This is a genomic window from Sphingobacteriales bacterium (assembly GCA_016706405.1).
Classification (GTDB): domain Bacteria; phylum Bacteroidota; class Bacteroidia; order Chitinophagales; family UBA2359; genus BJ6.
In genome coordinates this window covers 346030-461372 of the sequence record JADJJT010000002.1, presented here as the reverse complement: position 1 = coordinate 461372, position 115343 = coordinate 346030, and the positions used below count along the sequence as shown (strand labels likewise).

The 115343-nt window shown below is 39.8% G+C and carries 86 protein-coding genes and 2 pseudogenes (2 of these 88 only partly in view); 36 read left to right on the top strand and 52 right to left on the bottom strand.

The features are described from left to right. On the top strand, positions 1-1288 hold the 3' portion of the coding sequence (locus tag IPI59_08155; GenBank protein MBK7527507.1) for a DUF1343 domain-containing protein. It extends 29 nt beyond the left edge of the window; only the last 1288 of its 1317 coding nucleotides appear in the window; the start codon falls outside the window, past its left edge; its stop codon occupies positions 1286-1288. Between the two features lie 216 nt (positions 1289-1504). Here the strand turns inward: IPI59_08155 and IPI59_08150 are convergent, their stop codons facing one another. Further along, a complete protein-coding gene (locus tag IPI59_08150; protein ID MBK7527506.1) occupies positions 1505-2005 on the bottom strand; it encodes a DUF1761 domain-containing protein in 501 nt (166 codons plus the stop codon). A 259-nt stretch (positions 2006-2264) separates the two neighbouring features. Here IPI59_08150 and IPI59_08145 point away from each other — a divergent pair, with 259 nt between their 5' ends. Both IPI59_08145 and IPI59_08140 read left to right on the top strand, forming a co-directional pair. Next, positions 2265-3908, top strand: coding sequence for a MotA/TolQ/ExbB proton channel family protein (locus IPI59_08145; GenBank protein ID MBK7527505.1), 1644 nt, complete (start codon positions 2265-2267; stop codon positions 3906-3908). A gap of 217 nt (positions 3909-4125) precedes the next feature. Further along, positions 4126-6210, top strand: coding sequence for an Omp28-related outer membrane protein (locus tag IPI59_08140; protein ID MBK7527504.1), 2085 nt, complete (start codon positions 4126-4128; stop codon positions 6208-6210). Between the two features lie 440 nt (positions 6211-6650). Here IPI59_08140 and IPI59_08135 read toward each other — a convergent pair whose 3' ends face one another. The 4 genes from IPI59_08135 to IPI59_08120 form a co-directional block, all read right to left on the bottom strand. Next, positions 6651-7973 (bottom strand): adenosylhomocysteinase, encoded by a 1323-nt coding sequence (locus tag IPI59_08135; GenBank protein ID MBK7527503.1) that lies wholly within the window; start codon positions 7971-7973, stop codon positions 6651-6653. Positions 7974-8118: 145 nt separating this feature from the next. Further along, positions 8119-8862: a DUF1295 domain-containing protein gene (locus IPI59_08130; GenBank protein ID MBK7527502.1), complete on the bottom strand. Its 744-nt coding sequence runs from the start codon at positions 8860-8862 to the stop codon at positions 8119-8121. Between the two features lie 181 nt (positions 8863-9043). Then, positions 9044-9679, bottom strand: a complete 636-nt coding sequence (locus IPI59_08125) for a CAP domain-containing protein (GenBank protein ID MBK7527501.1) — start codon at positions 9677-9679, stop codon at positions 9044-9046. A gap of 327 nt (positions 9680-10006) precedes the next feature. Further along, positions 10007-10480 carry a type I restriction enzyme HsdR N-terminal domain-containing protein gene (locus tag IPI59_08120; GenBank protein ID MBK7527500.1) on the bottom strand — a complete coding sequence of 158 codons (474 nt, stop codon included), beginning with the start codon at positions 10478-10480 and terminating at the stop codon, positions 10007-10009. Between the two features lie 51 nt (positions 10481-10531). Here IPI59_08120 and IPI59_08115 point away from each other — a divergent pair. Both IPI59_08115 and idi read left to right on the top strand, forming a co-directional pair. Beyond that, positions 10532-11301: pseudogene (locus tag IPI59_08115) on the top strand (AMP nucleosidase). 217 nt (positions 11302-11518) lie between these two features. After that, positions 11519-12130 carry an isopentenyl-diphosphate Delta-isomerase gene (idi, locus tag IPI59_08110; protein MBK7527499.1) on the top strand — a complete coding sequence of 204 codons (612 nt, stop codon included), beginning with the start codon at positions 11519-11521 and terminating at the stop codon, positions 12128-12130. Positions 12131-12160: 30 nt separating this feature from the next. On the opposite strand, the gene IPI59_08105 is transcribed toward idi, so the two are convergent. Both IPI59_08105 and IPI59_08100 read right to left on the bottom strand, forming a co-directional pair. Next, on the bottom strand, positions 12161-12478 hold the full coding sequence (locus tag IPI59_08105) for a multidrug efflux SMR transporter (GenBank protein MBK7527498.1): 318 nt from the start codon (positions 12476-12478) through the stop codon (positions 12161-12163). A gap of 57 nt (positions 12479-12535) precedes the next feature. Continuing rightward, complete coding sequence (locus IPI59_08100; protein MBK7527497.1) at positions 12536-12958, bottom strand: RNA-binding S4 domain-containing protein; 423 nt, start codon at positions 12956-12958, stop codon at positions 12536-12538. Positions 12959-13142: 184 nt separating this feature from the next. On the opposite strand from IPI59_08100, the gene IPI59_08095 reads away from it, so the two are divergent. Beyond that, on the top strand, positions 13143-13586 hold the full coding sequence (locus IPI59_08095; protein ID MBK7527496.1) for a VOC family protein: 444 nt from the start codon (positions 13143-13145) through the stop codon (positions 13584-13586). 143 nt (positions 13587-13729) lie between these two features. Here IPI59_08095 and IPI59_08090 read toward each other — a convergent pair whose 3' ends face one another. The 6 genes from IPI59_08090 to IPI59_08065 form a co-directional block, all read right to left on the bottom strand. Beyond that, positions 13730-14914 (bottom strand): OmpA family protein, encoded by a 1185-nt coding sequence (locus tag IPI59_08090; protein MBK7527495.1) that lies wholly within the window; start codon positions 14912-14914, stop codon positions 13730-13732. A gap of 285 nt (positions 14915-15199) precedes the next feature. After that, positions 15200-16204: a threonylcarbamoyl-AMP synthase gene (locus IPI59_08085; protein ID MBK7527494.1), complete on the bottom strand. Its 1005-nt coding sequence runs from the start codon at positions 16202-16204 to the stop codon at positions 15200-15202. Positions 16205-16227: 23 nt separating this feature from the next. Next, on the bottom strand, positions 16228-17697 hold the full coding sequence (locus IPI59_08080) for a sodium:solute symporter (GenBank protein ID MBK7527493.1): 1470 nt from the start codon (positions 17695-17697) through the stop codon (positions 16228-16230). 17 nt (positions 17698-17714) lie between these two features. Beyond that, positions 17715-20036, bottom strand: coding sequence for a CotH kinase family protein (locus tag IPI59_08075; protein ID MBK7527492.1), 2322 nt, complete (start codon positions 20034-20036; stop codon positions 17715-17717). A 454-nt stretch (positions 20037-20490) separates the two neighbouring features. Further along, a complete protein-coding gene (locus tag IPI59_08070) occupies positions 20491-22302 on the bottom strand; it encodes a gliding motility-associated C-terminal domain-containing protein (GenBank protein MBK7527491.1) in 1812 nt (603 codons plus the stop codon). A gap of 71 nt (positions 22303-22373) precedes the next feature. Further along, positions 22374-24608, bottom strand: a complete 2235-nt coding sequence (locus tag IPI59_08065; GenBank protein ID MBK7527490.1) for a T9SS type A sorting domain-containing protein — start codon at positions 24606-24608, stop codon at positions 22374-22376. 629 nt (positions 24609-25237) lie between these two features. On the opposite strand from IPI59_08065, the gene IPI59_08060 reads away from it, so the two are divergent. Beyond that, on the top strand, positions 25238-25501 hold the full coding sequence (locus IPI59_08060; protein ID MBK7527489.1) for a hypothetical protein: 264 nt from the start codon (positions 25238-25240) through the stop codon (positions 25499-25501). A 189-nt stretch (positions 25502-25690) separates the two neighbouring features. Here IPI59_08060 and IPI59_08055 read toward each other — a convergent pair whose 3' ends face one another. Continuing rightward, the gene (locus tag IPI59_08055; protein MBK7527488.1) at positions 25691-26554 is read right to left on the bottom strand and encodes a hypothetical protein; all 864 of its coding nucleotides are present in this window, start codon (positions 26552-26554) and stop codon (positions 25691-25693) included. 275 nt (positions 26555-26829) lie between these two features. On the opposite strand from IPI59_08055, the gene IPI59_08050 reads away from it, so the two are divergent. Further along, positions 26830-28314 carry a tetratricopeptide repeat protein gene (locus IPI59_08050; GenBank protein ID MBK7527487.1) on the top strand — a complete coding sequence of 495 codons (1485 nt, stop codon included), beginning with the start codon at positions 26830-26832 and terminating at the stop codon, positions 28312-28314. 19 nt (positions 28315-28333) lie between these two features. Here IPI59_08050 and IPI59_08045 read toward each other — a convergent pair whose 3' ends face one another. From IPI59_08045 to IPI59_08030, 4 genes are all read right to left on the bottom strand, one after another. Then, positions 28334-29050, bottom strand: a complete 717-nt coding sequence (locus IPI59_08045) for a sulfatase-like hydrolase/transferase (GenBank protein ID MBK7527486.1) — start codon at positions 29048-29050, stop codon at positions 28334-28336. A 38-nt stretch (positions 29051-29088) separates the two neighbouring features. After that, positions 29089-30354 (bottom strand): sulfatase-like hydrolase/transferase, encoded by a 1266-nt coding sequence (locus IPI59_08040; GenBank protein ID MBK7527485.1) that lies wholly within the window; start codon positions 30352-30354, stop codon positions 29089-29091. 110 nt (positions 30355-30464) lie between these two features. Then, the gene (gene nadC / locus IPI59_08035; GenBank protein MBK7527484.1) at positions 30465-31319 is read right to left on the bottom strand and encodes a carboxylating nicotinate-nucleotide diphosphorylase; all 855 of its coding nucleotides are present in this window, start codon (positions 31317-31319) and stop codon (positions 30465-30467) included. Positions 31320-31510: 191 nt separating this feature from the next. Continuing rightward, complete coding sequence (locus IPI59_08030) at positions 31511-32455, bottom strand: type IX secretion system membrane protein PorP/SprF (GenBank protein MBK7527483.1); 945 nt, start codon at positions 32453-32455, stop codon at positions 31511-31513. A 317-nt stretch (positions 32456-32772) separates the two neighbouring features. On the opposite strand from IPI59_08030, the gene IPI59_08025 reads away from it, so the two are divergent. Further along, a complete protein-coding gene (locus IPI59_08025) occupies positions 32773-34359 on the top strand; it encodes a GH3 auxin-responsive promoter family protein (protein ID MBK7527482.1) in 1587 nt (528 codons plus the stop codon). A 195-nt stretch (positions 34360-34554) separates the two neighbouring features. Beyond that, complete coding sequence (locus IPI59_08020; protein ID MBK7527481.1) at positions 34555-35559, top strand: superoxide dismutase; 1005 nt, start codon at positions 34555-34557, stop codon at positions 35557-35559. A gap of 143 nt (positions 35560-35702) precedes the next feature. On the opposite strand, the gene IPI59_08015 is transcribed toward IPI59_08020, so the two are convergent. Beyond that, a complete protein-coding gene (locus tag IPI59_08015) occupies positions 35703-37973 on the bottom strand; it encodes an OmpA family protein (protein MBK7527480.1) in 2271 nt (756 codons plus the stop codon). A gap of 239 nt (positions 37974-38212) precedes the next feature. Then, entirely contained in the window at positions 38213-39427 is a 1215-nt protein-coding gene (locus IPI59_08010) for a hypothetical protein (protein MBK7527479.1), read from the bottom strand. Positions 39428-39906: 479 nt separating this feature from the next. On the opposite strand from IPI59_08010, the gene IPI59_08005 reads away from it, so the two are divergent. The 5 genes from IPI59_08005 (at position 39907) to IPI59_07985 (ending at position 46115) form a co-directional block, all read left to right on the top strand. Continuing rightward, positions 39907-41295, top strand: coding sequence for a hypothetical protein (locus tag IPI59_08005; GenBank protein ID MBK7527478.1), 1389 nt, complete (start codon positions 39907-39909; stop codon positions 41293-41295). A 305-nt stretch (positions 41296-41600) separates the two neighbouring features. After that, positions 41601-42056, top strand: coding sequence for a hypothetical protein (locus IPI59_08000; protein ID MBK7527477.1), 456 nt, complete (start codon positions 41601-41603; stop codon positions 42054-42056). Positions 42057-42098: 42 nt separating this feature from the next. Continuing rightward, entirely contained in the window at positions 42099-43670 is a 1572-nt protein-coding gene (locus IPI59_07995; protein MBK7527476.1) for a T9SS type A sorting domain-containing protein, read from the top strand. Positions 43671-43919: 249 nt separating this feature from the next. After that, a complete protein-coding gene (locus IPI59_07990) occupies positions 43920-44930 on the top strand; it encodes a glycosyltransferase family 2 protein (GenBank protein MBK7527475.1) in 1011 nt (336 codons plus the stop codon). After that, a complete protein-coding gene (locus IPI59_07985) occupies positions 44931-46115 on the top strand; it encodes a glycosyltransferase family 4 protein (protein MBK7527474.1) in 1185 nt (394 codons plus the stop codon). Between the two features lie 152 nt (positions 46116-46267). Here IPI59_07985 and gldN read toward each other — a convergent pair whose 3' ends face one another. The 12 genes from gldN to IPI59_07925 form a co-directional block, all read right to left on the bottom strand. Continuing rightward, complete coding sequence (gene gldN / locus IPI59_07980) at positions 46268-47185, bottom strand: gliding motility protein GldN (protein ID MBK7527473.1); 918 nt, start codon at positions 47183-47185, stop codon at positions 46268-46270. Between the two features lie 370 nt (positions 47186-47555). After that, complete coding sequence (gldM, locus tag IPI59_07975; GenBank protein ID MBK7527472.1) at positions 47556-49127, bottom strand: gliding motility protein GldM; 1572 nt, start codon at positions 49125-49127, stop codon at positions 47556-47558. A gap of 143 nt (positions 49128-49270) precedes the next feature. Next, positions 49271-50089, bottom strand: a complete 819-nt coding sequence (gene gldL, locus IPI59_07970; GenBank protein MBK7527471.1) for a gliding motility protein GldL — start codon at positions 50087-50089, stop codon at positions 49271-49273. 175 nt (positions 50090-50264) lie between these two features. Next, positions 50265-51398, bottom strand: coding sequence for an SUMF1/EgtB/PvdO family nonheme iron enzyme (locus tag IPI59_07965; protein MBK7527470.1), 1134 nt, complete (start codon positions 51396-51398; stop codon positions 50265-50267). A gap of 332 nt (positions 51399-51730) precedes the next feature. After that, complete coding sequence (locus IPI59_07960) at positions 51731-52675, bottom strand: type IX secretion system membrane protein PorP/SprF (GenBank protein ID MBK7527469.1); 945 nt, start codon at positions 52673-52675, stop codon at positions 51731-51733. A 217-nt stretch (positions 52676-52892) separates the two neighbouring features. Beyond that, positions 52893-55058, bottom strand: a complete 2166-nt coding sequence (locus IPI59_07955; protein MBK7527468.1) for a thioredoxin domain-containing protein — start codon at positions 55056-55058, stop codon at positions 52893-52895. Between the two features lie 168 nt (positions 55059-55226). Next, positions 55227-56717 (bottom strand): SUMF1/EgtB/PvdO family nonheme iron enzyme, encoded by a 1491-nt coding sequence (locus IPI59_07950; GenBank protein MBK7527467.1) that lies wholly within the window; start codon positions 56715-56717, stop codon positions 55227-55229. 468 nt (positions 56718-57185) lie between these two features. Beyond that, positions 57186-57371 carry a hypothetical protein gene (locus IPI59_07945; GenBank protein MBK7527466.1) on the bottom strand — a complete coding sequence of 62 codons (186 nt, stop codon included), beginning with the start codon at positions 57369-57371 and terminating at the stop codon, positions 57186-57188. Beyond that, a complete protein-coding gene (locus IPI59_07940) occupies positions 57371-57826 on the bottom strand; it encodes a polysaccharide deacetylase family protein (GenBank protein MBK7527465.1) in 456 nt (151 codons plus the stop codon). The genes IPI59_07945 and IPI59_07940 overlap by 1 nt, the downstream gene beginning before the upstream one ends. Positions 57827-58002: 176 nt before the next feature. Continuing rightward, positions 58003-61602: a T9SS type A sorting domain-containing protein gene (locus tag IPI59_07935; protein MBK7527464.1), complete on the bottom strand. Its 3600-nt coding sequence runs from the start codon at positions 61600-61602 to the stop codon at positions 58003-58005. Positions 61603-61872: 270 nt separating this feature from the next. After that, the gene (gene fabF / locus IPI59_07930) at positions 61873-63135 is read right to left on the bottom strand and encodes a beta-ketoacyl-ACP synthase II (GenBank protein ID MBK7527463.1); all 1263 of its coding nucleotides are present in this window, start codon (positions 63133-63135) and stop codon (positions 61873-61875) included. Between the two features lie 187 nt (positions 63136-63322). Then, positions 63323-63565 (bottom strand): acyl carrier protein, encoded by a 243-nt coding sequence (locus IPI59_07925; GenBank protein ID MBK7527462.1) that lies wholly within the window; start codon positions 63563-63565, stop codon positions 63323-63325. Between the two features lie 290 nt (positions 63566-63855). Between IPI59_07925 and IPI59_07920 the strand changes: the two genes are divergently transcribed. Then, entirely contained in the window at positions 63856-65202 is a 1347-nt protein-coding gene (locus tag IPI59_07920; protein ID MBK7527461.1) for a hypothetical protein, read from the top strand. Here the strand turns inward: IPI59_07920 and IPI59_07915 are convergent. Then, a complete protein-coding gene (locus IPI59_07915) occupies positions 65199-66437 on the bottom strand; it encodes an amidohydrolase family protein (protein MBK7527460.1) in 1239 nt (412 codons plus the stop codon). The genes IPI59_07920 and IPI59_07915 overlap by 4 nt on opposite strands. 222 nt (positions 66438-66659) lie before the next feature. Between IPI59_07915 and IPI59_07910 the strand changes: the two genes are divergently transcribed. Then, positions 66660-67172 (top strand): gamma carbonic anhydrase family protein, encoded by a 513-nt coding sequence (locus tag IPI59_07910; GenBank protein ID MBK7527459.1) that lies wholly within the window; start codon positions 66660-66662, stop codon positions 67170-67172. 708 nt (positions 67173-67880) lie between these two features. Here IPI59_07910 and IPI59_07905 read toward each other — a convergent pair. Further along, the gene (locus IPI59_07905; GenBank protein ID MBK7527458.1) at positions 67881-68591 is read right to left on the bottom strand and encodes a transglycosylase SLT domain-containing protein; all 711 of its coding nucleotides are present in this window, start codon (positions 68589-68591) and stop codon (positions 67881-67883) included. A gap of 731 nt (positions 68592-69322) precedes the next feature. Between IPI59_07905 and IPI59_07900 the strand changes: the two are divergent. Then, positions 69323-70112, top strand: a pseudogene (locus tag IPI59_07900) (hypothetical protein). A 463-nt stretch (positions 70113-70575) separates the two neighbouring features. Here IPI59_07900 and IPI59_07895 read toward each other — a convergent pair. From IPI59_07895 to IPI59_07870, 6 genes are all read right to left on the bottom strand, one after another. Further along, on the bottom strand, positions 70576-70767 hold the full coding sequence (locus IPI59_07895; protein ID MBK7527457.1) for a hypothetical protein: 192 nt from the start codon (positions 70765-70767) through the stop codon (positions 70576-70578). 67 nt (positions 70768-70834) lie between these two features. Beyond that, complete coding sequence (locus IPI59_07890; GenBank protein MBK7527456.1) at positions 70835-72007, bottom strand: acetyl-CoA C-acyltransferase; 1173 nt, start codon at positions 72005-72007, stop codon at positions 70835-70837. Positions 72008-72081: 74 nt separating this feature from the next. Beyond that, positions 72082-72495: an OmpA family protein gene (locus IPI59_07885; GenBank protein ID MBK7527455.1), complete on the bottom strand. Its 414-nt coding sequence runs from the start codon at positions 72493-72495 to the stop codon at positions 72082-72084. Continuing rightward, positions 72411-73484 carry a carboxypeptidase regulatory-like domain-containing protein gene (locus IPI59_07880; GenBank protein MBK7527454.1) on the bottom strand — a complete coding sequence of 358 codons (1074 nt, stop codon included), beginning with the start codon at positions 73482-73484 and terminating at the stop codon, positions 72411-72413. The genes IPI59_07885 and IPI59_07880 overlap by 85 nt, the downstream gene beginning before the upstream one ends. Positions 73485-73639: 155 nt before the next feature. Continuing rightward, complete coding sequence (locus IPI59_07875) at positions 73640-74059, bottom strand: hypothetical protein (protein ID MBK7527453.1); 420 nt, start codon at positions 74057-74059, stop codon at positions 73640-73642. Between the two features lie 181 nt (positions 74060-74240). Then, the gene (locus IPI59_07870) at positions 74241-74816 is read right to left on the bottom strand and encodes a hypothetical protein (GenBank protein ID MBK7527452.1); all 576 of its coding nucleotides are present in this window, start codon (positions 74814-74816) and stop codon (positions 74241-74243) included. Between the two features lie 152 nt (positions 74817-74968). Between IPI59_07870 and IPI59_07865 the strand changes: the two genes are divergently transcribed. Beyond that, entirely contained in the window at positions 74969-75376 is a 408-nt protein-coding gene (locus tag IPI59_07865) for a hypothetical protein (GenBank protein MBK7527451.1), read from the top strand. 169 nt (positions 75377-75545) lie between these two features. Continuing rightward, positions 75546-75860, top strand: a complete 315-nt coding sequence (locus tag IPI59_07860; GenBank protein MBK7527450.1) for a DUF3467 domain-containing protein — start codon at positions 75546-75548, stop codon at positions 75858-75860. A 96-nt stretch (positions 75861-75956) separates the two neighbouring features. Here the strand turns inward: IPI59_07860 and IPI59_07855 are convergent, their stop codons facing one another. Beyond that, a complete protein-coding gene (locus IPI59_07855) occupies positions 75957-76193 on the bottom strand; it encodes a hypothetical protein (protein ID MBK7527449.1) in 237 nt (78 codons plus the stop codon). 70 nt (positions 76194-76263) lie between these two features. Beyond that, positions 76264-77250 (bottom strand): hypothetical protein, encoded by a 987-nt coding sequence (locus IPI59_07850; GenBank protein ID MBK7527448.1) that lies wholly within the window; start codon positions 77248-77250, stop codon positions 76264-76266. A gap of 241 nt (positions 77251-77491) precedes the next feature. Here IPI59_07850 and IPI59_07845 point away from each other — a divergent pair, with 241 nt between their 5' ends. From IPI59_07845 to IPI59_07830, 4 genes are all read left to right on the top strand, one after another. Continuing rightward, on the top strand, positions 77492-78706 hold the full coding sequence (locus IPI59_07845) for an AI-2E family transporter (GenBank protein ID MBK7527447.1): 1215 nt from the start codon (positions 77492-77494) through the stop codon (positions 78704-78706). 171 nt (positions 78707-78877) lie between these two features. After that, entirely contained in the window at positions 78878-79936 is a 1059-nt protein-coding gene (locus IPI59_07840) for an AhpC/TSA family protein (GenBank protein MBK7527446.1), read from the top strand. A gap of 571 nt (positions 79937-80507) precedes the next feature. Further along, positions 80508-81509: a hypothetical protein gene (locus tag IPI59_07835; protein ID MBK7527445.1), complete on the top strand. Its 1002-nt coding sequence runs from the start codon at positions 80508-80510 to the stop codon at positions 81507-81509. A gap of 199 nt (positions 81510-81708) precedes the next feature. Then, entirely contained in the window at positions 81709-82818 is a 1110-nt protein-coding gene (locus tag IPI59_07830) for a DNA replication/repair protein RecF (protein ID MBK7527444.1), read from the top strand. A gap of 190 nt (positions 82819-83008) precedes the next feature. Here the strand turns inward: IPI59_07830 and IPI59_07825 are convergent, their stop codons facing one another. Then, positions 83009-83224, bottom strand: coding sequence for a hypothetical protein (locus tag IPI59_07825; GenBank protein ID MBK7527443.1), 216 nt, complete (start codon positions 83222-83224; stop codon positions 83009-83011). A 309-nt stretch (positions 83225-83533) separates the two neighbouring features. Between IPI59_07825 and IPI59_07820 the strand changes: the two genes are divergently transcribed. After that, positions 83534-85798, top strand: a complete 2265-nt coding sequence (locus tag IPI59_07820; protein MBK7527442.1) for a T9SS type A sorting domain-containing protein — start codon at positions 83534-83536, stop codon at positions 85796-85798. A gap of 216 nt (positions 85799-86014) precedes the next feature. Here the strand turns inward: IPI59_07820 and IPI59_07815 are convergent, their stop codons facing one another. Both IPI59_07815 and IPI59_07810 read right to left on the bottom strand, forming a co-directional pair. After that, positions 86015-86572 carry a hypothetical protein gene (locus tag IPI59_07815; protein ID MBK7527441.1) on the bottom strand — a complete coding sequence of 186 codons (558 nt, stop codon included), beginning with the start codon at positions 86570-86572 and terminating at the stop codon, positions 86015-86017. A 57-nt stretch (positions 86573-86629) separates the two neighbouring features. Beyond that, positions 86630-87946, bottom strand: coding sequence for a hypothetical protein (locus IPI59_07810; protein ID MBK7527440.1), 1317 nt, complete (start codon positions 87944-87946; stop codon positions 86630-86632). A gap of 604 nt (positions 87947-88550) precedes the next feature. Between IPI59_07810 and IPI59_07805 the strand changes: the two genes are divergently transcribed. After that, positions 88551-89147 (top strand): rhodanese-like domain-containing protein, encoded by a 597-nt coding sequence (locus IPI59_07805; GenBank protein ID MBK7527439.1) that lies wholly within the window; start codon positions 88551-88553, stop codon positions 89145-89147. 216 nt (positions 89148-89363) lie between these two features. Here the strand turns inward: IPI59_07805 and IPI59_07800 are convergent, their stop codons facing one another. The 3 genes from IPI59_07800 to IPI59_07790 all read right to left on the bottom strand — a co-directional run bounded on the left by IPI59_07800 (position 89364) and on the right by IPI59_07790 (position 96095). Next, positions 89364-90662 (bottom strand): T9SS C-terminal target domain-containing protein, encoded by a 1299-nt coding sequence (locus IPI59_07800; GenBank protein MBK7527438.1) that lies wholly within the window; start codon positions 90660-90662, stop codon positions 89364-89366. 45 nt (positions 90663-90707) lie between these two features. Further along, positions 90708-93476 (bottom strand): carboxypeptidase-like regulatory domain-containing protein, encoded by a 2769-nt coding sequence (locus IPI59_07795; GenBank protein ID MBK7527437.1) that lies wholly within the window; start codon positions 93474-93476, stop codon positions 90708-90710. 432 nt (positions 93477-93908) lie between these two features. Then, positions 93909-96095 carry a hypothetical protein gene (locus IPI59_07790; GenBank protein MBK7527436.1) on the bottom strand — a complete coding sequence of 729 codons (2187 nt, stop codon included), beginning with the start codon at positions 96093-96095 and terminating at the stop codon, positions 93909-93911. Positions 96096-96487: 392 nt separating this feature from the next. Between IPI59_07790 and IPI59_07785 the strand changes: the two genes are divergently transcribed. Further along, positions 96488-97201, top strand: a complete 714-nt coding sequence (locus tag IPI59_07785; protein MBK7527435.1) for an IS982 family transposase — start codon at positions 96488-96490, stop codon at positions 97199-97201. Between the two features lie 207 nt (positions 97202-97408). Here the strand turns inward: IPI59_07785 and IPI59_07780 are convergent, their stop codons facing one another. Further along, the gene (locus tag IPI59_07780) at positions 97409-99100 is read right to left on the bottom strand and encodes a S8 family serine peptidase (protein MBK7527434.1); all 1692 of its coding nucleotides are present in this window, start codon (positions 99098-99100) and stop codon (positions 97409-97411) included. 454 nt (positions 99101-99554) lie between these two features. Here IPI59_07780 and IPI59_07775 point away from each other — a divergent pair, with 454 nt between their 5' ends. The 9 genes from IPI59_07775 to IPI59_07735 all read left to right on the top strand — a co-directional run bounded on the left by IPI59_07775 (position 99555) and on the right by IPI59_07735 (position 112925). Beyond that, on the top strand, positions 99555-99932 hold the full coding sequence (locus tag IPI59_07775) for a carboxypeptidase regulatory-like domain-containing protein (protein MBK7527433.1): 378 nt from the start codon (positions 99555-99557) through the stop codon (positions 99930-99932). A gap of 203 nt (positions 99933-100135) precedes the next feature. After that, positions 100136-101809 (top strand): amidohydrolase, encoded by a 1674-nt coding sequence (locus IPI59_07770; protein ID MBK7527432.1) that lies wholly within the window; start codon positions 100136-100138, stop codon positions 101807-101809. A gap of 202 nt (positions 101810-102011) precedes the next feature. After that, a complete protein-coding gene (locus IPI59_07765) occupies positions 102012-104351 on the top strand; it encodes a VCBS repeat-containing protein (protein ID MBK7527431.1) in 2340 nt (779 codons plus the stop codon). Between the two features lie 1261 nt (positions 104352-105612). Continuing rightward, on the top strand, positions 105613-106416 hold the full coding sequence (locus tag IPI59_07760) for a peptidylprolyl isomerase (protein MBK7527430.1): 804 nt from the start codon (positions 105613-105615) through the stop codon (positions 106414-106416). A gap of 134 nt (positions 106417-106550) precedes the next feature. Next, the gene (locus tag IPI59_07755; protein MBK7527429.1) at positions 106551-106787 is read left to right on the top strand and encodes a hypothetical protein; all 237 of its coding nucleotides are present in this window, start codon (positions 106551-106553) and stop codon (positions 106785-106787) included. Positions 106788-106879: 92 nt separating this feature from the next. Then, positions 106880-107809 (top strand): substrate-binding domain-containing protein, encoded by a 930-nt coding sequence (locus tag IPI59_07750; GenBank protein MBK7527428.1) that lies wholly within the window; start codon positions 106880-106882, stop codon positions 107807-107809. A 15-nt stretch (positions 107810-107824) separates the two neighbouring features. After that, entirely contained in the window at positions 107825-108559 is a 735-nt protein-coding gene (locus IPI59_07745) for a ribonuclease H-like domain-containing protein (protein ID MBK7527427.1), read from the top strand. A 207-nt stretch (positions 108560-108766) separates the two neighbouring features. Next, a complete protein-coding gene (locus IPI59_07740) occupies positions 108767-109333 on the top strand; it encodes a hypothetical protein (GenBank protein ID MBK7527426.1) in 567 nt (188 codons plus the stop codon). 205 nt (positions 109334-109538) lie between these two features. Further along, on the top strand, positions 109539-112925 hold the full coding sequence (locus tag IPI59_07735) for a M4 family metallopeptidase (GenBank protein ID MBK7527425.1): 3387 nt from the start codon (positions 109539-109541) through the stop codon (positions 112923-112925). 195 nt (positions 112926-113120) lie between these two features. Here the strand turns inward: IPI59_07735 and IPI59_07730 are convergent, their stop codons facing one another. The 3 genes from IPI59_07730 to IPI59_07720 form a co-directional block, all read right to left on the bottom strand. Then, positions 113121-113588, bottom strand: coding sequence for a hypothetical protein (locus IPI59_07730; protein MBK7527424.1), 468 nt, complete (start codon positions 113586-113588; stop codon positions 113121-113123). 55 nt (positions 113589-113643) lie between these two features. After that, positions 113644-114318 carry a hypothetical protein gene (locus IPI59_07725; protein MBK7527423.1) on the bottom strand — a complete coding sequence of 225 codons (675 nt, stop codon included), beginning with the start codon at positions 114316-114318 and terminating at the stop codon, positions 113644-113646. Between the two features lie 198 nt (positions 114319-114516). Beyond that, positions 114517-115343, bottom strand: partial view of a DUF58 domain-containing protein gene (locus IPI59_07720; protein ID MBK7527422.1) — the 3' portion only. It continues 172 nt past the right edge of the window; only the last 827 of its 999 coding nucleotides appear in the window; its start codon lies off the right edge, out of view; it ends in the stop codon at positions 114517-114519.

Here is a 115343-nt window from a genome sequence, read left to right as displayed (position 1 = left end):
TGTACTAATGTTTGTGCTTGGCCTAAATATATGCGGGCAAAAAAATGCCCCTGATAAGCCAAGAGAAAGTAAAACAGCGGTACGACAAGACATGGCAAAACCCGTGCCGTCAATTATTGAAAACCCTTTACCGCTTGAACAACGCTTAAAAGCCAACAAAGATGGTGCTTCACTTAAAGTTGGTGCCGAACGCACTGCCCATTATATTCCGTTGCTGCAAGATATGCGCATAGCAGTAGTTGTAAACCAAACCTCAATGGCCGGCAAAGAGCACCTTGTAGATTTATTGCTGCGGCATAAAATAAAAGTGGTAAAAATTTTTGCACCCGAACACGGTTTCAGGGGCGAAGCAGATGCCGGCGCGCATATAAGTTCGGGCGTAGATATTAAAACACTGTTGCCCATAGTATCGTTGTACGGCGACAATAAAAAGCCAAGCCCCGAACAGTTAGCCGATATTGATTTAGTGCTGTTTGATATTCAGGACGTTGGAGCGCGGTTTTACACCTATATTTCAACGATGCATTATGTTATGCAAGCATGTGCCGAAAACGATAAAATTTGTTGTATCTTAGACAGACCCAATCCTAACGGTTTTTACGTTGATGGCCCAGTGTTACAACCCGAATTGCGTTCGTTTGTTGGTATGCACCCTATACCCATTGTGCATGGTATGACAATTGGCGAGTTTGCCTTGATGATTAACGAAGAGGGTTGGTTGGGCAATAACTTAAAATGCAAATTAGCCATTGTACCTTGCGAGGGATACGACCACAGTTTTTTTTACGAACCTCCTATAAAGCCTTCGCCAAACTTACCCAATATCAGGTCTATATATTTATACCCCTCGTTATGCTTGTTTGAAGGTACAATTATAAGTGTTGGACGTGGAACAGATAAACAATTTCAGGTAATTGGCGCACCAAATTTGTCTGATTTTAGCTACCAATTTACCCCCACCAGCAAGCCCGGCGCGCAAAACCCGCTTTACCAGAATAGTACCTGTAATGGTCTTGACCTGTCGAATATAGATTTAGAAATCTTACAAAGTGCCAAGCGTATTAATTTACAATGGCTAATACAGTTTTATCACGCCCATCCACAAAAAGAAAAGTTTTTTTTGACCAATAATTTTATTGACAAGCTATGGGGCAACACCCGCTTGCGGCAGCAAATTATTAAAGGGATAAGCGAAACAGAAATAAGGGCAAGTTGGCAACCCGACTTAGACCTTTTTAAAATGAAACGGCAACAATATTTAATCTATAGCGATGTAGATGAAGATTAAAATCAGATAAGATAATTACTAATTGCTTTCTGTTTGTATTGTGTGTATTTTTAATGCAACTTTGAGAGAGCTTAAAAAAATATTATCCGGAAACAAAGCCCATGAAAAAACTAAACAACGGGCTTTATCATCCGGATAATTAATTATACACTAACAGGCATCAACTTTAAATTGCCTAATAAGTTAATATTGGGTTGCAAATTTTAGGGGAGAAGCCTATTGCCAGCCACAAATAATAGCGCCCATTATGGTAATACAAATTGTCCAGTACAGCCAATTCACCAAAATATACCGCCACGATTTTCGCTCGAACATACCGTTGGTAGCCATTATGGGTAAAACAAAAAATACCCCGGCAAGAAAGCCATGAAGTGCGCCGTGTTTAAATGTTCTAAACTCGTTTAAATAAGGTTTAAACTGTTCGGTCAAATTGTAAACAGCTGTTCCGGTGGTTTTCATCTCGTTTTCGTGGTTCATTAGTGCGCTGTAAAAGTGCATTTGATGTACAGTTAGTGGATACATTTGTACTGCCAATAAAAAACTCATTAGCAACGATATACCAAAAATGGCCAACATATTGCCTTTTTTTAAGTCTTCGTCGCTTAGTCCGGTGGCTTTTTGCCAAACCGTGCCCATCATTTTAGGATGGTAATAAATAAAACCAAGCACCATAGGCACTAAACTGGCTGTAATAAGAGCGTAAATGTTGAAATTCATAAATAAATATTGTGTTTATTGAATAAATTTAAAATATAGATAGATAGAATATAAATTCAGTTACTGCCGCACAAACTTACTGTAATTTTTTGAGAACAAATCCATTATTTTTAGTTTTTTGACACTATGGCCAAAAATAAAAAATTATAAACCAATTTATGATTTTGTCGTAACCGGATAAATTTAAACTACTACAGCCTTGTTGAGGTAAGTTCTATTGATTGGTATTGCAAAAAAACAATTACCTTTACCCTTGTATTTGATGCAGTACAACGCCAAGTTTGCCCATTTTACTAATAATAATATGCTGCTTAACACTATTTATTTTGTAAGCTCGCCCGCCGGACAGTTTATTATTTACAGCATAACCTTTGTATTTTTATTAGCATTAATTTTATTGATACGCGGGTTTATACGTTATGGCATGGGCTTAATAGACCTTGACCAAGCGCAAGCAAACGTACGGCAATTACCGGCATTGCCTCCGGCAATAACTGCTGCCAATATTCATACCGCCATTTTAAACAACTGCCAGCACCCCTTATTGCTTAAAACACTGAATGCCCTGTTAAATATTGCCAACAGCCAACGCGACACCGACCCCAACGCCCTTTTAGATTCCATACACGCCCACGACCAAACCCTGTTTACCAATCAGTACTTGCGCTTTGCCCGCAGCACCATGATAATGTTGGGGCTTTTTGGCACATTTTACGGCCTCACCACTTTAGCAGGCAATATGAGCGTTGTGCTTAATACAGTAAATACTAATAGCTTGCCCGACTTGCTAAACTCGTACACTGCCGCCACCGAACAACTGCGAACAGTAGTAAACCCTATGCAAACGGCATTTATTACCAGTTTTTGGGGACTATTTGGCGCCTTGCTGCTTAGTGTTTTATTGCTAATTTACAATTACCGAAGGCAACAATTTTTAACCCAATTCGATACCGCTTTTTTAACCCTTTTTTACCCACTTTTTCAACCCCTGCGCGATACCGAGCGGCTTGACCGACTTACGCAAGCCACTTTGCAAAATACACAACTGTTAAATGGCGTAGCGATACGTTTAGAAAACACTTCCTTGCAATTAGGACATGATTTTGAAGGCTTAACGCAATTTATGCAAGATTTTAAAACCAGTATGTCCGGATATTTAACTGCACACGAAGCACTTTTGCAAAACGTACAAGCCGTGCAACAGCTATTATCCGGATACAAAACCCAAGCCGATGCTACCGCAACCAATCAAACCCAGTTATTACAGGCCTTAGCGCAACAAAACACCTCCTTAGAAACCGTTCAACAACGCTTGCAAGAGTCAAACCTACACGTAGGCGACTGGTTACAGCAAATAATAACATCGGCCAACAACCAACAACAAGCTTTTACCCAAGGCGTTAAAGACCAACTCGAAGTATCGAGAAACTATTTAAATTCGGGCGGAACCGCCATAACCCGATTTGGCAGCTACGTTGACCGCCTCGAAACAATACTTGAACACCTAAACGATACCCTATCAAGCAGCAGCAGCCAACAACTACAAAAACTAAACGATATATTAACCGTAGTAAACCAATTTGCCGCTCAAAAAAGCAGCTTGTCGTCAACGCAGCGCAATAACCAAAATACTGCCGACCAAGCCGGCTACAATCCAAGCCAACAAGGCAATAGCCATACAATAATAAATTCCGAGGTGGAAGCGATTATAGCCCAAGAGGTTGAACGCCAAGTAAAAGAAATAAAAGAAAAAGAACGTCAGAAATATACATCGCTATACGGCAATACACTTTTTGCCGAGGAAGACCGCAAAAAACACCTCGAAGAACCGGGTATATTTAAAACAATTTTCGGTGATGCGATTAAAAAATTTAAAAAACGTTTTTTAAATCCAAACAAATAACCATAGCAATTTTTATCCGGATTTTTTACCTCCTTAATCCTTTGTCTCTTAGGTAAAACCAAGTAAGCAATACACCAACTTGTTATTATTCTAATTTAATTGTATAAAATCTGTCAAACAGTATTTTTTTAGCATCCAAACAAACCGCAAGTATTGTAATTTTGCATAACAATGTACGTAAATTCAATTTTTTAATATAAATCAACCAAATTACAACATGAAAAAAATACTACTATTAGCTTTGAGTGTATTATGGATGGTAGGCCTAAATGCCCAAGTTAGCCTTACCCGAGCCAAAAAATATGCCATCTTTGAGCATTTTACTCAGGCAAGTTGTGGCCCATGTGCCGCTCAAAACCCCGCTTTTCAAGACAATATTTTAACGCAAAACAAAGGCGCGCTACACCATATAGCCCATCACACCTCGTGGCCTGGCTATGACCCTATGCACGATTACAACCCCGAAGACGTACAAGCCCGCGTTGATTATTACGGTGTAAATGGTGTTCCGGATATGGTTATGTTGGGCAATCAATATCAAGGCAGCCCAGCTGGTGTTAGCCAAGATATGTTAGACAATGCCGTTGCCGGAGGTAGCCCTTTGCGCGTTTTGGTTGGAGAAACCACCGCGGGCACTACCCGCACCGTAACTATTACCGTTGATGAGTTAGATGCTATACCCGATGGCGATTATCGCTTGCGTGTGGCCGTTGTTGAAGGCAATATTGAATTTTCAAGCCCGCCCGGCAGTAATGGCGAAGTTTTTTTCCCCAATGTTTTGCGCAAAATTATTACCGGCCCCGATGGTGTTGAGTTTACCCCAAAAGGTGCAGGCAATACCCAAACCTTTTCGTACGACTATGAACTTGACGAAAGCACTTGGGTTACAGACCAAATATACGCCATTGCCTTTTTGCAAAATGACGATGATAAAACCATTGTAAACTCAGGCTCAAGCCGCGACCCACACTGGGAATTTTTATTGGCCGGAAATAACTATGCTGAAGGCAAGTACAACGAAAAAATATCCTTTAGTGCTGTTGCTCTTAATAACGCCGACATTATGGAGAAGTATAAATTCTCTCTTAGCACCGTTAGTGCCCCCTCCGGATGGGCCGATGCCAGCTTTGATATTAAAGGTACAACCGTAACCAATAGTACCGAAATTGATTTGCCCGGCGGCACCCCTACCTCACTAACCTTAAATGTAGTACCCGGTATATTACCCGGCGTAGCCACCTACAAATTAACGATGGAAGCTACAAATGGCACCGATTTTGCCCCCGTATCGCTTGTATTTACTGTAATCTCGGGTTGTTACGAGCTATTAGTGAACAACAGCAAAGGAGTTGGCGACGGCTCGGGCAAAACTGCTTTCGACTGGGCTGGCTCGTATATTAGCGGCCTTGATGCAGCTGGCGCTTATGCCTATGGCTCAATAAGCGAACAAACTTTTATTGGCCTTTCGCGAAACAATGCCTTGGGCAAAGTAAAACGTGTTTATTATAATATTGGCTGGACCTTCCCCGGATTACCCGTTGATTTAGTAGCCGAGTTTACCAAATTTTTAGATAATGGCGGTCGTTTACTAATTGCCGGACAAGATGTTTGCTGGGAAGCCTTCGACGAAGCAAATAGCCCTTACCAAACACAAGAAGCCCGCGACTTTTTTAATAACTATCTTGGGGTTGATTTTGTGAGTGATGGCAGCCAAACCAGCAAATCTATTACCGCAAAATCAGCAGACGCGGTGTTTGGCACAACACCAAAAACCGATCTCTTTAGCTATTATGGCTCGGGCAGCAATGGCCCATATTACTACCCCGAAGAAGTAGCAACTGCCGGCACCGGTACCGCCATATTTAACTATAATACAGGTAGCGTTGTTGCGGGTATTCGCAACGAAAATGCTAGTAGCAATTTCAAAACAGTTTATTTAGGCGTAGGCCTCGAAATGTTAAAAGACTCAAAAGTAGCCGATGCCATTATGGCAACCGCACGCACTTGGTTTACCGACGAAGTAGATGGTGTAGCTTTTGACGCGGCCATGCAACAAGCAATTTTAGGCCAAAACTACCCTAACCCATGTCAAAGCACTACCCAAATTGCCGTAAACAATGCCCCGGCAGGCAGCTATATTGAGGTTTTAAGTGTTGATGGGAAATTGTTAATGGCACAACCCATTAATTCAACTGTTGTAACTATTAATACCGAAAACCTAAACGCCGGACAATATTTGTACCGCATTATTACCCCCGGTCAAATTGCCGGCCAAGTGCGCAGCATGGAGGTAGTTAAATAGCTTAAACAATAAATTGACCGCACTTTGTAGGGTGTAAGTTGATAACGCCCCGCAAACAAAGGTAAAACAAACCATCCGGAAAAGTGTTTTCCGGATGGTTTTTTCATTAAGTACCTAGGTGAAGTACCGTATTTTTTTTAGACAGCACCGAAAATACAGGCTATTAAAGCAGTTGCTTTGGTGTATTTCGTACCCATCGCAAACCCACATATGACATCCGGAAATGGTGTACCATAACCAAGGGATTTTTTTCTCGTGTTCGGTATCTTGTTTACTTTTAACTTCTTATTGGTATTAACGTATCACCAAAGCCCTGTATGAGTGCCAAAAAATGAAAAAGCCTTAAAACCCTTTTTGTAAAAAAGTTTTAAGGCTATAAGTCGAGTTGAAAAAGAAAATCAGTTTAACTCGTCAAATTTTTATTAGTATTAAATATACAATTAATAACGGTAATATTCGGGTTTAAAGGGGCCTTGTGGAGTTACGCCAATATAGTTAGCTTGGTCGGCGGTAAGTTCGTCAAGTTCAACGCCAATTTTAGCCAAGTGCAACCTTGCCACTTTTTCGTCTAAGTGTTTGGGCAGGGTATATACCTGATTTTCGTAGTTTTGGGCATTTTGCCAAAGTTCTAATTGCGCCAAAACTTGGTTGGTAAACGAATTACTCATTACAAACGAGGGGTGTCCGGTTGCGCAGCCAAGGTTTACTAAGCGGCCTTCGGCCAAAACAATAATATCTTTGCCGTCAAGGGTGTATTTATCAACTTGTGGTTTAATTTCAACTTTGGTTTGGCCGTAGTTGGTGTTTAGCCAAGACATATCAATTTCGTTATCGAAGTGGCCAATATTGCACAAAATAGCTTTGTCTTTCATTAGCCTAAAATGTTCTTCGGCAATAATATCGCAGCAGCCGGTGGCAGTAACAATAATATCGGCTTCGGGAATTGCATGAATCATTTTTTTAACGGCAAACCCGTCCATTGCTGCCTGAAGTGCACAAATAGGGTCAATTTCGGTAACGATTACGCGCGCGCCTGCACCGCGTAACGAGGCAGCCGAGCCTTTACCTACATCGCCGTAGCCGGCAACAACGGCAACTTTTCCGGCCATCATAATATCGGTAGCCCTGCGGATGGCATCTACGCAACTTTCGCGGCAACCATATTTATTGTCGAATTTTGATTTTGTAACCGAGTCGTTAATATTAAAAGCGGGCATAGGTAATTTGCCTTGTTTAACCCGCTCGTACAAACGATGCACCCCTGTTGTAGTTTCTTCGGAGATGCCCCGTACATGTGGTATCAATTCCGGATATTTATCGAGTACCATATTAGTCAGGTCGCCGCCATCATCTAAAATCATATTTAAAGGGCGGTCTTGGCTGCCAAAAAACAGGGTTTGCTCAATACACCAGTCAAATTCTTCGTTATTCATACCTTTCCAAGCAAAAACGCCCCCGTGTTTGGCGGCTATGGCAGCGGCAGCGTGGTCTTGGGTTGAAAAAATATTACAAGACGACCATTTTACTTCTGCGCCTAAGTCAAGCAGGGTTTCAATAAGTACGGCAGTTTGAATGGTCATGTGAAGGCATCCGGCAATGCGGGCGCCGGCAAGAGGTTTTTGGCCTTTATACTCTGCACGTAAAGCCATTAATCCGGGCATTTCAGCCTCAGCCAATTCAATTTCTTTACGGCCCCAATCGGCCAGTGTTATGTCTTTAACTTTGTACGACAAGTTAAGGTCAATTGATAATAATGATTGCATTAATATAATTTTTTACTAAAAAGATTTGTATTGAACTGCAAAATTACAAAATTCCGGATAATATTACGACAAATTAAGGTCGGTTTTAGGTTGAATTAACCGGAATTAACAATCTGTAATTTCTTTTAATTTCTATAAAAGTAATTTATCTTCCGGAAGTATGCAGCAAATTGGTAGTTTTTTGCAACAGTTTTATAACCGCGAAAGCTAAGGTTGTCGAAGCAAAAATTATTAACCAGTTGGGGTCTAAGTAAAATTTGTTTTCGACTAAATAAATATGTAATATTCTAAAAAAAACGAACAACAATATTAAAATCCACAGTCCGGTAATTTCGCGTTTAAGTACATTTTTTAACGAGAAGTTTAATTTTGCAGGCTCCCATTTTGTAAAATTGGGAATAAATGCAGGTGTTTGCGCTGACCAATCGGTGTAGGCTTGGCCGTATTTTTGGCGCAAAAAAGCTTCTTCGGCAAACATAATGCGCTCGTAATACAACCAATAAGCCAGTATAAAACACAGCACAAACCAGTAGTTGCCCGGCAACATGGCTACCGACAGCCACATAAAAAAATTGCCTACATATAACGGATGTCTAACAACCGAGTAAATACCCTTTGTATTGAGCGAGTTAGCAACCTGTTGGGCTGTATTACGCCCCGATGTGCCGGCAGGTGTAAACCCTACTACTATTATTCGTATAAATAAACCCAGCAAACCAATGGTTAAATAGGGCAGCCAGTGGGTAAAGGGCAAAATAGCTGCTGGGGGGTTACTGTTATGTTCAACAACAAACAGTAATAGACCGCAAGCAACCAAAATTAATGGCAATTGCCCGCGGTATTTAAATAAAAAATTGCCCTGCTGGGTCATTTCTTCAATTAGTGCCATAGCTGCAAAGTTACGCTACTTAACTGAGTAATTAACAAAATAACTAACTCAAATTGAACAGCAATATTGGTTATGGCAATTCTTATGGCTCTATTTCTTAAAATTTAACTGTACTTCTACTTATGAAATCCGGTCGTAAGTAGTTGTTTATTCTATTCTATTATCTTTTTTTGACGAGGATTTACTGTTTGGTGGAAAATACCTGAGTGGCATAAATGCCATGACGTTTGTTGTCTAATAAAACATGAACACCCGAGCGGTCAAATTTTTTGAAAATAACATTTTCGTAATGTGGGGGCGATTTTACCCAAAGTTTTACCATTTGTTTTGCCATTTCGGCATAGGTATTGTATTCAACGAATTTGCGGCGACCTTCGGTAATGGTCGTAAATCCTTGGTAAGCAATGTTCTCGCCAATCACTTCGTAGTCGCCACCTTGCTGGTTTACCCTTTTGCGCACCGTTTGATGCGATTTATTGGGTTGTTCGTGGGTAAGTGCCCCTTTTTGAGCTACAAAGGTGTTTTGGTCGGCAGCGGCATGGTACAAAATCGAGTCGGCGTATAAAACCGAAAGGCGTTTTTTTTGTCGCACCTCGTTAATGCCGTTTAAAATTAAGGCTTCGAGCAAACTTGGATTAAAATTACGCGGGTCAATGGTTTGGTCAGCTTTGGGCTGGTTGGTTGTTGCCTCAGTAAGGCTATCGATACTTTTTAGCGTATCGGCCATTTGATTTTGAGGTAATTGGTTGCCATTTGTAGGGTTACTAGTAAACGAAGTGCATGACACAAATAAAAACAGACATATAAAAAAACGCATATTAAAACTATTTTTACAATGGAAGAGAGTGATTCTTAATTTGAGGTTAGAATATTTTAACGCAAGCATCCGGATATTTATTGCACCTACTTTTTACAACTATTTTATTATTAAGGTTGGAATTGAGTTAACGTGTTTTTACTCTTGTAGTTTTTCACCAAGTCCAAACTAAAACCTTTTCCGGATTTTTTAAAATTTTTAATCTCAAGCCGGATATTAGAAAAAGAAACAAAAAAAAGTAGGTGCAGTTTTAAAACACGCTTCAAAATTTAATAATTGTTTGCTACATTTACAAAAATACAGAAAATATAACATTTCAAAGGCGTGTTAAGCTAAAAAAGAATCAAAATTAGGTAGGGCGGCTTGGCTTTCAATTTGTTTTGTTTCAAAGTTTATATGGTAAATTAAAATTGCCAAACCATTTGTTACCACTAAATAAGGCAGTTTAAAATGTAAATTGTATTGCGCTACCTGGTTAACAGCTTGCTGGGTGAGGGCAATATTGGGTGCCTTACACTCGGCCAACACTACCGGCTGCCCATTTGGCCCATGCAGCAATACATCGCAGCGTTTTTGTAAACCGGTGGGCAATTTTAGTCCAAGTTCAACGGCAATATGGGTAAGCGGCCACTTGGTTTGGATTTGTAAAAAATGTACTAAATGCTGCCGCACCCATTCTTCGGGCAATAAGCGCACGAATTTTTTTCGCACCACATCAAAAACCTGCAATTTGCCATTTAATAGGCGTACTTTTAAACCGCAATCCGGAAAAATTAATTTAGGAAATTGTTCGTTTTCCATAAAGCGACACAATATATATTATTTAACAAAATTTATCATCTCGTTTCATTGATGAACTATAAAAGCGAAATTACGGCTAATTGGCTTCCGCGCTATACCGGAACGCCTTTAGAAGACTTTGGAAAGTACATTATTTTAGTTAATTTTAATAACTATGTTAAAATGTTTGCCGAGTGGTTTAATGTGCCAATTAGGGGCGCCGACCGGCCAATGCCTAACGCAACTGCTAATAATATCACCATCATAGATTTTAGCATGGGCAGTGCCAATGCCGCCACAATATTAGACTTATTAAGTTGTATTTCGCCCAAAGCTTGCCTTTTTTTGGCAAATGTGGTGGTTTAAAGGATAAAATACCATTGGGCGGGTTTATTTTGCCTATTGCCGCTATTCGTGGCGAGGGCACCTCAAACGATTATTTTCCGCCCGAAGTACCTGCCCTGCCTTCGTTTGCTTTGCAAAAAGCTATTTCAACTACCATCCGCGACCATAACCACGACTATTGGACAGGTAGTATTTATACCACCAACCGCAGAGTTTGGGAACACGATAACGAATTTAAAGACTACCTGAAACGCACCCGTTGTATGGGCGTAGATATGGAAACCGCCACTATTTTTATTGTGGGTTTTGCCAATCATATTCCAACGGGGGCACTGCTTTTAGTTTCAGACCAGCCCATGAACCCCGAAGGCGTCAAAACCGAAAAAAGCGACCAAGAAATTACTAAAAATTACGTTGCCGACCATTTACGAATTGGCATCGAATCGTTAAAACAATTAATCGAAAATAAATTAACGGTTAAACATTTGCGATTTTAAACTGATTGCTTGACTTCTATTAACTTTGGACGGATGTTAAGCCATCTTTTCCGGAAAATAGCAACAAAAAATTCCGGATAAAAAATACCTGTAAAGATTTACGAGAACAAAATAAACCACACAAGAAGTAATCTCTTTTAGAAAACTTTCCCGGATAAATAGCCCTAAATATTGAAATCTATTCACTAACTTTGGGCAACAAACCATTTTATTAATTATGCTCCCCCTTTCGAACTTACCCACCACCACCGACACAAACAGTATCTTAAATTACGATTACGTAGTTTTAACTAATTTGGACGGAGAAGTATTAGGCACAGAAGAAAAAATTGCCGCTCACCAGAAAGCACTATTGCACATGGCATTTAGTGTACTGGTTTTCAACAAACAAGGGCAAATGCTATTACAACAACGCGCCTTTAATAAATACCATTTTGGCGGTCTTTGGAGCAATACATGTTGCAGTCATCAGCGTTTAAACGAAAGCGACGAAGCCGCCGCCCACCGCCGTCTGTACGAAGAACTTGGCTTTGACCTGCCGCTTAAACACGTCTTAACCTTTGTTTACAAAGCCCACGACCCCAAAACCAACCTTACCGAACACGAGCGCGATTTAGTATTTATAGGTATTTATAACGGCGAACCAATTTTACCAAACCCTAACGAGGTGGCAGCTATAAAATGGATAAGCCTTGCCGATTTATTTTTAGACATGAACTTGCATCCGGATAATTATACCTACTGGTTTAAAGTACTTTTAGAGCATCTGCGCGAGCGCGAATTGTTGGCTGTTACCGCTATCGCTAAACTCTTCGATGAGTCAAACTAATTGAAAATTATTTATTGGCTAAAAAATTTGTTATTTACTTATCAGTTTAAGCCCAATAACGGCAGCAATAAGCAAACTAATAAAAAACAAACGCCAAAAATTGGCAGGCTCATTAAAATACAATAATCCAATTATAACCGTGCCGGCAGCACCAATACCCGTCCAAACGGCGTAAGCAGTACCTAAGGCTATATGTTGTACGGCTTTGTTCAAAAACCAAAGACTTAAAGCAGCACTTACCACAAAAGCAACCGTGTATTTATGGTGGGTAAAATTGTTAGAAAGTTTAAAAAATGAGGTAAAGCCAATTTCGAAAAGGCCGGCTAATAATAAATAAATCCAAGGCATAGTTTTTTATCCGGATTTGGCTGTTAATGGGTTTAGTTGAATATAGGCCGCAATCTTTCAATCGAGTGGTAAATCGGTTTTGGTTTGGTCGTTAAAATTGTCAATATCGCGGCGTTCTTTTTTGGTAGGGCGGCCAGTACCGCGCTGACGTACCGGAGTAGTAACAAATGCTCCGGGCAATTTTAGCAAAATATGTGGGTTCATTTCGGGCGGAGTAATATCAATATAACATAAAACAGCTTGCGGCGCACCTACCCTGTTTTCAATAATGGCAGCTACTTTTAAAAGTTTGCGTTCGGGACCTTTGTGAATAAAAATTTCGTCGTTGAGGGTAATATCGGCTGCTGGCTTGGCAGGTTGGCCATTAATTTTAATTTTTCCGGATTTACAGGCATCGGCGGCCAAAGTGCGGGTTTTAAAAATGCGCACGGCAAACAACCATTTATCTATGCGAATTTTTGAAGGTGCAATAATAGACATTTCAAAATTATTCAATCGTTATTGGGGTACAAAAGTATAAAACAGGCAGGAAAAGTGCAAAAAAAATAAAAATAAAGGTTTTATTTTAATTTTATTAGAATAGTACTAAAATTTTTGCTAAATTTGCACTTCAATTCATTATTAAATAACAATTTTTTTAAATTAAAACTCAAACATCAACAAAATGTCAAACGTATCTATTTACCTAAATTTTATGGGCAACACCATCGAAGCATTTAATTTTTACGAAAAAGTGTTTCAAACGCAAATTCAGATGCCAATTTATTACAACCGCGATATGCCTACAGAACCCGGAATGCCCGAACTCTCTGAAGAAGATAAAAACAAAGTAATGCATATTTGTTTACCCATTTTAGGCGGCACCAATCTCATGGGTAGCGATATGCTCGAAAGTATGGGGCATAAATTAGTAGTTGGCAACAATATTACTATTAACCTTGAACCCGACACAAAAGAAGAAGCCGACAGGCTTTACAACCTTTTATCGGACGGGGCAACCGAATGTGCCCCCATGAGTCAGCAGTTTTGGGGCTACTGGGGCTGTTGCTTAGATAAGTTTGGTATTAGATGGATGTTGAACTATTGGCAGGAAGAAAATAAGAGTTAACTGCCGTTAATCCGGAAAAAACCAATCCCTATCCCTATTCTTAAAAAGGTTTTATTGGTTCTTAATTAATTTACTTCATAAATCATCTTAGCCTTTCTTATTTTAAACTGTTTGAGGGTGTATGGGAGGGCATATTGTGCCATTTATTGCCAAAATACGTGCAATATTACACGGCGATTTTCTGCCCTTCCATGCTCAAACATATTGCTGGCGATAGGTTGAGTTTCGCCTTTAGCCGTTATTTGCAGTTTATCAATCGGTAAACCGCGCTGTTGCAAATACTGCGCAACTGCCCGCGCACGCGCCTGCGAGAGCTGAAGATTATATTCAGGGGTGCCGCGGCTGTCGGCATGCCCTTCTACGGTTATACTAACCACATTTCGAGCTAATAACTGCGGCACAAACGAATCTAAAAGGGTAGCCATTTTAGGTGCGATAAAACTTTCGTCAAAGCCAAAATATACCCCCGGAATAAGCAAAGTATCGGGGTTGGCAGCCGTAGGCGGATATTCGAGCAGCGGAACAAACAAATTATTGTCGGTAAATAAAGGCAAAGGACTTATTGAAGTTAGATTTTTGTTTTCTGTGCTGGTTGTGTAGCTGCCACCCTCGTTATTAATAGTATCAATTCTTAATGGTGAGAATATTGGCAACGCTGGCGTTGATTTAATTTTGGGTTTAAATCCTTTTTTAATAGGGTTGCCTTGCTCGTCAAAAATGGTATGCCGGCTTTTGTCATTTTTTATACGTTTAGTTGCGGCAAGGGCTTCTTGTCCACCACATGGTTGAGCAGTTGAATTTCCGTCATTGGCCGCATATAAGCTCACTGCATCTATATAATATCTAAGTTCGTCCCAGCTAATTTGTTGCCTTATACTATCGGGTATTTGTGTAAAATTACCTATCACTAAAAATTTTTCGTTGCCGTTAGCTACAAAGGGCATACTTATTTTTTGCCATTTGTTTGGCTTTAATTCGTTTGTATCAGATGAAACCTTAGGTACTGTTTGCATTAAGCTATCGCGTTTACCCAAGGGGTCGGTACTAGTAAATGCAACACCAATCGGAAAAAAATGTGCCTGGGGCACACGCAAATGCAAGGTTAAAATATATGGGTTGCCAGCTATAAGTGGGCAAATAAGTTCGGTTTGTAAATAATCGCGGATTTGTTTTTCCTTGCGATGTAAAATTACCAAACTGCAAAAACAATTGCCATCTTTAGCTATCCGGTTTTTAACAACGTAGTGTTTATCACTTAACGAAACCTCCTTCCAGGCTTGAGGTGCACAGTTTTGGCCATATTCAAAGCAAATGTTTTGTACTTCCATACTGCCGTTTACTATATAATTAAAAGCTTGTGAATTTTGAGACTGCGCAAATAAAAACGGTAAACACAAACAAAAGCAAAAACAAAATACCAAGTAAAATTTTACCCAAGAAAACAATATTAAATAACGACAATAACACCGAAAAAACATAAACCAAATAATTTTTAGGAGAAGACAAAATTTGCGTTGTTTTATCCGGAAAATAAATTAAAATCCAATACTAATAACGACTAAACTGGGCGGTAAATTGTACTTTCTTATTCTATGTTTCAATTTAACAACTACCTATTGCCTACTTGCGCGGGTAAGCCTGTCGTTAATGGCAATGCCTATACCGTAATTGGGGGCGTATTGTGCAATAATCAGGTTCAAACCCATGCTGTCTAACAGGTGGAGGGCATTGTAAAGGTTATAAGCGGCCTCGTCTAAATTGCCATTGTTCGACAATATACTGATATATTTAATTTGGGGGTAAGTTGCTTTTAATTGCGCCTCGTTTGCGGTATTGACTGTAAAGGCAATAATTCCTATTTGCTCGTTTGGGTTTAAGGTTAGGTTTGCCAAAGTTTGGTCTAAATTATGGGTAAGCAGCAAAGGAGTTCGTGGCGAATAATGCAAGCGCAGTTGTCCCGGCGTTAGGGGGGTATTTGATGGCAAGGCAGGGGCAAGCGCAGTCTTTCCGGCAATTTTTTCAATTTCAAACAGTGGCAGCGCGCCTTGTCGGTACAATATAGGCTGGTTAGTTTGGGCATCAAAGCCAATAATAGTGCTTTCAATACCCTTGGCACAGGGGCCGCCCTCTAAAATATAAGGTATTTTGCCTTGTAATTGCTGGTAAACATGTGCCGTTGTTGTGGGACTAATGTACTGAAAAGGGTTGGCACTGGGTGCCGCTAACGGAAAATTTAATTGCTGCAATAAGGACAAACTTACCGGATGGTTGGGCATTCGCAAACCTACCAAAGGCAAATTGGCGGTAACAATATCAGGTATCAGTGCTTTTTTAGGTAATAATAAAGTTAGCGGACCAGGCATAAAGACCTGCGCTAAATCATATGCTAAATCCGGAATATAAGCAGCGTATTTAGTCAAATCGTCAAGTTGAGCAATATGCACAATAAGCGGGTTATAGGCAGGCCGGTTTTTAGCTTCAAAAATTTTCTGCACAATATCGGCCTCCAATGCATTGCCCGCCAAGCCATAAACCGTTTCGGTAGGGATGGCCACAATTTGCCCATCTGCAAGTAATTGGGCTGCTTTTTCAATACTATTGCCAATAGTAGTTTGCATGGTGTTGAAATAGTATAATTATGCTATTTTTTGCTAATTAGCAACAAAGCCAAAAATGTTAAGGCGGCATTAATTAACAACAGCTCGAAACCCATTTTATAGCCCCAAAATAATTGCGCCGAATAGGTAAACAAAAAATAACAAATAACTGGAGGCAAAATACAAATAACCGGAGTGTATTTATCGGCAATTTGGCGTTTGGTGTAAAGGCCAAAGGCAAACAAGCCCAATAATGGCCCGTAGGTAAACGAGGCCACCCTAAAAACTGCCGTTATTACCTCTTGTTTAAGCGCATAGTTAAAAAATAAGATGACAACTAAAACGACCAAAGTAAAACTAATATGCACTTTTAGGCGGGTTTGTGTCAGTTTTTTCTCCGGATATTCTCCGGATGCTGTTTTTTGCTCAAAATCTAAAAAATCAACACAAAACGAGGTAGTCAAGGCTGTTAAGGCCGAGTCAACACTTGAATAAGCGGCAGCGGTTAAGCCTACCAAAAATAAAATACCCACCCAAGGGGCAAAATTTTCAAAGGCTAACTGCGGAAACAAATAATCGCTGTTTTTGGGCAATACTAAACCTTTTGCCTGCGCATATACATACAACAAAGCACCTAAACCCACAAAGCACATATTTACAAACAGCAAAATAGTGCTGGAGGTGAGCATGTTTTTTTGAGCTTCGGGCAAGCTGCGGCACGAGTTGTTTTTTTGCATCAGGTCTTGGTCAAGGCCGGTCATGGCAATAGCTATAAATGCGCCGCTTAAAAACTGTTTGAAAAAGTAATTATCGGGTCGCCAATCCCAAAAAAAGCATTGCGAGTAAGGGCTGTCGGCAACGGCCTGCCAAAGTCCGGATGTACCCAAGCCTAAATCGTAGCCAATATAGCCAATAGTAACAAAAACAGTTAGCAGCATTACTGTTGTTTGCAGGGTATCTGTCCAAATAATTGTTTTAAGGCCGCCGCGCAAGGTATAAGCACCAATTAAAATTAAGGTAATAATTACATTGGCATAAAAAGGCACCCCCCATTTGTCGAACAAAAATACTTGCAACACTACGGCTACCAAATACAACCTAAATGCTGCGCCAATTGTGCGCGAGAGTAAAAAAAATCCGGCGCCGGTTTTATAGCTATACCATCCGAAACGTTTGTGCAAGTAGCCATATATCGAGGTTAGCTGCATCTTATAATACAAAGGCAATAATACTAAGGCAATAACGGCGTAGCCTACCATATTGCCCAATACCACCTGCATATACGAAAACGACCCGTTTACCGACCCCAATTTACCAACCGCCCCCGGCACCGAAATAAACGTTACTCCCGATATAGATGCACCAATAACCCCATAAGCCACTACCCACCAAGGACTTTGATGTTTGGCTATAAAAAAATTATCGTTACTGGCATCTTTACCCGTAATATGGGCAATTACAAATAATAAAACTATGTATCCGAGTACTACGGTAAGTATCAACCAAGGCTGCATATTGTTTTAAAAGAGCTTTATTTTACTACCACTACTTTTTGAGGGGCAAAATTACCCGTTACCTGCATGATGTACAAACCCGCCTGAAGCTGCGAAATATCTATATTAAACCTAGTTTGTTGAACTGGTAGGGTTAAAATATTTTGCCCTATCATATTATATAAATAACAATAAGTATTTGGTTTGGGCGTAATGGGCAACTCAATATTAATTTGAGGTTGCAAATGGGGCTGAGTTGGGTTAGGCCAAATGGTTAGTGGCAACAGTTGCGAGGTGTTATTGTAATTGTTACTTGGTGGTGGCGTAATACCCGTAAAAGGTTGGTTTTGTGCAGCAAACGTAGGTGGCAAATATACAAACTCGCCCGAGCCATTTGGCAAGCGCCCCCAAGCAATATCGTTGGGCAGACTTGGAATTATTACTTTGTTAATGGCTTGTTTGTCCGATCCGTATAAAATTACCTCTTCGCCGGTTGCCGACAATTTAAAATTGGCATGAAGCCCCTGTTGCGATAAATTATTATCAGCCCATACAATCAAATAACCTTTTGCCGGAATGGTGGTATTGTCCGGAAAAGCCCATTTATAAGGCTCAGTTGAATTATCGCTTAGGGTGTATCCTTTTAAGCTAATGTCTTGGGCTGTATTATTGTGCAGTTCAATCCAGTCATCAAATTCGCCATTGGCATCGGTTTGGCCTGCTACGTTATTAGTTACGATTTCGTTAATTACTACATCTCCGGCAGTTGCAATATTATAAAATTCCCACTCGGCGCGGGCTGGCGAAAAAATTCCCGCCTCGTTGTTTTCGGCATATACGTAATACTGAACATCGGCAGCTTGTAAATTAAGGGCTACGCCCCAGTTGCCGTCATTGGCAGCGCCGTCTTCATGGGCGCCGTCGTCAAACATGGGCAGTTTAGTAAATATGCCCCAAGGGTTGTCGCGGTAGCCAACAAATACGGTGCTTGCGCCGGGTGCATTGGCAGTTATATAAACAGTACCAAATGGTTTAGGCGAGCCTTTAACAAGGGGAGTTTCTAAGTTGGGGGCGGCAGCTTTCATTTCCGGAGTGTTTAGCAAATGTGTTATTCGGGCTTCCATTAGCTCGCTTATGCCTATAATATTGCCAACCGACTGGGTTACGTTGTCGGTAAACTGTTGGTACGAGAAAAGTTTGTTGGGGTCGTCTTTTAGTGCTTGTTCAATAGTTTGTTGCAATTGGGTAATGCGGTTAAGGTAGGCCTTGTCAGAAAAATTTTCGGTTAATATGGTTTTAAAATGGGCTAAATACATGCGTTTATACAAGGGGTTGGCCATAGGCTGGGCAATTAGCGGAAACTGTTGTGGTTTGTCGGCATTGTATAGGGGCGGTAATTCTTGCAGTTCTTGTGGAGTAAAAGTATTATTAGGCGGTGGTACACCTGCTTTATTTTTAAAAACGCCAAAGGTTTCGTTAAAATCCCATGGCAGTATATTAAACCGGTGATTTTGGTCTTGGTAGATGTAAAAATTATGCGGAATATTAATAGGTGCATCTAAATTAACGGTAACATTTAAAATTGCCAGAAACCATAATAATCTATCGACATCAATAACCTTTTCCATTTTGTTTTGGTTATTATTAAAGGTGTCGCACAAATTAACGAGGTCTTTCCAGCCATCTTTCGACTCCTTATCGTAAATATTTTTGTAGCAAGCACTGTCTTGCCCTAAGTAGGCTAAAACGGCAGATGGTCCGGGCGGGCATCCGGAAGGGGGCGGCCCTGGGTTGTCAGAATCGCCTTTGAAAAATGGCGAATCGTTGTCGTATGAAAAATATTGTTTAAGCATGTCTTTATTAACAGCTTCAACATTGGTATAAATGCCTATGTATTCGCCGTTGATATATACTTTTGCGTAGTTAGCTTTTGAAGCGGGCATATAATTTCGGGCAATTTCGTAACCAAATACCTCGCGCACAAGGGTTGGGTCGTTTTTACCGTTCGACAGTTTAATGGTATTGTAGCTTTGGTAGTCTTGGCCAGGCACCAAATAATTGAGGTCTATATGTAAGGGGTTCTTTTTTTGATTGGGTTTGTACGAGCTATTGCCTTTGTAACGAACGCCAATGTTGTTGAACACTTCGGTTTTGTTTATAGTTAATTTACCCTTCAGCAAATCGTTTCCATCGCCAATGGTAAGGTTATTGTCCATAATTTCGTCCCAGTTGCTTTCTTTAAATTCAATTTCTATGGTTTGAATAACTGCGGGGTCGTAAAATGTTGTTTGGCCAGTAGCAGGCAATAACCATAAAACAGATATGAAAAATACAGCGAGCGTATGGAGGTTTTTTTTCATGGTTAAAAGACAAGTTAGTTTAGTAAATTTATCCGGATAAAACATAAAATTGGTAAACGTGTGGCTTAATAATTGTTAATCATATTATAAAGGTAAGGTCTGTTTAGTTTGGTTGCAGCAATAAAGTTAATTAAAGCGTATTTATTTGGGCAACAAAGCTAAGTATAAGTTGCCATAGTTTAAAATGGTAAGCCCTATATTATTGTTAGTGTGGTTTATAAATGGCTAATACCCGCAATTAAAATTGTGGTGGGAAACCGTGTATATAGTCTTGAAGCATGAAAATTTCGGCAGGCTCAATTCATCGATTTCGGCAGGCTCAATTCATCGTTTTTAGGATTAGCTTGATTTTTACCCCCTACTACCGCATCATTTTTTCCGGATGAAAGAGAAAAAAACACCCCTGCAAAAATAATATTCTTTTTTACAGGGGTATCTGTTACTATGGGGTGAGTTACCGCAACAAGGTAATATTGCCTTTTGTTGTTTCAGTTAATCCGGATAAAGGGTTGATGTAGGTAAGTATATACACATACACGCCTGCGGGTGCGGGACTGTTGTTGGGCAAGGCTCCGCTCCAGCCCTCAAAAGCATTGCCACTAAAAACCCTTTGCCCCCAACGGTTATAAATGGTTAGTTGCGCTGCTTGGGTAATTGCTTGGTTTTGTTGTAGAGCAAAGCGGTCGTTGATGCCATCGTTGTTGGGGCTAAACGCCGTGGGTAGTGCAAACTGCTTGCAATACGGTTTAATTTCTATTGACGTAATTTTAGATATACTAAGCGTATCGCCCCATTTTATATAGTTAACTTGGTAAGCGCCCGGTTTGTTTATAATTATTGTTTGCGTAGTGTCGCCGGTATTCCACCGGTAGCCAAAGGTTGCGGGTGCTTGGCTGGCGGTTATAGTAATGGGTTGCAGGCAAATAATACTATCTAAAGCGGTAATGGTAGGCTTAGGTATAGGCAAACTGCTTAATTTAACCACCCACCCATCAGATTTGCCATAGTTTTGCGTTAAATGCCCATCGTTTGAATAAGCATACCCGCATACATAATAATTGCCCAAACCATCCGGATAAATGCCTTTACCGTTTTCAGAATTTGAGCCGCCCAATGTTTTTTGCCAAACGATATTGCCTTCGGTATCTAATTTTAAGACCCAAATATCGGCACTATTGTCAAATTTGTTTCTCACATCGCCATCAGTTGAAGAGGTGTTTCCAACCACCAAAATACCGCCATCGGTATCAGCACAAACATAGCTTGCTGCTTCGCCGCTACTGCCACCATACGTTTTTTGCCAAAGCATTTGCCCTTCATGGTTTACCGCAACTATATAAACTTGAGACTCGTTCAACTCATTTGAACTATGACCCACCCCCACTACTCCTTTTGAAAACGCAGATATGCCCCAAAGTATTTCGTAACCTGATGTTCCAAACAAGCCATGCCATTGGTATTGCCCATTGACATCGTATTTTAACAAAAAGGCATCGCTTTTTCCATGTGCATCTTTATACAAACTATCGCCTGAAGATTCAGTAAATCCTGCCCCTATAATTGCGCCGTTTGGCATTACAAAAGCAGTTGTCAAATAATCGTAAGGCATTGGAAACCCAGTTTCATTAAATTTGCGCTCCCATAGTATTGCTCCTTGTTTATTTATTTTAGCAATATAGGCAAACTCATGAGGGAGGTTAAAACCAGAGTTATTATATCCACCATATAAGTAATAATGATTATTATTTGCTTTAAAACTTGTGCGGTAACCATCAGGCTCGAAGACATTTGGATGAATTGGTTTAGTTACCATTGCTTTTGTTGGGTTTATACTTAGGTCTAATGAGGTTTCAACCAACCATTCTAATATTCTAAGGGTATCCGGAATTGCGTAAAAATCGCCATCGGTTGTAGAATTAGCATACACGCCTAACAAAATGCTATTTTTCTCAACTATTAACCCCGAAATATTTTCTGATTTGTTGCCGCCAATGGCTGTTGTAGCTAAGGTGTTTCCGGCGGTATCTATTTTTAAAACCCAAGCATCGTCGTATTTGTGGTAGTTAGGTACATTTGCATCATTAGAGCGTATGTTGCCCGTTATAAGTAGGCTGTTATTGTTTATAGGGTTTATTTGTCTAAAATAATCTGCCTCTGAGCCGCCAAAACTTTTTTGCCACACTATATACGGTGTTTGCGCCCTAATTTGTGTATTTAAAAACAGGCAAACCAATAAATATAATATAAGTAGTTTAATCTTTTTCATGCGTAATATATAAATAAGGTATAGGGCAAACTACAAATTGGCGTTCTCCCTACAAACAAAGTTAAACAATATTAGTATATAATTATTTTTTGGGTACAAATAGAGTGCTGCTCATTTGTTAGGCGCAATATGTACATACCCGGCTGCAATTGCGCCAATGCTTTGTGAACTGTTGTAGGTGTAACCGACTGTGATACCATTAAAGTACCATGTACAGAATATACCTCAATAGTTGCTATAGTATAAGTATTGTCGTTTATGCAAATATGCCCCAACTGCCAATTTGATGTGTTTTTTGTTAATTTTTTTAAACTTAAATTACTATTCGTAATGTCAAAATTAAATACGCCTCCTCCCTTTGGCACGGCAGTACTGTCGTTAGCCAATTTATGGGTTATAAAATAGCTAAAAGTTGTTGGTGTGGGTATGGCAATATTGTTGCGCTCGAAACTTAAACCAACTGTATGCCCTTGGTTTGCCGCTATTAAAATATTAGGTATAACAGCACGAGTGTGGTCGGTGATTACCGCTTTTTGTAAACTAAGCGGCGCAATTCCCTGTGCCACAAAATTATTAGTTGCCCATTTTTGCCATAACATACTATCCATTAACAATATAATATCGCCAAATTGAGTCAAATTATTTTGACTTGAGAAAGGACTATAGTTGTACACTTCTATATTATGCAAACTTGCCAAATTTGAATTATTATTGATGTATAGGGTATTGATATTTGCCCCTGTTGAATTGCTCGGTTCGCCGCCGGGTTCGGCTAATAGCACTGCATTTTTTGTAGCTATACAATTTTGATGATACACTAACTCAAAGGTTGGTCGTGTTTCGGTGTCGTTTTCTTGCGGAAATAATTTGTTTATATTAAACTCTCCAGATTTTATTATCACCAAAAAACATACCATTGGTCCTTCTTCGTCGTCTAAATCTAATTGCGGATACCACGTAAGGTCGGGGGGTTGCCAGTTAAAGGTTAGTATTTTTTCTGAGTTTGCAGGAAAATTTATAATATCCTCTGAACCTATTTTACCACCTGCCGGATGCCCATTTATTTGGTTGTCAATAGACGCCACCCAATGCAGAGGCCATAATTCATCTGTTCTTGCCCTTGTCCAATAAACATCCACCGTAGTCAAATTTGCATTAGCACAGCTATGGTTTAAAACCCGAACTCGTAAATAATTATCACTATTATCGAGTTTTTTTGTAGGGTTTTGGTGCCCTCCGCACTCGGGGTCATATAAACAATTCCAAATATCGGGGCTATCCCAAACATCGTTCCAATCGCCCATATCTGACGTAGAATTGGGTTCTTTGCCTACATCGGTATAGCCGTCTCGTATCCACACATCTTTTTGCCCTTTTACTTTTTCTCTATAAGGAATACCCACATCTACTATCCGTTGATATTGCCCATCTGTAAATTGATTACAGCAATCTTTAAAATGCCATTGAAACATAATATTGTCTTGTAGTGGTGTGTAATAGTCACCATTAATATCACAAATATCGCAGGGGCTTGGGGCCACACAATCATAATAGTCCGCGAGTAAACATTTGCCGATTGGGTCAGGGTATAAACAAGCACTAATATTGAAAAGATTGTCTTCACCGATATCAGCAGGCGTATCGCATACTCTATCGCCCGCCGTTTCACAGTTAGTACCATTTACAAGTTCATCTGTAACCTCCTCATCTCCATAGCCATGGGTATGGATTAACGAAAAAAAATGCCCTACCTCATGCCCTAACGCTAAACCAAAATCAACATCCGGATCTGAGTCGTAAGCAAGGTTAATAAAAACTCTATCGGCTAATGATTCGTTTGGTTTGGTATATCCCACGTCCCATCCTGAAAATACAAAATATACATTTATCGTTCTTAGCACATCATTCATTTGTGCCAGTTGTTGTTCGTGTTCTGGTTTTGTTAAAAACCAATAAGGTGAGTTTGTAATATAATTTCGAGGACTGCACTCATAAAAATGAATATTCGGTATAGGGGTTTTATTGTAATAGTCATTTAGCAATACAATATATCCATCTATGTCGGTGTCTGATATAAGGCAGGTATTTTCATCGCCTTCACATACTACATGAAAGGTAATTGGCACTTCAATAGGTAGTTGGTTTTCTTCTTCTTCTTGGTTTGGAATTGATTGTGGCTGTGCCGCAAGGATAGAATCTAAAATGCTAATAATAGCATTATCAAATTTAGTTCCACAACCCAAGGTGCCAAAATTTTGCCCCTTTGCCGTTGGGCTACTGCCTATAAAACCAATAAATAACAACATATATAAAAGGTATTTATACCCCCCCCCCCATATATGTAAAAGTGAACAATGTGTTGGTTAAGTTACCAACAAGGCGTGTGCTGTATTGAAACAGCGCGTTGTTTTTGTTTTTGTAACACATAATTTTTAAAATTTAAAATGAAAATTATATTAGGTAGCGGCAAATTTAACGCATTTTTTATTTAATTGCAAAAAAGTTGAGATAAAACAAACGTCTTAAATATGATTTTTTGCTTAATGGGTTTGTGAGAGAACTCTCCCTAATTGCCTGAATGAAGAGGAAACCCACGCCTGCCGCCGCAATTTCCTCCGGATAATTTTTTTGAAGCCTTTTGCTTAGTGCTTGAAAACTCCGGATACTTGCCACGCAAAGGCATTTTTCTGCTCCCAAAACTGTTTATAAACTTTGGAATAAATAAGTTGAAAATTTATTTCAAGAAATGACAAAAAAATGACATTTTTTTTATAAAAAAATATAGGCATCCATTTTTTAGTCGTAAATTGAGGCTCAAATTCTGCGATTAATGTTAGCTAACCTTCATGCGTCTGTACCACCACAGACGTAGCGGCTTGTTATCCCTTTTTTTCTTTTTATATATATTTTTTACTACAAAAATTGCCTTACCCCCATGAAAATTACTCCTGCCGAATTGCTGCTAATTGAGGCTCAACTGCCACACGATGGTATTAAGCGTATTGCCAACGACCTTAACATACCCGAAGAGGTAGTTGCCAATTATTTTAGGGTTGCCAAACAGCACACCATTGCAACCGACCAAATGTTTGCTAATTTTACTGCTGGCCCTTACAGCGCCGCCCCTGCCACCTACGACGAAAATATGGTGGTTGAACTGGCTAAGGAACTATTAATATCGCATATCGAAATTATGTGAAACGAAATAATTTTGGTCGGTCAATTAAAAGCAAACGACAAAAGCCATAAATGCTACTAAACATAGCAATTTATGGCTTTTTATTTAATTTGCCTTTATTCTTAATTAGCAATTACTGGTGTTAAAATACAGAATTACTTGAACCTTTTTTAAAGTTTTGGCCAAACAAAACAGCGACGCCTTTAATTGTTACCACGTGTAACAAAGTCCGGCACCAATAGAGGGTGCTGCTGGCACTTTGCGACCTGCTAAAGCGCCATAACCCCAAAGATTTAATCCAAATCCGGCGGCAATGTCAATATTAAGTTTGCCTCCAAAGGCCATAAATTCTTGGTCATCGGTATAAAGTTCGGTTGTTTGGTTAAAATCAACAACGCTGCCATTTTTAAAACTTTTGCGCATATCTAAGACTGCCATTAACAAAACAGGTTTTAAAATTCGGTAGCCGCCTTCAATAATGGCACTAATATCGGTGCTATAACCATTCGTCCGGATATTAAAATTAGCATCGCCACCAACATGCCATTTGTTACCGCCCAAGCCAATTGCTACGCCGGGTGCAATTACTGAGGCATCGTAACCGGTGCGCAGGCCGGTTAGTTCATCGGCTTTTGCCGTTTGGGCATCGTACCTAAGGGTAGCAGCTAAATTGATTTTGCCTTTTAAAATTCCGTATTTGCCGCCAACGCTAATATTGCCCACGCCATTTAAACTGCCTTCGGGTCTGGGGCTTGCTCCTATTTTTTTGGCTTCGGTAAGTTTGTAGGGCGCGTTAAGCAATAAGGTTATATTGTTGGTAAGCCCATACTCAGCATACAATTGCAGGGTTTGGTCGGTAATTTCGCGCGTTAGGTTATCGGTAGTGCCTAAACTGCCATCGTCTAAATAGGTGGTGGTATAAGTAATATTGTTAAACCCAATTTGGGCAAACCCTTTGCCTTTATCTCTCGTCCAGCCGCCGCCGGCAAATGACGTATTGCTTAATGAAATCAATGCTACCGCAAATATTAGCAGCACCAAAGAATGAAAACGAAGGTAAACAATTTTATTCATAAAAATATAATTTAATTTGTTGTTCTAGATTCGGTTTAAAGTGAAATAAAAAATATAAATTATTTAGGCAAAGGTAGTAAAGGTATTGGTATTTTAACTCTTTTAATGTTTGAACTATATTATTTACGCTGTTTTTGAACGGATTAGTTATTTTTTATTATCAGTTACTATTCATTCGTAGATTTAATTATTTTGTTTGTTGTAAATTTACCTTTTATTTAGATTGCTCAGAAAATTTAAGTAGGCAAACAGGAATTGTACGATATAATAAACAAATGGAAAATACAAAATTAATTGCACTTTTAAAAACCTTAGACGACAAAACAATAAAACGATTTGCCGATTTTGTGCAATCGCCATTTTTCAATAAAAATAAGACCATTATTCGTTTTTGCGAGGTGGTATTGTCATTTTACCCCAAGTTTGAGCCGGCCAAAATTAATCGCGAAAAACTATTCAAAAAAATTTATCCGGATAAGGCTTTTCATTCCGGAACCTGGCATAATTTAATTTCAGATGTAATGGCTTTGTTTGAATCGTTTTTACAACAAATAAATCTTGAGTTACTGCCTGTTGATGCCGAGCTGTATTTAGTAAACCAATTAATTTACCGGAAAGACTACAAAACCGCCGAAAAAAAGCTTTTACAGCTACACCAAAATTTAACCACTGAACACCAGCCCGATGCACATACATACTATAACCAATTAAAAATAAATATAGGATTATGTCAAATTTATTTGGCAACATCGGCATTCGAAAAATACAGTAAAATTGTACAAAACAACCTTCAGACCGTTGCGCTGCTCAATTGGAATTTATCTATGGAAACCAAAATGCAAGCGCTTAATTTGTTGCAAGTGGCACGCCATACACCCATTGACTTAACAGTTTTAAACCAAATTATTACCACCTTTAACCCCAACGAAGCAACAACAAATAACAACCCTAATTTGTTGGCTTATTATTACGGTATTGCTATGATGGAACAACCAAATTGGCAAAATTACGGGCTGTTAAAACAAACTTACGAATTATATAAATCGGTGTTTACATGGAATATAAAACTTAATATTAACACCTTATTGAGCAATTACTTAAAACAAATGCAATTTAAACAACCGCTTACCCCGGTTTTGCACGAAGAACTTTTTAAACTGTATTTAGAGGCATATCCGGATATGGTAGCGATGCAAGGACATATTCCTGCCAATTTATTTGATAATATTGTGTTAGAAGGGCAAAAATTGCGCAGTAAAAATTGGGTTCTGCAGTTTATTGCCGAAAATATAAAATACTGGCCTAACCCCGCCACGCAACAAGCCTACCAACTGTTTGCCCAAGGGCGACTTTTATTGGCCCAAGGCGAGTTGCACGAGGCCATTGCTTTGTTGGCCAACGCCGAGCCGTTTATTGAAAATGGCTATTTCGATACCAAATTGCTGTTAATGTATGCTTATTTTGAAACCAATAACGACGACGCCTTTGAATTAACCCTCGATGCCTATAAAAACACCGCTAAAAACCACCCCGAGTTAGCCGAGCACCATGCAAAATACATTCCAAACATGTTATGGTTATTGCCCAAATTACTAAAATTAAAAAACCAGTACAGCAACAAACGCTATCAGCAGCTACAAACATTTATTGAAACCGACACTACTTATTTACACAGCAAAACCTGGGCGCTTAAACAACTAACCCAAATTGAACACGCTATTAATGCCGCACAAGGCGCAAAAAAACGCCGCTGGGCTTAATACATTAATTGAACAGGCACTACTTTTTTTTGACTGCCCCCGCCGATGTAGTAGTTTTACTTTTTTTACTTTTGCGTTTAGGCATAGTTTCGGGCGGAAGCAATTGGTTGCGAATCATGGCCGAATTATGACGTTGAATAACAGCTTTGAGCGGTACCAATAAGCTATCGGCAATTTTCCGGAATTCCGGATTCGCCAAACTATCGCCAACTAACAATAAATTATTAGCCTCTAAACTATCTGTTTTGTAAGCGTATAAGCCAGCAATTTCTTCGCCGTCAAATTGCAGCGCGTAGTCGTTGGTAATATATTGGTAGGTATTGTCTTGAAAATTAAATGCACACCTTACAATACTCGAATCGGGGCTCAAAAAACTATGCCCAAATGCCGAATAAGGCAGGTCATAATTAAGATAATCCATTACCGAAGGTAAAATGTCTGATTGTTGGGTTACAAAATCGATACGTTTGCCTGCCAAACTTTTATCTTCCGGATGATAAAATACAATCGGAATCATAAATCGGCCAACATGGGTTTTATTGCCAACCGAAATCGTTGGGCCACAATGGTCGGCCACCAACACAAATAAAGTATTTTTGTACCAAGGTTGTTTTTTTACGGTTTCAAAAAATTGTTCTAAGGCATAATCGGCATAACCTACACTTTGCAACAATTCATCGCCCTTAAACCGCCCTTCAAAGCCGGGCGGCAAAGCATAAGGCTGGTGAGACGACAAAGTAAATATTGACGCTACAAATGGTGGTTTTAACTGATTTATTTTTTCGGCACTAAACTGTAAAAATGGGCCGTCAAAAATGCCCCAGGTGCCATCGAAATCGGCATCGTTATTATACTCGCGGCGACCGTAATAGTGGTCAAAACCCTCCGATTTTGCAAAACTGTCGAAATTGAAAGAGCCGTTTTGTGCGCCATGAAAAAATGCCGACTCGTAGCCCTTCTTTTCAATAAACCCGGAATACCTAAAATCCAACTTTGTTGGTAGTTCGAGGCAATATAGGGGTCGTGCATCAAAACGGGCAAACTTGCCAATATGGCCGGTACGCCTTGGTTGCTTTGTTTTCCGTTCGAAAACGCATTAGTACATAGTAGGCCTTTTTGTGCCAAACTGTCTAAAAACGGGGTATATGATTTTCCGGAAGGATTTAATCCGGTGTAAATTGACGAAAAGCTTTCAACAATAAGTATTACAACGTTTTGTGGCTTAAACTTGCTTTTTTCTTCCGGATAAAAATAGATATTACACAAACTGTCTAACTGTTGAGGGCTAAAATAAGTCGGTTCAACGATATTTTTTCGGGCAATCGAATGAATAATATTAAACGGGGTGTTGTTTACAATTGGCACTAAATTTTGCTCTACGTAATAAGCGGCAGTTAGTGGTTTAATGGGTTTTAACGATACGCCACCTCGCATACCTAAAATAGTAAGTCCAATACCCAATATAAAAATAGCAATTTGTGCTAACCATTTATGGGGCATTTGGTAGGTTTTAGGGGCTGTACTTTTATAAATGCGGGCAATAGCCCAAAATAATAAAAAACCAAGAATAAATAAAAACCAAAAATCGCGGAAAACCTGCCCAAGGCGCAAGGCAAAATCTTTGGCGGTGCCTAAAATACCTATATCGGCGCGTTTAAGCTGGTACTTGTAAAACTCAAGGTCGGTAACGGCAAAAAATAAGGCGGGCAAATTAAATACAAAAAACAGTATTTTTAACCCTATTTGATAGGCTTTGTATTTGCGAAAAGGGAAAGGCAATAAATGGCCGACAACAAACAAAGCATTAACGTACAAAATGGCCGAAATATCGAACCGCAAGCCATGAAAACAAATGTATAATAATTTAGCCAACCCAACATTAGGGAACAAGCCTATATTGTAGCCAAAAAAGGCAAGGCGCAAAATTGTGTAAATAGCCATTACAATAAGCAGTCGCTTGCATAATAGCCCAAAATGTAGCCATTGCGATGCAGTAGCGGTAACATGTGGCGGGTTATTGGCCGATTTTCGACTTATCATGGCAGTAGTAATAGTAATTCGTTGATGTGTAGCTAATTGGTTTTGGTTGTCGCTTAAAAATTAAACAGTATCGGGCAATTTCACCTTATTGCATTCATTTATTGGGTTTGTTAGGTGAATGCCTTTAAACTTAAGTCTAAACTTTGGCTTGAGTGGGTAAGTGCGCCCACCGATATAAAATCGACACCCGTTTGGGCGTAGGCAGCAATGGTTTGCAGGGTAATACCCCCCGAAGACTCGGTTTCGTAGCGACCATTTACCATTTGTACGGCCTGGCGGGTTAGTTCGGGGGTAAAATTGTCGAACATAATGCGGTTAATTTGGCCTACGGCAAGTGCTTCTTCTAACTCGGTTAAATTGCGCACTTCCAATTCAATTTTTAAATGCGATAATCCTTTTTCGGTTAAATATTTTTGGGCTGCTGATACAGCTTTGGTAATACCGCCACAAAAATCGTGGTGGTTGTCTTTAATCATTAGCATATCGTACAAGCCAAAGCGGTGATTATAGCCGCCGCCTATGCGCACTGCCCATTTTTCGAGAAAACGGATGCCGGGTGTCGTTTTGCGGGTGTCGAGAATTTTGGCTTTGGTGCCAGCAATTGCCTTAACATATTGGTTGGTTAGGGTGGCTACGCCGCTCATGCGCTGCATACAATTTAGTACCATTCGTTCGGCTAATAAAATACTGCGTATAGGCCCGCTCACTTCAAATGCTATGTTGCCGGGTTCAATAGGGGTGCCATCGAGCAAGTAAATTTGCAAGGCCAAATGGGGGCTTACTTTATGAAAAATGCGTTCGGCAACGGCAACTCCGGCCAATATTCCGGATTGTTTTACCAATAGGCGCGCTTTACCCTCGGCAAATTCCGGAATACAAGCGTTTGAAGTATGGTCGCCTTCGCGCACATCTTCGGCTAATATTTGTTCTATAAACTTATCTAAAACATCGGGCGATACCAACATAAACAGGTTTTTTAGTGGAGTGCAAATTTACGATTTAATGCTAATTTTTACTATTTTTTAGATTTATAAATAGAAGTCTTTCGTCCTAATTCAAGCCGGGTTTGATTAGGCAAAAAAAATCCGGATGAAGTGCTGTTGGCAAATGCACCACATCCGGAAGTGAAAAAATAATTTATTTGGCCAGTTTCTTTCTAAAAAAATCTCGGGCTTAATACTTTCCCATCGCTGCCAAAATCATCATTACCTTTATTGCCAAGGTCAATACCCAGCATAATCTCGTGCGAGCCGCTGCCAAAAGTTTTAAGTTGGCTTAGGGTTAGGTCGTAGGCATAGCCTATGCGCAGTTGTTTGTGGTTAAATTGCAACATAACGTCTATGGCGTCTGAGTTGCGGTAGCCTACACCTATGCCAAATTTGTTGTCAAAAATAAGGTTAGCATTAACATCAAAAGTAACAGGCGAACTGTTAGGTGTCATTTTTACTAAGGCGGTTGGCATTAACTGTAATTTTTCGCTAAGCGGGAACAAATAGCCGCCTGTTAAATAGAGGTGTAAAAATTGTTTGGCTTCAAGGGCTATTTCGTCTAATTTTTGGGCTAAAATATGTGGGGCCGACAATCCGGCATAATAGTTTTCGCCATAAAAAAATGCGCCCAAGCCAAAATTGGGTAAAATTTTACTCGATTCGTTTATGGCGTTTGGGTCATCGGGGTTTAATATATTGCCCGCATTGCCCCAGTTTGAGGCGTAGTGCCAAAAGCCGGCGGTTAAACCCAAGGAAAGGGTATTTTGCTCGCTAACCGGTAAATGATAGGCATAATTGCCAAATAAACTGGTGCGGTTATGCACCCCAATTCTATCGGTTTCGACCCAGCCGCCTACGCCCATGTTTTGGTTTGTAATTGGGCTATGTCCGCTTAATACAAAGGTTTTAGGTGCCCCCTCAACGCCTACCCACTGAAATCGCCCCAAGGCGGTAAAGTTAAGTGCGCCGCGTGTGCCGGCATAGCCAGGGTTAAAGGCCAAACTATTAAACATATAGTGAGTGTATTGGGCATCTTGCTGGGCAAAAGCCGTATTACTGCTAACTAAACCAAGTAAAAAAATAACAACGCCAAAGCACAATACTAAACGCATACTAACAATTAAGCTGTGAATCTTATAAAAAACAATAACAAGAAGCAAAATTACACATTTTTACCCAGAGTTAAACGTTTGCAGGCATTTAAACGCAAAATTCAAGTTTGGGTGAAATAATTCATCCGGATTAAGAAACATTCTGTTTAGTTAATATGCTGTTTAAATTTACTATATTTTTTAAATTTTTTACTAAACAAACCATCAGAGAACGTCTAAATAATACTAATTAGCAGTATATTTGTGAAGCACTCATTAAAATACCTTTCACACAGTTAAACTATAGTTCAGTTAACCCAACTTAGATGCCCTACCTCATGGCTTTATCCGGATTATTTATTAAAAAGGGTCTCGAATTAGGAGATGCCGCCGTTAATACTCGCACACTGCCAAATTTATTAGCAGCCCCCTCGCCTTGGGATTTGCAAAAAAAAGTATTAAAAAAACTAATTTCAAAAGCCCAGTGGACAGGGTTTGGTCAGTATTATCATTTTAGCAAGTTATTGCAGGCGCAAAACTTAGCCCAAGCATATAAACAGACCATACCTGTTTTTGACTACGACAAACTGTTTAACGAATGGTGGCATGGCTACCACAACTGGAAACCAAACCAACCCCCACCCGAAAACATAACATGGCCCGGAAGCGTAAATTATTTTGCCCTCAGCTCGGGCACAGCAGGCGCACCCAGCAAACGCATACCTATTACCAAAGCCATGATGCGCGCCATGCAACAAGCCAATATCAGGCAGTTTATGAATTTAACCCATTTTAATTTGCCCAATAATTTTTTCGAAAAACAAATTTTAGTTTTAGGCGGCTGCACAAAACTACCTACCCATTTATATTATAAAGAGGGCGATTTAAGCGGAATTTTAGCTAGCCAAGTGCCATTTTGGATTGGCAATTTTTATAAGCCGGGGCAACGCATTGCTAGTATGCCCAACTGGAACGAACGAATTGACGAAATAGCCCGCTTAGCCCCAAACTGGGATATTGGTACTATTTGCGGTGTGCCCTCGTGGGTGCAACTATTAATGCAGGCAATAATTAAACGCCATAATATAGGGCACATACACCAAATTTGGCCTAATTTACACGTTTTAGTACATGGTGGTGTTTCTTTCGAGCCGTACCGTAGTGTATTTAAACAACTGACACACCACCAATTAGTAACTATTGATACCTATTTGTCGTCTGAGGGATTTATTGCTTTTCAAAACCAGCCCAATACCACAGCCATGAAAATGGTGCTTAATAATGGTATTTTTTTTGAATTTATACCCTTTAACGATACCAATTTTGATGCCAACGGCACGCTCAAACCAAATCCTCAAACCCAGTTTATTAATGAAGTAACAGAAGGCATTGATTATGCCATAGTAATGAGTACCTGCGCCGGAGCCTGGCGCTATACTATTGGCGACACCATACGTTTTACCAATGTAAAAAATGCCGAAATTATTGTTACCGGCCGGACCAAACATTTTTTAAGCCTGTGCGGCGAACATTTATCTGTTGACAACCTTAGCCAGGCCATAGTGCATACCGAACGGCAACTTAATGCAGTTATTCCCGAATTTACTGTAGCCGGCGTGCCCTGCGGCAATTCGTATGCCCACCAGTGGTATTTGGGCTGCCAACAACCTATTGACCCAAACATTGCCGCCACTTATATTGACCAATATTTGAAAACCATTAACGACGATTATGCCGTTGAACGCACCTCGGCCATTAAAGAAGTGCGCGTGCAACTACTACCTATAAACACCTTTTACGAGTGGATGCAAATGCGCGGCAAATTAGGGGGGCAGCACAAGTTTCCAAGGGTGTTAAAAGGCGAATTATTGGAAGGCTGGCAAACTTTTTTACTCAATAAAGGTTATACTAACAGCAAACAATAAACATTTAACAACAAACAGCACAGCAGATTTACCGTAAAATCACATCAACAGCTATTCAGATACTTATTATCCGGATGGTTAATGAACGAGTATCAGGTCAAATTTAAAGATTGTTTGTGGTACGTTTTTTTATCAATCACCACCCATCTTTTTTATTTAGTAACTATTATTAATCATTTAAAATATTAACTAAACATGAAAGTAATTTCTCGTTTATCTGCGTGGGTCACGGCTATCGCTATTTGCTTTGTACAACAACTAACAATAACGGCACAATCGTTGCCATATACTTTGCCAGCCCTGCCCTATGAATACGCTGCCCTTGAACCGTTTATAGATGCCCAAACAATGGAAATACACCACAGCAAACACCACCAGGCTTATGTAAACAATTTAAATAAAGCCATAGCGGGAACGACAGCAGCAAATTTACCCTTAGAAGCTTTGTTGCAACAAATTTCTTATTATCCGGATGCTGTAAGAAACAACGCCGGTGGGCATTACAACCACAGTTTGTTTTGGCAAATTCTTACCCCCGAAAAAAACACAACACCAACAAAATCGCTTGAAGATGCCATCAACAAACAATTTGGCAGTATTGACAGTTTAAAAATCTTGCTAAATAAAGCAGCTGTTTCACAGTTTGGCTCGGGGTGGGCATGGCTTTGCGTTGATACAAAAAATAATTTATTTGTATCGGCTACCGCCAACCAAGACAACCCACTAATGGACATAGTTGAAAAAAAAGGAACCCCTTTGCTGGGCATTGACGTTTGGGAACATGCCTACTATTTAAAATACCAAAATAAACGCGGCGATTATTTGTCGGCAATTTGGAACGTTATTAATTGGCCCGAAGTTAGCAAACGTTACGACGAATATGTTATGTCAAATCAGTTTGTTGAGTGGCAGGCACTCCACGAATTTAGTTCCGTATTTACCCCCCTTTTTCAACAAAGTGAGCAGAACAATTTAGCCCCGATAAAAGCAAAAAGCCATAACTTAGTGGAGAAGAGCTCTGACTTGGCTAAATCGGTAATACCAAACCCCTATAAAACTCAAAAAATAAAACTTGCCGTAAAAAAACTTGTTGCCGAAAGCAAAAAACTACACCAACTAATTGAAAAGAAAGAAGATGACCAAACAATAAAAAAAGCACTTAATAGTTTGCAAGCTACATTTAAAACTATTATCAACTAAGGCAAACTTTTTAAGCTGGTTTGGTTTAAGAATAAATATCCGGATAATGCAAGTTATATGCTTGTCTTATCCGGATTTTAACTACCTAAATTTACTTGCCCCTTGGGTTTTCAAAGAAACCAATTTTCAGACAATTGTTTACCTTATTTAACCCAGTTTAGGTCAACGCGGCGGTCGGTGGCATTAGCAGCCCCGCCCGATATGGCAGCACCTAAGCCATTATAAATGATACGATTTTGAGCAATGCCGTAACCTTGTATAAAACGGTCGCGCACGGCTACCGCTCTTTTTTCCGACAATTTAAGGTTATATTCGCTGTTGCCTTGTGCATCGGCAAAGCCGTTTACGGTAAGCGAAGCTTCGGGGTATTGGCGCAAAACATTCACTATTTGTTCAAGTTTTACTATCTCACTTGGTTTAATAACTGACGAGTTCGTGTCGAAAAATATACTCACTGAACCCATCCGGGTAGCGGCCTCAATATAAGTTATGCTTGGGGCGGGCGCAGGTATAGTTACTGTTTTTTCGACAATTACAGGTTTTTCAATTACAACTGGTTCGTTATTTTTTTTCCCCATCTCTTCCATTTGTTTGTTCATTGTATTTAACTGTTCGCGCATTTCGTTCATTTTGCGCAAATATTCGGCCTCAAGTGCTGTATTATTAGCAGGGGCAGGCGTATTTACAGTTATATTTTGTGGTGGTTTGTTATTCTCAACCGAGCGGCTTTCAAGTGCTGCTAATCGGGCATTAATTTGGCCTAACTCGGCTTGTAAGCGGTTTAAACTTGTCCATAATGCTGGGTCGGCGGTGGAAGTAGTTGCTGGTGCAACTGGTTGCTGAATAATAACCTGTTGTGGGTTAGGCGCGGGCATGTTTTGACGTATAACCAAGCCATTAACAGCGGCGGTAAGGTTGGCAATATCGGCACGCAACTGGCCTATTTCGCTATGGTAGCGTTGGTAGTTTGCCTCGTGCATTTCTTGTTGGTTGCGGGCATTTGCTTGCATTTTTTTGCGGTCAATTTCATTTTTTTCGACCTTAATTTGCTCGGTTGATTGCCTATTTGCCTCTTTTTGGCGCAAACGCTCCATTTCTTGCCGCATGGCTTGCAATTCGGTTAAGGTTTTATCTTTTATTGCAGTTTCAGTGTCGGCGCTATTAACGGTAATAGTTAATTTGTTAAGTGCTGTTTGCAGCGAGTCCATTTGGCGCAGCATGGTGGCTTGGTTAGAACTTTGTTGCAACATTAGCTGGCGTTGCATTTGTTCGTACTCGGCGCGTGCAGTAGCCATTTGGTTTTGCATTTCGGCATTGCTTAGTTTTACTTTTTCTAACGAGTCAATCATGGCTTTGGCACTGCCTTTGTTTGTTTCATCAATTCGTTCGGTGTAGCCATCGCGAATAACTTTTATTGTGTCGTAGATAACTATTGTTTGGTTACCCACTTTTACTTCGTTGGGTATTAATTTCAACTCTTCGGCAGGTTTAGTATCAAGTGCCGAGGCGTAAAAAATGGGGGGGGTAAAGCCTTCTTTCTTCCGGCCAAAAGACAAGCGTAAACTTGCCGAGGTAAAGGCATACATGTCGCCCCAATTATCAGTTTTGGCACGTGGGCCAGTGTAGGTGCTATTAGGAGAGGTGGCAAAAGCCTGCTCGGGGCTTATATATTTTGCCGGATAAGCGGTGCTTCCGGCATCATCTAAAAAGTCGCTAAAAGCATATTTAAGGTCGGTTTGCACGTGTAGGCTTAAAATATTTAAAAAACGCAGGCGCAAACCAACTCCACCTGTAACATGTGGCACAATGGTAGCATATTTACCTCCGGGGTTTGTGCCTATATTGGTTAAATCTGTTTCGTAGTTGCCATCTAAAACCGGGGCAACAACATCGGCATAATTATAAAAATTACCCGATGCGTCTTTTAAATCGCCATGGACTTTAAATTGCGTAGCGCCGCCGCCTAAATAAATATAGGGAGCTATCGGAAAACGTTCGCCCAACAAACTACCGTCAGAACGCCACAAAAAAGTGGCATCGAGGTCGGTTAGTTTAGTTTCGAAGTTGAGTGCACGGGCATAGTACAGACTTTGGGTGTTGGCGCGGTCGCTGGCAGCAAATATGCCTTTTGTACCCGCAAAAGCAAGGGTAAGTCCGGGCGACAAGCGGCGTTCAACGGTTACCATATACGAGAGGCCGCGGTTGGCATCAAAATCTATTGCGTTTTTATAATGGTTTTTCAGGCTTTTTTTGTACGACTCGCTGGTAATATCGCCGTAATAATCCATAAAGCCGGTGCCAAAACCAACGCGCCAGCCATATTCGCCATTTTGGGCAGTTGTATTTTGCACCAAAAAAGTTAAAAACCCTAATATAAGGAGAACCGTTTTAATATTTACATAAATAGCTTGCATAATATGATGATGAAGTAAATTCGCATTAATAATTTAAAAAAAAGGCTTAAAATTTGTGTTTCACTAATTTAGATTAGGTGTAGGTATGCTTAGCATTTATGATGTTGATTTGTGGACTTATTAATTTATTCCGGATTTTATTTTAACCAGAACCAATTCAAGGCTAAGAATACGCTAATTTGCCATCTTATCCGGATAAGTTTTTGGGTATTATCTATATCATCCGGAAGAAAAACATATTATTTATTTACGTTGCGGCTGCCTAAGTTCATCCATAGGTTAATTTCGGCACTTGCTCCAACAAATGGCCGTATTTTTACTTCTTTAAGGTCGGGCAAATCAATACCCCCACTCGATGATGGTTTTTTAACTTCTAAAAAAGTAGCCCCTGCATTTAGGCGTATAAAATGAAAAACCTTATAACCCAAGCCCACATAATAAGGGCGTTGAAAAACTGGGCCGGTAATAGTCTGCCCGGCTTTGTTTTCGAAATTATTTAAAAATGCCCCAACCGAAAGCGAGGTTTTACTCCAAAAAGGGCTGGCTAACGAGGCTTTGCCCAACGGAAAAGAGATGCCAACATAAGGTGCGTGGTCGTAGTCGAGGTCGTTAAGGCCACCACCAAAAATAGCACCACCATAACCGCCATTTACAGAAATAATGTTCATGGTTTTTTTAGTGGGGTACTCGTTTACTTCCTTTGTATCGTCGAGCACCAACAAGTCGCTGTTAATAAATTGTTGCACTTCGGTATGAAGTGCCGTTTTTAGCTCGCTCAGCAGTTTGTCGGCAAAAAGGCGGCGCGCATCTGTACGACTGCCATCTTTATTTTCGACGTTAAATCGGGCGCGGCGCAATTTGGCGTTGTCAATTTGGTCAATTTTGTTTTTTATTATGTCTGAAAATCCGGGGAAAACAAAGTTTATTTTATTTTTATAAAAATTAGTACCTTGCCATACCACATCGTTTAAATCTCGAACCATATTACGAGACGAGCGGCCAATTTTAAGCCCCCGGCGTTGTACATTAATAATACCATCAACGTAGGCATCGAGCGAGCTGCATAAAATTTTGTTGAGGTTGTCTTTTTCGGTTTCGGTGGCTTTACGGTAGGTTTTAATTACAAAATCGTATTCGCTACCACCCCTAAGTTTATAGTTTACAGGTACTTCAACTTGGTTGCTGGTGTTTGAAAAAGAGCGCTTCCATGTTGTTTCGTAAAGCGGTGATTTGTGTTTGCGCGATGGGCGATAAATTTCGACCTTAACTAATTCGGTGCCAGTTTTGGTGTCGGTAGTTAAAATTAAATTGTCTTCGGCAGGCAGGGGTTGCCCTTGATTAAAATAGTTTCGTTCGTAATCAAACACAATAGTTTGGTACTGTGCATTAACACTAAATTGCGCTAAGGCAACAAAAGCAACAAAAGTAAAGGCAAAACGCAATAAGGTAGTCATTTTAATTTTTTTAAGTTTATTTGTTTCAAAAAACAGAGCCTATTTAAAAAATATTGTTAATTACATGGTTATTTCGCTTTTCATAGAGGTGGTTGTTTGACGTTTTAAAAATTGATAGTCACGCTGCCCCATCGTTTGTTGCGAGCCAAGATATAAGTGTTTATTTCAAAGTATTTTGTTAAATAGTAAAAAAATCCGGATATTGTTTGGTAAACATTTAGATAGTTTACAACATTCAATTAAGTGTAATTCCAAGTTTTGTTCTAATTATACTGTTTGGTCTGTATTTATTGTGTTTAACTAACAAATATACAGTATCTTTGTGTAAGCATGTTTTGTTTTCAGCTAAAAAAATAATTTGGCAAAGCAGCATACATTACATCTTGCAATTTTTGAACTGCCACAAAATTAAGTAATATATTTATATTTATATCCATATCCCATTAACTTTTTTTCTTTGATAGATTTTTTGAGTTTTAATGAAAAATTTCGAGAACAGACCTACCATTTCGCCCCAGTTAGTTGCACAATTTGAGAAAATAATGCGCGATAAGGACATGATATTTTTAGATGAGCTGCATTTAAAAGAGCTTATTTTTTATTATACAGAATTAGGAAAAATTGACATAGCCTTACAAGCCATAAATTATGCTTTGTATTTTCATTCAAGTTCGTCAGATTTTTGGGTGTATAAAGCAATTTTTTTAATCAAAGAGTATGAATATAAACCTGCTTTGGCTTTATTAAACAAAGCCCAATTATTGGCGCCATTCGATACCGATATTTGCATCAAAAAAGCATTTATTTACCAGCAGTTAGGCCTACCAAACAAAGCTGCAAATTTATTAAAGCAATGCATAAAAACAGCTTCTACAAGCAGCAAACCCAATTTATACATTGCCTTATCTGATGTTTACAAGAGTGGTGATCAATGGAAAAAATCGTTTAAAGCTCTAGCGCTGGCAGTATCTATTGACCCTGATGACGAAGAGACACTTCGAATGCTCAATTATGTTGGCTACCGTGCCAATATGTTTACCCAATGTGCTAATGTTTTTAAAGTTATTACAATAGAAAACCCTTTATCTCGTGTGGCTTGGTTTTACTACGGCAGTGCCTTAGGGCAGTTAGGGCAGTTGACACAGGCCCTCGACGCTCTTGAAAATGCCATCGCCATTGACGAAAACTTTGAAGCGGCAATTTATAACGCCGGAATAGCTAGCTTTAAATTAAAGCAACACTCAAACGCCCTGCAATATTTTACAGAAATCATAGAAAGAACGAATGATTTTGATGAAGAACTATATTATTACGCCGGACTTTGCGCTATACAACTTAATCTAACAGAGACTGCGCATGATTTTCTGACTAAAATAGTTAGAATAAACGAAGAATACTACGAGGCATGGTATCAGTTAGGCGAGTTGTATTATACCCAACTTCATCAAGTTCAAAAAGCAATTTTTTATTATAAACAAGCTGCTAAATATAGCCATAATAATAGCCAAATCTGGTCGAAACTTGCCGAGGTTTATATGGCCGAAAAGCAGTTTAGCGATGCCCTTGCGGCTTTTCGGGAAGCTATATTAATAAACGACCAACATGTAACAAATTATATAGGCTTGGCCAAAATTTGTTTAGAAGTTGAGGCTTACACCGAAGCAGAAAATGTAATGACTTTAGCCTTTGCCAACCTCAAAGACCCTCCGGCAGAAATATGGTATATGGCAAGCGCAGTACAATACTTATCCGGAAACAAACAACACGCACAACAAATATACCAAATGGCAAAGCACCATTTTCCAACCCAAAAACATCTCATTCAAAATTATTTACCAAAAGCATACAGTTCTGATTATTTTTTGTAATTTTGTATAAAATTTTGCGCTTAAAGATTCTACCCCCTTTTTCCTGTCTTTTTTTTGACAAAATAGTTGAAACAAGTCGAAAATTATTTACTTTTGCGCAGTTATACAAAAATTTCTTACCTTTACCCTTCAAAACGAATTTATTGACGTTGTAAACCAACTATAAAAGCAAGAAGCACAAAAAATCTGAAATCGTTTTTATAAAATATAGTCTATCAATTCAACCAAAAATAATGCTTTCTTTTACGGAAATAAAAAAATATTCATTCTTTGTAATAGCAATCTTAGCAGTTTTAACATGCCAAATGGCTGTCGCACAAATACAAACGCCCGGCCAAAACCCAGCACCTCAAAACGGAGAGCCTATAACTATTGGTAGCACCAACCCCAAAAGTGTTAATCAATTTTATGGTGCCTCAGATGTTGTGTTAAACACCGATGAGGTTTCGTTTACAGTTAATGCCTACAAAATTAATTTTTTAGGAGCAAGTGCAAAAAACACCGATATAGCAACCATAGACTTATATACATCCGGAAAAGAAAAAAAAATAGCTACCTTACATTTCTTTAATAATAACCCAGCAAGTACAAACGAGAAACCTGTCATAAGTTCTGATGCTCTCAATTTTTGGTATCCTTTTAGCGTTTTTGAATCGTTAACACAACAATTAAAACAGGCTCGTAAATTGGTATTGGTACACAACAAAAAAGACAATACCACCTATATTACAACAGATATTGTAACAACATTAATGCGATAAAAATATTTTTACTTTAACACTAAAATCATAAAATTTAAAATTATGACCGTAAAACTTACCCTAAGCCGCATACTGACTTTAGTAGTGGCTTTTTGTATTTACTTTACCGCGCAAGCTCAAATTGTACCTGGTGCAATTCCTTGCGACCGCTTGGCTGTACAACAAGCCGAAAATCCAGCTCAAAGCTTCCCCAACGGGTTATTATCAATTTCTACTGACCCGGTTTACAACATTACTTTCGATTCGGCTGATAATTTCACCGTTCCAGCCGGCGAATGTTGGACTATTACCCGGATGTCGTTTGTGTACTTTTTACAAACCTACACCCTTAACAACCCAACTGAGTTTACAATGAGTGCATTGCTTTACAACGACAATGGCACTGGCAACCTTCCAACTGACCCTTACAGCAGCTATGCCAATTCGTTTGCTGGTAGCCACGTTGCAATAGTTAGCGATAACCTTGCAAACCTTGAAATGGAAGATGCAGGCCCTATGACTTTTGGCTACAACACGCGCCGCATCATCATTGACTTGTCTGACAACCCACTTTACCTTTGTGGTGGCAACTATTGGGTATCTCCTGACTTGGCCTCGTTCCCTGGTTACTTCGCTTATTGGGGTATTGACAATTCTGGTGATATGGGTACTGACGGTAAAGGTGCTTTTGCCAATACTTGGTTTGGCACTGGTGTATGGGAATCTGACGACTCACAATTAGGTCCTAACACCGACTTTGTATTTGATATTACCCGCTATTGCGACTGCCGTTTTGATGGTGGTGTTTATGCCGATATTATTGATGTAAGCAACAACAGCAACTCTGGTACTTTTAGCAACACTACTTCTTTAGTTCAAATCAGCGGTTTATTCCCTCCCTTCACCATGAATTGGGATACTTATGGCGATGTTACCCATAACGACAACGCTGGCTCTAACAACGGCACTCAATTTATGACCGTTACCTACGGTACTGATGCCATGTGGTCAGTTACCATTAGCGATATGTTAGGCTGCGATACAGTTGTTACCAACGTGCCAACAGGTAATGCTTCAGATTCTACACACGCTGTAGTTTTAAATTGGATTTCAGATGATGATTGCAAAGACCTTGCAGGCACCGGCGAAATATCAATTATGGGCTGGGGTGGCTCTGGTGCATTTGATTATGCATGGTGGGGTCCTAGCGGATATACTAGTACTGGAAGTGGCACAATCAGTGGCTTAAATAGTGGATGGTATTGTGTTGACGTTACCGACTCAGGTACTGGGCACGTATTTAGCGACTGTTATTGGGTTGACTGCACCAATAATGGTGGAGATAATGGTGGAGACCGCTTCAAAACTGAAAATCAGACTTTGATTAACTTGTCGCCCAACCCCGTTACCGACATAGCCAATATTACCTTCGGCGCTTCGGCTGACGGTAAAGCTAACGTATCTATCTATACCGTTGATGGCAAAAAAGTTGCTACCGTGTTCGATGGCAATGTATATGCTGGCCAAGCAACAAATATTACTTACAATACTAACCATTTGAGCAACGGCATGTACTTCGTTTCTATTCAACACGAAGATGGCACCGTATCGCAACAAAAAATGATGGTAAAATAAGAAATATCGAGTTTAACCGACTATGTGATTTGCATTTTTCCGGATTTAGTCTATTATCCAAATAAATTGCAAAATCAATAACTAAGAAGTCTTCGGCCGGGGTAATACCCTGTCGAAGGCTTTTTTATGGATTATACCTTACATAAACAGGTTAACATTGTGCGAAAAGATTACTACATCCGTATAAATAGCCCAATACAGCTTAAATTTACCGTAGTTTTATAGCCTAAAAACACTATCTTTGCAACCATGCAATCTGCCAATGATAGTACCTCAATTACTGCCTACTCGTTTGTTGTACCTGCCTTTAACGAACAAGACAATATCCCCGTCCTTTATGACCGGATAAAAACTTTAATGACTATTCATCCAAATTTAAACACCGAAAATCAAACTTGGGAGCTAATTTTTGTAAATGATGGCAGCACTGATAATACCCTTACTGTATTAAATAAAATTTGCCAAACCGACCGTCGCATTAAATATATAGACTTAACACGGAATTTTGGCCACCAGGCAGCCTTAGCCGCCGGATTAGCATCAGCTAACGCGCAAGCAATTATTTCATTGGATTGCGATTTGCAAGACCCCCCAGAAATAATTGCCGAAATGATTGGTAAGTGGAAAAGCGGTGCCTATGTAGTCTATGCGCGTCGCTTAAATTTCCGGAATGACAGTTTTCTAAAAAAACAGCTCTCCCGTTTATATTATTATTTACTCGAACGCTTCTCAGATGTGCGCATACCACGCAATGTTGGCGATTTTAGGCTAATTGACCGCAAAGTGCTTAATGTAATAAACAGTATTGAAGGAATGACCCCCTATTTTAGAGGTACCGTAGCATGGACAGGTTACAAACACGATTTTGTTGAATACGTACGCCCCGACCGCCAAGCTGGAGAGCCAGGATATAGCTATCGGAAATTAGCTCAATTAGCAATGGCAGGCCTACTTAACTTTTCATTTTTGCCTTTGCAAATTGGGTTGTTTATTGGCATTATTAATGTATTTGTAGGATTAAGTTTTTTTGTCTATATTATTTTAGATGTACTGATTAATCAAGTATATTACGAATTAATTAAATACATATCAGTCGCTTTGCTCATTTTTACCGGATTTTTATTCATTTTCCTTTGGCTTATCGCCGAATATATTGGTCGCATTTACAACGAAGTACGCAACAGGCCAGTGTATTTAATATACAAAAAAGTAAACTTCGACAACCCCAATAGCGATACTGCCGGAAAAAGTACTCTTTAAATGCAAACTCAACCTCAGCAGCTCCGAATTTTAGTAATCAACAACGAATATCCACCGTTAGGGGGAGGTGCTGGTGTTTGCACACGCTACCAAAGCGAAGGGTGGGCCAACCAAATGGGACATCAGGTAAGCATTATTACAAGTTGGTACAAGGGGCAACCTGCCATTGAAGAAAATGGCAACCTAACTATATATCGTATCGTTTGCCGCCGTAAGCACGATTTTCAATCAAACCCGATTGAAATGTTATCGTTTGCTTTTGCAGCGAAAAAATTTTTAAATCAACATCTTATAAGTCATAGCTACCACATTTGCATCGCTCACTACGCCTTACCTTCGGGTTGGGTAGCAAAATATGCATACCAGCACTTTAAATTGCCATATATCATAATATCGCATGGCCACGACATACCATTTGCACACCCCAAACAAATGCTTAAATACCATTTGCCAACTTATTTTTGGCTAAAAAGTATTTTTTCGAAGGCAAAACGTACCGTTTTGCTAACAACGGAAATGAAACAAATGGCCGACAATTTTTTGGGAGAAAATTATAGCAAAAAAAATATTGTCATCCCAAATGGTTGCCATAGTGCGAGTTTTTATCCGGATGAAAGCAAAAAAAACAAACAATTTACCATCCTTTTTGCGGGTCGCCTCGTAACGCAAAAAGACCCGCTAACATTTTTAAAGGCTATCCGGATTCTAAAAGAAACAAAGCCCGATATCTCATTTAAGGTAAATATACTTGGCGACGGGCCAATGCGCCGTCAAATGGAAAATTTTGTCGTCAAAAATCATTTATCCGGATGCGTTACTTTTCATGGGTGGGTAAATAAGGCAACCATGTTAGCACATTACCAAGCGAGTAGTTTACAAATTATATCTTCTATTTATGAGGCCATGTCGATAGCTGCGCTTGAGGCACTTTCATGTGGTTTATATTTAATTAGTACACCTGTTAGTGGTAACAACGAACTTATAATTCCATCTATGAACGGCCAATTAGTGCCTTTTAAAAATCCGGATGCAATTGCCAGTAACCTTGCACATTTTTATGAGAACAAATTCACTTCGAAATACAAGATACCCGAAGGCGAAACGCAAAACTTACGCTGTAAATTTGACTGGGCTAACATAAACCAGCAGTACGAATCAATAATTAGGCAAGTCGTTAGTCAATAAACGAAATCTTGTTGCCATAATGGCGGAAATTATTTTTTTTAATCAAGAGGCAATAAAAAACTGCCTACCTCAATAAATGAAATAGGCAGCGAGTAATAATTAAATTTTTAGTTGTTCCAAGTAGAACTTTGTAAAAAATCCTTTCTAGTGGATTAATACGACCATAGGCCGTGCTCTTTCAAAAAGATTTCTTCTTTTACTCGTTCAGACTCTAACAAAGCATCTTTGCCACGTGCATATTCTTCAATCCGGCGGTCGTGTACATTCGATTCTTTCATGATATAGCTGCTAAATAAACGCATTTCCATAATATCATCCCATGTCATTTTTTGGGAATCGTTTTGTACATTAAATGCTTCTTTTTTAATTAAAAATGGGCGCATATCAGGGTAATAAGCCCAAAACATGGCTTGCGTTCCACGGTAATTACCATTTTGGTCAATAACATCACGGATAGGCGCAATAGCTAAAATACGAACAACCATTTCTGATGCTTCCTTGTCAAAAATCCAGTCTTCTTTTAGGCGGAATTTGGTTACTGAAGTCCAGTTAAAATCATTTTTTACAATTTTTTTAATTTCATTTCCGGTTTCAAGATCGTAGGTAGTAATTGTATCTACCGAGCCAAGTTGTTTATCCACTTCAGCCAGAGATAGTTGAGCAGTAAAATTGTCATCCATAAACAGTTTTACTTTATCTGGATTCTGTTTGATAATTTCAAGCAAGACCGAGATAAAAGGCTGAGTAGGAGTTGTAAAGGTTTGGTTTAGTTTTTGGCGAGTATCAATAACGCGCCAAATGCGTTTTTGCCAAAAAACATCGGCCTCACGAATATGGTCGTAAGATAGAAATTGTTTTTGGTCAATCGAAATTTTGTCGTATGCGCCATCGCGCACTAATGGTTTGTTGTTGGCTTCACCTGAATTTTTACCTGTTTCATCAATAATAACTTCTGAAGGGTTACCTTGTTGGCCGCCTCCATCATTACCGTAGCCCTCTTTATTTTGGGCAAATGTTTGTAAACTAAGGCACAACATGCAAACAAAGCCTGCTATGAAAATTCGCATCATGGCGTAAGTGGTTTAATTATTATATTATTAATAAATAAGTTATTCTTTGTAAAATCTGGGGCTAAACTTTATAATTGTTTGGCATTATCCTAAAAAACGGTCTTTGTCAATAATTTATTGTATAAAAGAACCATTTTCTTTGAAAAATATTTTTTTTTGCTAAATCTACTAATTACAAATGTGGTTAGGTTGATAGTAAGTTTGCTTGAAGTTTATCTTATTAGATAAAAAACAGCACGGCATTGGAAACATATTTTTTGTTTGAACAATACCGTGCTGAGCGTTCTTAGTTAGTTGTTGCATCTGAAGAAATTATACGCATAAAAAACATCAAATTAAATCAGTACAACAATTAAAATAAGATTAAAAATTAAATGATTTTAAAAGCAATAGTTGGCAGAGTACGGGTTACCCCATCAGGGCCTTTAGCCTTAATATTATCTATGTAATAAATACTACCTACTTTGGCACGACCAACTAAAGTAGCACAGTTACCCGAAAATGCCGCACCTCCGTTTGAACAAGTTTGTAGGTCTTGTCCACGTTCTGAAAGTGTCATTTCAAAACCTAATACACTAAATTTGGCATCAAATACAAAGTCGGCAAGGTCTGCACGCACACCAGGCTGAGCTTTCCATTCGCCGGTACCCATAGCACCACCCGCTTTGGCACCTACTTTAGGTGTGGGGTCGGGGATACGTTTTACCCTGAATTTTTTAGTGCCTGTAACCGGAGAGCCATCTTTAGCTTTTGCGCTTACGCTTACGCTTGCATCACCTGGGTTTGTTACACGTACGGTATAGGCACCTTTTCCAGATGCTTTATTAATTGTGCCACCTGTCATAGAAACATTAGTGTCATCTTCACGAATACCGGTCATAGAAGCCGAAACGGGGTTATCTACACCAATATAAAATACATTCATGGCATCGGCAGATACAACGGCAACGTGGTCGGGGCGGCTAAACACTTGATAATCAAGGTTATATGGTATATTTTTAACATTACCATAACCATCTTTTACCGAAATACTACCCTGTAAGCTTTTTTTACCAATATCTGTGGCTGGTGCTTTATAGGTTGCAATACCATCTACAACGGGCAAGGCACGACCATTAGCAACAATACTTGGGTTGGCCTTCGAACTGGTAGCAGCTACGTATATATCGGCCTCAAAAGTTTCACCCTGCAATAGTGAGGTGCCTGTTTTAGGCACAACGGCAGCCTTTAACACATCAAAAATTTCAATTTTTTCGCCAACGTGGCTAAACAAGCGGTCAATAACCATTGCTTCAGACGATATGGCGTTATTTTTAAATTGATTAATAAGTGTTAAAGCGGGTAGAACTGGTACTTGGTTAAAATTATAAGTAGCCCAGTCTTTTTTCTCCGAGCCTGCTGGAGGGTCGGGGGTTACAAGCGGTATATTGTCTTCTAAGAATTTAACATCGGCTTCTACAGCTTTAGCATCAGCAGCAGGGTTACTAAGTAGTTCTTTTACTAAGTCAATATATTTTTGGCGTGCGCCATCAATTTTTTGTTCTAATTCATAGGCTTTGCCCGGTTGACCGCCTTCACCTTCTACCAAAATACGGGTTGGGCCGTCCTGGTCATCTAATTTAGCCAACCCACCGTAGTCTTTATCTCCGGTTTCGGCATCAACACCACTTGCTTGTATAAGGTCGTTTCGTAAGTTGTCAATATATGTTACAAACTCATCTGTAATCGGAGCAACTTTTTGGGCTACATCATAGTAGGGTATGCCATTTTTATTTTTTTCAATTTGCTTTTTAAACGATTCCATGGTAATGGCAGTTTTACCATCTATCGCTGTATTTGAGTTATTAATGCCTCTATCTACAATTTTAAAGGCATTTAAAATTTCAGCAGAAACGTTCATGGCCAACATGGCAATTAACACCAAATACATAATGTTAATCATCTGCTGCCTAGGTTCCTTTGGGATTGACATGGATAATTCCTCCTTTTTAAAGTTTAAGGTTAAGAATAAATGTTGATTAAGGAATCCGCACACACACTATTAGTCCGGATAAAATAATAACCTTTCATTTATTATCAGGTTAATTATTTTGCGGGTGTGTTAGCAGCATTTGCGCCCATCGCCATAGCGGTAAGCATGTTTCCGTACACATTGTTTAAAGCACCTAAATTGCGGTTCAATACGGTTAAGTTTTCACGGTATTTTTTGGTATCGTCAACTGACTCGTTTAAGTTTTCAATAGCCGAAGTAAGGTTATTGTAAAACTTGTTCATTGCTTTTAGGTGGTTATTAGTGTCTTGCAACTCTAATTCGTAAACAGCATTTAAGGCAGCTAAGTTTTTCGATACTAATTGTACTTGTGTTTGGTATTTTTTAGTGTCTTCAGCGGCCACGGCCAAGTCGTTGGCAACGTTAGCAGCACTTGTGTACGAGGCTGAAACTTTTGACAACGCATCAGAAGCAGCTTTAGCATTTTTAGTAAAATCGGCAGTTACACCAGCAGTGCCAGTAACCTCGCCTAATTGGCCTAAATTATCGGTAAGCGATGTTAAATGAGTGCCAAGACGTTTGATTAAATTGTCGTTTACGCCAGCCTGGTCAAGGGCTTTGTCTAATTTCATGGTGTTATTGCCGGTAGTGCCGCTATCAATTAAGGGGCTAACTTTGGCATTTACATTGTCTAGACCTGGGTATAATTTTTCCCAGTAGTAATCTTTGTGAGGAGGAATGATGGCTTGAAGAAAGAAAATCGAAGCCTCGAATAACATCGCGTAAATCAATATTTCATTTGCATTCTTCCAGTGCATAATTTTAAATAGTGCACCAATGATAATGAAACCCGCGCCTACACCAATAAAAAGGTTTTTAAAATACTTAAACCAATTGGAATGTAAAATGGACATAGCTGTTGGATGGTTTGAAAGTGATTAACTATTAATTAATTTTGTTTGTTTTTTAAATTAGCGGCTAAAGTTACGCATAATAAATGGTTGGACAAGTAACTATTTGTGTTTAGCGCGCTATTTATGTAAATTTTGTAAAAAAATATTTTCTAAAGACTACGTTTGGAGCTAAATTTTAAAAAAAGACCTCATAAGGAGTTGATTTGTGCAACCTTATAAGGTCTTTTTTTTTTACCTCTTTTTGCTTATAGCATCCGGATGAAATGATTTTAACATCGTAGCGAATATCTGAGTTCATGTCATGTGAAAATGAGTTGGCATTTTCGTAAAAAGCGGTCGAAGTCCACTCAGCTACGTTACCTGCCATATTGTACAAGCCAAAGCCGTTGGGGTGGTAAGAGTCGGCGCGCACGGTGTAAAAACCACCATCCTCGGGGTAATTACCGCGTCCAGGTTTAAAGTTGGCTAACAAGCAACCTTGGCTATTGCGCAGATATGGACCTCCCCATGGATATGGTGCATTTTCTAAGCCACCACGAGCGGCATATTCCCATTCATCTTCAAAGGGCAAACGAAATTCTTCACCCATTGTTTCTTTGTTTTCCATTTTGTAGTCATTCCATAGTTTTGAACGCCATGCACAAAATGCGTTTGCCTGGTTCCAATTCACGCCTACTACGGGATAATCATCGAAGGCTGGATGCCAAAAATAGTTCCGTGTCATTGGTTCGTTGTATGAGTACGAGAAATCATGCACCCATACTAAGGTATCCGGATAAATACTTACTTTTTCACTTTTGATGTACGAGCCACGTGCGTTATTGTCGCGGTTTACTTTTTGAGCAGCCGATTTCCAGTCGTACCATTCACGTTCGTAAATAAGCTGGCGCACATCTAACTCTTTTTTGCCCCAAAACTCATCGTCGCCTTGGTAAAACATATCGGCAAGGCTACCACCACTGGCAGTTGCGCCTTCACCACCGCCATCACCACCTTCAGCAGGGGCAGCACCTTCAGCACCACCGCCGCCGCCACCACCGCTTATAGCAGTAGGCGACCAATCAAGCTCGTAGCTCCAGTCAATAATTTCGCCGCTACCATCTTCAGTAGGTTTAACGTGGCCAAGTTTTTTGTGTGCAATTGAGTCGCGAACGTAATAAACAAACTGTCTGTACTCGTTATTGGTAATTTCAGTTTCGTCCATATAAAATCCTTGTATAGACTTGGACTGGCTGCGCTGAATAAGCGCGTTGTTAATGTCTTGGTCACTGGGGCCTGAATGGAATGTACCCGAATGAATATATACCATACCAAAAGGATTGATATGATCCCACTTAGGGCGTTCAGAAACACCGGTAAGTTGGCCGTTGCCTTTACCAGTTGAAGAACTTTTGCCGCATCCCGCTGTACCTATTAAAGCCAGCATAAAGACTACACAAAAAATGAGTTCTTTTTTCATGTGAAATTATGTTTTAAAATTGTATTTGTTTATATTTTGATTTTTTTCTAAAAAAACGTGTAAAGATACGGTTTTTAATATCTTGAATTATACTTTTTCAAAAAAACTATCCGGATTTTATTAATTTTTATTCCCTACACGTCTTTTTCTATCTTAATAAATTATTTTTTATGCTATTTCGTTTATAAAAACCGTGGATTATATAAAGTTTTGCCCTTGGCCGATTTAAATAATAAAGGTTTTTGGTATTTAATACCCAACTCGTGCGAGCCTGAAGAAGTATTGCGCAACCCCGACAAGGTAATGTCGTATGTATAACCAACAGATAATTTTTTATTTAACAAAATACCTCCGTATAATAAAAAAGCATCAATACTGTTGGGGTTATAGCCTCGAAATCCTATTCCTATCTGATAGATTTCTGAAAATGCAGCTATCAACAAAGCCTCGGTTTGTAATACTTTAAAATTGGTTTTCACTACTGCGTTAGGATGTAAGGTTATTATATTGGTAAGCCAAAACTCTGTGCCTACATTAAAGGTAGTGTGAAGTTGATTTTTAAGCAATAAGTTACCGTTTTCAAAATTGAATCTTGTTTTAGTAGCTATTGCCCTTTCTGTAGTCAAACCTGCATACCATTTTTGGTTATTCCAATATACACCAGCACCTACTTCAAAAGCAACTGCGTTAGTAGTAATGGCGGGTAAAATGGGGTCAATATGGTCTATACTTCCAGAATAGTTTCCATCGGGTGTAATAAGTTCGTCTCCATTTAAGCCAACCTGCATAATACCACCAGCAATACCAAAAGCCAACCGTTGCTTATTCTGAAGTTTTTTTGCATAAGCGTAGCGCAGCTGAAAATTAGTGCTGCGCAAAGCCCCTGCGTTATCATTGCTAAGCAGTAAACCACCGTAGCTGCTAATTCCGGGCAAGGGCATATTGGCCATAACAGTTTGCGAGAACGGCCAACCCGAAATACCTGTCCATTGTCCTCTCAACAAACCCTCTAAACTTATTGCATGGGCATTACTTACGGCTGCTGGGTTAAACAATGCCGGGCGTAAAGCCATTTGCGAGTATTGTGGCACTTGTTGCGCCTTTATTATCAAATTTGCAAAGAACAAATAAAGTACCAGTAGGCACTTGAAAAACAAGAAACGAATGTGTAGTTGCATGTTTAACACTGTTTAAACGATGATAGTATTTGTTTATTGTGCTTTTTTACAAAAATTTTAAAAATTTTAAAAAAGTAATGGTTTGCAACTTTTTCGTTTGTTCAAAATGGGAATTCTTTGGTTTCAAAAATAACGTCAAATATAAGTGCTGCAAACTGTACATGGGCTATAAAGAATAATTAATTTGTTTTTTAAACGCATAAATGTCGGCTACTGGCATTTGACAAGCATAATTATGGCAAACATAAATATGTGTTTCTTCCGGATGATACCTGCCATCTAATAAAGGCCAATTTTGGGTTTCTGTTATTTTTCCGGATTTTTTTAGCTTGCTTTCAGGTGAGTTGTTAATTCTTGTTTCTTCATCTTTGTATTGACTATTGTTTACCATCATTATTTTATTAGGTAAATATAAAGTATTTATTTCGGCTGCAAGCGTTAATGCGTTGGGGCCCGAGACTACAATTTCAAAGATTGTGGTTGTGTGTTGCAATAAAACTGTTGCCCATTGCCCAAAACTGGCAGGATGTTCTATAATCGCCGCCTCTACTGCTTGCACCATTTGCAACGATTGTTGGCGCCAACTGATGTTTCCGGTAAAAAAACTCATCCGGAGTAAATTGAGTGCCATGGTGCTGTTTCCCGAGGGTGTTGCGCCATCATATATTTCTTTTTTGCGCAATACAGCATCGGTTTGGTATATTGGAGTATAAAAAAGCAGGGGACTACCTGTATTTTGGTCGGCAAAATTTTGCAAAACATGTTCGGTTAGTGCTTTAGCATTTTCAAGTAATTCAATATCAAATAATACCTGGTAGGCATCTATTAAGGCGGCAATTAGCAAGGCGTAGTCGTCTAAAAAAGCGCAATATGCTGCTTGTCCTTTGGTATAAACATGATATAACTGCCATTGGTTAATCGGCTGTTTTTTAAAAACCTGCAATACAAAGGCGATTTGCCGCTGCAACTGTTTATGGTAGTAGTTGTTATTGGTGGCAGCCGCCAAGGCAGCAGTTGCCGATATGGCTAAAGCATTCCATGCTAATATTATTTTATCGTCTAATGCCGGATGCGCTCTTTGCGCTCGGTGTAACCATAATTGTTGGTTACATTGTTTAATTAACGTTTGCAAATGCGTTTGCGTTGTTTGTGTTTGTTTTGCTAATTGTTCCCATGATTGGGTAAGGTGTAAAATATTTGTACCCTCCCAGTTGCCTTGTTTAGTAATATTATAACATTGGCAATAAATTTGAGCCTTGTCTTGACCTAAAATAGCTTCAATTTCATTTTTTTGCCAAACATAAAATTTGCCCTCCTGCCCTTCTGAGTCGGCATCAATCGATGCAAAAAATGCTGCATTTTCAGTGCCGCCCAAATCGCGCTGCATAAAAGAAAAGGTTTGTTCGGCAACTTGTAGCATTAATTCATTTTTTGTAATTAAATAGTCTTGAATTAGTACATTTATTAATAGTGCATTGTCGTACAGCATTTTTTCGAAGTGCGGTACAATCCAATATTTATCAACGGCATAGCGGGCAAAACCACCTCCTAAATGGTCGCAAATGCCGCCACTGCTCATAGCTTGCAACGAAAAGCTTGCATGTTGCAAAAGTGACTCTCTTAGTGTAGTCATATAATAAAGTTGCAACCAATTAATAGCCATGGTGCTTGGGAACTTAGGCGCCGAACCAAAACCGCCTGCTTGGGTATCGAATTGACGCGCAATATTTGCAGCTATTTTTTGGTTGGTTTGGGCATTTTTTACTTCGTTATTGTATTCATAATGGGCTGATGATGGTAAATTATTGGCCTCATTGCTATTAATTTTTAAAGCGGTATCGGTAGTAATATGTGCGGCAATTTGGTTGGCTTGTTGCAAAACTACTTCGTTTTGGTTTTGCCAGGCGTTGTGCATGTGAAGCAGCACACTTGGCCAGTCGGGCTTGCCCCAGCGGGGAGTAGGAGGGAAATAAGTTCCGCCATAAAAGGGCAGGCCTTGCGGCGTAGCAAAGCAGTTAAGTGGCCAGCCTCCGGAGCCAGTTATTGCTTGCACAGCATCCATATATATTTGGTCGAGGTCGGGGCGTTCTTCGCGGTCAATTTTTATACAAACAAAATATTCGTTCATAATGGCTGCAATTTGTTCATTTTCAAAGCACTCGCGCTCCATTACGTGGCACCAATGGCAGGCAGCGTAGCCAATACTTATCAGCAATGGTTTGTTAGTTTGTTGCGCCACTTCTAATGCTTCGTCGCCCCACGCATACCAATTGACAGGGTTATGGGCATGTTGCAATAAGTAGGGACTCGTTTGGTTGGCAAGGCGGTTCATATATGTTTGCTGAAATTGTTTTAGAAATTTGGTATTAGTTTATTTGTAGATAGTTGGATTAGTTTCTAATTAGAATATTTTCAAATAAAAAGCCCTGCAAACATTAAGAACGCTTACAGGGCTATAATTAATTAAACAAAAAAACAAGTTTTCAATTACAAGCTATGCTTATAATTTAGCTTTTTTAACTTTTGGTGCTTTAATTTTTTTACCATCAGGGCTACCCACTCTAATCATAGCGCAGCGGAAACCAAGGTGAGCACCGCTTTTATCTTCATCCATATAACGGCGGGTTCCGGGTGTCATAAAGTAAGCGGGGTCTTTCCACGAGCCGCCTTTGTACACGCGCGATTTATCGGTAATTAAAGTACTTGCAGTATCATATAAGGCAGTTGATTCATTGTCGCCATCGCGGTAATTAATAGCATTAGCCTTGCGAATATTGTCGCGTTTGCCCAATTCGTCATCGGTAAGTTCGCGGTATTTAATACGACCTAAACTATCTTTAGGAGCAACTTTACCTTCTTCGTCTTTTTCTTTAACTGTGAAGATATTACCACGGAAGGGGTTAAAGTCTCCGGCATCTTGGCTTGTCATTGGACGATAAACGTCTAAACACCATTCGCTAACATTACCTGCCATATTATAAAGGCCAAAATCGTTTGGTACATAGCTAATAACAGGTGCAGTAATTTCGGCATTATCGTTTAACGCGCCGGCAATACCCATGTAGTCACCTTCGCCGCGTTTAAAGTTAGCCATCATGTCGCCGTGCCATTTGCCATGTTTGCCATAGCGCACACCGCTACCTACCCATGGATACATTTTGCGGTCGGTATAACGCTCTTCGTCTTTGCCTTCGGCAATTTGGGCTAAGGCTGCATATTCCCATTCAGCTTCGGTTGGCAGGCGGTAGTCGGGCAATAAAATACCATCGTCAAAACGCACCCGGCGGGTTTCGCTTTCGGCGTTAGGGCTTAGGTTTTTCATTCCTTTCTTTTCAATGGGTTCGTATTGGCCTAACAAGTAGGCTTCGGTATTAAAGTGGTCGGCACCTGATTGTTCGGGGCTAAAATCAATAATGCCCTCTTTAATCAACTCCGATTCGTTTACCCTGTCTGAGCGCCATTTACAGTACTCGCGGGCTTGAAGCCAGGTAACACCCACCACGGGGTAGTCATTATACGCGGGGTGCTGAAAATAATATTCAACGTAGGGTTCGTTGTAGGTAAGTTCGTCTAACCAGCAAAGGGTGTCGGGTTTGGCTTTTTCAACCATTTCAGGAAACGATGCTCCAAAGGTTTTGTTTAGCCAAAAAATGTACTCGCGGTAGTGAACATTGGCAACTTCAGTTTCGTCCATATAAAAAGAAGATACGGTAACCCTGCGTGGAATACTGTGGTACTCAAACATAAGGTCTTGCTCGGTATTACCCATCACAAAAGTACCGCCCGGTACGAGTATTAAACCCGGACCGTTTTTTTGTTCTTTTTTCTCGGCTACTTCAAAGCCGCCCCATTTGGGGTCGTTGTAATTCCACCCGGTAGCAGATGAGGTTTGCTTGCTTCCGCCGCCACCTTTTTTGCTGCACGATGTGTATGAAACTGCCAAACTTAACATAAGCATTAGCAGAAAAGTACTTTTCAAAACGTGTTTCATCCCTAATTAGGTATTTAATTTTGGTGTTTAATTTATTTATGAAAAAATGCCAATAATTTTAATGGCAATACAATTCTTTTTTTTCTTTGTAATTAGAACTTAAAGTTAAAAACGGTCAAAATCTCCGGATAAAAGCCTAAAACAAGTAATTTTAACAGGTAATTTTGTATAATTTAGTTTAAGCCGGCAAATATAAGCCTTTCTCTAACAAGTTTTACTATCTTGATAAAATTTCGTTTAGTTGCCTACCCGACATTTTTGCGTTTAACACCATCATAAGCATTAATTGAACCTTACTTTATGTGTTTTCACCTTATTTAACGCGATTGTTTTTTATTTATTGTGTGAGATTAAAAATTTTTTGATTTTTCCGGATAGTATTTATTTTTCCGGATAAATGAATAATAGGCAAAATTTACTTCTTTTATTCAAGCATACAATAAAGGTATAGAGTCAAACAGATAGAACTCAATATAAGGCCTCGAACAAATAATCATCAGCGTAATTATTTAATATTAGTTTTAGCAGTGGCAATACTTGTTGTTGGCTTTGGGCATTATCGTGAAGGGTAATAATAGCGCCCGGTTTTATATATGGTATTAATCTGTTAAAAAGTGTTTGAGGGTGCTGGTTGGGTAAAAAATCGCCGGGCATTACATGCCATAAAACTGTTTTTTGTGCGGATTACCTTTTTTTGCGAGCCAACTTATTATTTGTGGGGTAATGCGCCCAAAAGGTGGGCGATGCAAATTGGTAGTAAAAATATTGTTACATCGTGCAATATCGGCTAAATACGCCTTAGGGTTTAACCACAGCCACTGCTGGTGCTGGTAGCTATGATTGCCTACCGCGTGGTCATTTTTAACTACCTCATTAAAAACATCTTGAAATTGCTCGACTTGCCGGCCTATACAAAAAAAAGTGGCTTTAGCTTGGTATTGCGCTAAAATACTTAATATCTGTGGCGTTACGTTTGGATTAGGGCCATCGTCAAAAGTTAAATACAGTGGTGGCTTTACACTGTTTGACGGTACCTTGCCCGTAAAAATGGCTTTAGGCAAAACATAGTTTCGAAGCCATTGCGGTGGACTCAGCCAAAACTGCCGCATAAATGTATTAAATATTATTTATGAATTTTCTTTTACAATATCCGGATATTAAAAGAAGATAATACATCAAAAAAGAGATCAAATATATTAGAGTTCATAGCTGATAAAACAATTACATCCTCTAATATATTTGTATCTTTAGGTGTCAATTTTTCAATGCTGGTCAAAAGAAGGTCTTACCTATTTACTATAATCGTTTGGCGCAGGGTTTGGGTTTGTGTGGTAATTTGTACATAGTACATGCCGGCAACATTAGGCAACTGCAAAGGTTGAACAAATATTGTTTGTGCGGGCAGGTTATTTTGGTGTAAAACACGGCCTTGTACATCAAAAACTTGTATTGTGCCTTCTTGTGGGGTGGTTTGGGTAATGGTAGCTACGCTAAGGCCTTGTGTGGGGTTAGGATTTAAGTTAAGCATCAATCCACCTTGCTGACTAATTGCGTTGTTAATTCCGGTAGTATTTTTACATTCGATATTATTAAACTCTTCGCCCATTGTATAACCAATGGTAAACCAATGCCTTATTTCGGCACCAAAATCGGGGTCAAAGCCGGCCTGCGGTGCCGAGCCGGGTGTGGGTTTAAAATAAACATAATCTTGCGCTTGAGGGTCTTTAAGTTTAAACCATCCATTGCCCTCGCTTGAGGCAGCCCACCACGAAAGCCCATTTTCGCCGCTATCGGCTACATATAATTCGTAGCAACCGTTATCGAGGGTAAGTTTTTCGGTATAGGTTTTATTATTGGTTAGGCTGGCTTTTTCGTACACCACTTCAGCTTTATCATTGGTTACAGTAATAAAGTTTTGTGAGGCGGCACTATTGGTTTTAAAATTTAACGACATGCCAGTTTCGTAACGCGGTGGCAAACTAAAGGGCGAATAAATTTTATTGTTAAGTGTATCTTCGTCAATACCATAATTTGGTTCGAATACTTTAGCCCAAAATACCGGTTTATCCGGATTTAAATTTGTCCAGTTCAACAAAGGCAGTTCAACGTCAGTTTCTTCGTAGGGTTTAAGGGTGCCTTCCCAACGATGCCAACACGGAAAAGTAACAGCAAAGCCGTTGTCATCTTTTTCAACGCCATATTCGATGAGTGCCGAAGTAAGTGTTTCGGAGCCGTTGTTGCGTATGCGAATTAGTGGGTTGCCGCAGGTTGGATTTTTACGCTTATAATAATCTTTATTGCTGGGTTTAATTATATCTACCATTGCCACATCGAGGGCATGGTTGGCTTGTTCGTAGCTTATTAGCTGCACCGTTTGATGATAATTTCCAAAAGGGGCTAAGCTTGCTTTTTGTATGCGGTAGTCAATTTTTACGGTTTCTCCTGGAGTTACAAAGGGGGTAAGCTCCCAGTTATAATCGGGCACAATATCGCCGGGGCACCAGCCGCCGCGGTCGTAAACCCAAGTTCCGCCCTGCGGATAAATGGGGTTGGTGGCACAAAGCCGCCATACATCCCATTTAAATTTTTGCGAGTCGTTAATATCTATATAATGAGATTTTTTACAAAATTCGGCGCAGTTTTCGTTGTTATTGCCAAAACCATGCCCCGATGTACGGGTTTTTATCCGGAATTGTTTAGCTTGAGCTGACAAAGGGATATTAACAGGCTGCATTTGTTTGTCTTCTATCATAGCGCCATAATCGTAGCTTCCCTGATATAGATTTTTAATACCTACTACTTTGCGAGCTGGTTTACCTTTAATGAAAATGAATTTTAGGTCAAGTAGTTCCTGTCCATTTCCGGCGGTTAAATAGACTTGGTCTCTAAGCAATGGTGCGTAATCTGTCACATCGGTTTCCCATAAAAAGCCATCGCCCAAATCGAGTTGAATGCCATAGGGGGTAATTTGTCGGCCTATTTCAAAGGTTACAACGGGGCTATAGTAAACGCCATCTTTGCGTACAAGGGTAGCTTCGGCGGGAATGGCAACCGAGTCGAGTTTGTTTCCAAAATTATCGTAATTATACGTGTAGCCCGATGGCCATGCGTAAAAGGTTTGGGTGGGTTTATTGGGGTGCTTGGGGTCATTGTCTAAAATAATGGCGTTAGTAGTTTCATTTTCGTACAATGTTACCATAACCGGGTCCACTTCTGAGCCCTCAGCATAAGCTAAATCTTGCCCTACATCTGATAAAAACTGGCCCATACCCAATTGAATTTGAGGCCGCCAATTGGTTAAATTCACGTTGGCATATAGTTGCGTAGGGTGCAAACTGCGCCATTGTGGGTATCCAATTAAAGTAGCATCATTTTTATTACCCGAAGCATCTGTAGCTGTAAGCCCTGTGGTTTCGTTAAAAGGATAATAAACTTGTAAATTTGCTGCAAATGGATGGTTTGCATCTAAGCTGTGGTACATATAGTTGGCAATAGTTGTTTGGTCAAGGGCTTTGTTCCAAATTGCAAACTCGTTAATTCGGCCATTATAAGGGCCTTTATAGGTAATTGCTGCCCCCATTTGAAACTTAGTAATGCCCTCCATGGTTAATTTTTTATTAGTGCCGCTATGCCACAAGGTGCCATTAAGGTAAATTTCCATTTTGCCGGTAGCTGTATTTTTTACAAAAGCCCAATGGTTCCATTGTCCTTCGTAGTTTTGAGTACTGGCATTTTTTTCTATCCGGTCGTAGCCGCCGTTGTTGTCGCTGCCGGCATCCCAATAAATATTGCCATTGCTCCACGGAGCGTGTATATTTAAAACACGCTGTCCTTTATTATTAATGCCCTCAAATATCGAGGCATCTTGGGGTTGAGATTTAGGGTCGCCGTAGGCCCAAAAAGCTATGGTAATTTCGTCTTTAATATCGTTTAAGGCATTATCCGGAAGTAGCAATTTGTCGCTGCCACCGCCAAACTCTATACAACCATCTTTGCCTAAAACTACGGCGGCACTATTAAAATCGGTCATTAGGTCGCCATAAAATTGGGTATAGGGGTCGGTATCGTTGTTGCGATAGGCAAACTCAATAATTAAGTTCGAGGTGCCATCCCAGTCAAATGGGGTTGTAAATTGTAGTTTGTTCCATCCGGATATTAACATGGTATTTCGTCTATAAACTTCTGTAAAGCCTGCGGCATCTTCTAATTGATTACTGTTTAAGTCGCTGGCTGTTGTTTGTTTAATGCGTATAACCAAGGGGGTAACTGGCAGTGTTTTATTGCCTGTTTCAAGCAATAATTCTAAAATTTGCCCGGCGGTAAGTCCGGCGTTTGTAAGTTCGTAAGCCTGCCATAAGGTTTGAAAGCGCACATCGCCAATTGCCATAGTATCTGTTTGGCTGTTTGTGCCAATTTTGGCCGATGCGGTTACGGTATTATTATCAGTTGCAATATAGTTTTGCCACTCGTAAATATTAGTATATTGCGTTTTTGTGGTGTACGCAAACGAGTCGGGGGTTGCGTTATTGACGGTAAAATTTACTTGTGTGCGGCGTGTGCTGTCAAACTTGCCAGTCGAGTCAATAAGGTTTGTCCAAGTAAGGTAGTCCCATTCTCCACAATCATTGTCATCGGCTTCGGTTTTGGGGTCGCATTTAATATGGTGCTGCATAATTACCCGCTCGTAGTCTTGGGCAGGCGGAAAGGCAAACGAGCCTTTGTAGGCGCTTGTGTTATAGCCTTTTCCGGGGGGGCTTGGCATATCCCATGTAAAGGTTTGCACTTCAATGGTATCGCCTTTTTCAATAATTTGAGCCTGAATAGTTGCTTGGTTCAAGCCTAAAAAACATAAAACAAAACAAAAAACAAGTAATAAAGTACGCATATAATTGACGCTTTTATTTAAAAATAGGAAAACAGTAACTTAAAGTAAATAATACTTAGCGGACAAATTTACAACAATTTTGATTTAAAGCAGAAATTCATCAGCAGTATTTGATGTTTTAAGCGTGAAATAAAATAAAAAATCCGGAAATAGCTATCCGGATTAGTTGTTAAATTGCGATATGGGTAATCTGATGCAATGCCCGCAACTCTTCGTGTTTTTAAATCAAACACAGAGGGAAATAAAAAGCATTAATATTTCACTATTAGTTTAACGCAATTTACTAAAAATTACCGAGGCATTATGGCCTCCAAAACCAAACGTATTGCTAAGTGCTATATCTACTTTGCGTTGTTGTGCTTTGTTAAAAGTAAGGTTTAAGCGTGTATCGAAGGCGGGGTCGTCATCAAAATGATTAATAGTGGGCGGTACAAGGTCGTATTTTGTGGCTAACACACAGGCTACGGCCTCAATGGCACCGGCGGCGCCCAATAAATGGCCGGTCATGGATTTGGTTGAACTTATATTAAGTTTAAAGGCATGTTCGCCAAACAATTCCATTATTGCTTTGGCTTCGGCTATATCTCCTAAGGGTGTTGAGGTGCCGTGGACGTTGATATAATCAATATCGGTTAAAGCAAGTTGGGCATCGTCAAGGGCGGCTTGCATTACCAATTTTGCACCTAAACCTTCGGGGTGTGGGGCGGTCATGTGGTAAGCGTCTGCACTCATACCTCCGCCTCTTATTTCGGCATAAATTGTTGCCCCACGCGATAATGCGTGTTCGTACTCTTCTAAAATTAATGCGCCGGCGCCTTCGCCCAATACAAAGCCATCGCGGTTTACATCGAATGGGCGCGAAGCGGTGCTTGGGTCGTCGTTGCGTTCTGAGAGGGCGTTCATGCCGCTAAATCCGCCTAATCCGGCTTCGGTAACGGCGGCCTCTGATCCACCAACAACAAAGGCAGTTGCTTTGCCCAATCTAATATAGTTAAAAGCATCAATAAGGCCATTTGTACTAGAGGCACATGCCGAAACGACCGAAAAATTTGGGCCTCGAAATCCATGTTTTATTGAGATATGCCCTGCGGCAATATCTAAAATCATTTTTGGTACAAAAAACGGGTTGTATTTGTAGTGAGGGTTTCCTTTGCCGCGCAGGGCATAGTCGGCTACCTGTTCTTGAAAAGTATAGATACCACCAATACCCGAGCACCAAATAACGCCCACACGATTTTTATCAATACTGCCATCTGTATTAAGGTTGGCATCGGCAATAGCCTGGTCGGCGCAAGCTAAGGCGTAGTGGGCAAAGGGGTCTAAGCGCCGTATTTCTTTGCGGTCAATAAAATTTTCGGCATTAAATCCTTTTAGTTCGCAGGCAAATTTGGTTCTAAAATTCGAGGCATCGAATTTAGTAATAGTAGCCGCACCGCTTACGCCATTTTTCAAACCTTGCCAATACTCCTCAAAAGTATTACCAATGGGGGTAATAGCGCCCAAGCCTGTAACAACAACTCGTTTAAGGTGCATCATAGTAGGGAATTACAATAATATAGTAAATTATTTTTATATATCTGAATAGAATACAAACAAGCCAAACGCGCTACAAAACTATTATTTATAGGTCAAAAAAATTGGCAAGGCGTTTGGCTTTGTATAATTGATAAGATTCGTTTTTTATTCTTTCTATTGTTTGAGTTAAAAAACGACAAGAAAATTAAGCAGCTTCTGCATTGGCATTTATATAGGCAATGGCATCGCCTACGGTAGTTATTTTTTCAGCATCGGCATCGGGAATTGTAATTTGAAATTCTTTTTCAAATTCCATAATTAGTTCAACGGTATCGAGCGAGTCGGCACCTAAATCGGTAGCAAAGCTTGCGGCATCAACTACTGCATCAATATCGACCCCTAATTGTTGAACGATGATGCTTTTTACTTTATCAGTATGATTTGACATGGTAATACTTATGTTTTTTTTTAAAATTGGTTTGTAATTATTGAATGAATATTTGAGGGCAAAGGTAGGAAATTTAATTTAGATGCAAAAAACCAATTTTGGTCTATATGCAACCTACTAAGCAATTTGTGGCGTAAATTTGGGGTAATTCTTTATTTTTTACCTAACGCAACGATAAATTGTTGGTTGTTTTACTTCTTTAGTATCCAATTTTGAACCTAAAGTCAGCGATAAATTGTAATTTTTTCCTAATTGGCATCATGCTTTTTTATAGCATTTGCCTATATGTTTTGGCGTACCATACCCACAGAAGCAATTTTGGGCAGTTAATAGTTTTAAACTCCGGATTATTTTTTTGTTATTTTACCACCTCTCACTATCTTCTTATACCGAACAAAATTAATGCAATAAGTTGGCAATCAATATTTTGGGGTGGTGTTTTACTGCGTTTATTAATTATACCTGCCAACCCAGCCCTTAGCGACGATTATTATCGTTTTATTTGGGATGGCCTTTTAACACTGTCAAACGAAAGCCCTTTGGCGCACACCCCTCAAACATGGGTAAATATTATTTGGCCTCAACAAGGTGTAATCATTCCAACGGCATGGCCGCCCGATTTGTTCGACAAATTAAACTCACCAAACTATTTTACAATTTACCCTCCTGTTTGCCAGCTATTGTTTTTGCCAGCCGCTTTTTTAGTAAAACAAACAGGCAGTATATATATAGGTTGCATTGCTTTAAAAGTATCAATTTTTGTTTTTGAGGTTGCTACCCTCTATTTAATGCCTAAATTATTACAGCGTTTGCAGTTGCCTGCTCAAAACATGATATGGTATGCACTAAACCCGTTGGTAATAATAGAGTTAGTAGGCAATATTCATTTTGAGGCAGTTATGATTTTAGGAATTGTAGGCATATTGTATTTTTTGACGGCCATTAATCCAAAACAGTTATTTGGTCGGCAGGTTATGGCAGTATCCGGATTTTTTGCGCTTGCTATTGGTGCAAAATTGTTGCCACTTGTATTAGCTCCGGCACTCCTAAAAAGACTCGGAATAAAAACAACAATCATTTTAGTTGGCTTATCGTTGGTTTTGGTAGGATTGGCCATGTTGCTTTTTGCCCCCTTGCCGTTATGGAAAAACTTATTACAAAGCGCAAATTTGTATTACCAAAAGTTTGAGTTTAATGCCAGTATTTATTACCTGCTCAGGCAAATTGGTTTTTGGTGGTACGGTTATAATACAATTGCTTTTTTAGGAAAAGCCTTAGCTGTATTGGCAATAGCCGGAATATTTTTTATATGCTGGTTAGAGAAAAAATTAAGCTGGCGGCATTTATCCGGAGTTTGGTTGGCTATTTTAGCATGGTATCATTTTTTACAGCCCGTTGTTCATCCTTGGTATATTACGCCTATGGTGGCATTGTCGGCCTGCACATTTAGCGGCGGCGGCATTCGTTGGCCTTTAATATGGAGTGCAACTGCCATGCTAAGTTATTATGCTTACAGCCAAAATGGTGTAGTCGAAAACATGGGTATTATTGCACTTGAATACGGTTTGGTTTTTGCCGCTTTTTGCTTTGATTTATGGCAATCGAGACAAAATAACAAAGGACGTGTTTCGTTTTAAACTAAATCAACACTTTGGGCGGAGCTTGCAGCTGTTAAAGCTAACTGCCCGTTGGGGTGTTGGCAAATTGGGTATATTTGGCATAGTCCGGGGGTTTTACCCACCTCAAAACTGCCATAACGATGCGACAGTTTTAACGCTTTTGCGCCATTGGCAGTAGCCCAGATTAACAAGCTCTCTAAAGGAATATCCGGATAATATTTGGTTATTGTTTTAAGTTCGCTCAAAATACAAAGCTCGTAGTTCGAGGCTAAACTATCTGTACCAACACAAATAACAGCATTTTGGGCTATAAAATTGGGGTAATTTGGCAGCAACCCTTCAATATATAAATTGGCGTTAGGGCAGGTACACCAAAAAGAATTGCTCGTATGGGCGTGGGCCGCCTTAATGTCGGCGGCAGAGGTGGTGGTGTTATGCACCCATAAAACAGAAGTGTTTTTAGGAATGTATTGTAACATAAACCTAATCGAACTAATTTTGGGTGGGGTAAAATACTGCAAAATATCAGTACCTAAATTGGCATATAAATCGGAAAAAGAACCTGTGCCTTGTAAATAAAGTTCATTTTCGGCGGCGCACTCTTGGTTATGGACAGTAGTTACAAAATCCGGATTATTTTGAGCGTTAAATTGAATAATCTCAGTCAATAAGTTGCCTGTAATGGTATAGGGTGCGTGGGGTGCTAACGATGCTGGTAAATGTAAATTTTGTGCCTGACGATACAAGTCAATTCCATGGTTTATGGCTGCTTTTGTACGTTGCTCTAAATTTGCGCCAAAAGGCGTAAGCAATTCAATAAAAGTATGGTAGGCAATGGCCGTTTTAGATTTAAGTAAAAAGGTTTCTGGGCCGTTGCTAATATCACCAACGGCTACAATACCGCGCTCGTGCATGTATTGGTTGGCGGTTTGGGCTGCGGTAATCTGAGCATCGGGGTTGGTTTGTCTGTTTTTGGTTATTTGAAGCAAAAAATTGGGTAGCCCTGTTCCGGGTGGTATAACCCCTTTTAAATGAGATAATTCAAGGTGGCAATGGGCATTAATAAATCCGGGTGTTAAAACGCCGTTTATTTTCCGGATAAAAATATTGGTGCTGCCAACATTATCCATACTCTCAAGTTCATTTATAGCTGTAATTTTAATAACCTCGCCAAGCTCGGTTGTCCATAATGCTTTTTGTGGTGCTAATTGGCCGTTGGGTAACAATAAAAAATCGGGGCAAAAAACGAACATATTATAAAATTAATAAGCTAATATTGAAAAATAATAATATAGCAGTATAGAAACTTGCATAACATCATAGTGCTTAAAACAAGTTCACCGAGAAATAAGTTTTGTCTATAAAAATAGTAAAAGTGTTTGATAGTTGGCTTGTTTATTGATATTGCTTAATATTGCGCCAAATTTATCATTAGTTATTAATTGCTTGTTCCTTAATCAATAAACTTAGTAAATATGCCTATTATTAAGCCTGTATGTGGCAAACACCCCCAGTTTGGGGACAATTGTTTTTTAGCTGAAAATGCCACTGTGGTTGGCGATGTAACCATGGGCGACGAGTGTAGCGTGTGGTTCAATGCGGTTATTCGTGGCGATGTGCATTTTATTAAAATTGGCAACAAAGTTAATATTCAAGATGGTGCTATCATACACTGTACTTACCAGTATGCGCCTACCCAAATTGGCAACAACGTTTCTATTGGGCATGGCGCTATAGTGCATGGCTGTACCATTGAAGATAACGTATTAATTGGTATGGGTGCTATTGTAATGGATAATGCACACGTAAAATCGAACAGTATCATAGCGGCAGGGGCTATTGTTTTGCAAAATTCAATAATCGAGTCGGGGGGTATTTATGCAGGTGTACCGGCCAAAAAAATTAAAGAAATCAGTGAAGCTCAGTTTGCCGAACTTATTGAACGCATTGCAAACAACTATGTTATGTATGCCGGTTGGTATCAATAGTCATTTTTGTAGCACATTTTATTTTAGGGCAACTCATTTTTTCCGGATAAGCTTAAAAAACCTACAATTTTAATCCGGAAATAGAAGTCGTTTAAGAATTAAACCATATAATTAACCACATAGACACATAGAAGTCGTATAAGCTTTAAAAGGTGTGGCAGTTTTAAACACTTGATACTAAAAACAATTGAGATAAAAACAGGCTGCAAAAAATGTAAAACCGATTTATTGACGACATAGTCTTGCAACAACTTCAAAAGTACATAGTTACAAACTAGTTCAACAACTAATTTTTAAACAACTTATAATTAATCTCAGATAAATTATAACTTACCAGTAATTAGTAATTCAAGTAAATATCGCTTTTAATAAAATGGGGCTCAACGGGTAAAGTATTGGGTAAATTATACCAGCATAATAAAATAAAAAAAGAAGTGGCGTGCAATGCAATCGCCACTTCCCATAGATAATACCCCAAAATGCTATTTATTTTGCAAATACAATTTAAATAATAAAAAGTAGGGCGTAATAAATAGACGCACAAAAATACTACTTTTTTTTAAAGAAAATTATAAATATGTTGGTCTGTTAGTAAAAAATCTATATTATGACAAAAATAATACAAATATTACTAAAAAACAATTAATTTGTTGTACTGTTGTAAATTTAATTGAATTATTGCAAAAATAATATTTACTTGAGCAGCTGCTAAAAAGGCCACCATGCCGTTTTATTATCGTTGACCGAAAGTGCAAAAGCAGTAGGAAACATTCGTTTCATTCGTTTTTCAATATCTTGTAAACTTACCTTGCCATCGTTGTTTTCATCTAAAATTTCGTTTCGGGTGTAATCTTTAGCAGGTTTTACATAAAGCGTGTAACAAGCTTCCTCACCAATAGCAGCAGGTTCAAGTACAGCCAAATAAAAATCGGTTAGCGTTTCATATTTACGTTCGTACGATTTGCTCATCAGTTTAAAATAATCTTCAACGTAATCCAACTGTTCAAGGGCGGTCATTTTTTTTAGTGCCTCGGTACTGGTGTTTAACATTCGTGCTTTTTCGGGGGTAAATTGAATTAATCCGACTGCCCCCGTTCCTTGCGTATTGACTACGGCAGGGTCAAATTTTGATTCGGAGTACATAACTGCCATCAGCCACTCGGGTGGTATTTTAAGGCGGCTGGCAATTTTTTTAACTTTTTTGGTAAATGAGTCAATATCGGGTATAACTGATGCCGCCTGCTTTGACAGGTAAAACCCATTGCCATTGCTGTTAATGCCACGGTCGCGGGTGCTAGGACTTAGACCCTTAGAAGCCGAAACAACGACGACATTGGTTGCAATGAGCAGGCCCATAACTATACCGACACTTTTAATATTTACCGGAATGGATACATTTTTAAATAAAGTGGGTAACATGGGAATGTTAATTTTAAGATGATAATAAAATGTCTTTGTTCGAAATAAAATATTTGCTTCATTCCTATTTAATCATGTTGTAGCTTGCACTTTAAAAAAGGTATAAAAGAGCATGACTTACTAGTTTAGTAATTGAAAAACTACTACACTCTAAATAGATATTAGGCAGCTATACAACAAAATAAAACATTGCCAAAATTGATGCAAATGGCAAGCATAAGAATATCAGTGCTGTATTATAAAATCCGGAAGCAAAAAAGAAACAAAGGCCTTCCCAGACATCAGAAAAACTAAATTCATTGCAAAAATACTACTAATTATAGTATTTAGCAAATTTTTTTAGTTATTTTTATCAATTAGTAAAAAATATTTTTTATCATGATAACAACTATTAAAATATGTTTACTTCTAAATTTCCGGAAATAGATTTAAAACTAAATTGATATTGCCAAGATTTCACCCTCTAAACTAAAAAACATAGCTTACAAATTAATTCGTAAGCTATGTTTCTTCAAAATTGAATTCCTACAATTTTGGGGCTTAATGGACAAAAATGATGCTAAAATCGTCTGGAAAGCTTAATATTATTAGCTTTGAGGACAATCAAAGGTTATGAATAAAAAAAGTGCTTTTACTGCGGTAGTTCTGTTACCAAGAAAAATGGGTTAGTAAAAGGTAAACAGCGATATAAATGTGCCTGCTGTAATAAACAATTTTTAGGTGGGCAACGCATCAATAACGAGCAAATATGGGAAGAATACAAAAGTGGTAAACAGACCTATTTGCAGTTAGCTCACAAGTATAATTGTTCTGTTAAAACGATTCAAAGGCGGTTAGACAAGATTAAAATAGTGGCTACGGAAAAAACAGGTAGAGTAGTCGTTGTATTAATGGACACCACCTATTGGGAGCGGGTTTTGGCGTAATGCTTTTAAAGATGCCTACACCAAAGAAAACCTTTTGAAATATTATGAAGACAGAGACAAATGCGCTGTATATAGAAGGAATTAAGGAGTTAAAAAGGCGAGGTTTTACTATTTCGGCTATTGTTTTTGACGGAAGAAAAGGCTTAATTGCGTCGTTTAAGGGTATTCCTGTTCAAATGTGCCAGTTTCATCAAGCAGCAATAATTCGAAGATATTTGACCCGTAAGCCAAAGCTAAAAGCTGCACAAGAGCTGATGGATGTTGTAGATTTGATGAAGCAAACAGACAAAGAAAGCTTTGTCGGAGCATTAGGGCTATGGCTTGAAAAATGGAAAGTGTTTCTAAACGAGAGAACTGTAAATCCGACTACAAACAAATCGTTTTATACGCATAAAAGGCTTAGAAGTGCTTATCGTAGTTTGAAGAATAATTTACCTTGGTTGTTTACTTGGCACGATAACAGGGAACTTCAAATACCTAACACAACCAATGCTATTGATGGACATTTCGCAGATTTAAAAACAAATTAAGAAACCATAATGGCCTATCAATGAAACGGAAAATGAAATTTATAGATGGGTTTTTAAAGGTATAAGGGCTTTCTGAAAATATCAAAGGCTTACAATATACAGTAAGCCTTTGATAAGACATTTTCGTCAAGCATCTGTTTTATCCCTGACAAGTTGCTCCCCAGCAGAGCTTGTTTCCGTTTTTACAGACATGCAAAGAAATAAAATATTCAAGAATAATGTAAAAAAGTGAATAAAAAAACAGCATTAAAAATGTCCACTTGAACCAAGCGTCTAAAAAATAGCATTAAAAATGTCCATTACTCCAATTTTGGCGATCGTATGCAAAGCATACAAATCAAAAAAACCTCTACCCTACCCTAGTCTATTTTTTTTTCAATAGATTTGGATGGGCTGAGGTTTTTTAAAATGGCAAGCGTAAATAAACTGCAATCAAGCAAGGAATAGCGGACTTATATGCTTAACACATTTTTCTTTGACCATGTCCCTGCTTTAAGCTAACTACAAGTTTAAATTGTTTGGTGCAGTTTAGTCCCAATCACCACCGGCAAGACCGCAGGCAGTTTCAGCTGCATTAATTTCGGTATCGGTAAAATCGTCTTCGCAATAATCAACTTTAACGTTATTTATGGTGCAATGGTGGCATTTGCCTTTTAAGCAACCCGCTGAAACAATGCTAATAAAAGCAACGAATACTAAAACAAGAAAATTGTTTTTCATTGGAATTAATTATTTATGCGTTATTAAATAATACTATTAAAATAATTTTTTACGTCAAACAGCAGTTTTACAGGCATTCATAAACGGCAGCAATACCTTGCCCCCCACCAATACAAGCAGTAACAATGCCATGTTTACCTCCTGTTCTTTTTAAATCGTTAAGTAACTGAACGGTAAGTTTTGCTCCGGTGCAGCCAAGTGGGTGCCCTAAAGCAATAGCTCCACCATTAATATTGACTTTGTCGGGGTTAAGATTAGCTTCGCGTATAACGGCAACTGCTTGTGCGGCAAAGGCTTCGTTTAGTTCAATCAAGTCAATATCGTCTATTTTTTTATTGGCCATTTTTAAGGCTTTGGGTATAGCGGCGCAGGGTCCAATACCCATAATACGTGGTTCTACCCCCACAGTTACGCAGCTAAGCATACGCCCCATCGGTTGCAAGCCCAACTCGTTAAGTAATCTTTCGCTTACCACCAAAGCAAAGGCAGCCCCATCGCTGGTTTGCGATGAGTTGCCTGCAGTTACAGAGCCTTTGGCTGCAAAAGCGGGTTTTAGTTTTGCCAATCCGGATATATTTGTGTCGCGTCTTACCCCGTCATCAACAGCAACTTTGTAGGTTCGTTCGGCGCGTTTACCCTTTTCGTTTACATACACTTCTTTTACATCAACGGGGCAAATTCCCGATTCGAAATAACCATTGTCTATGGCGTTTGCGGCTTTGCGATGGCTGTGGTAAGCAAATTCATCTTGAGCTTCGCGGCTTACGCCAAACTCGTTCGATACAGCTTCGGCAGTTAAGCCCATGCCTATATAATAATCGGGGTGGGTTTTGGCTACCTCATAATTAAGGGCAGTTTTCCATCCAACGGTAGGCACTAATGACATTGACTCGGTGCCCCCGGCAATAATACAATCGGCCATACCTGCTTTTATTTTGGCGGTGGCTATGGCAATGGCTTCAACGCCACTTCCGCAGTAACGGTTAATGGTAACACCGGCGGTTGTTTTTGGAAGGGAGCGCACTGCTATCATGCGGGCTATTTGAAGTCCTTGCTCGGCTTCTGGAACCGCGTTGCCTACAATTAAGTCTTCAACGCGGGTGGGGTCAAGTTGCGGCACCTGTGCCAACAAATATTCAATTACTGAAACAGCCAAATCGTCGGGGCGAGTAAATTTAAAACCACCTCGATTGGCTTTTGTAACGGCAGTGCGGTATCCGGATAAAATATAAGCATCCATATCTGTGCAAAATTACTAATTCTAATTAAAGTTTATATTTTTATTATCAATAAGCCAAGAAATTACACTTAACTTTATTCTTTTACGTATCCGGTAATTAAAAACTCGGTACGGCGATTTTGTTGATGTTGTTCTTCGGCACATTGCGTACCATCTTTACAGCCATTGACCAATTGCGTTTCGCCATAGCCTTTTCCGGATATATTTTTTTTTGGCACCCCACTTGCAATAATATAATCAATAGCCGATTTAGCGCGTTTTTCCGAAAGGTCAAGGTTGTAAGCGTTGTCGCCCCGCGAGTCGGTATGCGAGCCTAACTGTACCCGCAAAGTAGGGTTGGCTAACATAAAACTAACGATTTTATTTAGCTCGACTTTGGCCTCGGGACGCAAGTCAAATTTGTCTAAATCGTAATAAATATGGTTAATTTCGGGGAGTTCAAAGCCCGGATAATTGTTTGTCTGCCCGATATAATTTTTATGGGCGATTTAAAATCGCCTGTTATTGGGTCGGCTTCGGGTGCTAAGGACAGTGCAATATCAACGGTTGTGGGTTTTGTTTTACTCATTTCGTAGCGAGACAAAGAACGCACACCGGTTAAGTAGCCGGTAGAACTTGCAAAAATAGTATAATCATCGGCACAATCAATGCCAAGTGTATAGGTGCCGTTGCTATTTGTATTGGTAGTTTTTGTACTGCCGTTGGTATAGCTTACTATTTTAATATTTGCGTTGGCAATAGCTGCGCCAGTTTTTAGGTCGGTAATTTGCCCTCTTACTTCGCATTTCGTTTGATTGGCGGTAAAGGCATAAATATCGTCGTCGCCTTTTCCACCTGCCCGGTTCGAGGTAAAAAAACCGCGCCCGCCTCCGGAAGCTACTATCATAGCAAAATCATCGGCATTGGTGTTAATGGGTGCGTGTAAGTTTTCGGGCTGCCCCCAGTTATTTTTATCAGTTGGCAGCGCTTTAAATAGGTCGTATCCACCTAATCCAGGCCATTCGTCTGAGGCAAAATAGAGTGTATTGTCGGCAGCAATGAACGGGAACATTTCGTTGCCCATGGTATTAATTTCGGGGCCTAAATTGCGTGGGGTGCCCCAGTTGCCATTACGGCTTCGCTCGGTTAGCCAAATGTCGGTTCCGCCCTGCCCGTTTGGCATATTCGATACAAAAAACAGGCGTTGCCCATCGGCACTAAGACTTGGATGACCACAGGAGTAATCATCGCTGTTAAACGGCATTGGTGCTACAATAGTACTTCCATCTGGGGCATTGGTAATTTCTATAATTTCAAGTTGTGTGGTAGCTCCTTTTGTGGCAAGCTTTCGGTTGCGGGTCAAATAGGCCGTTTTAAAATCTTTCGAAAAACTTACTGCCCCATCGTGTAATTTACTGTTTACTTTCACGCCTTCAAACGCAAATTCTACAGGCATACCCATAAGCAAGGCATTCGAGCCTGTTTGTTCGGCATACATAAGGTCTAAAAAGGGTTGTTCGCGGCGGTTGTACTCTTTTGTAGTGCGGTTTTCTTCAGTGGAATATACGATTCCGTTGCGGTAATATGCTGGGGCAAAATCGGCGCGTGCCGAGTTGATGCTAATATTGTCTATTTTATATATACCGGGGTCTTCTAAAAAGTATTGGCCTTTTTGCAGGCTTCTATTTGGTTGGCTGCTTTCCCTGTGCCTTTGTCGTACAACTGAAAAACCATTTTTGCCTCTTCATATTTTTTTAAGGATTTAAGCACCTGGCCGTAGTGGTATAGGGTTTCAGGATTTTGTTTAACTGTAGGAATAGCCTGCACATACCATTTTTCGGCTTCGGCGGGTTGACGCATTAAATAATGACATTCAGCTAATTTTACTTTAGTTGCGGCATCATCTGTTGTTTCAAGGTATTCAGTATATAAGCGCGCAGCTTTGGGGTAAGCACCCTTATCAAACTGTTTGTCGGCGTTTTTAAGTATCCCACTTTGCGCCGATGTGGACATGGTTACCGCCCCTACACAAATAGCTAAACAAAAGAATAAAATTCGCATGATATTTTGCATATATATTTAAACTAAACAGCTTAGATTAACCTATCTTTTTTGCTTAATCTTGTTTTGGTTGAATTAAAATGGCAGTAGTAATTTTGCCTCCAGTAAATAAAAACCAACTTAAAACAAATCCAAATGAAAGCACAAAATTAGTACAAATATGTTAGGTTTGGTGGTATAAATATTTGGGAAACTAAAAAGTTATAGCCACATCAAATATTCCTTGATTTAAATAAACAATTTTGCCATCAGGATTACTGTTATAATCCCATAACTGGGCTGTAAATTGCCCTTTAAGTCGCTCAAGTTTTTGGCCATAATTAGTAATTTTTAAAAACGAATAGCGCAAATAATATTGATTTTGACCAATTTGCATAAAAAACTGCGTTGCCGGATTGTTTAAGAACTGCGGCAAGTCTTCGTATTCAAACACGCCACCGCTTTTATTATCCGGAAAAGAAAACTGCAAAATAGCATTTTCATTGTTATACATTCCCATTACGGTTACAGTAGTAGCTTGTAATGTGTCGTTATATCCGGCCTGTGATTTTATAGGGTTAAAATTGCCGAACGATATAATTTTATTATCAAATGCGCCGCCTATCATCAAAAACTCAATTTTATTTTGTGCAATTAGTGCGGCGGTATCTATGTTTTGCGGGGTTGGTTCATTTTTTTTGCAGCTAACAAAAAATAAGGAAGCAAAACCCAATAATAGGCCAAACAAAAGCGCTAATTTTGATAATGGCATTAAGTTTTTTTTTATCATACATTTATAATGTTTTTAATTCAATTGCAGTGAAATGATTGTATTTTATAATGTCGGACAAAATTAGCCCTAATTGCTTTAAAATTGTTAAATTTGCTGCTTGCTTACAAGTTGTTCTTGTTTTTTTATTTTACCACTTAACCTAATTTGCTGTGCTTAATACTGGCAACTTAACTATCAAAGCCACACCCATTAAACAAGGCTTAGTGGTGCTTTTAAGTGTAACAACTATCATGCTCATTAGTTGGCTGCTTAACCCAAATTTACAAACACAATGGTTAATAGCTTTAAGTGGTTTGGGTTTTTACAGTACTATGAATGCCGTAATCTTCTTTTTTGTGCGCCAAAAGCGAGGGCGTTATTTGATTTTATCTATTGCTGGCTTTTTAATAAACGTTTTTTTATTAATTGGGCTTGCCCGGTTGCTTAGTCCGCTTGCGCCTAAAGAACTGCGCCTTTATGCCATGATTTTGTTGATTACGGTACTTTTTTATTTTATGATATTAATGTTGTCAACAATAGCAAAAAAAATTAGTGATTTGGTAGGAATTGAGCCTTAGCGCAAAACACCTATTTTTATCTCTCAACTTTGTAGCTGCTTATTTTGTTGTAATTCTGTTCTTTCCGGATATATTTTTAAGTTTCAGTTTTTAATTTGCCGGCATCCCAACATTTTTCTAACCACCCAAACAACAATAATTAATACAATTTAATATAAACAACAATAAAATGGAACCACCTAAAAAGAATCAAATAAATATTGAGCTAACCGAAGATATGGCCGATGGTGTTTATGCAAATTTAGCCATCATTAGCCATTCTAATTCCGAATTTGTGCTCGATTTTGTTAAAATTATGCCCGGATTACCTAAAGCTAAAGTAAAATCGAGGATTTTGGTTACCCCTCTTAATGCCAAACGTTTGCTGCGTGCTTTAACCGACAATATTTTAAAATACGAGGCGCAATATGGCGTTATTGACGACAACCCAAAGAACAACGACTTTCCGCCAATTCATTTTGGCGGCCCACCTTCACAGGCGTAACTAAACAGAGATACCAATATAACAACCACCCACTTTTCCGGATAAATCAAATATCCGTAGGTTTTATTATGCAAACCCTGCTCAAAAATAATCGCTTTATTTATGCGATTTTTTAATGCCATTTTCTTCTTCGCGCAGCACATATTGTACTGTATCAAGGCTTTGCTGTTGTAATAAAATTTGCCGGTTTTGGGTAAACTGTGTAATGCTTTCGGCATTATAATGTCTAATTGTTAATATTTCGAGCCCTGTTTGCATTTCTACGTTATATAAAGTGTTTAACTCGGTCAACAAATCCGGAAGTTTATGCGACACGTGGTCTATACATGCCAAAAAATGAGTAGCGCCATTTTGCGTTAAATTGCATTTTACTTCGTAACGTGCAAAAATTTGATAAATTTCGCTAAGATAATGTTCGGCAATAAACGAAAAATCGCGGGTAAACAGCGTTAGTTGTATTTGGTTTGGGTGGTAAACTATTATAGGCGGCAGTTGAGCCTGGTTTTGGGTATGTATAAGGGTGCCGGCCTCGGTAGGCTGTAAAAACGAGCGCACATACAACGGAATTTTTTTGTTTTGTAGCGGTTTTATCGTTTTGGGGTGTATAACTTTTGCCCCATAAAAGGTCATTTCCAACGGCTTCGCGGTACGACAGGTTGTTAATTTTAACGGCAGTTGGCACTATGCGTGGGTCGCCCGAGTAAATACCGGCTACATCTTTCCAAACGGCCATATATTGCGCATCTAAGGCATTGGCAAAAATTGCCGCCGTATAGTCCGAGCCTTCGCGGCCAAGCGTAGTTGTCAAATGTTCGGGGGTTCCGCCAATAAAACCTTGGGTTACTGCCCACTTAACACCCTTATTGTCTAGGTTTGTAATTTGCTGCACAATGGCCTGGCAAGTTGGCTGCCATTGCACATTTCCCTCGCGGTAATGATTGTCGGTTAAAATGCAATCGCGGGCATCGAGCCATTGATTGGGCAAGCCGCAATGGTTAAGCCAGGCGCTAAGCAGCACCGAGGCTGCAATTTCGCCCACCGAGACGATAGAGTCGTAAATAAAATCGGTATTGCCGCGCGGAGGCTTGTTTAACTGGTTTTGCAAATCGACAAAAATTTGTGCCAACTGATCAGTTGCGGTATTTGTGGCACCAAATAAATTTTGCGCTGTAATTAAATGTTTAGCAGCAATTGCATTCAACAAATTGTTATGGGTGTCATTTTGTTGCAAATAGGCTTTAACAACAGCCTCTAACTCGTTGGTAGTTTTACCCATCGCCGAAACTACCACTACTAACAACTCGTCGGTATAGTTTTGCAATATCCGGCCAATATTTTTTATAGAATTAGCATCGTTAATAGATGCACCGCCAAATTTAAAAACTATCATAATCAAATTTAGCGACAAAATTAGGTTTAAAATTCCGGATGTTTGCTTACACAGATTGTTTATACCTAATTCTTTTAACATATTTGCCCTAATAGAATAACTATCTTCTAAGATCTAATTATTTTTACTTTGTATTTCTTTATTTGTTTTAAGCAAATGCTTATCTTGCATCGTGTTTACTAAGCAGTATTTGCTACTTGTTTTGCCAAACCTCATAATTTTTATTAATACATCCAGCACCATGAACAATACAGTACCACCCAAACCACCCGCTTATGTTTACGGCGCGTATTTATTTTTATTTATTGCCTTACTGATTGTTTTTTTGGTCGAAGCCCGCAATATTTTGCTTCCGGTTACTTTATCCGGATTATTTGCTTCGCTGTTGCTGCCTTTCTGCAAAAGGTTAGAAAAAATTGGTTTATCGGTTACTTTATCGGCGTTAATAGCGGTATTTGTTCTGGTTTTTATGTTTTTATTAGTATTTGGCGTCATAGGTGTACAAGCTACGGCACTTGCAGGCCGATTACCTACAATTCAAACCTCCTTAGAAATTAAAATAAATAGTTTGCTCGACTACATACAGGCGCAAACCGATTTAAGTAAATCGGAGCAGCTATTATGGCTGCGGCAGCGCGGGCAGGCAATAGGCGAAAAAGCGGGCAGTTTGGCCTTAAACTTTTTTTCGGCAACAGGCTCGGTAATGGCCATAGTAGGGCTAATTCCAGTGATGGTATTTTTTATGCTCCTTATGCGAAAACGAATAGCACAATTTATACGGCAATTAGGGCATCAGCATAAAATTGCCATTACCGATATAGTTGATGATATTATAGCCATGACAAACCAATATTTAAAAGGTATTTTAACAGTCATGTTAATTGTTGCCCTACTTAATACTACCGGATTTTTTTTGCTTGGCCTGCCGTATGCCCTGCTTATTGGTTTAATTGCCGCCATGCTCAATATAATTCCATATATTGGCGTACTAATTGGCAGCTTGTTGCCCATAACCATTGCCTTGGTTACCCGCGACAGTATTTGGATAGCCGTTGGCGCTTTGGGTGTATGTGTGCTGGTTCAGTTTTTAGATAATAATTTTATTACCCCAAAAGTTACAGGCTCAAGTGTTAGTATTAACCCACTTGCCGCCATTATTGCCCTGTTGGTAGGTGCTTCAATTTGGGGGGTTGTGGGCATGATTTTATCTATACCAGGATGTGGCGTATTAAAAATTATCTTCGATAAAATACCCTCTTTACATGCTTACGGAATTTTATTGGGCGATGACGAACCTAAAAATTATAACAGCCGCCAACCAGAAAACAATGCCTCAACCCCCAACACCACCGATACTATTAGTTTAAGCCAACAAACAAACCAACTATGGCAAAAACTAACTGATTATTTTCACAAACGCCCTAATGAAGATAAAGATACGAACGAAATGAAATAAATAACATATTATAATGCAATATTATCCGGATTCTCCGGATTTTTTTATCCGGAGAATAGTTTTAACTTTTTTTATACACTTCGTTGATGGGTAATTTTGTATCTTTGCGGTTTGTTTTATCAATATTCTATTTATTTTTTATAACTAAATTAATTTATTAGTATGCTAAACATGCGCAAATTACCTTTAATTGGGGTATTGTGTTTAACCATATTTGCATTACTGCTAACCAGCTGTAATAACATGGGTGCTGATGCCAACCACGACGGCTTAGTCGTTAAAGGAACAGGTAAAGGGCTGGCACCTAAAACAAAAATGTACTTAATTGAAGTATTAGGCCAAAAAATTGTAACCCTCGATACCGTTGAAGTAAAAGATAATGGCCAGTTTACCTTATTAGGAAAATTAGCCAACACAAAATCTTTATGTCAGCTTCGAATAGGCGGCGGAAACACCAATATTTTATTTATTGCCGACAACACCTCAAAAGTTAATATTGATTTTGACATTAAAACCTTGGCAACCGGCGAATACACCATAACCGGCTCGCCCGAATCGGTGCAGCTTCAAGCCCTATTAAAGGAAGTACAAACGGCTGGCTCGGCTCAACCCGAATATTACAAAAATTATATAGATACCACTAAAAGTGCTTTATTGGCATTTATGGCCTGCCAATTTATTCAAATTGAAAACGATTTTGATGCTTTTAAAAAAGCTGGCGAAAAGCTAACCCAACAACTGCCAGACCACCCGCTAACGCAAAATTTTAATGCCAGTGTAGAACAAGCTGCCAGCGCGCAAAACGTATCTATAGGTAAACCTGCCCCCGAAATAAATTTTGCAAGCCCTAAAGGAAAAGAGATTGCCCTATCAAGTTTAAAAGGCAAAGTTGTTTTAATTGACTTTTGGGCATCTTGGTGTGGCCCCTGCCGCAAAGAAAACCCTACTGTTGTAGCAGCTTATAAAAAATACAATAAAAAAGGATTTGAAATTTACAGCGTATCGCTCGATAAAGACAAAGCAAAGTGGGAAGACGCAATAGCCAAAGATAATTTGATTTGGCCCAGCCATGTTAGCGATTTAGCCGGATGGCAGTCGGCACCAGCCGCTTTATATGGCGTTCGCTCTATCCCGGCTACTTTTTTACTCGACAAAGAAGGCAATATTATAGCTCGCAATTTGCGCGGCCCAGCCCTCGAACAAAAATTAGCCGAATTATTAGGGGCCTAATTAATTTGCCGTATAAAAGCCCATAGCAAACAATAGCACAAAACAAAAATCCCCCGCGTTTAAAACACGGGGGATTTTTGTTTATTTATTTGCGTAAGAGTTGCTTAAAACTTGGTTCATTTAACACCTTAAGTATTTTAAAATAAAAATGCCTACCTAACGGCATGATAATCGATTACCCCCCTAACAAAATCATATAACATTAGTTTTTAGTTTGAAAAAAATATTCAAGTTTGACCTCAAAAAGAGCTGCAATAGATTGGTATATGAGGTTCATTGACACAGAAGAAATAGTTTGAAAAACAAATTTAATAGAGCCCCAAAGTTTAATAACGAGCCACACCCATCAAATTCCAAACTTTGTTTTTGGCAATAGCGTTATTGGTTAGCCAAGTAAAAGTAGTGGATTTTCCTTTCCTGTCTGTTATGACACATTGCAAGAGATTGACCCTACTACCGAGAATGTGTCTATAATAGTTATTTTTTTGTCCTAAAAAACAGTAGCTTTGCCTTATCTTTTCTTAACGATAACAGAGAGCATAGATTTTTATAGTTATTTCTTGAATTTCAAATGCGATTTTTACAACGATGGCAGTTATTAGTACCTGTTTTTTGCCTGCATGGTTTGTACGTGCTGCTATTTTTTTCCGGATGTAAAAAACCCCCACCCGATTATCTGGCTTGGGAGACGTTACCACAACCCACCACCCAAAATCTCACTTCGGTATGGTTTTTAAATAAAGATACTGGTTTTGTAGCAGGAGGTAATACTTATACGCTGGGCGAAATTTACAAAACTACCAACGGGGGCAAAAATTGGCAATTAGCGCATACAACCAGTAAAATTATTTTTGACCTACAATTTTTAAACGACAGTATTGGGTACGCCGTTGGTTACGACAATATGCTTTTGCGCAGTTCAAACGGGGGGAACACTTGGCAAGCAGTAAACATTAACAACCCTTCAATTGAATGGCTGCCCTTGCGCAGTATTTATATGTTGCACGACTCGTTAGGCTTTGCAGTAGGCGGCCATTATACCAAAGGTATTATTTATCGCCTAACACAACAGGGCAACAAGGCTACCGCCACCACCTTTGAACAAGGACTTTTATCAATACATTTTATATCGCCAACTGAGGGCGTAGCTTTAGGCTACGGGGCAGCTTTTACTACTGCCAATGCCGGCCTTAGTTGGCAACCTGCTACGGCTACCAACGATTATTTTGTGGATTTAACCACGCAACCCAATACTACCAATTTATTTGCTTGTAGCTATTTTGGCTCGGTAGCTACCAGCACCGACAAGGGCCAAACATGGCAAACACTGCGCTGCGGCGGCGGCTACCTAACCCACCGCGACCATTTGGGAGGCATTGTTTTTAACCCCTTAAATGCCCAACAACTTTATATAGGCAGCGAAAACAAATTGTTGGTTAGCACCAACGCCGGACGTAGTTTTAGCAAGCTTCCGCTTGAGCCTTCGCCAAACAACTGGCAGGCCCTTAGTGCAACAGCCAACTGCGTTTATGCCGTAGGCAGTAATGGTGGAGTGGTGCGTATTAGCTGGTAACTGGCAAGCTGGACGTTTATACTTAACCATCAAACAAACAAAGAAACAAATAATTGGTTAATTAAAAACTTGATACCTTTAGCACGTATATTTGCCCGCTAAACAATAATAAAAAAGTAAGCAAACTAAGTAAGGCTTCAAACTTGCATCCGGAAACCAAATTTTACACGCTATCTTTTTCTTTTTGTAGTTAATTGCTATGTATTTAAGTCAAATTACGCTTACAAATTTTAAAAATTACGAGTCGGTGCAAGTAAATTTGCATCCCAAGCTAAACATTTTGGTGGGTGCCAACGGCATGGGTAAAACTAATTTTTTAGATGCTGTCTATTATTTGTGTATGGGCAAAAGCTATTTTTCGAGTTTTGACCAGCACCTCGTCCGGCACGAAACAGATTTTTTCCGGATAGAAGGGCATTTTATTCGGCATCAACAACCCGAGCAGATTATTGCAACCTACTCGGCAATCCGCAAAAAAGAGGTATCGCGCAATGGGTTGCCTTATACCCGATTAGCAGAGCATGTGGGATTTTTACCCTTAGTGGTTATTGCCCCCGACGATATTGCAGTAGTAAAAGAGGGAAGCGAAGAAAGAAGACGATTGCTTAATCAGGTTTTTTCGCAAATAAGCCCGGCGCACCTACAAGCATTAATGCGATACGAAAAAATTTTAGCCCAACGCAATGCTTTGCTCAAACAGTCGGGCAGCCTCAAACCTAACGATTATGCCTTACTAAACACCTACGATGCCCAATTAATGCCGATTGGCACAGCTATCTACGAATTTCGAAAGAATTACGTGCAAAAATTGCAGCCCTTAATACAGCACCATTACCAAACATTGAGCAATGATGCAGAAACGGTGCAATGCCATTACCAGTCGGCATTACACCAAACCTCTTTAGATGTTATTTTGGCCCAAAACCGCACCCGCGATATTCAATGGCAGCGCACCACCGAGGGCATACACCGAGACGATTTGCTTTTTACCCTAAACAACAAAGACTACGCCTTAAAAAAATACGGCTCGCAAGGGCAGCAAAAATCGTTTTTAGTAGCCGTAAAATTGGCCGTTTATGATTTGCTGTGCGCCGAATTACACCTAAAGCCGCTATTACTACTCGACGATATTTTTGACAAATTAGACCCAAAACGCTCCGAACAACTATTAAAAATAGCGGTAAGCAGCGCGTTTGGGCAGGTTTTTATTACCGACACGCAACACCAGCGTTTACAAGCATTAATTAAAACCTTGTCGCTCGATGGTTTGTTGCTTAGCGTTGAGCAAGGAAAAATTGTTAAATTGTAATAGGAACAAATAGGCAAAAATGCTCAATAATAAATCCGGAAAAAGCCTTAATTAATTTTGTTGCTGCTTTCATTTATGGCAATTATCTATCCGCAGCAGTTAAGCAAAACAAGTACACGCACGTTGCACATTTAATTAACCCAAAATTTGTAAATTAAGGTTATTATAAAGGAAGCTGACTTCTATAAAGTTATCTGCCGCCCCTGTTGCTGCTACTGCCTAATAAATACCTAAAAAGGGTAATGCCACCAACCATAAAAATAATACCTAAAAAAAATGGTGCTAACGAATACCATTGCGTGTTGTTTTGTAATTTTACCACACCCATAAACACCAAACACGAAAAAATAAGTAATAAAATGCCAAATCCGGTTAAAATGGCGGCAAAGGCTTTAGCAAGGTTCATGTAATTTAAATTTTTATACTATTTAGTACTTAGTTGATTCTAATTGAGAAAAAATTCGAGGGCAAAAATAAGACATTTTTTTAATTAAATTAATCAAATATAGCCATCTGTCACTTGTTAAAATACTGCGGGTTTAGGTTTAATATGCAGAAGCCATACGAGTTATATAAAATGCAATTTTACAGTTATTTTAAAAATAAATATAATTATAGGTGAAAAAGCTTTTTTGTGTTTATTAATAAAACAAGTTACTTTTGTATTTTATCGCAATATAAATTTCCAAAACTAACATATATAAATAAATTTTTTATGAAAAGGCCTACTTTCTTCCATTTATTCATTGCGCCAGCCGTGTGTTTACTACTAATTGGCATGGGCGGCACCACATTCAATTTATATGCCCAATGTGGCTATTTGGTAGCGGTTAATAATAGCGGCGACTATATAACCGTTGCCAACCACGATTTAAGCACCAATAATTTTGACGACCAGTTAGTAAACTCAAGCAACGCCACTGCCTATATTGCCGACTTTGGCGGAAACTACGACGACGACCGCGTCTATTTTTGGAACGAAGAACTATCAGAACTACAATACATTAATATTGACGACCAAACAGGCGAGCCAATATCAACACCTATTAGCACTACCTGCACAACCTCAACCGATTGCGGCTTTATGCTTTGCACCAATAGCGATGTGTACGATGTACAAGGCATGGCCTACAACCCCAACGACAGTTTGTTATATATAATAGGCTACCCTTATTTCCAAATTCATGCCGTATCGCCGGTAACGGGCTGCATTATTCACAGTATTAAATTAAATTTATTTGGCATAACTCAAAATATAACCGATGGCGACCTTGCCTTTAATGCCGCAGGCGACCTCTATTGGGTTACTGCTGCCAGTATTTACGACTGCGAATTATACAATAACGGAGGCTTCTTTCAGGTTGATACCACCAACGGAAGTTTAACTTTATTAACTGAAACTACTTTTTTAGCCACCGGATTACAGTTTATTGATAGCCGCGTTGTGGTTTCGACAGCTAACTATGAATGCCCCGACTATGCCGACGGGTTTATACATACCTTTGACCTTGACGTAAACGATTGGATAAAGCCCACCGTTTTGGTTGAACAAAATATTGGCGACTTAGGCGGTATGATAAATGTATGCTGCACAAATTTATATGGCACCGCCGATAACACCGTAAATATTTGCGAAGGCGACCTCGCCACACTAAGCCCAAACCCACCAATACCCACCTATCAAGAAATTACCTACCTCTTAGGTATTTTAGTAGGCGAAAATTTTGTATTAGACTGGAGCGAGGGAGACGACCCAACAATACCCATTGCCTACCAAACAGGAGGCTGTGCAGTAACCCAATATGTTTACAGACCCCGTGTTAGATGTACCAATGAGTTAGGCGAAAACTACGACCTTAACTTGGGCGATATTACGGTAAATGTTTATCCGGATTTAGAAGTGCAAGAACCCAATAACTGCAGCACCCGCATAAAATCGCAATGCCCTAACGCCATTGTTAAATACGATAAAAATTTAGATGGCTTTTACGAAAGCATTTTCCCGCCAAAAGCAATTCCGGATAGTACAATTACTTACGGCTACAAAATTTATTTACCCGGCGGGCAAATTCAACTATGCAGTGAAGAAACCGGCATCGCAACCGCTACTTGTAACTGCGATGAGGTTCAAATTAACTATATCCCCGATACGCAAGGCGGCGACCCCGGAAACCCCTTTACCCTAAACAAAGGATTTATTGATGTAATTGGCGGCGCCGAACCCTACAAATTTCAATGGAACAACACTGGTTTTGTAAAATGGACATTTTTTGGCAGCGACGGTTCAACAAACGGTAAGCCCGAATTTAGCATTATTTACAGCAAAACAGCAACCTGGAGTGTTACCATAACCGACGCCGTTGGTTGCGAAGTGGTAATTAGCAACCAAGATATTGACGGCGGTATTACTATTTTCGACATTGAATCGTACAATATTTATGACGACAACTGCACCACCAAAAAAATATTCGAAGGCGGCGTAGTAGTAACCTTAAATGATGGCGGCACAGCTCCCTATACTTTTAATTGGACAGGCCCCGGCACTTGGACAGATGGCCCGCTATCGGTTTCAACACTAAGTAATACCCACGGTATTTCTAAAGTTCCTTCCGGATGGTATTACGTTTATATTACCGACTCCTCCATACCTACCAAATCTACCGAAGAGTGGTACTATGTTAAATGCCTAACCGGCGACCGCCAAAAAACAAGCTTCGAGCAGGGCAACGCCTTTGAATTATACAACGACCCCGGCAACCAACAACTACTTGTTGCCTTTAGCGCCCCTAACGAAGTTCAAGCCAATATTACCCTGTTTAACGCCAACGGCAATACTGTTGCCCAGTTGTACAACGGCCTTTTAACCCCCGAATCCCAAACCATAACCTGGCAAACCAACAACCTGCCAAAAGGCTTGTACCTTGCCGAAATGCGCACCGCCAACGGCGACCGCTTTGTTAAAAAGTTTGTACTACAATAAATAACAAATTGATTACGATGTTGTAGTTACGAATATTTTCTTCTACATCATTAGTAAGTAAAAACACCTCCGGATAATGCGTTTAGGCTGGCTTAATTCCTGCATTATCCGGAGGCTTTTTTTCAAAAAAGGGCAAAAACTGCTTAGGCTACTCCCTATTATAGCAAGCCATTCCCAACTCCAACGCAAGTACCACCTCAAGAAGAACCAATAGATTTATCGTTTTACCGGTGTATATTTACTTGTTATTTCCTTTATTGCATTTATATCGGCTTCGGCTTTGGCAATGTCTTTTTCTTTCCACTCGATTTGGGTATTCTTAGTGTTTTTGTAGCGCACCGGCGGAACGGCATCTATACGGTCGCACTCAAAACAAACCGACAAATGTGCTATTGGTTGCCCTTGTTGATTATACCATACCAAGCCATGACGCGGAATAAAACATTTGCTTAGCCCCATAGCTACCAAATCTGAGCTTTGGCTAATAACGCGGCAAATTGCTGTTGCGTCAGTTTGTTCTATGAGACCCACTTCGGTAGCCTTGGCATTTAATATACCGTTTACTATGATGGCCGATTCGGGTCTTCGGGTTTCGTTTTCTTCCGGATAATTTTCATTGAAAGTGTATAAACGCACAAGGACCGGCTCGGCTATGTAGGGCCATAAAGCGGTTGAGCTTGTTTGCGTCCGGAAAAAATTGTTGCCACAACTCAAACCCAAAAAAGTTGTAAATATGGCAAAGAACAGGCATAAAATTTGAAGTAAAAATCTCATAATATAGTAATTTTTAAAAACTTGTTCAAACAAGCGCGAAAACAAATTTGTATCATTTTAAAATTTTACCTGAAACATGAGCCGAACTATTTGATGGGTTTTTTGTGCCGCCAACAGCAACGGAAGTCCATCAGTACTAAGCAGGGGGTCTAAAAAGTTGCGCTGTGGAGCATTGTCGTATAAAATCCGGTATTGAACATCTAACGAAGCCTGTTTATTGCTCCAATCAGCTAATTTAATAGTAAGGTTTGCTAACAGATCGAGGCGGTAATCTATGGCCTTACTTGTAAAACCATGGCTGTTTACGGTGCTGTACCACTCCCAAGGCATAGGCATTTTAATGAAAGGGCGTATTTTAAAAGACCATTTATCTGTAGGTTTAACATCTATAGTGGGGCGCATTTCCCAACGCAGTTTCAATGTAGCGTCATAAGATTGGGTAAATTGCTGTTTGCCTAAAATAGTATAGAGCGTGTCGGTTGCTGTTATTTTTTCGGCTTCAATAATTAATCCGGATAATAATGCTAACCGGAATTTATTGTACTTTTTGCGCAATGCCACCTTAGCTTGCTGATGGGCACGATAGAGCAGTTCGGCATCATCACTATTGGGGTTTGTTTGCCTAAAATTGGCACATTGGCCGTCAATGCAAATTCGCACACTATCAGAGTCAGGTTGTGGGCGTGCTAAGTTTGTTTTAAGTAATCGTTTCATTTCAGACTTGCCGGTGGCAGTCAACTTTTTCGACCACAAGGCTACAATAAATCCACCCCCTAATTCATAGCGTTGGTCAATACCTAAAAACTCATCCGAAAAGCGGGTCATAACCATATAATTTTCAAGAAAAAGACTATCGCCTGTGGGCAGGCTATGGTCAAAAGTTATGAACACATTCGATACGTTTTCGCTAAAAACACCGTTATTAATAACTAACCCCATGTCGGTAGCAAATTCAAATTTATCGGGGTAGTAGCCTCGGCTAACTGCAATACCTCCATTAATTTTGTAAAGTGAGGTGGCACCGGTTTTATCGCCGGCAAAGCCAAATTGGGTAATACCATTAAATTTTTTTTCTTTTTGCTCTTGTTCTTTCAAATATTTTATCAGTGCTTTTGTTTCAGGAACCGCTTTTTGAGCTAAGGAAGTGGTTGTACTGTCGGTAGGGCCAGGGTCAAAAATTAGGCCATCTATATCGCCAATTTCCTGGGCATTAGCAGTAGTAATACCCAGTAAAAAAAGCAATAGTACGAAGGCAAAGCCTAAGCGATTCCGGACAAATTGCCTAAAAATAAAATAAACCCAATTATTTATCAGTTTTGTTTGGGGGTTGTTGCTGCAAAACCCGCGGGGTGTAAAACAGATATTGTTTTGCATAGGCTATATTAGGAATTTCTTTTGCCAAAATAACTGTTTGACTGTTAATGTATTTTTATTATATGACTGCCGTTTTCACGAGCAAAAATTTTTATTCTATTGGTTTAAAACTGTTAAGCGCACAAAATAAAGCCTTTTTCGCAACATAAGTAACAAAAAATATTTGTTTGACACCCAAATATAAAATATACGTGGGCAGCGTATTAGCAATGAAGTTTAACAATTGAGCAAATAAGCGCGCCAAACAAGAAGGCAAACAAAACACCAATCACCTTATACGAAAGACAGCATCGTCAAATAATATTGCGTAAGTTGTTTTGCCAAACGCAAAGATAATCATTTTTTATAACATGATTAATTTTAACGCAACTTATTAAAAATGTTACTAACTTGCCGTCTCTTAAACTATTCTCTTAAATCTATGTAATTAATTTCTATGAAAGGTATAGTTTTTTCTCAATTTTATTTGTTGTATTGTTGCAACCAGTTTTCGCCCAAGGCAAATAGGGCACTAACTATTTTTTGGGCGGTAAAAAACGGTAATTTTCAGAACGGCTGCCATTAGAGGCAATTTTATGAATCTTTACTATAAAAAATATTCGATATGAAAACAAAAATAATATTTTTAGCTTTAGTTGCTTCGTTTTTAACCTTCAACCTGTATTGCCAAATGACAAAATTTAAAAACAATAGGAATGAACAAAAGGAATATCCCAAAGCGCTCGTAAATTACGATGATTTTAAAAATCTTGTGAACGAGGTTGAAAAACATAGAAAAGAACGATTAATTAGCTTAGACACATTTTTGGAAATGAGTACAGAAGATAGTGTTATTATTTTAGATACTCGTTCTGACTTTCGTTTTTATAGAAAGCATCTAAAAGGATCGCTGCATTTAAGTTTTACCGATTTCACACAAGAAAACCTTCGGAAACTAATTCCGGATACCAACACCAAAATATTAATTTATTGTAACAATAATTTTGACGGCGACCAAATTGATTTTGCTTCAAAAATAGCACTTCCGGAAGCTGATAAAGAAACTCAAATATTATCAAACAGAAAACCAATTATGCTAGCATTAAATATTCCAACCTATATTAACCTCTATGGATATGGTTATAGAAATATATACGAATTAGACGAATTGGTTAATATTAACGATAAGAGAATAAAATTTGAAGGAACAGAAGTAAAATAGTAGCTGCTACCAATTGCCACCGTCAAGGTCGCTACGATATTTCATCCTTTTTAAAATTGTCGATTAGTGTACCGTTTTGAATTCTGTTCCATATTTTCTAACCACAAAAATCATAAAAGGTTTTGACTTTGTCTATTATACCAAATCCGTTCATGCTTTTCGAAGCAAGTGGTAAAAAAAAGCGCAAAATCAACTTGACTTTGCGCTTTTTTGCTCTTAGTATATTACATTTTGTGGGTCAAAATTTGCCCAAGTTGTTGTCCAGTCTTCGGTGTCAAATGCGCCGCGATAATTTGCTGCTTCAAAGCCGCTGGGCAAAGTTGCTGCGTTTTTTAAGAGTGGCGAACCTAAAAGGGGCAATAGCTTAGGCGCATTGAGGGTGTTGTAAGAACCGTCTAATTGCAATTCAGATAAACCAAGCACTTGGTTATTGTTTTCAGTGGCATAAAACCGGATGCTGTCGGCACTCAAAATTGGTTTTGTCATACCACTCAACACTAAACCTTTTAAACTAATGGCATTGTTAATAAAATTGTCTTGGCTAGCAGTACCATTTAACTCTAAGCCAGCTTTGGGGTATTCACCTACCCAAACCGAATTGTAGAGGCTAAGTGCCGAGTTACGGCGAATAAGTGCGCCGTTGTTGTATTTGGCATTTACACTACCTGGCGCAACAAATAGGCTCATATTGGCAAAGTGCGCATTGGTTTGAGGAGTGGCGGCAGTACCGCTACCGTCGTTGTCGCTCTCAAAGCCATTAGAAGATGAGCAAGTGCATTGATCGGCAATATTAGGATCGCGAAGCGATAGTCCAAATTGCACATTGCCACTATAACCATTGTCGGTATCAAAATCGTCGTCTAAGCCGCGAAAGGCAATTAAGTGTTTGGCATTAACTGTTCCTCCGAACCATTCGAACGAGTCATCGCCCGAATATGATACCTGCACATACTCAATAGTTGTACCGCGTCCTACACCACCGAGGGTCAAGCCGTTAATTTCCTTATCGGGTTCAAAAGCAACACCTGCAAATTCGATTCGCACGTATTTCAAAACGCCCGAGTTGTCGTTGTCGTCTGTGCCACCAAAGGTTGAAAGATTTTCGCCTTCGATGGTAGCCGGAGATTTGTTTACACCTGCTTTGCCCAGCAAAATTAGCCCACCCCAATCGCCATAGCCGCGTGCGCCTTTTGGCTGATTTGACGTAAACACGATAGGCTTTTGAGGCGTGCCTTCGGCCATAATTTTGGCACCGGGCAAAATTATAAGCGACCCTTTGGTGTCTTTATCGCCTTTAATAATAGTGCCCGCTTCGATGTTTAAGGTGCTACCTGCGGCAACATACACAAAACCTTTGAGCAAATACTTTTTATCGGCTTTCCAAGTGGTGGTGCTCGAAAGTGTGCCGCTAACATCAACTACTTCGAGCGAGTCGGCGGGCAGTTCTTTATCACCGTCATCAACTTTTTCGCAAGCTGTGTTAAACAACAATAGGCATAGCATCGCCATTCCCATAAGGGATAAAACATTCTTTTTGATCATTATATTTTTTGTTTTAATTTAAAATTTAAAGTTAATACCTGCATTAACAAGTACACCTCTGTTAAACGTTTGCCAGTTTTTGTCCGACTTGTCAATTTTGGCATCGGCATTGGCATCGGTCACAAAACGAAATGCTTGATTGAGTATATCTGTTATACCCATTTTAAACTCAACAAGTTTGCCAATCGATTTTGTCAAGTTTAGGTCTAATTCATGCCGCGGCATTTCGTAAATAGTTTGGTTGCCTAATTGGTCGCCTGTTACAAAAATGCGTTTGCCAACTACATTATACAAGACATTAGCTTGAAAACCGTTACCGTTGTAATATAACCCTATATTAACTAAATAGGGCGATTGTCCCTGCAAGGGTCGGTGGGCAAGTTGTCCTTCTAAGTTTGTAGCATCGGCACGACTATAAATTAACGAGGCATTGGCTACCGCCGTTAGTCGGTTGTTGAGTACACCTTTTATTACTTTTCGCAGTTCTATCTCAACGCCAGCGCTTTGTGCGCTGTTGGGGTTAGTAAAAAAGAACGAGGTGCCGCTTCCTGCTGCCCGCCCTGCCATTTCGATAGGTTTGATGAAATATTTGTAAAAAGCAGCTACGGTGATTAGCTCCCCTTCGTTAGGGTAAATTTCGTAGCGCAAATCGACGTTGTGAATAGTTGCAGTTTTTAAATTGGGGTTACCTGTTTTAGATAAATTGAGGTTAAAATCGTAATAGCTAAATGGGGCTAACTCTCTAAATTCGGGGCGATTAACGGTCATGCCATAGGCTACCCGAAATTGTTGTTTGTCGTTAAGACGATAGCAGAGGTTTAGACTGGGCAGCGGCGAAAAAATGGGGTTATTCACACGCACATCGGCACCCGACCCACGCAAACGACTTTGCAATTGCTGTTGGTTAAATTCGGATCTAATACCTATGGTTGCTTGTAGTTTATTGCTTAGGGGCAATACAGCGCGTGCGTAGGCGGCTGTTAGTATGTTTTGAGCGGTATAGTGGTCGTCGTAATTAGTGCCTTCAAGCATAGAAACACCGCCCGAATTGACCGAAATATTTTGAGGGTCAAAGAATACTTCGGGGCCTTGCTCAATAATTTGTGCGTTTTGTGGATTGATGTAACCAAACCAGCGTGCATTAAAATCACGTGTTTTATATTCACTGAATGCACCTGCACTCCACTTTAGTTCACGATGCCCCAGTTTTGTTTGTTGTTCGATATTAACAGCCATTGAAAGGGCGTGCTCATTAAGTGCCGACCAAAAACGAGCTGCTTGTGTAAGGGAAGGGTTAGCAACGGGAGGCACATCTATTTTATAGGGTTGGTCGCTGGCATCGGCATTGCGACTGGTGCTTAGGCGGCGGTAGTCGGGCTCGTAGCGATTGATATAGCCATAGCCTGCCAGCCAAGTTAAATTGGTGTTGTCTGCAAGCTCGTGTGTACCGCTCAGTTGTCCGCTGTATATGCTTCGCGATTCGTAGCGAAAGGCGTAGTTTTTAAAGGCAATTCGCTCGTTGTTGTTAATGCCATTGCGTACAAGTGTTTCTCCAACCGACATTTGATTAAATAGATTGCGAAATTCTAATCGGCTTTTATCGCCTAATGGCAGGCTAAAATTAGACATAGCACCCAAGCGTGCTGTTTGTGAAAATGCATTGTCACGCCATTGGTAGGCAAGTTCGTTGTTATTGATGCCCTCATAGCGTTCTTGTAGGGCATTTTGGGGCAAACTATGTGTGAGTGAATAGTTGACGCTGGTAACATTAAATAATGTTTTATCGCCCATTTTGATTAAGCGCGATAAACCTGCGTTGAAGCGCAAATCGGGCAAAATTTGTTGCTGTCGCACGTCAAAGAAGGGGTTTAAACTGCGAAACTGTGCATTAGCGGCCTCACGATTTGAGCCATTGAGTATGCTGCGGTGGGCAAAATTGTCGGGCAAGTCGCGCGTACCATTTTCAATGCCTAATATTTCTAATTTGCCACCTTGGTGTGTTAGGGCTTGGGCAAAACTGGTACTGCTCCGGTAACCCATCGAAAAACCAAAGTGGGTACTGTTTGCATCTGGTCGGCTTTTGGTATAAATTTTAATGATTCCGCCAGCCATCTCGCCCGAATTTTCAGCGGAGGCAGTTTTGAAAATTAACATTCGGTCAATCGTATTAGAAGGTATTAAGTCGAAGCTAAACGAGCGCACATCTATTTCGGTGCTTGGCGTTAGGGCATCGTTCAGCAATACGGTATTATATCGTTCGTTTAAACCGCGCACCATCACAAATCGGTTGTCAACAATGTTTACACCCGGCACGCGACGCACCACTTGCGCGGCATCACGGTCTTGGGTTTTGGCAATTTGCTGTGCTGATATTCCTACGATAATTTGGTCGGCCTTTTTACTTTCTATTAAAATGGCATTTTCGGTATGGGTTCTTTTAGTTGCTTTTACCACAATCTCCTCCATCATTTTACTTTCTTCAAGCAAAAGAATGGGTTGAACTTGTGTGGTTTTGCCGTTTTCCACTATTACTTTTATCTTTTGTGTGGCATACGAGATATATGAAATTGACAACTGGTAAGCACCTTCGGCTACTTGGCTAATTAAAAAATTTCCATCTATGTCAACTTGTGACCCTTGCTGAGACCCATCAATACGCACCACAGCGCCAATGAGGCCTTCGTTCGTTTTTGCATCTAAAACAGCACCACTAATACTACCTGTTTGTGCTTTAGTTATAAGTGAAATAAAAAAAATAGAAAAAATTAGTAACAACTTGCTTGGCATAATTTTGAACTTTAAATTACGCTGCAAAGGTATAGACGTGGTATTACTAAACTGTTAAGCCCAAGTTAAATTAAGGTTACACAAGGGTTAAGTTTTTGAGGCTTATGCCAACATTTTGGTCTTGGCAAATCATGCAAATACTTATTATGGCATGCTACAAATTGGTTTTTTGAGAAAAATGGTAAAACCACCGCTTTTGATTTTTTTTAACGACTATTTTACCGTTATGATGGTACAGCTACCTTTTTAGACCTTTTTTGCCCGAAATTTTGATTGTTTAAAAAGTGATCAAACAGTCTAAAACATAACACTGCCCAAGCAAGCAGAAAATAGCTCCGGATATCCGGATGATTGATGCCTGCCGACTGCATAAAACGCATTTTCCGGAGGTGGTCTTTTTACTTTCAGTTCTACTTTTGAACCAACACGAGTTTAATATTTAATTTCGGGCTGCCCTATTTTGCTGGCATTTGCTTTGTAAAGGTTAAAATCGGCAACGGTTACGTTTTTATCCATATTGCAGTCGCCGGGTTTGTACACACCAATTAACGATGCCTGCGAGTTGTAAATATTATAATCGGCAACGGTAATTGTGCCATCGGCATTTAGGTCGCCGCACAACATGCCGTACTTGGTGCCACCTAAAAACAGCAGTTGGCTGCTACCGCCTTTAACGTTATTGACATTGCCCAAGTTTAAGGGCAACCCCGTGTTTGGCAGGGCTACCGGCATTTTGCTGATAATAGCCAAATGATTGCGTGTTTTTACGGCTATATAATAACTGTATCCGGCGTATAAATTGTCGAACAAAACGCCTTCTACACCATCCGGATCAATAATTACCCCATCTTTGCGCAAAAATCCGGCTTTTTGGCCTAAAATTGTAAAGGCGTTATTAGCATCGCGCACTTCTACCAACACCCAATCAACAGCGTTTGGCGGTATAATTGCTGCCGTTTCGGTGCCATTGTAAAACCAAGGGCTACCGCTAAACGGTTGCAAGGTGGGTATTAATGCACCAGTATTTAAATGAATATTCATTTCTTGCGTTAGGCTATTGTAGGGGCCTTGCAGCCAACAATGCACCTCGGCGCGCAGGACTTCGGGCAGGGGCGGGCATACGGTAAAATTAGCATCATCGTAGCGCACTTTGGCGGGTATGGTACCTGTGCCAATGGCGTTAGGGTAGCCTATAGATGGCCACTGGTCGGCAATATTCCAAAAATTAGGTTGGCTGCTTAAATAATAGCTTTGGTCGGTTAAATCGTCTGTGCCGGCAGGAGTGGGATTACCTTTAACATTATTGCCGTACTCAAAATTTCCGGAGCCGGGCGTGTACATGCCTTTCAAAAATCCGGAATTTGTAATTTCGAGGCCTACAAAATTTTGTTCAACGGTAATATCAGAGGTATTAAGCAAGCCATAATTTACGGCTCGGTTTCTAAATTGGGTATTATTTGGCCCCGATGGCCCCCAATAATCGTCAATCCACATAAATTCAACCCAATTATGTTCAAAAAGGTTGGCAAATGGGTAATGGCCATGCAGTTGAATATCGCCCGACCCATCGGTAGGAAACTCACTTCGGTTGCACTCGCGCGAGTAGTTGTACGAAAAAACGTTGCCATTAGCGCCTTGTTTAACCATCATAGCGTGGCGCAAATATTTAAAAATATTGTTGGTAATTAAGCACTCGCCTGCGTGGTGTATTAAAGTAACGCCGTAGCCGCGTGTGCCGCTGCCGGTATAGGTAAACCCATGATGAAAATACGACCCCGAAACCTCAATATTTGACGAAGCGCTTATCATTACATGGCTGCCTATGCTTTTGTTTGAGTGAACGCCGCGTACCCAGCAGTTATAGGCAAAATCTATAAAAATATTGTACGATGCGCTTGTAGTTGGGTCGGCAACCCGTTCAATATACATACATTCGATACCTGTTTCGGTTGCTGGGTTAATTTTCCGGATGCGGGCGTTAAGGGCGGTATCGTAGCCAATACGCAAGGCGTGATGTAAGTTAAGGGTATTGCCGTTTGTGGCTGTTATTTTAACAATTTGGCCTACCGAGTTATCGGCCCAGGTTGCGGGGTTGGTATCCCAAGTGCCGTTGTTTTGCAATAGCTCAGCCCAGTCGCCGGCGGCAAAGCCGGTGGCATCGGTTAGTTCAATATTGGTATCGCCTTTGTTTGCATTGTTGCTCAACGAAACAAAACTACCCGATGGGCTGCCTTGCATAACAATTCCGTTTGTGCCCGAGTTGGCAAAATCGAAGCGCAGTTTGGTGAGCGGGTCGCCATCGCCGCGCAAAATACATCCGGAGGGAAGGTTAAGTGTTGTTGTTATCCGGTAAATACCTTGCGGCAAATAAACGTATCCAGCATTGCCCCCCAAAGCATTAATAGCTGCCTGAATGGCGGGGGTGTCGTCTGCTATGCCATTGCCTACTGCGCCATAAGCGGTTACATTTAAGGTTGTTGGGGGCACAGGGAAAGCCCCAACATGGCCGGCAACCGACCAATCGACTGTTTGCGAAGCCGGAATAACCTGTGCAAATACTATAGAAAAACTCCCTTCGAAAAGAAGTACATATAAAGTAAATAGAATAAAGAAGCGCATGTTCTGGGTATAACTTTATTTCACTTTTGATTATTTGAAGCAAAAAAAATAATTCACCGCACAAGGTAGTAATTTGAGCACAAAATAAGAAAGCCCTCGTTGAGCAAATATCTTATTTATTTGGTTATGCAGTCTATGTTGTTAAACATCAAATATAATGCTCATAAAACATGTAAAAATAAATAATAGCTTTAACGTGAATTCGGAGCTAAGCTATAAAAAATAGGGGGATTAGTATAGTTGATAGGAATAAAAACAGGAGCATAGTTATCTTTGTAGTGTCCAAAACTGCAAACAAATACTACCCCTGTTTTTATGAAGTCCAAAGATACAAAATTTGATGTGTCCATGTTATTTGAATTATTTTTTTTGTAGATAATGCCTGTTTGCTGATGCAACAATGGGTTGCTCAGCATTGGCTTAGCGAAGGTAAAACAATGCCACGGCCTCGTAGTGTGCCCAAAATTTCGGAAAGTGAGATACTTACGATTCTGATTTTCTACCACTATTCGGGCTATAAATGTTTTGAATATTACTATAAAGCATTGGTTTTGAATGACTTAAAGACCTATTTTCCTACTGCCCCATCCTACAACTATTTTATAGAGTTAATAGAACGGGTTGCTCTTCCTATGGCGATTTTAGCCAAATTAACCTGCCAGCAAGCAGAAAAAACAGGAATTTATTACATAGATGCCAAAGCGCTACCTGTTTGTGACATGCTGCGAGCCAAGCAACATAAAGTTTTTGCTCAAACCGCCTCGAAAGGAAAATCTTCTATGGGGTGGTTTTTCGGCTTTAAGCTCCACCTGATAGTCAATCACAAAGGACAAATCGTGGACTTTGCTTTGACTACAGGACAGGTGGCAGACAATAGTAAAGACCTCTTAAACAAGCTATTAGAGAAAATATCAGGCACATTGTTTGGCGATAAAGGCTATTTGACTACCTTATGGAACAACTTTTGTGAAAAAGGACTAAAAATAATTACCAAAGTCAAAAAGAATATGAAAAACAGACTAATGTCCTTAGAAGAAAGGCTCTTATTGAAAAAAAGACCTATGATTGAAGCCATTAATGATATTTTGACCTCGGTTTTGACTTAGAACATACCAGACACAGAAAACCACAGAATGCTTTTGTCCATATAGTCGCTAGCTTGGTAGCCTATCAGTTTTACCCCAATAAACCTCAAGTAGATCTTGCTAAAATTTACTAAGTAAATCTCCGAACTCACGTTAGCTTTAATTAAATACCCGGATTGTTAAACTTTTAAAGATTGCAATGGATGATATGGAATCAAAAAAGTTTATTTATAATTTTTGAGTTTTTACATTTAATTCTTCAAGGCTGTTTTGTACTTTTATAACATATTGCCCACGTGTAACACCATCCCATCCCAATATTGAAATATTAGAAGGTACGCCTTCTAAAACGGTATGTTCTTGTTGGCTAATTAAGCGGCCAGCGCTGTCGTAAAGGGCTAATTGTATTACTTCGTAGCGCGGCGACTGATAAAACAGGTACAATTCGCTGCCATTGGTTGGGTTTGGATAGGCCACCCCTATGGCTTTGTTTACTTTAGCCGGAAATTGTTGATTTAGGCTTGCTACAGCTTTATAGCGGTTGTTGGCCAATTGTAATGCTTTAAAATAATCGGGCAGGCCGTATCCAATATCGTTATTGGGGTTATCGTAATTAGAGGCACTTTGTTCAATTATTTTAATAATTTCCATATTATTCAAGTTGCGGTTGGCCTGCCATAAACAAGCACTTAGCGCGGCTATCAACGGCGATGAAAAAGAGGTGCCATTTGAGCGTGCCATACTGCCGTCTGGGTTTACTAAATAAGTGCGTTTGCCCTGCCCAACAACATTAGGTTTTATTTGGCCATCGGAGGTTGGCCCGTGCGAGCTAAAATTTGCGTAAACGCCCAACGAGTCAACTGCGCCTACGGTTAATATACTATCGGCATCGGCGGGCGAGTTTAGGTAGTACCAATCGGAGTTTCCGGAGTTTCCGGCACTATTTACAACCAATATACCTTTTGAAGCGGCCATATCCGAGGCGCGGGCAATAACAGTTGTGTTTCCGTCTAAGTCATTGTAGCTGTAATTCATAGTCAAAGTATCGAAATCGGTATAGCCCAACGAAGTATTAAATACGTCCACCCCGAGGCTGTCGGCAATTTCGGCGGCTGCTAACCAGTTATATTCTTCAATTCGTGTTTCGGAGCTTGTTTCTTCGGTTCTAAAGAGGTAATAATTGGCATCGGGGCAGGCACCTACAAAAATTCCGGGTTTTTTACCCGCCATAATACTTAGTACCTGGGTGCCGTGGTTACTTCCGCCATAAGGGTCATTGTCGCCGTCCACCAAATCGTAAGCCCCTAAGAGGCGGTTTTCTTTGTAGAGGTGTTCAAAAATTTCCATATTTTGCGCATTATTAAAGCCCGCGTCTAATACGGCTACGGTCATACCTTTTCCGGTATAGCCTTGTGCGTGCAGGTAATCGCCGTTTAACATTTGGGTTTGCCAATGAGCGCCGCCAAAATAGGTTTCGTTGCGCAAGGGGTCAAACTCGGTAATGGTTTGTGTTTCTTGTTTTTTACCGTTTTTAGGTGCTGGGGCAACCATGGTAACACCTTCGTTTGCTATAACAAAAGGCAACTGATTAATTTTGTTTAATGCAATCTCGTCTTGGGTAGCAATGACGCAGCCATTCATCCAGCGCGAAGTATATAAAACTTTTACGCCGGTATTTTTTATCGCTTCAATATAAGTTAGATTTACCGGAATATCGGTATTGTTAACGGGTATATTGTATTTAGCCCTTCTTTCGAGAGCTTTGGCCGTTAAAAACGCCTGTGGCTGGTCAATATGGTAAGGCGAGTTTAGTTTGTCGGCAAAGGCAATCCAGTATTTAGTATATGGCTTTTGCGCAAAAATTATATCCGGAGTAAATAATAAAACAATAAAAAGTATCGAGGCGTATTTTAATATCATAGGGCTTTTACATTTAAAATTGGTCTTTACAAATAGCTATCTGGCTATGTTTAGTTTGTTTTTTGTACTAAAAGCTTGCCAAACTTTTTTGATTTGGTTTATTTCTTTGGCTTATACGGTAAAACAAAGGTAATTTTAATTTTTTCTTTCTGTTAGGCAAAAGATTTTTTAGTGTAAATGTAACTTTTTTTAACCAAACTGCATTATACAGCAACTATTTAGACAATAATTAAGTTCTATAAACATATTAAGCAAGATAAAATCTTACAAAAAAGCCTATTTATTTTCATTCTTTACCACAAAAAATATTTTTTGTTTTTTAAAATAGTATTACCTTGTGCTGTTTTATTAGTTACCTGCTTAGTTTCAGGTGTACTGCTGCGTGATTTTTATAAATTCCACTACAATCCCCTTTTTCTGAATTGTTAATTTGTTGATGAATCTAACAATATTTATGGCTAAATTTATTATTACATTAACTATAGGTATATTGTTTTCGTTGGCTGGCCTTGCCCAAAGCAATGGCGACATTCAAGGCCGTATTATTGATGCCAAAACAGGTTTACCTTTAGCCTATGCCAAAATTAAGTTTCAGAGCAATTACAGTAAAGTTGCCACTATGAGCGGCATGTTTCAACTTAACGATTTACTACCAGGCATGTACGAAATAGAAGTATCTTACCCTGGTTATGCCACCCAAATCGTAAAAAATATTGAAGTACAGCGCAATAGTGTAACTTTACTTAATATTGGCATGTCGGCGCAATTAAACCCCGATACCCTGCTGCTATACCTACCATCTCACGCCGACCCCGTTTTGCCAACATTATAATATAAATTGGCAGGCAAACAAACCCAAATATTTGTTGAGTTTGATTAGGCAGGGGTTTTGAACTCAAGGAAATATAGCGGTATTATGGCTGATGAAGGCGTTATAATCCTACCACAACACCATAAAAAAAGATTATTTCCGGATATTTTCCCTCCTATTCTATTCCTCCGGATTTATTGCGCTCAAAAAAACAAAACATCAAATTGCCGCCGTTTGAAGTTAAGGGTGTAAATTTGTCGGCTATTAAAGGTTTTTATAGACAGATTGCCGCTCGTATGCCCCCCCACCCCATTGACCAAATTTGGTACAACGCCCTAATTTACACTGCCAACCCATTACAACCCACCGCAAGCGCCCTGGCCATACACAAGGGGCGAATTGTTGCCGTAGGCAATACCACCCAAATACGCGATACCTTTAGTCAGGCGCAGCACCAAATTGACGCACAAGGAAAACCCATTTACCCCGGTTTTCACGATGCCCATTGCCACCCTTTTAAATACGCCCAATCGTTGGCCGAGGTTAATTTAGCTGGTTGCAACACCTACCACGAGGTTATAACCCGAACCCAAACTTATAAGCAGCAAAACCCTAATACTTTAGCCATTATTGGCCGAGGCTGGGACCAAAATCGTTGGCCAGGCAAACATTTTCCGGATAAAAGCCTGCTCGATGCACATTTTCCGGATATTCCTGTTTTGCTTATCCGGATAGATTTACACGCAGCCGTTGCCAATCAAACAGCCCTTAATTTGGCACAAATATCGGCTCAAACCCAAGTAGAAAACGGCTTGGTGGTATTAGACGAAAAAGGCCAGCCAAACGGGTTGTTAATTGACCGTGCTTTGCATCTTGTACTACAATCTTTGCCCAAATCAACCAGCCCCACCAACGCTTTAGAAACTTTATTGCCACAAGCCGAAAATTATTTTTTTAGCGTTGGCCTAACTACCCTTCACGAAGCAGTTGCCGAGCAAGACCAAATTGAATTAGCAGCAAAAATGCACGCCAAAAAGCAACTTAATATACGCTTACATGCCTATTTAGATGCGCGCGAAACAAAAGCTGTTGCTAATTTGCGCCAAACAGGGCCACAACAATACGGCAAACGGCTAACAGTGCCCGGATTAAAATATTTTGCCGACGGGGCCTTAGGCTCGCGGGGGGCATGGCTTACCCAACCTTATACAGACGATGAACAAAATTGTGGCCTCCAATTTTTAGACCACAACCATTTTTTAACCGAATGCCAACTAAATAAAGCTGCCAATTTACAAACTATGACCCACGCTATTGGCAACGCAGCTAATAAGCAGGTATTACAAACCTATAGCCAAGTATTAAAAAGAAATAACAAACGGCGTTGGCGTGTAGAGCATTGCCAGGTTTTGCACCCCGAAGATGTTACGTTATTTGGCCAATACAACCTTATACCCTCTATACAGGCTACCCATGCAACCAGCGATATGTATTGGGTACACGAGTGCTTGGGCAGCCAACGACTGCAAATGGCTTATGCTTTTAATACTTTGTTGGCACAAACAGGCAGGGTGGCCGCCGGCAGCGATTTTCCTATTGAGGGTATTAACCCACTGCTTGGCTTTTATGCCGCCGTTACCCGCCAAGATGCTAACCAATGGCCTTTGAATGGGTTTATGCCCAAGCAACGCCTTACACGCAACCAGGCACTTATGGCCATGACACATTGGGCTGCCTATGCCGCATTTGCCGAAACCAATACCGGAAGTCTGGTGCCAGGCAAAACCGCCGATTTTGTTGTACTTGACCGCGATATTATGACCTGTCCTGCACCCGAAATTTTGCTTGCCAAAGTAGTGCATACTGTTATTGACGGGCAAATAGTTTGGAGTCAATAGAGGAATGTTTTAAAGTTACAAATGTAATTTTAGCCTGATTAATAAATCGATGAAATAAATTTAAGGGTGCTTTACCCATACTGCTGTCTGTTTTGGTTGTTTGCCTGTTGTTAGGTATTTTTGCAGGGCAAATTTGTTTATTTGACGCCGGTTTCTTATTATTGCCATAAATTACCAATAACCATTAAATAATTAGTTAGCTATGTCCGTATTTACTAAATTACCATTGTTTTGTTTAGTTTACATTAGTTTTAATTTAATAAACTGGTCTGCATGGGCGCAAATACCGCCGCAATACAGTTGCCAGCCGGTAAACAATATACCAGTTACTGCTTGGGGTAACACTTTAAACCTGCCTTGGGTAGGGGGGCTTAACAACCCGCAATTTTCGGAGGCCGATTTAAACAACGATGGCACTAACGATTTATTTATTTTTGACCGGGGCGATAATACCATAATTACCCTTCAAAATGCCGGAATTGCCAACGAAATTAACTATACCCACGCACCTCAGTTGGCAACCAATTTTCCGGATTTAGTTAATTGGGTACTGCTGCGCGATTACAACAACGATGGCATTGCCGATATTTTTGCCAACAACAATAACGAAGGTATTATATTGTACAAAGGCTATTACGATGCACAAAACCACCTAGCATTTACCCTCGAAAACCAAGCCCTTAGTTTTTTGCCCGACAAGCAGACACTGTTTGTAGCAAGCTACGATTTTCCGGATATTAACGATATTGACGGAGATGGTGATTTAGATATTTTAACCTTCGAGTCGGGGGGGGGGTATGTTGATTGGTACGAAAATACCGCCGAGCCAAACCAAATGCCCATTTTTATTAAAAATACCAAATGTTGGGGTGAGTTTTATGAAAGCGAATTCTACTCGAGCTTAAAACTTAACGACTGCGGAGGGCTTCCGCCGCCACCTGCCCCATCCGGAAAAACCAGTAGCAGCAGCAGCGGCGGTGTTCATGCAGGCTCAACCTTAACCACTTTTGACGCTGATAATGATGGCGATATGGATTTGCTGTTGGGCGACCTTAGTCGCAACAATGTAGTATTGGCCTTTAACGGCGGCACGCCCACGCAGGCCTTAATTACCAAACAAGATACCGTTTTTCCGGCAAACGACAAGGCTTGTATTTTGCGCACCTTCCCCGCAACTTTTTTAGCTGATATAGACAACGACGGCGACCGCGATTTTTTAGCCTCGCCCAATGCCGCTGTTCAGGGCGAACATTTTGAGTGCGCATGGATGTACCGCAATACTGCCGATGACCTTAGCCCTGTTTTTAAATTTGAAACCGACACTTTTTTGGTAAACCAAACCCTTGATTTTAGTAGAGTGGCGCATCCGGCATTTTTTGACCACAACAGCGATGGCCTCTTAGATATTTTAGTGGGCAACCTTGGCTACTCAGGGCAAGATGCAGACGAGTATATTTCGCAACTTGCTTTGTTACAAAACGTAGGAACACCTACCCAGCCTGCTTACCAGCTTATAACCCGCAATTACCTGAATATTCAAAACCAGTTTGCCCTGCCACATGCAGACCTTAAACCATGTTTTGGCGATATTGACGACGACGGCGACCAGGATTTGCTGCTGGGCGACAAAGAAGGCTACGTGCATTTATTTTTAAACAACCCAACCCTCGATGGGATTTCCAAATTTAGTTTAGCACCCAACGGCGAGTATTTACAAGGGCAGGGTATTGATGTTTTTCAAAGCAATAGTCCGCAATTGGTTGACGTTGATAAAGATGGCCTTTTAGATTTGGTAATGGGGCACCATAGCGGTGGCTTAGAGTTTTGGCGCAATATTGGTACAAAAACACAACCCGAGTTTAAACAAACAACCAAATTTTGGGGCAAAGTAGATGTTAAGTCGGCAGGTAGTTTTAGCGGTTTTGCCGTTCCGTTTTTATTTGACTGGGCTGGGAAGTGGTTGTTGGCAGTAGGTAACGAAGCCGGAAAAATTCTGTTGTACGATAATATTGAAACGCATATTTTTGATGGGGCAGCTTTTAACCTTGTTACTAATAATTTTGCCGACCTTAAAGGGCTAAATCGGGCAAACCCCGCAATTGCTGATGTTGATAATGATGGCCTTTTAGATATAGTGATTGGCACACAGCGCGGTGGGCTAATTTGGCGCGAAATGCTTTTTCCGGTTGGTATAAATACTCCGGAAAACAATCATAATGGCAACAGTATCTATCCGGATGAAAACAGTTCGTATATCAAAATAAATTTATGGCCTAATCCGGTTAATAGCATCACAGATAGCTGGCATGTACAGTTACCGGCAGGTTTTTATTCTTCTAATCCCAATGCGCCCGTTTTTTATACCGTTACAAATGTGCAAGGGCAGGTGTGCCAACAAGGGCAAATGACCATAACAGAATTAGAAGTAAATCAGGCTGCTCAAATTAAGGCCAATTATTTGCCCACAGGTATTTACACTATAAGTTTTACCCATCAACAACAAGTAGCGGTGGGCAAAGGTGTTGTAATCAGCAAAAAATAGGCAGTTTGCTGCTAAAAATTAGCCTTACTTTTACACTGGTTTTATTTTTATCGACTGATTACAAATTTTCATTTAATTTGTAATTTCGTCCTTTATTTTTAGATTTTTATATTTTGTATCTATGCAATACCTTAATAAAATAGTAATTCTGATACTGTTGCTGGTACACAATGGTACATACGGAAAAAATACCTATGATTTTAACAAATGGTATAAACAGTTAATGAGTAATCCGGAATTACAGCAATTATACCAGTGGCAAGACCAACGCAACAGCTCAAAAGTATTGCCATTTTTACAACACCGCAAACCTATTTACCGGCAAACGGCTGCTATGGCCTTGGCCGCCATAAAAGATACTACCTCGCAAACGCAATTATTAGACGCCCTTAAAATTGAACGCGAAACAGCCGTAAAATACGCAATGATATATGCAATTGGGCAAATTGGGCAAACTGATAGTCAAAAGCCGTTACTTGCCTTCTTTAAAACTCAAAAATCGAAGGAAATACAAAACATTCTACTTGAAAGTTTAGGTAAATGTGTTAGTAGTTTAGATGAATACGAAACTTTATTAAATTTTATTCAACCAAAACAATATACACACTATTTGTACGGCTTGTACTATGCTGCTACAAAGGGCATAATTAGCGAAAAATTTGATATTGCCCCCTTTGCCGCCCACTCCAATACTTTAACCCGGATATTAGCTACTAATTATTGTTACCGATACCGCAATAAACTGCTTATTGCCAACAACCAAACTATTTTGGCTGAATTATTAATGTACGACCCCGAACCCGAAGTACGCGCCAACTCGGCAATGGCTTTATCGGCTTTGCCAAACCAAACAGAACAACTATTAGCAGCATTAGCAACAGAAACCAACGATTTAGTTACCGTAGCAATTATTAAAGCGTTTATTCATTTGGCCGACCCTAAGGCAGGAGCGCAAGTTTTTGAAAAACTAAAAACTACTGTCAATCCCAATGTTCAGCTAATAGCGGCACAGTATTTACACCAAACAAACCCGCATGTTTATACCCGCGCGCTCGAACTGCCAAATTTATGTTTGGCCGCTCAATATGAATTTTGGCAAAGTGGTGTTGAAGCTTTTGACAACAAACTAATAAACTGGCTTAAAAACAAAGCTTATACAACTAGTAATCTATACGAACGCGGTTTATGCCTGCGCGCACTTGGATACCATTTAGACGAATTTGGCTACTTACAAGCCGAACTTAACCGCGAAAAAACAGGAATGGTGGCTACTTTTACCTTCGAAGCCATTTTAAACATCTTAGACAACAATATTAAAAAAATACAAAACAACAATAATATTTATAGTCTGTACGGCAGTTTACTGCGCAATACCATTGAAAGTGGCGATGTGGGCTTGGCTTGTTTGGCCGCCGGTGCCTTAGCCAACAAACAATACAAATTTGACCTTTACTTTAAAGACATTGGTTTTTTAGAAACTGCCTTGCAACAATACGCGCTGCCAACTAATTTTGAAGCGTATATTGAAATTAGCAAAACAATTGCCCAGCTTAAAAACCAACCAATACCAACCAATTTACGACCCGCTTATAATAATGCCATTTCTTGGGATTTACTTGAAAATTTAGGAAAGAAAGCAACCGCCACCATAACAACCTCGGGCAATAAAGAAATTGAATTACAATTAATGCCGCAAATAGCACCTGCAACAGTGGCTAATTTTGTGCGTTTGGCCGACTTAGGTTATTACAACGGAAAAATTTTTCATCGTTTGGTGCCTAATTTTGTTTTACAAGGAGGGTGCCCGCGCGGCGATGGCTGGGGTAGCACACCTTCAAGCATAAGAACTGAAGCATCGCCGCTGCATTTTATACCCGGATCGGTAGGAATGGCATCGGCAGGCCCCGATACCGAAAGTTGCCAATTTTTTATAAATCAATTTACAACACCACATTTAGACGGAAAATACACTATATTTGCCCAAGTAATAGCAGGCATGGAAAACCTATACCAAATTGCACCTGGTGATTCAATCATATCCATCCGGATAAATAGGAATATTTAATTTTGCACAATTTTATCGGCAATAATTTATATATATTACAGAAGATAACCTGCAGGCCTTGTTTTATCCGGATTTTTTTAATTTAACTAACAATAGGGTGTTTAAGCCATCACATTGTACAATAACTCTCACCTATGGACATAAACGAACGAAGCCGTCAAACCAAAGGTTACAAACCATTTATGGTATTTTATAATATTGCTATGGGGTTGTTTTATATTGCCGGAGGAGTTTTTTTTATTGTACAGCGCAACGAATTGCCTATTTTAAATCCGACTTTATTAGGTTTGTTAGGCTTGGCCATGTTATTGTACGCAGGGGTTAGGTTTTACAGGGGTTACAGCGAGTACAGGCAAAAAAATGAAAATTAACTAAAATAAAGATAGTTTTATCTTATTCTTGTTTTTACATATTATATTTTATGAAATCTTTTTTTAAGCAGTGCCCATTACTTGTTATAACGATGTCCGCCATAGGGCTGTTTGCCCACTGCAGCGGCAACGCCAACAATAATGACCAGGGCAACAAAAAAACACAAGACTCGCCAACAATTGGGCAAATATATATTAGTGTTGACGAAACCTATAAACCAATTATAGACAGCCAAATAGAAGTTTTTAACACTTTGTACCAACGCGCCAAAATTACACCGGTTTATAAACCCGAAGCCGATGTTGCCCGCGATTTATTAAACGACACCATGAGGGTAGTAATTATGCCCCAGCAACTTACGCCCTACCACAAAGCATTTTTTGATAGCGTAAAATACCAACCTCGTATTACCCGCGTAGCCCTTGATGCCGTAGCTTTTATAATGCACCCTTCAAATCCTGACTCGGCATTACTGGCACAGCAAGTCGAATCTATTTTTAACGGCACTTATAAAACATGGAATCAAATAAGTGGCAACGGCAGCAATAAACCCATTAAAATAGTGTTTGACAGCGACAAATCAAGCACCCTGCGCTACGTGAAAGACTCTATTGCCCGCGGCAATTTATACACTCAAAATACTTTTGACACCCAAACCAACCCCGAAGTAATTGAGTTTGTAGCTAAAAACCCCGATACCTTTGGCATTATTGGCGTAAATTGGATTAGCAGCATGGACGACCCCAAAGTGCAAAAATTTAGAAAAGATGTTAATGTAGTAGCCATAGCCAAACCCGGAACAGCAAAATTTGTTGAGCCTTACCAAGCTTATATTGCCACCCGAGACTACCCGTATTGCCGCTTTTTATATATACTTAATGCCCAAACATACGCAGGGCTTGGTTTGGGTTTTGCCGCATTTTTAGCCGAACAACGCGGGCAACTTATTTTTCAAAAATCGGGGCTTATGCCTGTTACCATGCCAACCCGCGTATATAGCCTTACCAAAGAACAAATTTAATTAAACAAACAATATATGCTCGAACATATACCAATTCACCGAATTTTATTTATTGACCTCGAAACAGTAGCTCAACAGCCAAGCTACCAACAACTTAGCCCCGTTTGGCAACAACTTTGGGAGGGGCGGGTAAATCAATACAAACCCGACAATATTGATTGGGACACTTACTACAACGAAAAAGCAGCAGTTTATGCTGAATTCTCTAAAATAGTTTGCGCCTCAATAGGATACTTTGCAAAGCCAAGAAATCCGGATGAACCCGAAATTTTCCGGATAAAATCGTTTTACGACCACGATGAACCAACCCTTTTAACCGGATTATTTGAGGCACTCCGGAAATATTTCTCGCGCCGCGCACAAGTGTATTTAGGTGGCCACAATATCCGCGATTTTGATGTGCCTTTTATGGCACGCCGCGCCTTAATAAACCAAATACCGTTGCCTCAAATATTAGACGCTACCTACTTTAAACCCTGGGAACAACCCTACGTTGACACTTTGCAATTATGGAAGTTTGGAGAGTTCAGAAACTTAACATCACTTAATTTAATTACCACCGCCTTAGACATTCCAAGCCCCAAAACCGACCTCACAGGCCGCGAAGTTGGACACGTTTACTGGCACGACCGCGACTTAAACCGCATTAAAAACTATTGCGAAGCCGATGTTATTGCCGTTGCCCAGCTAACCCGCCGCTTTAAAAACCTACCCTTAATTGCCAACGAACAAATACAACATGTAGCCTAAATAAAATTAAAAAATTAAGTAATTACTTGTAATTATATAATTAATAGTACCTTTAAACGTCTTATCTGTTAGGTGGTCAAAAAACCAAAGCGAAATTGAGCAAAAAACAAGCAAGTAAGCAAGCAATAGTTTTTATTTGACGTGCCATTGCCTTTTTGTAATTAAATTCAACATCATTTTTTTTACCAATAAAACAACCACTTATTAATGTATTTAAAATATTTTTTCATTGCTGCCGCATTTGTTTTTATTGCCCTTAGCTTTGCCAGTTGCTGCAAAAAACACTACGCACAAAAAAATGCCGAAACCGAAGAGTCAAAAACAAAAATAACTACCTTTAGCGATACGGCCAACCCAAACGAAGCCGATAAAACTGCCAGCCCCACACCATTGCCGGCAATGTTTCAGCAAGTAGTATTTGGCAGCGGCGGCGGCTTTACAGGTGGCGTAACCGAATATACCCTTAACCCCGATGGCACCCTTAGCGAAGCAGCCAAAATAGCCCCAGGAAAAGAAAAAAACTTCAAACAATTAGGCATGGTAGCAAGTGCCGATATGGAGGCTGTTTACAACGAATATAAAAGTATTAATTTTAAAATGATTGAGCACTCGCAGCCCGGAAACATGTACTATTACTTGCAAATTAACTATCCGGATAATACCAACCACCGTATTACCTGGGGAGACGGCGATAAAATGTGCCCACAAAACGTACATCATTTTTACATGTCGTTAATGGAAAAGACACGCAAAGTGCGAAATTTAGAAAAATAAACAAGATAAATTAGTATTAATATTGTATAATTAACTTAACATGTTTTAGATGGTAATTCTTCATCCGGAAGAGATGTTTTTTTAAATCTTACTCATGGATAGGCAACATAAAATAACAATAGTAAACGACTACTAGTTTACTCGTCTATCCATTTTACCCTAATCCAACACTAAACCAATTAATAAATAAAAAATTAAAAACATTATGACTACCCAATTTTTACCCAAATCTATGGCAGCCATGGCAATACTTTTTTTGTTTGCCTTTAGCCAAAACCTATCTGCACAGAGTGTTATAAAACAAAGTGTAGCGAATACCGTAAAACGTGCCGCAACACAACAAACCCAACCTAAACCCGCCAACTGGAAACCCAATTTTGAAGGCTTTAAAAAATTACCCGTAACAGGTAAAAGCACCATGGGCACAAGCGCCATGCCCACTAAACCACTTTTTATACAAAACCCCGCAGCCTACAAACAGGCACAAGCCATTAAACAACACGACCCCACCGCATTTATTAGCTATAACAAGGCCAACGGCACCCCCAATTTTATTGCCGGCCAAAACCTGTTTAGTTATGCCTCGCCGCAAACACCTCAACGGGTAGCCTACGACTTTTTACAAGCCAACCGCGAGCTTTTTAAACTGCAAAACCCCGCCCAAGAGCTAACTATAAACAATATAAGCAACCCCGACAATTTAGGCATTACCCATATACGCCTCTACCAGCAATATAACGGTGTGCGCGTTTTTGCCGCCGATATGGTCGCCCACCTAAATCAACAAGGCCAGTTAGTTACCATTAATGGCGTGTACCACCCAACGCCCCCTCAAGGCACTAATACCACACCTGCCATTACCACCGAACAAGCCCGCCTACGCATAGCACAATCACTGGGTTTAGACCAGCCCCCCATTATACCACAAACGTTAAAAGAACAACTACATATACACGACGACCACGACTTAGAAGTTTTAGTATTATTACACCAACCCGAAAATAACACTTTTAAATTGGCGTGGCAAATTACCTTCTTTGAAAACTTTTTGCAACACAAAGACTATTTTGTAGATGCCCAAACCGGCGAAATATTATTCAAATTAAACAATATTTGCAATTTAGGCCCCGAAACCGCAACAGCTAAAGACCTTAACGGCAAAAACCAAACTATAAACGTGTATAACTCAGGCGGCACCTATTATATGCTCGATATTACCCGCGAAATGTATAATGCAGGCAACTCAAAACTTCCGGATGACCCCGCCGGCGGCATTTTAACCCTCGATTTAAACAATTTACCCATCAACAAAGCCAATACCGACTTAGCACATGTAACCTCAACAAACAATAAATGGCCCGATGCCAGCGCAGTTTCGGCACATTATAATGCAGGTATATGCTACGAATATTATTTAAACACCCACAGCCGCAAATCGCTAAACGGTAAAAATGGCAGTATTATATCCATTGTCAACGTTGCCGATAATAATGGCGACAGCATGGACAACGCCTTTTGGAATGGCTACTGTATGGCTTATGGCAACGGCGATGACTATTATGATCCCTTAGCAGGATCTTTAGATGTAGCGGGGCACGAAATGACACACGGCGTAATTGAAAATACGGCCAATTTGGTTTATGAGTTTCAGCCCGGGGCCCTAAACGAAAGCTTTGCCGATGTGTTTGGCAGTTTAATTGACGACGAAGACTGGAAAATTGGCGAAGACATAGTAAAATCCGGAAAATTTCCGAACAACGCACTCCGCGATATGCAAAACCCACATAACGGCGGTGATAAATCTGATTGGTTTTGGCAGCCCAAACACATGAACGAGTACCTAAACCTAAGCATTAATGACGACAACGGCGGCGTTCATGGTAATAGTGGCATTCCAAACCACGCTTTTTACCTGTTTGCTACCGCTGTGGGCCGAGATAAAGCCGGCGCCGTTTACTACCGAGCCTTAGATAACTACCTTACCCAAAACTCGCAGTTTGTTGATTGCCGCTTAGCAGTTGTAAAATCGGCCACCGAACTATACGGCGATGCCACAGCTGACGAAGCCCGCAAAGCCTTTACCGCCGTTGGTATAATTGCCGATGATGGCGGCGGCGGCGGCGGTGACAATACCGGAAGTTACACCAGCGACCTACCCCCAGTAACCGGTACCGAAATGCAGGTATTACACTCAACACCCGGCGACACCTACGGTATTTACGGCTATGCAACCGATTTATATGGCCTTTGTAATACCTACTCGTTGCGCAAAGCCTCTGTCTCAGAAAATGGCAGCGTAGCCTTTTTTGTAGATGAGGAATATAATTTGCGCTATTTAGATTTGACCCAAGGCGAACAAACCCCCGGATATGTAGAACAAAACCCAAGCGGCGAATGGTACAACGTAGCGGTTTCTCCGGATGGCAACCGATTAGCTATGATTTCAAAATACGATGACGACAACTTTTTATACTTTTACGACTATGTATCGCAAACTAGTAAAAACTTTGAACTAATTAACCCCAACACCCAAAGCGGCGGTGAAGTTACCAAACCCAAATATGCCGACCATATTGAATGGGATTTATTTGGCGAAAATGTAATTTACGATGCTTACAATATATTAGAGGGTGAATTAGATTACTGGGATGTTGGCTTTATTAACGTTTGGAGCAATGCCAGCAAAAACTTTACAGACGGCAAAATCTTCAAATTGTTCCCAGCCTTAAACAAAGGCGAAAGCATAGGCAACCCAACCTTTGCCAATAACTCGAACTACATTATTGCTTTCGACTATTTCAACGAAAACCAAGAGTACGGCGTAATTGGGGCAAACCTCGAAACTGGCGACTTAGGCGCCCTTTACGAGAATAATAATCTTGGGTTCCCCTCGTACAATGCCGCCGATAATAAAATTATGTTTAGTTTAGACAATAACGGTACGCCCTCTATTGCAATTCGCAGCATTGATGCCTCAAAAATTGTAGGTACAGGCGCCGAAAATATAGTATGGAATGAAGCTGCCTACGGCCAAATGTTTGCCCAGGGTACCCGAAATTTTACCAAACCTAATGCCGATTTTGCTGCTAATATTACAAATGGCAACAACCCCGTAACGGTTAACTTTTTTGACAAAAGCACCAACAGCCCGTTGCAATGGGAGTGGACATTTGCCGGAGGCTCGCCTACCAAATCATTTGAACGAAACCCAATTGTACAATACAGCAGCCCCGGAAAATATGCCGTTACCTTAAAAGCCACCAATCCGGCGGGCAACGACTCGGAAACCAAAAATGCTTATATCGAAATTTGGGCAACCGGTATCGACCAAACCGAGCCTTATGCCCTAACTACCGTTTACCCTAACCCCGGAAAAGGCCAGTTTGTATTTAGCGCACAATTGCCTCAACCAAGTTCGCTTCAGCTACAAATTATAAATATTACTGGTCAAACAGTTTATACTTGGCAAACTACGCAAGCAGTGAGCCAAATTACCCACCCGCTTAACCTTACCAATTTACCCGCAGGCGTGTATAATTTGCAATTAACCGCCGGCGACCACCACCAAAATACCAAATTGATAATTGAGTAGTATATACACAGTTTGCTGATTCCGAATTTGTATTTTACTAAATTGAAGCAAACTAAAAGTAAAGCGGCTATGACCTTTATTAAGACCATAGCCGCTTTTTTGTTTTTTATTCCGGATGTATTTTTATTATTTGTATGGTAGGCAAAAGATACCCAATAAGATCCGGATTTAATTTTGTATCCTATAAATCGGTAATTATAAAACAATTACAGGGTCAATAACACACTGGCTTTTTGTTAAACTTTGGTGCCGACCATTCTCAAAAAAAACATATACGTTTACCCGCCCACCTTGGTAATTGCGCATAATAATACGTTTACCATCGGGCGATAGTTTTCCCAAAATAGGCGTTTGATCTTTGGCGTAACGCAAGCTATCAATTTTTAAGGCAGGGCTATCTAAATAAATTTGGTACTCTAAATCGGGGAAATTGGTTGGGTTATGCGCTGGTGCTACCTGTTTGTTTGGTAACATTTCATTTTTTGTTGGCAATGCCGGAGCAGTATTAGGTGTAATTGTTGAAGGTAATGTTTGCGGCTGGGCAGTATTTTGTGCCTTAACCAAATATCCGGAAGATATAACTGCTGCTAACAAAAGGGTGCTAAATAAAATAGCTTTTTTGGTTGGCTGCCAAACAAACAAATTTCGGAAAAAACAAATCATAAAACAATCATAAAGTTTTAATACAAAAAACAGGTACATCTTAATTGAATTGGGGTCATTTAGCAGCAAAAAGGGCAAATATTTTTTCGAGCATTTGGGTGGCATTTAAATCGCGCATTTCATTTATTGACTCAGACATTTTAAAATCAATTTTATTGTTTATTATATAAAAATCGGGCATATTCGGTTCACTTTTTAGCAGGTTATTCATACCAACAGCGTAGTTGGCCAACCTACTTTTTTCGTCTTTATCTAAGGCATAATAGCTGGCAGTAGCGGGGTCTTTAACCATCCCCTCGAGCCAGGTTTGCTGTAATTCTTTTTTAAGGCGCGAAATATTGGTTTTAGTCGGCTCGTTAGGGCTATAATTGCCAGGTGCTTTTGTAATATCTAATTCTATTGAATATAAAGACGGGAAATTGCGGTGCATAATAATACTTGAGGTATCGCCGCCATCGCGTACTACCCTAAACTCCCATCCGGAATTTGCCTGTGCCAAGTCGAACAAATCTCGGTAAAGGTCTTTTAAATATATATCGGTGCGATATTCGGATTTAGAAACAGTTTTATCGGAATTTTTGGTTGGGGCAGCGCTTGGGGTTGTACTTTTAAACGTATTTATAGGAATGGATTGGCCTTGGGCTGCTGCTTGCCCTAATGAAATGGTTGCGCCTATTAACAAGCAACAAAAAAGAGCCCGAACTATTGGAATTTGCACAAAATGAAACATGGTAACAAAAGTAATAATAAAGTTGAAATTTGGCCAGACAAAAAAAACCAAAATAAAAAAGTGTGTTTTGAAAAAGCTTTGACACCTCCGGTATCTATGCAAATTTAAGTCTTATTTGCCAAAATAAAAAAATATTCACATCATGTTTTTTATGCTAACAATTAATCTTTGCAAGTACCGCAATAATTTTATCGCGTCTTACCCGCCCCGCTTTTTAAAATAGCGCATTAACTGCTTAACATAATCGCCGTTGGTACGCAAAGTTAGCAGGTCAATACCGCAGCGCGAAAATATTGCCCGGCTTTGTGCTAAATGTTTATTAAAAAAACTAGTATATATCTGTTGTTGATGCTGGCTGTTAGTGTCAATCCAAATTGTTTGTTGGGTTTCGGGGTCAGTGGCGGGCAGCAATCCGGCGGGGGCAAGGCTGGCTTCGCGGGGGTCATAAATTAGTAATCCGGTAATATCGTGTTTGCGGCCTGCCAAATTTAGGGCTTTTTGGTAGTTGTCATCTAAAAAATCGGACAATAAAAAGGCAATACTGCGCTTTTTTATAACATTGCTAAAATAGGCTAAGGCCGCCGAAATATTAGTGGCTTTAGCGTTGTTATGATTGATGAGCTTTGTGTTTTGAGTATTTTTTTTATCCGGAAAAAAAAGTAAGCGTTTCCACCAAACAGTTTCGGCTGCTTGGTTCTTTGCTATATTTATGCCTTGCGTTACTACATTTTCGGGCATACTAAAAGTCAAAAGCTCGCGTATTATGCGCAATACGTGCGACCTGCCTTTGCGTGGCGGCACAAACAAACGCACTTCATTATCGAAAAAAATAACGCCAACTTTATCGTTATTGGCAATAGCCGAAAAGGCCAATACGGCGCAAATTTCGGTAATTAGCTCACTTTTAAAACGTTGGGCTGTGCCAAAAAATACCGATGCGCTAATATCTACCAGCAGCATTACGGTTAGTTCGCGCTCCTCTTCAAATATTTTAACATGTGGAGTTTTAGCCCGTGCGGTAACAT

Excerpts from the sequence above, each read along its gene's own strand:
- IPI59_08150 (MBK7527506.1), bottom strand. The coding sequence starts at position 2,005 with ATGAATTTCAACATTTACGCTCTTATTACAGCCAGTTTAGTGCCTATG.
- IPI59_08140 (MBK7527504.1), top strand. The coding sequence starts at position 4,126 with ATGAAAAAAATACTACTATTAGCTTTGAGTGTATTATGGATGGTAGGC.
- IPI59_08135 (MBK7527503.1), bottom strand. The coding sequence starts at position 7,973 with ATGCAATCATTATTATCAATTGACCTTAACTTGTCGTACAAAGTTAAA.
- IPI59_08130 (MBK7527502.1), bottom strand. The coding sequence starts at position 8,862 with ATGGCACTAATTGAAGAAATGACCCAGCAGGGCAATTTTTTATTTAAA.
- IPI59_08125 (MBK7527501.1), bottom strand. The coding sequence starts at position 9,679 with ATGCGTTTTTTTATATGTCTGTTTTTATTTGTGTCATGCACTTCGTTT.
- IPI59_08120 (MBK7527500.1), bottom strand. The coding sequence starts at position 10,480 with ATGGAAAACGAACAATTTCCTAAATTAATTTTTCCGGATTGCGGTTTA.
- idi (MBK7527499.1), top strand. The coding sequence starts at position 11,519 with ATGCTCCCCCTTTCGAACTTACCCACCACCACCGACACAAACAGTATC.
- IPI59_08105 (MBK7527498.1), bottom strand. The coding sequence starts at position 12,478 with ATGCCTTGGATTTATTTATTATTAGCCGGCCTTTTCGAAATTGGCTTT.
- IPI59_08100 (MBK7527497.1), bottom strand. The coding sequence starts at position 12,958 with ATGTCTATTATTGCACCTTCAAAAATTCGCATAGATAAATGGTTGTTT.
- IPI59_08095 (MBK7527496.1), top strand. The coding sequence starts at position 13,143 with ATGTCAAACGTATCTATTTACCTAAATTTTATGGGCAACACCATCGAA.
- IPI59_08090 (MBK7527495.1), bottom strand. The coding sequence starts at position 14,914 with ATGGAAGTACAAAACATTTGCTTTGAATATGGCCAAAACTGTGCACCT.
- IPI59_08085 (MBK7527494.1), bottom strand. The coding sequence starts at position 16,204 with ATGCAAACTACTATTGGCAATAGTATTGAAAAAGCAGCCCAATTACTT.
- IPI59_08080 (MBK7527493.1), bottom strand. The coding sequence starts at position 17,697 with ATGCAGCCTTGGTTGATACTTACCGTAGTACTCGGATACATAGTTTTA.
- IPI59_08075 (MBK7527492.1), bottom strand. The coding sequence starts at position 20,036 with ATGAAAAAAAACCTCCATACGCTCGCTGTATTTTTCATATCTGTTTTA.
- IPI59_08070 (MBK7527491.1), bottom strand. The coding sequence starts at position 22,302 with ATGAAAAAGATTAAACTACTTATATTATATTTATTGGTTTGCCTGTTT.
- IPI59_08065 (MBK7527490.1), bottom strand. The coding sequence starts at position 24,608 with ATGTTGTTATTTATTGGTTTTATAGGCAGTAGCCCAACGGCAAAGGGG.
- IPI59_08060 (MBK7527489.1), top strand. The coding sequence starts at position 25,238 with ATGAAAATTACTCCTGCCGAATTGCTGCTAATTGAGGCTCAACTGCCA.
- IPI59_08055 (MBK7527488.1), bottom strand. The coding sequence starts at position 26,554 with ATGAATAAAATTGTTTACCTTCGTTTTCATTCTTTGGTGCTGCTAATA.
- IPI59_08050 (MBK7527487.1), top strand. The coding sequence starts at position 26,830 with ATGGAAAATACAAAATTAATTGCACTTTTAAAAACCTTAGACGACAAA.
- IPI59_08040 (MBK7527485.1), bottom strand. The coding sequence starts at position 30,354 with ATGATAAGTCGAAAATCGGCCAATAACCCGCCACATGTTACCGCTACT.
- nadC (MBK7527484.1), bottom strand. The coding sequence starts at position 31,319 with ATGTTGGTATCGCCCGATGTTTTAGATAAGTTTATAGAACAAATATTA.
- IPI59_08030 (MBK7527483.1), bottom strand. The coding sequence starts at position 32,455 with ATGCGTTTAGTATTGTGCTTTGGCGTTGTTATTTTTTTACTTGGTTTA.
- IPI59_08025 (MBK7527482.1), top strand. The coding sequence starts at position 32,773 with ATGGCTTTATCCGGATTATTTATTAAAAAGGGTCTCGAATTAGGAGAT.
- IPI59_08020 (MBK7527481.1), top strand. The coding sequence starts at position 34,555 with ATGAAAGTAATTTCTCGTTTATCTGCGTGGGTCACGGCTATCGCTATT.
- IPI59_08015 (MBK7527480.1), bottom strand. The coding sequence starts at position 37,973 with ATGCAAGCTATTTATGTAAATATTAAAACGGTTCTCCTTATATTAGGG.
- IPI59_08010 (MBK7527479.1), bottom strand. The coding sequence starts at position 39,427 with ATGACTACCTTATTGCGTTTTGCCTTTACTTTTGTTGCTTTTGTTGCC.
- IPI59_08005 (MBK7527478.1), top strand. The coding sequence starts at position 39,907 with ATGAAAAATTTCGAGAACAGACCTACCATTTCGCCCCAGTTAGTTGCA.
- IPI59_08000 (MBK7527477.1), top strand. The coding sequence starts at position 41,601 with ATGGCTGTCGCACAAATACAAACGCCCGGCCAAAACCCAGCACCTCAA.
- IPI59_07995 (MBK7527476.1), top strand. The coding sequence starts at position 42,099 with ATGACCGTAAAACTTACCCTAAGCCGCATACTGACTTTAGTAGTGGCT.
- IPI59_07990 (MBK7527475.1), top strand. The coding sequence starts at position 43,920 with ATGCAATCTGCCAATGATAGTACCTCAATTACTGCCTACTCGTTTGTT.
- IPI59_07985 (MBK7527474.1), top strand. The coding sequence starts at position 44,931 with ATGCAAACTCAACCTCAGCAGCTCCGAATTTTAGTAATCAACAACGAA.
- gldN (MBK7527473.1), bottom strand. The coding sequence starts at position 47,185 with ATGATGCGAATTTTCATAGCAGGCTTTGTTTGCATGTTGTGCCTTAGT.
- gldM (MBK7527472.1), bottom strand. The coding sequence starts at position 49,127 with ATGATTAACATTATGTATTTGGTGTTAATTGCCATGTTGGCCATGAAC.
- gldL (MBK7527471.1), bottom strand. The coding sequence starts at position 50,089 with ATGTCCATTTTACATTCCAATTGGTTTAAGTATTTTAAAAACCTTTTT.
- IPI59_07965 (MBK7527470.1), bottom strand. The coding sequence starts at position 51,398 with ATGGTATATATTCATTCGGGTACATTCCATTCAGGCCCCAGTGACCAA.
- IPI59_07955 (MBK7527468.1), bottom strand. The coding sequence starts at position 55,058 with ATGAACCGCCTTGCCAACCAAACGAGTCCCTACTTATTGCAACATGCC.
- IPI59_07950 (MBK7527467.1), bottom strand. The coding sequence starts at position 56,717 with ATGAAACACGTTTTGAAAAGTACTTTTCTGCTAATGCTTATGTTAAGT.
- IPI59_07945 (MBK7527466.1), bottom strand. The coding sequence starts at position 57,371 with ATGCCCGGCGATTTTTTACCCAACCAGCACCCTCAAACACTTTTTAAC.
- IPI59_07940 (MBK7527465.1), bottom strand. The coding sequence starts at position 57,826 with ATGCGGCAGTTTTGGCTGAGTCCACCGCAATGGCTTCGAAACTATGTT.
- IPI59_07935 (MBK7527464.1), bottom strand. The coding sequence starts at position 61,602 with ATGCGTACTTTATTACTTGTTTTTTGTTTTGTTTTATGTTTTTTAGGC.
- fabF (MBK7527463.1), bottom strand. The coding sequence starts at position 63,135 with ATGCACCTTAAACGAGTTGTTGTTACAGGCTTGGGCGCTATTACCCCC.
- IPI59_07925 (MBK7527462.1), bottom strand. The coding sequence starts at position 63,565 with ATGTCAAATCATACTGATAAAGTAAAAAGCATCATCGTTCAACAATTA.
- IPI59_07915 (MBK7527460.1), bottom strand. The coding sequence starts at position 66,437 with ATGTTCGTTTTTTGCCCCGATTTTTTATTGTTACCCAACGGCCAATTA.
- IPI59_07910 (MBK7527459.1), top strand. The coding sequence starts at position 66,660 with ATGCCTATTATTAAGCCTGTATGTGGCAAACACCCCCAGTTTGGGGAC.
- IPI59_07905 (MBK7527458.1), bottom strand. The coding sequence starts at position 68,591 with ATGTTACCCACTTTATTTAAAAATGTATCCATTCCGGTAAATATTAAA.
- IPI59_07895 (MBK7527457.1), bottom strand. The coding sequence starts at position 70,767 with ATGAAAAACAATTTTCTTGTTTTAGTATTCGTTGCTTTTATTAGCATT.
- IPI59_07890 (MBK7527456.1), bottom strand. The coding sequence starts at position 72,007 with ATGGATGCTTATATTTTATCCGGATACCGCACTGCCGTTACAAAAGCC.
- IPI59_07880 (MBK7527454.1), bottom strand. The coding sequence starts at position 73,484 with ATGTATGCCGAACAAACAGGCTCGAATGCCTTGCTTATGGGTATGCCT.
- IPI59_07875 (MBK7527453.1), bottom strand. The coding sequence starts at position 74,059 with ATGCAAAATATCATGCGAATTTTATTCTTTTGTTTAGCTATTTGTGTA.
- IPI59_07870 (MBK7527452.1), bottom strand. The coding sequence starts at position 74,816 with ATGATAAAAAAAAACTTAATGCCATTATCAAAATTAGCGCTTTTGTTT.
- IPI59_07860 (MBK7527450.1), top strand. The coding sequence starts at position 75,546 with ATGGAACCACCTAAAAAGAATCAAATAAATATTGAGCTAACCGAAGAT.
- IPI59_07850 (MBK7527448.1), bottom strand. The coding sequence starts at position 77,250 with ATGATAGTTTTTAAATTTGGCGGTGCATCTATTAACGATGCTAATTCT.
- IPI59_07845 (MBK7527447.1), top strand. The coding sequence starts at position 77,492 with ATGAACAATACAGTACCACCCAAACCACCCGCTTATGTTTACGGCGCG.
- IPI59_07840 (MBK7527446.1), top strand. The coding sequence starts at position 78,878 with ATGCGCAAATTACCTTTAATTGGGGTATTGTGTTTAACCATATTTGCA.
- IPI59_07835 (MBK7527445.1), top strand. The coding sequence starts at position 80,508 with ATGCGATTTTTACAACGATGGCAGTTATTAGTACCTGTTTTTTGCCTG.
- IPI59_07830 (MBK7527444.1), top strand. The coding sequence starts at position 81,709 with ATGTATTTAAGTCAAATTACGCTTACAAATTTTAAAAATTACGAGTCG.
- IPI59_07825 (MBK7527443.1), bottom strand. The coding sequence starts at position 83,224 with ATGAACCTTGCTAAAGCCTTTGCCGCCATTTTAACCGGATTTGGCATT.
- IPI59_07820 (MBK7527442.1), top strand. The coding sequence starts at position 83,534 with ATGAAAAGGCCTACTTTCTTCCATTTATTCATTGCGCCAGCCGTGTGT.
- IPI59_07815 (MBK7527441.1), bottom strand. The coding sequence starts at position 86,572 with ATGAGATTTTTACTTCAAATTTTATGCCTGTTCTTTGCCATATTTACA.
- IPI59_07810 (MBK7527440.1), bottom strand. The coding sequence starts at position 87,946 with ATGCAAAACAATATCTGTTTTACACCCCGCGGGTTTTGCAGCAACAAC.
- IPI59_07805 (MBK7527439.1), top strand. The coding sequence starts at position 88,551 with ATGAAAACAAAAATAATATTTTTAGCTTTAGTTGCTTCGTTTTTAACC.
- IPI59_07800 (MBK7527438.1), bottom strand. The coding sequence starts at position 90,662 with ATGGGAATGGCGATGCTATGCCTATTGTTGTTTAACACAGCTTGCGAA.
- IPI59_07795 (MBK7527437.1), bottom strand. The coding sequence starts at position 93,476 with ATGCCAAGCAAGTTGTTACTAATTTTTTCTATTTTTTTTATTTCACTT.
- IPI59_07790 (MBK7527436.1), bottom strand. The coding sequence starts at position 96,095 with ATGCGCTTCTTTATTCTATTTACTTTATATGTACTTCTTTTCGAAGGG.
- IPI59_07785 (MBK7527435.1), top strand. The coding sequence starts at position 96,488 with ATGCAACAATGGGTTGCTCAGCATTGGCTTAGCGAAGGTAAAACAATG.
- IPI59_07780 (MBK7527434.1), bottom strand. The coding sequence starts at position 99,100 with ATGATATTAAAATACGCCTCGATACTTTTTATTGTTTTATTATTTACT.
- IPI59_07775 (MBK7527433.1), top strand. The coding sequence starts at position 99,555 with ATGGCTAAATTTATTATTACATTAACTATAGGTATATTGTTTTCGTTG.
- IPI59_07765 (MBK7527431.1), top strand. The coding sequence starts at position 102,012 with ATGTCCGTATTTACTAAATTACCATTGTTTTGTTTAGTTTACATTAGT.
- IPI59_07760 (MBK7527430.1), top strand. The coding sequence starts at position 105,613 with ATGGTGGCTACTTTTACCTTCGAAGCCATTTTAAACATCTTAGACAAC.
- IPI59_07755 (MBK7527429.1), top strand. The coding sequence starts at position 106,551 with ATGGACATAAACGAACGAAGCCGTCAAACCAAAGGTTACAAACCATTT.
- IPI59_07750 (MBK7527428.1), top strand. The coding sequence starts at position 106,880 with ATGTCCGCCATAGGGCTGTTTGCCCACTGCAGCGGCAACGCCAACAAT.
- IPI59_07745 (MBK7527427.1), top strand. The coding sequence starts at position 107,825 with ATGCTCGAACATATACCAATTCACCGAATTTTATTTATTGACCTCGAA.
- IPI59_07740 (MBK7527426.1), top strand. The coding sequence starts at position 108,767 with ATGTATTTAAAATATTTTTTCATTGCTGCCGCATTTGTTTTTATTGCC.
- IPI59_07735 (MBK7527425.1), top strand. The coding sequence starts at position 109,539 with ATGACTACCCAATTTTTACCCAAATCTATGGCAGCCATGGCAATACTT.
- IPI59_07730 (MBK7527424.1), bottom strand. The coding sequence starts at position 113,588 with ATGATTTGTTTTTTCCGAAATTTGTTTGTTTGGCAGCCAACCAAAAAA.
- IPI59_07725 (MBK7527423.1), bottom strand. The coding sequence starts at position 114,318 with ATGTTTCATTTTGTGCAAATTCCAATAGTTCGGGCTCTTTTTTGTTGC.